This window comes from Enterobacter asburiae, assembly GCF_001521715.1.
Lineage (GTDB): Bacteria > Pseudomonadota > Gammaproteobacteria > Enterobacterales > Enterobacteriaceae > Enterobacter > Enterobacter asburiae.
Genome location: NZ_CP011863.1, coordinates 1931196 through 2046538 on the forward strand (window position 1 = coordinate 1931196; position 115343 = coordinate 2046538).

114 protein-coding genes, 3 tRNA genes and 11 pseudogenes (2 of these 128 cut by a window edge) are annotated in these 115343 nt (G+C 50.2%); 54 read left to right on the top strand and 74 right to left on the bottom strand.

The genetic code is table 11. The features are described 5' to 3' along the window. Both ACJ69_RS09500 and ACJ69_RS09505 read left to right on the top strand, forming a co-directional pair. Positions 1-124, top strand: partial view of a non-heme ferritin-like protein gene (locus ACJ69_RS09500; protein ID WP_023312270.1) — the 3' portion only. It extends 380 nt beyond the left edge of the window; 124 of the gene's 504 nt are visible here — the last part of the coding sequence; its start codon lies beyond the left edge, outside the window; its stop codon occupies positions 122-124. A gap of 591 nt (positions 125-715) precedes the next feature. Further along, positions 716-2059 (top strand): anaerobic C4-dicarboxylate transporter, encoded by a 1344-nt coding sequence (locus ACJ69_RS09505; RefSeq protein WP_059346956.1) that lies wholly within the window; start codon positions 716-718, stop codon positions 2057-2059. Positions 2060-2101: 42 nt separating this feature from the next. Here ACJ69_RS09505 and ACJ69_RS09510 read toward each other — a convergent pair whose 3' ends face one another. Next, a complete protein-coding gene (locus ACJ69_RS09510; protein WP_008500405.1) occupies positions 2102-2353 on the bottom strand; it encodes a DUF2766 family protein in 252 nt (83 codons plus the stop codon). Between the two features lie 109 nt (positions 2354-2462). Further along, positions 2463-2546, bottom strand: a complete 84-nt coding sequence (gene azuC, locus ACJ69_RS25225; protein WP_014884364.1) for a stress response protein AzuC — start codon at positions 2544-2546, stop codon at positions 2463-2465. Between the two features lie 234 nt (positions 2547-2780). Between azuC and yecR the strand changes: the two genes are divergently transcribed. Both yecR and ftnA read left to right on the top strand, forming a co-directional pair. Next, positions 2781-3119 (top strand): YecR family lipoprotein, encoded by a 339-nt coding sequence (yecR, locus tag ACJ69_RS09515; RefSeq protein ID WP_029741937.1) that lies wholly within the window; start codon positions 2781-2783, stop codon positions 3117-3119. A gap of 204 nt (positions 3120-3323) precedes the next feature. Next, on the top strand, positions 3324-3821 hold the full coding sequence (gene ftnA, locus ACJ69_RS09520; RefSeq protein WP_014884366.1) for a non-heme ferritin: 498 nt from the start codon (positions 3324-3326) through the stop codon (positions 3819-3821). A gap of 36 nt (positions 3822-3857) precedes the next feature. On the opposite strand, the gene ACJ69_RS09525 is transcribed toward ftnA, so the two are convergent. Further along, on the bottom strand, positions 3858-4199 hold the full coding sequence (locus ACJ69_RS09525; RefSeq protein WP_054829924.1) for a hypothetical protein: 342 nt from the start codon (positions 4197-4199) through the stop codon (positions 3858-3860). A gap of 228 nt (positions 4200-4427) precedes the next feature. Here ACJ69_RS09525 and tyrP point away from each other — a divergent pair. Further along, positions 4428-5638, top strand: a pseudogene (gene tyrP / locus ACJ69_RS09530) (tyrosine transporter TyrP). 33 nt (positions 5639-5671) lie between these two features. On the opposite strand, the gene ACJ69_RS09535 reads toward tyrP, so the two are convergent. After that, positions 5672-6340, bottom strand: coding sequence for a YecA/YgfB family protein (locus ACJ69_RS09535; RefSeq protein ID WP_029741940.1), 669 nt, complete (start codon positions 6338-6340; stop codon positions 5672-5674). 425 nt (positions 6341-6765) lie between these two features. Between ACJ69_RS09535 and ACJ69_RS09540 the strand changes: the two genes are divergently transcribed. The 6 genes and pseudogenes from ACJ69_RS09540 to ACJ69_RS09565 all read left to right on the top strand — a co-directional run bounded on the left by ACJ69_RS09540 (position 6766) and on the right by ACJ69_RS09565 (position 13751). Further along, positions 6766-7887 (top strand): branched-chain amino acid ABC transporter substrate-binding protein, encoded by a 1122-nt coding sequence (locus ACJ69_RS09540; protein WP_023312277.1) that lies wholly within the window; start codon positions 6766-6768, stop codon positions 7885-7887. A gap of 99 nt (positions 7888-7986) precedes the next feature. Continuing rightward, positions 7987-8901 carry an ABC transporter permease subunit gene (locus ACJ69_RS09545; RefSeq protein WP_023312278.1) on the top strand — a complete coding sequence of 305 codons (915 nt, stop codon included), beginning with the start codon at positions 7987-7989 and terminating at the stop codon, positions 8899-8901. 11 nt (positions 8902-8912) lie between these two features. Further along, positions 8913-10188 (top strand): annotated as a pseudogene (livM, locus tag ACJ69_RS09550) (high-affinity branched-chain amino acid ABC transporter permease LivM). Next, a complete protein-coding gene (locus tag ACJ69_RS09555) occupies positions 10185-11060 on the top strand; it encodes an ATP-binding cassette domain-containing protein (RefSeq protein WP_045356847.1) in 876 nt (291 codons plus the stop codon). The pseudogene livM and the gene ACJ69_RS09555 overlap by 4 nt, the downstream one beginning before the upstream one ends. Continuing rightward, complete coding sequence (locus tag ACJ69_RS09560) at positions 11057-11773, top strand: ABC transporter ATP-binding protein (protein ID WP_054829922.1); 717 nt, start codon at positions 11057-11059, stop codon at positions 11771-11773. Before ACJ69_RS09555 ends, ACJ69_RS09560 begins: the two co-directional genes overlap by 4 nt. Before the next feature lie 493 nt (positions 11774-12266). Then, complete coding sequence (locus ACJ69_RS09565; RefSeq protein WP_032236390.1) at positions 12267-13751, top strand: SIR2 family protein; 1485 nt, start codon at positions 12267-12269, stop codon at positions 13749-13751. Positions 13752-13855: 104 nt separating this feature from the next. Here the strand turns inward: ACJ69_RS09565 and ACJ69_RS09570 are convergent, their stop codons facing one another. From ACJ69_RS09570 to ACJ69_RS09610, 9 genes are all read right to left on the bottom strand, one after another. Continuing rightward, the gene (locus ACJ69_RS09570) at positions 13856-15037 is read right to left on the bottom strand and encodes a restriction endonuclease (protein WP_058691002.1); all 1182 of its coding nucleotides are present in this window, start codon (positions 15035-15037) and stop codon (positions 13856-13858) included. Positions 15038-15141: 104 nt separating this feature from the next. Further along, complete coding sequence (locus tag ACJ69_RS09575; RefSeq protein ID WP_048961753.1) at positions 15142-16269, bottom strand: PD-(D/E)XK nuclease family protein; 1128 nt, start codon at positions 16267-16269, stop codon at positions 15142-15144. Between the two features lie 103 nt (positions 16270-16372). Next, on the bottom strand, positions 16373-16864 hold the full coding sequence (locus tag ACJ69_RS09580) for a hypothetical protein (protein WP_063846369.1): 492 nt from the start codon (positions 16862-16864) through the stop codon (positions 16373-16375). 41 nt (positions 16865-16905) lie between these two features. Further along, the gene (locus ACJ69_RS09585; RefSeq protein WP_048961756.1) at positions 16906-17661 is read right to left on the bottom strand and encodes a M48 family metallopeptidase; all 756 of its coding nucleotides are present in this window, start codon (positions 17659-17661) and stop codon (positions 16906-16908) included. Next, a complete protein-coding gene (locus tag ACJ69_RS09590) occupies positions 17658-20942 on the bottom strand; it encodes a type I restriction endonuclease subunit R (RefSeq protein WP_058691003.1) in 3285 nt (1094 codons plus the stop codon). Before ACJ69_RS09590 ends, ACJ69_RS09585 begins: the two co-directional genes overlap by 4 nt. Before the next feature lie 69 nt (positions 20943-21011). After that, on the bottom strand, positions 21012-22874 hold the full coding sequence (locus ACJ69_RS09595) for a cold-shock protein (RefSeq protein ID WP_232936303.1): 1863 nt from the start codon (positions 22872-22874) through the stop codon (positions 21012-21014). Then, a complete protein-coding gene (locus tag ACJ69_RS09600) occupies positions 22819-23502 on the bottom strand; it encodes a YecA/YgfB family protein (RefSeq protein ID WP_032636147.1) in 684 nt (227 codons plus the stop codon). Before ACJ69_RS09600 ends, ACJ69_RS09595 begins: the two co-directional genes overlap by 56 nt. Further along, complete coding sequence (locus ACJ69_RS09605; RefSeq protein WP_032636145.1) at positions 23499-24653, bottom strand: restriction endonuclease subunit S; 1155 nt, start codon at positions 24651-24653, stop codon at positions 23499-23501. Before ACJ69_RS09605 ends, ACJ69_RS09600 begins: the two co-directional genes overlap by 4 nt. Further along, positions 24643-26166 carry a type I restriction-modification system subunit M gene (locus tag ACJ69_RS09610; RefSeq protein WP_058691005.1) on the bottom strand — a complete coding sequence of 508 codons (1524 nt, stop codon included), beginning with the start codon at positions 26164-26166 and terminating at the stop codon, positions 24643-24645. The genes ACJ69_RS09605 and ACJ69_RS09610 overlap by 11 nt, the downstream gene beginning before the upstream one ends. Before the next feature lie 372 nt (positions 26167-26538). Here ACJ69_RS09610 and ACJ69_RS09615 point away from each other — a divergent pair, with 372 nt between their 5' ends. The 6 genes from ACJ69_RS09615 to ACJ69_RS09635 all read left to right on the top strand — a co-directional run bounded on the left by ACJ69_RS09615 (position 26539) and on the right by ACJ69_RS09635 (position 34243). Further along, the gene (locus ACJ69_RS09615) at positions 26539-27573 is read left to right on the top strand and encodes a hypothetical protein (protein WP_233424645.1); all 1035 of its coding nucleotides are present in this window, start codon (positions 26539-26541) and stop codon (positions 27571-27573) included. Positions 27574-28209: 636 nt separating this feature from the next. Continuing rightward, the gene (locus ACJ69_RS09620; protein WP_032170412.1) at positions 28210-29340 is read left to right on the top strand and encodes a hypothetical protein; all 1131 of its coding nucleotides are present in this window, start codon (positions 28210-28212) and stop codon (positions 29338-29340) included. A gap of 142 nt (positions 29341-29482) precedes the next feature. Beyond that, entirely contained in the window at positions 29483-30613 is a 1131-nt protein-coding gene (locus ACJ69_RS09625; protein ID WP_048961851.1) for a tyrosine-type recombinase/integrase, read from the top strand. Positions 30614-30763: 150 nt separating this feature from the next. Continuing rightward, complete coding sequence (locus ACJ69_RS24070; protein WP_000281555.1) at positions 30764-30964, top strand: helix-turn-helix transcriptional regulator; 201 nt, start codon at positions 30764-30766, stop codon at positions 30962-30964. Further along, positions 30954-31592 carry a hypothetical protein gene (locus ACJ69_RS09630; protein ID WP_000256735.1) on the top strand — a complete coding sequence of 213 codons (639 nt, stop codon included), beginning with the start codon at positions 30954-30956 and terminating at the stop codon, positions 31590-31592. Before ACJ69_RS24070 ends, ACJ69_RS09630 begins: the two co-directional genes overlap by 11 nt. 50 nt (positions 31593-31642) lie before the next feature. Continuing rightward, complete coding sequence (locus tag ACJ69_RS09635; protein ID WP_059346957.1) at positions 31643-34243, top strand: DNA polymerase type-B family protein; 2601 nt, start codon at positions 31643-31645, stop codon at positions 34241-34243. A 48-nt stretch (positions 34244-34291) separates the two neighbouring features. Here ACJ69_RS09635 and ACJ69_RS25230 read toward each other — a convergent pair whose 3' ends face one another. Continuing rightward, entirely contained in the window at positions 34292-34618 is a 327-nt protein-coding gene (locus ACJ69_RS25230) for a hypothetical protein (RefSeq protein ID WP_000280683.1), read from the bottom strand. A 379-nt stretch (positions 34619-34997) separates the two neighbouring features. Here ACJ69_RS25230 and ACJ69_RS09645 point away from each other — a divergent pair, with 379 nt between their 5' ends. Beyond that, positions 34998-35900, top strand: a complete 903-nt coding sequence (locus ACJ69_RS09645) for a helix-turn-helix transcriptional regulator (RefSeq protein ID WP_058691008.1) — start codon at positions 34998-35000, stop codon at positions 35898-35900. 61 nt (positions 35901-35961) lie between these two features. Then, positions 35962-36780: a DUF726 domain-containing protein gene (locus ACJ69_RS09650; RefSeq protein WP_058691009.1), complete on the top strand. Its 819-nt coding sequence runs from the start codon at positions 35962-35964 to the stop codon at positions 36778-36780. Between the two features lie 610 nt (positions 36781-37390). Here the strand turns inward: ACJ69_RS09650 and ACJ69_RS09655 are convergent. From ACJ69_RS09655 to ACJ69_RS09670, 4 genes are all read right to left on the bottom strand, one after another. Continuing rightward, positions 37391-37825: a DUF2787 family protein gene (locus ACJ69_RS09655; protein WP_054829918.1), complete on the bottom strand. Its 435-nt coding sequence runs from the start codon at positions 37823-37825 to the stop codon at positions 37391-37393. Between the two features lie 72 nt (positions 37826-37897). Then, entirely contained in the window at positions 37898-38431 is a 534-nt protein-coding gene (locus tag ACJ69_RS09660; RefSeq protein WP_000045627.1) for a hypothetical protein, read from the bottom strand. 25 nt (positions 38432-38456) lie between these two features. Further along, positions 38457-38828, bottom strand: a complete 372-nt coding sequence (locus ACJ69_RS09665; protein ID WP_223861943.1) for a hypothetical protein — start codon at positions 38826-38828, stop codon at positions 38457-38459. Between the two features lie 376 nt (positions 38829-39204). Further along, the gene (locus ACJ69_RS09670; protein ID WP_032665669.1) at positions 39205-40407 is read right to left on the bottom strand and encodes a site-specific integrase; all 1203 of its coding nucleotides are present in this window, start codon (positions 40405-40407) and stop codon (positions 39205-39207) included. 80 nt (positions 40408-40487) lie between these two features. Between ACJ69_RS09670 and ACJ69_RS09675 the strand changes: the two genes are divergently transcribed. Continuing rightward, positions 40488-41228, top strand: a complete 741-nt coding sequence (locus ACJ69_RS09675) for a hypothetical protein (RefSeq protein WP_054829916.1) — start codon at positions 40488-40490, stop codon at positions 41226-41228. Between the two features lie 546 nt (positions 41229-41774). Here the strand turns inward: ACJ69_RS09675 and ACJ69_RS09680 are convergent. The 3 genes from ACJ69_RS09680 to ACJ69_RS09690 are packed head-to-tail and all read right to left on the bottom strand — an operon-like array spanning position 41775 to position 42990. After that, positions 41775-42137, bottom strand: a complete 363-nt coding sequence (locus ACJ69_RS09680) for a hypothetical protein (protein WP_059346958.1) — start codon at positions 42135-42137, stop codon at positions 41775-41777. Beyond that, positions 42134-42670 (bottom strand): lysozyme, encoded by a 537-nt coding sequence (locus ACJ69_RS09685; RefSeq protein ID WP_059346959.1) that lies wholly within the window; start codon positions 42668-42670, stop codon positions 42134-42136. The genes ACJ69_RS09680 and ACJ69_RS09685 overlap by 4 nt, the downstream gene beginning before the upstream one ends. Beyond that, positions 42667-42990: a hypothetical protein gene (locus ACJ69_RS09690; RefSeq protein WP_054830347.1), complete on the bottom strand. Its 324-nt coding sequence runs from the start codon at positions 42988-42990 to the stop codon at positions 42667-42669. Before ACJ69_RS09690 ends, ACJ69_RS09685 begins: the two co-directional genes overlap by 4 nt. Before the next feature lie 147 nt (positions 42991-43137). On the opposite strand from ACJ69_RS09690, the gene ACJ69_RS09695 reads away from it, so the two are divergent. Genes ACJ69_RS09695 through ACJ69_RS09705 form a run of 3 tightly spaced genes read left to right on the top strand, consistent with a single transcriptional unit; the run spans position 43138 to position 46051 of the window. Further along, positions 43138-43500, top strand: a complete 363-nt coding sequence (locus ACJ69_RS09695) for a GtrA family protein (protein WP_054830380.1) — start codon at positions 43138-43140, stop codon at positions 43498-43500. After that, on the top strand, positions 43497-44420 hold the full coding sequence (locus tag ACJ69_RS09700; protein WP_059346960.1) for a glycosyltransferase family 2 protein: 924 nt from the start codon (positions 43497-43499) through the stop codon (positions 44418-44420). Before ACJ69_RS09695 ends, ACJ69_RS09700 begins: the two co-directional genes overlap by 4 nt. Then, complete coding sequence (locus ACJ69_RS09705) at positions 44417-46051, top strand: DUF6056 family protein (protein WP_059346961.1); 1635 nt, start codon at positions 44417-44419, stop codon at positions 46049-46051. The genes ACJ69_RS09700 and ACJ69_RS09705 overlap by 4 nt, the downstream gene beginning before the upstream one ends. A gap of 29 nt (positions 46052-46080) precedes the next feature. Here the strand turns inward: ACJ69_RS09705 and ACJ69_RS25570 are convergent, their stop codons facing one another. The 31 genes and pseudogenes from ACJ69_RS25570 to ACJ69_RS09855 form a co-directional block, all read right to left on the bottom strand. Continuing rightward, entirely contained in the window at positions 46081-48249 is a 2169-nt protein-coding gene (locus tag ACJ69_RS25570; RefSeq protein WP_059346962.1) for a phage tail fiber domain-containing protein, read from the bottom strand. Between the two features lie 20 nt (positions 48250-48269). Further along, positions 48270-49880: pseudogene (gene terL, locus ACJ69_RS25910) on the bottom strand (phage terminase large subunit). Then, positions 49877-50218 carry a hypothetical protein gene (locus ACJ69_RS09720; RefSeq protein ID WP_047359753.1) on the bottom strand — a complete coding sequence of 114 codons (342 nt, stop codon included), beginning with the start codon at positions 50216-50218 and terminating at the stop codon, positions 49877-49879. The pseudogene terL and the gene ACJ69_RS09720 overlap by 4 nt, the downstream one beginning before the upstream one ends. A gap of 64 nt (positions 50219-50282) precedes the next feature. Continuing rightward, the gene (locus ACJ69_RS09725) at positions 50283-53174 is read right to left on the bottom strand and encodes a hypothetical protein (protein ID WP_059346963.1); all 2892 of its coding nucleotides are present in this window, start codon (positions 53172-53174) and stop codon (positions 50283-50285) included. After that, positions 53174-55882, bottom strand: a complete 2709-nt coding sequence (locus ACJ69_RS09730) for a transglycosylase SLT domain-containing protein (protein WP_059346964.1) — start codon at positions 55880-55882, stop codon at positions 53174-53176. The genes ACJ69_RS09725 and ACJ69_RS09730 overlap by 1 nt, the downstream gene beginning before the upstream one ends. Before the next feature lie 2 nt (positions 55883-55884). After that, a complete protein-coding gene (locus tag ACJ69_RS09735) occupies positions 55885-56352 on the bottom strand; it encodes a hypothetical protein (protein WP_023305517.1) in 468 nt (155 codons plus the stop codon). 2 nt (positions 56353-56354) lie between these two features. Next, positions 56355-56804, bottom strand: coding sequence for a GNAT family N-acetyltransferase (locus tag ACJ69_RS09740; RefSeq protein WP_059346965.1), 450 nt, complete (start codon positions 56802-56804; stop codon positions 56355-56357). Between the two features lies 1 nt (position 56805). Next, positions 56806-58797 (bottom strand): phage tail protein, encoded by a 1992-nt coding sequence (locus ACJ69_RS09745; protein WP_059346966.1) that lies wholly within the window; start codon positions 58795-58797, stop codon positions 56806-56808. A gap of 1 nt (position 58798) precedes the next feature. After that, a complete protein-coding gene (locus ACJ69_RS09750) occupies positions 58799-59362 on the bottom strand; it encodes a hypothetical protein (RefSeq protein WP_059346967.1) in 564 nt (187 codons plus the stop codon). Positions 59363-59420: 58 nt separating this feature from the next. Beyond that, positions 59421-60332, bottom strand: coding sequence for a phage capsid protein (locus ACJ69_RS09755; protein ID WP_059346968.1), 912 nt, complete (start codon positions 60330-60332; stop codon positions 59421-59423). A 216-nt stretch (positions 60333-60548) separates the two neighbouring features. After that, positions 60549-60788 (bottom strand): Acb2/Tad1 domain-containing protein, encoded by a 240-nt coding sequence (locus tag ACJ69_RS09760; RefSeq protein WP_054830271.1) that lies wholly within the window; start codon positions 60786-60788, stop codon positions 60549-60551. Positions 60789-60821: 33 nt separating this feature from the next. Beyond that, positions 60822-61658, bottom strand: a complete 837-nt coding sequence (locus tag ACJ69_RS09765; protein ID WP_054830270.1) for a hypothetical protein — start codon at positions 61656-61658, stop codon at positions 60822-60824. Continuing rightward, positions 61645-61878 carry a Bbp19 family protein gene (locus ACJ69_RS09770; RefSeq protein WP_054830269.1) on the bottom strand — a complete coding sequence of 78 codons (234 nt, stop codon included), beginning with the start codon at positions 61876-61878 and terminating at the stop codon, positions 61645-61647. The genes ACJ69_RS09765 and ACJ69_RS09770 overlap by 14 nt, the downstream gene beginning before the upstream one ends. Next, a complete protein-coding gene (locus ACJ69_RS09775) occupies positions 61875-63500 on the bottom strand; it encodes a portal protein (RefSeq protein WP_059346969.1) in 1626 nt (541 codons plus the stop codon). Before ACJ69_RS09775 ends, ACJ69_RS09770 begins: the two co-directional genes overlap by 4 nt. A 3-nt stretch (positions 63501-63503) precedes the next feature. Then, entirely contained in the window at positions 63504-63734 is a 231-nt protein-coding gene (locus ACJ69_RS09780; protein WP_023305508.1) for a hypothetical protein, read from the bottom strand. Between the two features lie 14 nt (positions 63735-63748). Next, positions 63749-64234 (bottom strand): hypothetical protein, encoded by a 486-nt coding sequence (locus ACJ69_RS09785; protein ID WP_059346970.1) that lies wholly within the window; start codon positions 64232-64234, stop codon positions 63749-63751. Positions 64235-64270: 36 nt separating this feature from the next. Further along, a complete protein-coding gene (locus tag ACJ69_RS09790; protein WP_054830278.1) occupies positions 64271-64561 on the bottom strand; it encodes a hypothetical protein in 291 nt (96 codons plus the stop codon). Positions 64562-64716: 155 nt separating this feature from the next. After that, the gene (locus ACJ69_RS24080; protein ID WP_071886559.1) at positions 64717-65019 is read right to left on the bottom strand and encodes a Ref family recombination enhancement nuclease; all 303 of its coding nucleotides are present in this window, start codon (positions 65017-65019) and stop codon (positions 64717-64719) included. A gap of 11 nt (positions 65020-65030) precedes the next feature. Further along, positions 65031-65627: a DUF1367 family protein gene (locus ACJ69_RS09795; protein WP_054830279.1), complete on the bottom strand. Its 597-nt coding sequence runs from the start codon at positions 65625-65627 to the stop codon at positions 65031-65033. Positions 65628-65695: 68 nt separating this feature from the next. Then, positions 65696-65887, bottom strand: a complete 192-nt coding sequence (locus ACJ69_RS09800) for a hypothetical protein (protein ID WP_059347825.1) — start codon at positions 65885-65887, stop codon at positions 65696-65698. Positions 65888-66063: 176 nt separating this feature from the next. Beyond that, the gene (locus tag ACJ69_RS09805) at positions 66064-66402 is read right to left on the bottom strand and encodes a hypothetical protein (protein ID WP_059346971.1); all 339 of its coding nucleotides are present in this window, start codon (positions 66400-66402) and stop codon (positions 66064-66066) included. Continuing rightward, complete coding sequence (locus tag ACJ69_RS09810) at positions 66395-66640, bottom strand: hypothetical protein (protein ID WP_054830280.1); 246 nt, start codon at positions 66638-66640, stop codon at positions 66395-66397. The genes ACJ69_RS09805 and ACJ69_RS09810 overlap by 8 nt, the downstream gene beginning before the upstream one ends. 3 nt (positions 66641-66643) lie before the next feature. After that, positions 66644-67118 (bottom strand): annotated as a pseudogene (locus ACJ69_RS24085) (class I SAM-dependent methyltransferase). Positions 67119-67120: 2 nt separating this feature from the next. After that, complete coding sequence (locus ACJ69_RS09820) at positions 67121-67525, bottom strand: hypothetical protein (RefSeq protein ID WP_059346972.1); 405 nt, start codon at positions 67523-67525, stop codon at positions 67121-67123. Further along, entirely contained in the window at positions 67518-67766 is a 249-nt protein-coding gene (locus ACJ69_RS09825) for a hypothetical protein (RefSeq protein ID WP_059346973.1), read from the bottom strand. The genes ACJ69_RS09820 and ACJ69_RS09825 overlap by 8 nt, the downstream gene beginning before the upstream one ends. Before the next feature lie 3 nt (positions 67767-67769). Then, on the bottom strand, positions 67770-68447 hold the full coding sequence (locus ACJ69_RS09830) for a hypothetical protein (protein ID WP_059346974.1): 678 nt from the start codon (positions 68445-68447) through the stop codon (positions 67770-67772). Between the two features lie 41 nt (positions 68448-68488). Next, positions 68489-69877 (bottom strand): replicative DNA helicase, encoded by a 1389-nt coding sequence (locus tag ACJ69_RS09835; RefSeq protein ID WP_071886560.1) that lies wholly within the window; start codon positions 69875-69877, stop codon positions 68489-68491. Further along, positions 69874-70863, bottom strand: a complete 990-nt coding sequence (locus tag ACJ69_RS09840) for a helix-turn-helix domain-containing protein (protein WP_059346975.1) — start codon at positions 70861-70863, stop codon at positions 69874-69876. The genes ACJ69_RS09835 and ACJ69_RS09840 overlap by 4 nt, the downstream gene beginning before the upstream one ends. 2 nt (positions 70864-70865) lie before the next feature. Then, positions 70866-71090: a hypothetical protein gene (locus ACJ69_RS09845; protein ID WP_049120718.1), complete on the bottom strand. Its 225-nt coding sequence runs from the start codon at positions 71088-71090 to the stop codon at positions 70866-70868. Positions 71091-71111: 21 nt separating this feature from the next. Continuing rightward, on the bottom strand, positions 71112-71558 hold the full coding sequence (locus tag ACJ69_RS09850) for a toxin YdaT family protein (RefSeq protein WP_017384468.1): 447 nt from the start codon (positions 71556-71558) through the stop codon (positions 71112-71114). Positions 71559-71623: 65 nt separating this feature from the next. Beyond that, positions 71624-71857, bottom strand: coding sequence for a helix-turn-helix domain-containing protein (locus ACJ69_RS09855; protein WP_059346976.1), 234 nt, complete (start codon positions 71855-71857; stop codon positions 71624-71626). 108 nt (positions 71858-71965) lie between these two features. Here ACJ69_RS09855 and ACJ69_RS09860 point away from each other — a divergent pair, with 108 nt between their 5' ends. The 8 genes from ACJ69_RS09860 to ACJ69_RS09895 all read left to right on the top strand — a co-directional run bounded on the left by ACJ69_RS09860 (position 71966) and on the right by ACJ69_RS09895 (position 77975). Then, positions 71966-72421, top strand: a complete 456-nt coding sequence (locus ACJ69_RS09860) for a helix-turn-helix domain-containing protein (RefSeq protein WP_049120720.1) — start codon at positions 71966-71968, stop codon at positions 72419-72421. Between the two features lie 615 nt (positions 72422-73036). Continuing rightward, complete coding sequence (locus tag ACJ69_RS09865) at positions 73037-73270, top strand: hypothetical protein (protein WP_232248328.1); 234 nt, start codon at positions 73037-73039, stop codon at positions 73268-73270. A 7-nt stretch (positions 73271-73277) separates the two neighbouring features. Then, positions 73278-73523 (top strand): hypothetical protein, encoded by a 246-nt coding sequence (locus tag ACJ69_RS09870; protein WP_049120723.1) that lies wholly within the window; start codon positions 73278-73280, stop codon positions 73521-73523. Positions 73524-73560: 37 nt separating this feature from the next. After that, entirely contained in the window at positions 73561-75774 is a 2214-nt protein-coding gene (locus ACJ69_RS09875) for a hypothetical protein (protein ID WP_059347826.1), read from the top strand. Beyond that, positions 75771-76331 carry a siphovirus Gp157 family protein gene (locus tag ACJ69_RS09880; RefSeq protein ID WP_059346977.1) on the top strand — a complete coding sequence of 187 codons (561 nt, stop codon included), beginning with the start codon at positions 75771-75773 and terminating at the stop codon, positions 76329-76331. The genes ACJ69_RS09875 and ACJ69_RS09880 overlap by 4 nt, the downstream gene beginning before the upstream one ends. A 2-nt stretch (positions 76332-76333) precedes the next feature. Further along, positions 76334-76516 (top strand): hypothetical protein, encoded by a 183-nt coding sequence (locus ACJ69_RS09885; protein WP_017384474.1) that lies wholly within the window; start codon positions 76334-76336, stop codon positions 76514-76516. A gap of 210 nt (positions 76517-76726) precedes the next feature. Beyond that, complete coding sequence (locus tag ACJ69_RS09890; RefSeq protein WP_032609568.1) at positions 76727-76975, top strand: DUF4224 domain-containing protein; 249 nt, start codon at positions 76727-76729, stop codon at positions 76973-76975. Then, positions 76959-77975 (top strand): tyrosine-type recombinase/integrase, encoded by a 1017-nt coding sequence (locus ACJ69_RS09895; RefSeq protein WP_049120727.1) that lies wholly within the window; start codon positions 76959-76961, stop codon positions 77973-77975. Before ACJ69_RS09890 ends, ACJ69_RS09895 begins: the two co-directional genes overlap by 17 nt. A 129-nt stretch (positions 77976-78104) precedes the next feature. Here ACJ69_RS09895 and ACJ69_RS09900 read toward each other — a convergent pair. The 6 genes from ACJ69_RS09900 to uvrY all read right to left on the bottom strand — a co-directional run bounded on the left by ACJ69_RS09900 (position 78105) and on the right by uvrY (position 81641). Further along, positions 78105-78191 (bottom strand) — tRNA-Leu (locus ACJ69_RS09900). An 11-nt stretch (positions 78192-78202) separates the two neighbouring features. After that, positions 78203-78276 (bottom strand) — tRNA-Cys (locus tag ACJ69_RS09905). Between the two features lie 46 nt (positions 78277-78322). After that, a tRNA-Gly gene (locus ACJ69_RS09910) sits at positions 78323-78398 on the bottom strand. 152 nt (positions 78399-78550) lie between these two features. Further along, positions 78551-79099: a CDP-diacylglycerol--glycerol-3-phosphate 3-phosphatidyltransferase gene (gene pgsA, locus ACJ69_RS09915; protein ID WP_023312285.1), complete on the bottom strand. Its 549-nt coding sequence runs from the start codon at positions 79097-79099 to the stop codon at positions 78551-78553. Between the two features lie 56 nt (positions 79100-79155). Next, positions 79156-80988: an excinuclease ABC subunit UvrC gene (gene uvrC / locus ACJ69_RS09920; protein WP_029741944.1), complete on the bottom strand. Its 1833-nt coding sequence runs from the start codon at positions 80986-80988 to the stop codon at positions 79156-79158. Beyond that, complete coding sequence (gene uvrY / locus ACJ69_RS09925) at positions 80985-81641, bottom strand: UvrY/SirA/GacA family response regulator transcription factor (RefSeq protein ID WP_013096026.1); 657 nt, start codon at positions 81639-81641, stop codon at positions 80985-80987. Before uvrY ends, uvrC begins: the two co-directional genes overlap by 4 nt. Positions 81642-81766: 125 nt before the next feature. Between uvrY and ACJ69_RS09930 the strand changes: the two genes are divergently transcribed. Then, positions 81767-82747 (top strand): IS5-like element IS5 family transposase, encoded by a 981-nt coding sequence (locus ACJ69_RS09930; RefSeq protein ID WP_000019402.1) that lies wholly within the window; start codon positions 81767-81769, stop codon positions 82745-82747. A gap of 147 nt (positions 82748-82894) precedes the next feature. Here ACJ69_RS09930 and ACJ69_RS25915 read toward each other — a convergent pair. From ACJ69_RS25915 to ACJ69_RS09970, 9 genes and pseudogenes are all read right to left on the bottom strand, one after another. Next, positions 82895-82984 (bottom strand): annotated as a pseudogene (locus tag ACJ69_RS25915) (transcriptional regulator SdiA); the annotation flags it as partial. A gap of 221 nt (positions 82985-83205) precedes the next feature. Beyond that, positions 83206-83958: an L-cystine ABC transporter ATP-binding protein TcyN gene (gene tcyN, locus ACJ69_RS09935; RefSeq protein ID WP_023336161.1), complete on the bottom strand. Its 753-nt coding sequence runs from the start codon at positions 83956-83958 to the stop codon at positions 83206-83208. Continuing rightward, the gene (gene tcyL, locus ACJ69_RS09940) at positions 83955-84623 is read right to left on the bottom strand and encodes a cystine ABC transporter permease (RefSeq protein WP_014884380.1); all 669 of its coding nucleotides are present in this window, start codon (positions 84621-84623) and stop codon (positions 83955-83957) included. The genes tcyN and tcyL overlap by 4 nt, the downstream gene beginning before the upstream one ends. 21 nt (positions 84624-84644) lie before the next feature. Next, positions 84645-85631, bottom strand: a complete 987-nt coding sequence (gene dcyD, locus ACJ69_RS09945) for a D-cysteine desulfhydrase (protein ID WP_059346978.1) — start codon at positions 85629-85631, stop codon at positions 84645-84647. Positions 85632-85737: 106 nt separating this feature from the next. Next, the gene (tcyJ, locus tag ACJ69_RS09950; protein WP_023336163.1) at positions 85738-86538 is read right to left on the bottom strand and encodes a cystine ABC transporter substrate-binding protein; all 801 of its coding nucleotides are present in this window, start codon (positions 86536-86538) and stop codon (positions 85738-85740) included. Between the two features lie 86 nt (positions 86539-86624). Beyond that, positions 86625-87176, bottom strand: a pseudogene (gene fliZ, locus ACJ69_RS09955) (flagella biosynthesis regulatory protein FliZ). 54 nt (positions 87177-87230) lie between these two features. Next, complete coding sequence (locus ACJ69_RS09960) at positions 87231-87950, bottom strand: RNA polymerase sigma factor FliA (protein WP_014170714.1); 720 nt, start codon at positions 87948-87950, stop codon at positions 87231-87233. A gap of 129 nt (positions 87951-88079) precedes the next feature. Beyond that, on the bottom strand, positions 88080-89285 hold the full coding sequence (fliB, locus tag ACJ69_RS09965; protein WP_059346979.1) for a flagellin lysine-N-methylase: 1206 nt from the start codon (positions 89283-89285) through the stop codon (positions 88080-88082). A gap of 62 nt (positions 89286-89347) precedes the next feature. Further along, on the bottom strand, positions 89348-90172 hold the full coding sequence (locus ACJ69_RS09970) for a flagellin N-terminal helical domain-containing protein (RefSeq protein WP_023312294.1): 825 nt from the start codon (positions 90170-90172) through the stop codon (positions 89348-89350). Between the two features lie 400 nt (positions 90173-90572). Here ACJ69_RS09970 and fliD point away from each other — a divergent pair, with 400 nt between their 5' ends. Genes fliD through amyA form a run of 4 tightly spaced genes read left to right on the top strand, consistent with a single transcriptional unit; the run spans position 90573 to position 94342 of the window. Continuing rightward, positions 90573-91997: a flagellar filament capping protein FliD gene (fliD, locus tag ACJ69_RS09975; RefSeq protein ID WP_059346980.1), complete on the top strand. Its 1425-nt coding sequence runs from the start codon at positions 90573-90575 to the stop codon at positions 91995-91997. Positions 91998-92018: 21 nt separating this feature from the next. After that, the gene (gene fliS, locus ACJ69_RS09980) at positions 92019-92423 is read left to right on the top strand and encodes a flagellar export chaperone FliS (RefSeq protein ID WP_023312296.1); all 405 of its coding nucleotides are present in this window, start codon (positions 92019-92021) and stop codon (positions 92421-92423) included. 5 nt (positions 92424-92428) lie between these two features. Then, positions 92429-92803, top strand: coding sequence for a flagella biosynthesis regulatory protein FliT (gene fliT, locus ACJ69_RS09985; protein ID WP_023312297.1), 375 nt, complete (start codon positions 92429-92431; stop codon positions 92801-92803). Positions 92804-92854: 51 nt separating this feature from the next. Beyond that, positions 92855-94342 (top strand): alpha-amylase, encoded by a 1488-nt coding sequence (gene amyA, locus ACJ69_RS09990; RefSeq protein ID WP_059347827.1) that lies wholly within the window; start codon positions 92855-92857, stop codon positions 94340-94342. 102 nt (positions 94343-94444) lie between these two features. On the opposite strand, the gene yedD is transcribed toward amyA, so the two are convergent. Both yedD and ACJ69_RS25720 read right to left on the bottom strand, forming a co-directional pair. Beyond that, the gene (gene yedD, locus ACJ69_RS09995) at positions 94445-94858 is read right to left on the bottom strand and encodes a lipoprotein YedD (protein ID WP_023312299.1); all 414 of its coding nucleotides are present in this window, start codon (positions 94856-94858) and stop codon (positions 94445-94447) included. 142 nt (positions 94859-95000) lie between these two features. Next, positions 95001-95349, bottom strand: a pseudogene (locus ACJ69_RS25720) (S24 family peptidase); the annotation flags it as partial. Positions 95350-95860: 511 nt separating this feature from the next. Between ACJ69_RS25720 and ACJ69_RS24895 the strand changes: the two are divergent. After that, positions 95861-95968 (top strand): annotated as a pseudogene (locus ACJ69_RS24895) (GtrA family protein); the annotation flags it as partial. A 40-nt stretch (positions 95969-96008) separates the two neighbouring features. Here the strand turns inward: ACJ69_RS24895 and ACJ69_RS10005 are convergent. Next, positions 96009-97216 (bottom strand): IS3 family transposase gene (locus ACJ69_RS10005; protein ID WP_116799391.1). Its coding sequence is split into 2 segments (ribosomal slippage): positions 96009-96895 and positions 96895-97216, totalling 1209 coding nucleotides; the frame shifts between segments, so codons are not numbered across the junction. 82 nt (positions 97217-97298) lie between these two features. Here ACJ69_RS10005 and ACJ69_RS25725 point away from each other — a divergent pair. Then, positions 97299-97571 (top strand): annotated as a pseudogene (locus tag ACJ69_RS25725) (GtrA family protein); the annotation flags it as partial. A gap of 145 nt (positions 97572-97716) precedes the next feature. On the opposite strand, the gene ACJ69_RS10020 reads toward ACJ69_RS25725, so the two are convergent. Continuing rightward, a complete protein-coding gene (locus ACJ69_RS10020) occupies positions 97717-98697 on the bottom strand; it encodes an IS5-like element IS5 family transposase (RefSeq protein ID WP_000019402.1) in 981 nt (326 codons plus the stop codon). A gap of 72 nt (positions 98698-98769) precedes the next feature. On the opposite strand from ACJ69_RS10020, the pseudogene ACJ69_RS10025 reads away from it, so the two are divergent. Further along, positions 98770-99621: pseudogene (locus ACJ69_RS10025) on the top strand (glycosyltransferase family 2 protein); the annotation flags it as partial. A gap of 141 nt (positions 99622-99762) precedes the next feature. Here ACJ69_RS10025 and ACJ69_RS10030 read toward each other — a convergent pair. Continuing rightward, a complete protein-coding gene (locus tag ACJ69_RS10030; protein ID WP_000019402.1) occupies positions 99763-100743 on the bottom strand; it encodes an IS5-like element IS5 family transposase in 981 nt (326 codons plus the stop codon). A gap of 145 nt (positions 100744-100888) precedes the next feature. Here ACJ69_RS10030 and ACJ69_RS25240 point away from each other — a divergent pair, with 145 nt between their 5' ends. Next, positions 100889-101764: a DUF6056 family protein gene (locus ACJ69_RS25240; RefSeq protein WP_153251372.1), complete on the top strand. Its 876-nt coding sequence runs from the start codon at positions 100889-100891 to the stop codon at positions 101762-101764. A 108-nt stretch (positions 101765-101872) separates the two neighbouring features. Here ACJ69_RS25240 and ACJ69_RS10040 read toward each other — a convergent pair whose 3' ends face one another. Further along, positions 101873-102853 (bottom strand): IS5-like element IS5 family transposase, encoded by a 981-nt coding sequence (locus ACJ69_RS10040; protein ID WP_000019402.1) that lies wholly within the window; start codon positions 102851-102853, stop codon positions 101873-101875. Between the two features lie 92 nt (positions 102854-102945). On the opposite strand from ACJ69_RS10040, the gene ACJ69_RS10045 reads away from it, so the two are divergent. The 3 genes and pseudogenes from ACJ69_RS10045 to ACJ69_RS25730 form a co-directional block, all read left to right on the top strand. Beyond that, positions 102946-103722, top strand: coding sequence for a DUF6056 family protein (locus ACJ69_RS10045; RefSeq protein WP_269670870.1), 777 nt, complete (start codon positions 102946-102948; stop codon positions 103720-103722). Between the two features lie 106 nt (positions 103723-103828). Further along, complete coding sequence (locus ACJ69_RS24120) at positions 103829-104827, top strand: acyltransferase family protein (protein ID WP_071886563.1); 999 nt, start codon at positions 103829-103831, stop codon at positions 104825-104827. 832 nt (positions 104828-105659) lie between these two features. Next, positions 105660-105962 (top strand): annotated as a pseudogene (locus ACJ69_RS25730) (integrase); the annotation flags it as partial. A gap of 26 nt (positions 105963-105988) precedes the next feature. Here the strand turns inward: ACJ69_RS25730 and fliE are convergent. Next, the gene (fliE, locus tag ACJ69_RS10060; protein ID WP_008500329.1) at positions 105989-106303 is read right to left on the bottom strand and encodes a flagellar hook-basal body complex protein FliE; all 315 of its coding nucleotides are present in this window, start codon (positions 106301-106303) and stop codon (positions 105989-105991) included. Positions 106304-106531: 228 nt separating this feature from the next. Between fliE and fliF the strand changes: the two genes are divergently transcribed. The 11 genes from fliF to fliP form a co-directional block, all read left to right on the top strand. Further along, positions 106532-108211 (top strand): flagellar basal-body MS-ring/collar protein FliF, encoded by a 1680-nt coding sequence (gene fliF / locus ACJ69_RS10065; protein WP_054829955.1) that lies wholly within the window; start codon positions 106532-106534, stop codon positions 108209-108211. After that, the gene (gene fliG / locus ACJ69_RS10070; protein WP_059346984.1) at positions 108204-109202 is read left to right on the top strand and encodes a flagellar motor switch protein FliG; all 999 of its coding nucleotides are present in this window, start codon (positions 108204-108206) and stop codon (positions 109200-109202) included. Before fliF ends, fliG begins: the two co-directional genes overlap by 8 nt. Beyond that, positions 109195-109902 (top strand): flagellar assembly protein FliH, encoded by a 708-nt coding sequence (fliH, locus tag ACJ69_RS10075; RefSeq protein WP_029741493.1) that lies wholly within the window; start codon positions 109195-109197, stop codon positions 109900-109902. Before fliG ends, fliH begins: the two co-directional genes overlap by 8 nt. Next, positions 109902-111272: a flagellar protein export ATPase FliI gene (gene fliI / locus ACJ69_RS10080; RefSeq protein ID WP_023312303.1), complete on the top strand. Its 1371-nt coding sequence runs from the start codon at positions 109902-109904 to the stop codon at positions 111270-111272. Before fliH ends, fliI begins: the two co-directional genes overlap by 1 nt. A gap of 21 nt (positions 111273-111293) precedes the next feature. Next, the gene (gene fliJ / locus ACJ69_RS10085; protein WP_023312304.1) at positions 111294-111737 is read left to right on the top strand and encodes a flagellar export protein FliJ; all 444 of its coding nucleotides are present in this window, start codon (positions 111294-111296) and stop codon (positions 111735-111737) included. Further along, positions 111734-112969 (top strand): flagellar hook length control protein FliK, encoded by a 1236-nt coding sequence (gene fliK / locus ACJ69_RS10090; RefSeq protein ID WP_059346985.1) that lies wholly within the window; start codon positions 111734-111736, stop codon positions 112967-112969. The genes fliJ and fliK overlap by 4 nt, the downstream gene beginning before the upstream one ends. Positions 112970-113075: 106 nt before the next feature. Beyond that, positions 113076-113546 (top strand): flagellar basal body-associated protein FliL, encoded by a 471-nt coding sequence (gene fliL / locus ACJ69_RS10095; protein WP_023312306.1) that lies wholly within the window; start codon positions 113076-113078, stop codon positions 113544-113546. Between the two features lie 4 nt (positions 113547-113550). Further along, complete coding sequence (gene fliM / locus ACJ69_RS10100; RefSeq protein ID WP_023336184.1) at positions 113551-114555, top strand: flagellar motor switch protein FliM; 1005 nt, start codon at positions 113551-113553, stop codon at positions 114553-114555. Continuing rightward, complete coding sequence (gene fliN / locus ACJ69_RS10105; RefSeq protein ID WP_023312308.1) at positions 114552-114965, top strand: flagellar motor switch protein FliN; 414 nt, start codon at positions 114552-114554, stop codon at positions 114963-114965. Before fliM ends, fliN begins: the two co-directional genes overlap by 4 nt. A 2-nt stretch (positions 114966-114967) precedes the next feature. Further along, on the top strand, positions 114968-115342 hold the full coding sequence (gene fliO, locus ACJ69_RS10110; RefSeq protein WP_032658659.1) for a flagellar biosynthetic protein FliO: 375 nt from the start codon (positions 114968-114970) through the stop codon (positions 115340-115342). After that, positions 115342-115343: a 2-nt sliver of a flagellar type III secretion system pore protein FliP gene (gene fliP, locus ACJ69_RS10115; protein ID WP_054829954.1), read on the top strand. The gene runs 736 nt beyond the window's last position; only 2 of the gene's 738 nt are visible here; the start codon is cut by the window's right edge — 2 of its three bases fall inside, at positions 115342-115343; its stop codon lies off the right edge, out of view. Before fliO ends, fliP begins: the two co-directional genes overlap by 1 nt.

The following is a 115343-nucleotide window of genomic DNA, read 5'->3' on the forward strand; positions in this document are numbered from 1 at the left end:
GCAGCAGGATGGCATGCTGCTAAAGACGCTGGCGGATGAGATCCATAATGCGCAGCAGGCGGGTTTATGTCCTGAGCAAACCGACCGTCATCTGCTCGACATTGTGGCGGTGCAGCACCACTGAGTTTTTAATTTGCTCCAACAGGGCTGAGGGTTTCCCGGGAATTTATTAACCTGAAGCGATGAATTTTGTATCAGGCAAGCGAATAACTTACAGCGATGTCCTGGTCCGGCTGTAAATCGCCGAAGCGTTTCCGTAAGGCCGGGGCGAGGCGCATGGATGCGCCGAGAGGGCGTGGCCTGCAGGGATGCAGGCTCATGCCCGGCCCGATAGCCTGAAGGAATAAGCTGAGGGAACCGCGAAGCGGCGATTTACCGCCGGGAGCCCGGGTCGCAAGGGCGGCGGCGATTGAGCCGCCCTGGCACGTTCACCGGTCATGTCGTTACAGAGTAGCAAGGAACATGAAGTGAACGGAATGACCACCACAGCCGTATGTTCCCCCTCACCCCAGCCCTCTCCCTCAAGGGAGGGGGAGTCGTCCGTGCAAGCATTGTTTTGTGGGGATCCCTCCTCCCACCTGAGGCAGGATTCCTTTTCCCCCTCTCCAACCTTCTGCTTTTCCTGAAATTTAACAAATCAGATCTGGCTCCCAATGATTAACCACACAACGTGTGATGATTTATTTAGTTACATAATCATTGACGAGGGAGCATCATGATCACCATTGAGTTTGTTGTCATTCTCCTCTGCCTGCTGACGGGTACGCGTTTCGGCGGTATGGGGCTTGGGTTAATTAGCGGTATTGGTCTTTTTATTTTATGTTTTGTCTTTGGACTGCAACCGGGTAAACCGCCGGTTGACGTTATGCTGACCATCCTTGCGGTGATAGGCTGTGCGGCTACGCTGCAGACTGCGGGCGGCCTCAACGTCATGATGCAGTTTGCTGAACGCCTGCTGCGCAAACACCCGCAGCACATCACCCTGCTCGCCCCTTTCACCACCTGGATGCTGACCTTTCTGTGCGGCACCGGGCATGTGGTCTACACCATGTTCCCCATCATTGCGGATATCGCCCTGAAAAAAGGGATCCGCCCGGAGCGCCCCATGGCCGTGGCCTCGGTCGCGTCGCAGATGGCAATCACGGCATCCCCCGTTTCCGTTGCCGTGGTGTCACTGGTGTCCATCCTGGCGGCCCAGCATGGGATCGATCACGCGTGGGGGATCCTGGAAATTCTCGCCGTGTCGGTTCCCGCTTCGCTTTTCGGCGTGGCCATTGCGGCCCTGTGGAGTTTACGCCGTGGGAAAGATCTGGCTGACGACATAGAGTTTCAGGAAAAGCTGAAAGATCCTAAGCAGCGCGAGTTTATCTATGGCGGAACGGAGACGTTAATGAATCAGCGTTTCCCTAAACAGGCCTACTGGTCCACGTGGATTTTCTTTGCCGGTATTGCCGTGGTCGTTTTGCTGGGGGCATTCCCTGAACTGCGCCCCGCCTTTGAGGTAAAAGGCAAAATGACGGCGCTGTCGATGAACCTTGTCATTCAGATGATGATGCTAATTGCGGGCGCCGTGATGCTGATGGCCTGTAAGGTCAATGCGTCGGCCATTTCCAACGGCGCGGTGTTCAAGGCCGGTATGGTCGCGATCTTCTCGGTGTTCGGCGTGGCATGGATGAGCGATACCTTTTTCCAGGCGCATCTCGATGAGTTAAAGCTGGCGCTGGAAGGCGTGGTGAAGAGCCACCCGTGGACGTATGCCATTGTGCTGTTTCTGGTGTCAAAACTGGTGAACAGCCAGGCGGCTGCGCTGACGGCCGTTGCGCCAATGGGCCTGATGCTCGGCATCGACCCGAAAATGCTGATCGCCTTTTTCCCGGCGTCATACGGCTATTTTGTCCTGCCGACCTATCCCAGTGATTTGGCCTGCATCGGCTTTGACCGTTCAGGCACCACCCGCATCGGCAAATTTATCATCAACCACAGCTTTATTCTGCCAGGGCTGATTGGGGTAAGCTGCGCGTGCGCGGCGAGCTACCTGCTGGTCCAGACGTTCTTTTAACCGCATCAAAGGGCGACATATGCTGTCGCCCCTTTCCATGCTTTAGTGGGACTCACCCTGCGGCGTGAATCGCAGTTCAATCAGCGCGATGGCTTTCTGGATCGCACGAAGCGTAACCGGGTCAGCGGCAGCAGGATGGCTGGCAAAATCGATGTTCTTCAGCTGCGTAGACATCTTCTCGCGCACTTCAACCGGCGCAATCACGTCCAGAACATCAAGGATTTGTTTGATAACCAGCTGACAGGCGACAACGTCAGAGACTAGTTCCTGATCGGCGCTCAGGTTTTGTGACATGGGGGCTTTCTCCTTATTTAAAGGCCGCCATAGTAGCAAAACACGCCCCCTGACATCTTCCCTTCATCGTCAGCAGGTACAAAAAAACCCGCCGAAGCAGGTTTTTTTATCAGAACATGGCGCCCGGCGGCACGTCTTTGAACGTGCGGCAGTAATTGGCCCACATGCTTTTCAGGATTTTGCGCAGTTTCACGATGATGCTCCATTAACTTGTTATACAACTTTATTGTCAACGTGCTTATAATATGACCACCATCACAAAAATCAATCTTTTTGTGATGGCTATCACATTTTTATCAGGGTTTGGCCTGATAGCGCTCCCCTCTGACCCGTTGCGAAGAGTGAGGGCAGATTGTCCGGCTATTCCAGGCATTGCAGCGGGCATCTGCGGGTACGATAAGGTATTTCCATCCACTCAGAGCGAACCATGAAAAGAGTCATTGTAGCCGGCACAATCCTGCTGCTCGCGGGGTGTAGTATCAACCGCCAGGCTGAAGTCAGCAGCCGCGACGCGCCGAACGGCATCGTCCGCCTCGACTACGGCCAGGCAGCGCTGCAAAATGCGTATTCCGATGAGTATGTAAATAACGGCACGGCGGCAAAAGCGTGTCAGAGCATGGGGTATGCCACTGCCTCAGCCTATGGTCAGCCCATTAAAACCTGCACCCTGACGAGCGGCTCTTTGTGCCTGAACGAGAGCGTGACTATCCAGTATAAATGTATGGGTTACGCCGTTAATCCTAAGTCAAATAATCCGTGGTATTAATCAACGCTGCCAGCGTTTGCTGGCAGTTTATTTCATTACGAACAAAAATAATTCTCATTAATAAGTTATAAAAATCGCCAATGCGTTTTATTCCCATTCGTATTTTAAATAAATAAAATAAAAATTTTACGTTTTGCAAATAATTAAATAACAAATTATAGTGTCGCTCATTGTGAACCAGAAATAATAATCCGGAGCGTCACCATGCTGAAAACTGAAATGATCGACAAGCTCAACGCGCAAATGAACCTTGAGCTTTTTTCATCCCTGCTCTACCAGCAGATGAGCGCCTGGTGCAGCTACCACAGCTTCGAAGGTGCGGCCGCGTTTCTGCGTCGTCACGCTCAGGAAGAGATGACACACATGCAGCGTCTGTTTGATTATCTTACGGATACGGGCAGCCTGCCGCGCATTGAAACCGTGGCTTCACCTTTCGCTGAGTATAATTCTCTCGATGAACTGTTCCGCGCCACCTACGAGCACGAGCAGCTGATCACGCAGAAAATTAACGAACTGGTCCATGCCGCGATGACCAGCCAGGATTATCCAACCTTTAATTTCCTGCAGTGGTACGTCGCTGAGCAACACGAAGAAGAGAAGCTGTTTAAATCCGTACTGGATAAATTATCTCTGGTGGGTAAATCCGGCGAAGGTCTTTACTTTATTGATAAAGAACTTTCCACTCTCGATACGCAGAATTAATTTCAGCGCGGTGCCGGTTTCCGGCACCGCGTTAATTTACATACACCCCGCACAGCTGGTGCAGCACCAGTCATGAGGATTCACCGCCTGGTAAAAATAGCGGTAGCTGGACGTCTCCAGCGGAATACCCACCTCGAAGAACATATCCGTTAACCAGTCGACATTCTCAACGATCCACTCATCTTCCTGTAAGCCTTGCGCAAAGGTTTCATCTTCAGGATCGATAACCGAATAGATTGCCCAGGTGCCCATATCCTTTTCGCGACGGGACTCGGGAAGTATCAGGGGTTGGTTCTGCCAGCTGATTATCCAGTGGCCATGGCACAACAGGTTACCTCCCCGGCTCCATGCCGCGGTGAAGGGATTCTCCCCAGCCATAAACTCTCACTTAATTTGATAATTTATATTTATTGTTTACGTTACGCCGGAATGTCGCCCAGCAACATTGCCCTTATGAAGTAGGCATCCGCCTAAAAAGGATCAGAGCGACAATAATCCGTAAATTATTCATTACACTACTTGTAACGGTGATTTGACGAATTAAGGCTTTTCCCTTACTCTGCGCCGCAGATTTTGTCGCGGTTAAGCATCGTTGTAGAGGAAAGCGTGAAAAACAGAACCCTGGGAAGTATTTTTATCGTCGCCGGAACGACGATTGGCGCAGGAATGCTGGCAATGCCCTGGCAGCCGCGGGCGTGGGATTTGGCATGACCCTGCTGCTGCTGGGTACGCTCTGGGCGCTGATGTGCTACACCGCCCTGCTGCTGCTTGAGGTTTACCAGCACGTGCCCGCCGACACCGGTCTGGGTTCGCTTGCGGCGCGCTATCTGGGACGCTACGGCCAGTGGATAACCGGCTTTAGCATGATGTTCCTGATGTACGCCCTGACCGCCGCCTATATCAGCGGCGTCGGGGAACTCATCGCCTCCAGCGTCAACGACTGGTTTGGCTCTGACATTACCCCGGCGACGGGGGCTATCTTCTTTGCGCTCATCGGCGGCGGCGTGGTCTGTGTGGGGACATCGCTGGTCGATCTGTTTAACCGCTTTCTGTTCAGCGCCAAAATTCTCTTCCTGATCGTCATGCTGGTGCTGCTGGCGCCGCACGTGCATAAGGTCAACCTGCTGACGCTGCCGCTGGAAAAAGGGCTGGCGCTCTCCGCGATCCCGGTCATTTTCACCTCGTTTGGCTTCCACGGCAGCGTGCCAAGTATCGTCAGTTATATGAACGGCGATATCCGCAAGCTGCGCCGCGTCTTTGTAATCGGCAGCGCGATCCCGCTGATCGCCTATATTTTCTGGCAGCTGGTGACGCTGGGCAGCATTGACTCCTCAACCTTTATTGGGCTGATGGCGCAACACGCTGGCCTGAACGGTTTTCTGCTGGCACTGCGCGAGGTTGTTACCTCCCCGCACGTGGAGCTGGCGGTACACCTGTTTGCCGACCTGGCGCTGGCAACCTCGTTCCTGGGCGTGGCGCTCGGCCTGTTTGATTACCTGGCCGATCTGTTCCAGCGTCGCAATACCGCGGCTGGACGGTTGCAGACGGGGGCCATCACATTCCTGCCGCCGCTGGCATTCGCGCTGTTTTACCCACGCGGGTTTGTGATGGCGCTGGGCTATGCGGGGGTGGCGCTCTCTATCCTGGCCCTGCTGCTCCCTTCCCTGCTGGCGTGGAAAAGCCGCCAGCAGCATCCTCAGCAAGGATATCGCGTGGCGGGAGGAAAGCCGCTGCTGTGCGTTGTGTTTGGCTGTGGGGTGGTGATTATTCTAGTGCAGGCGCTGATTGCAGCCGGGATGCTACCGGAAGTGGGTTAAATAAAAAAGGGGCTATCATCAGCCCCTTTTTTATCAGTGCAAACAGCAGCTCTTAAACTTCTTCCCGCTGCCGCAAGGACAGGGATCGTTACGCCCGACCTTCGTGCCGTTCACCGTCGGCTTCTTCACTTCAGGCTGCTGCGGGTTGTTAACCCAGTATTGATATAAACGCAGTGCCGCAGGCTGGATGCTTTCGATGCTGGCGATATACTCCTCTTCGGACAGTTCATCCAGCTTTTCGCTGTTCTCTTCCGTCCCGTGCAGCGCAATCACGTCAAGATCGGCCTTCAGGGCTTCCGGCAAGGCTGACCAGTCCGTCAGCGCCACGCCGCGCATATAGCCATAGCACCACTCTTCCACCACGGTATAGCTCTCACCGTCAACGTCGTTATAACCGAACATCGGTTCAAACTGATCCGGGTACTCGCTCAGGCGCTCTGCAATATCGTTCATATGCTTAAAGCAGAGATCGATAAAACGGTTCATCTCACGATCGTTTTTCCAGCGCGGAATGTACTTCTCGCCGCCCCACACCGCCACCAGCCAGGCGTCTGGCTCAACGACAACAGGACCGGAAAGCACTGCGGTAAGCATGCCGTCCAGTTCGGACACGTCAATCACGGACGCGTCATCATGACCGTAAGACATTAACGTCTCTTCAAGCCACGCCATTTCGCTTTCATTCAATGGGCCTTCAGTCATCGCTGATACTCCTGCAAAAAAGGAAACGATCCTAACACATATCTCACGCCTCTCCGGGCTGAAGTTTAGGTCTTTATTGCTGCAAAAACGTGCAAACCGTGACCTTTGCACAACTTATGGGCTTTATTGTTAACGATATGTGATCTCCGCTGTAATTTCTTCTCCTCCCGCAAGGCGGCATAACGCGGCGCTCTATACTCAAACATGTCGCATGCCCGTCAATGGGTTAACCATTCTGGCAACGTTTTTGCTTAACGTTCTTCGCGCGTCCCTGCGCAGGGAAATCTCGCCGTAATATGCAGGATGCCGTCTGTATCTTGTTCGTTTAGTGCATTTTATTCTTGCTCGTGTTTCGGATTGGCTGCGCCGTCGGGCGTTCGGGTTTACGCCGTGGTGCAAAAACCTCTTTGCTAAGGAACATAATAATGTCGCTGAAATTTATCAGAACTCCTCTTTCTCTTGTGTTGGCCGGTTGCCTGGTGACGGCGTTTTCCGCCCGGGCAGATATTGTGATTGGCGTGGCCGGACCGTTCACGGGTCCGAATGCCACCTATGGCGATCAGTACTGGCATGGCGCAACGCAGGCCGCTGAAGATATTAATGCCGCAGGCGGCATTAACGGCGAGAAGATCAAACTGGTTCAGGGGGATGATGCCTGCGAGCCTAAGCAGGCCGTGGCCGTCGCCAACCGTTTAGTTGACCAGGATAAAGTCAACGCCGTGGTCGGCCATTTCTGCTCCTCTTCCACAATGCCCGCCTCCGAGGTGTATAGCGACGCGGGCATTATTGCGATTACCCCCGGCTCAACTAACCCGCTGATCACCGAACGCGGCATGAGCGACATGTTCCGCATGTGCGGACGCGATGACCAGCAGGGTCAGGTTGCCAGCGACTTCATCATCGACAAGCTGAAAGCCAAGCGCGTGGTGATTATTCACGATAAAGACACCTATGGTCAGGGTCTGGCTGACGCCACCAAAGCGGCGCTGGCGAAACGCGGGGTTCAGGATGTGATGTATGAGGGGTTATCCCGCGGTGAAAAAGACTTTAACGCGCTGGTGACGAAGATCGGCGCGCAAAAACCGGACGTCGTGTTCTTCGGTGGCTGTCACCCGGAAGCCGGTCCGCTGGTTCGCCAGATGCGTGAACAGGGCGTGCAGGCGAAATTCTTCTCCGGCGACTGCATTGTCAACGAAGAGATGGTGACCGCCGCGGGTGGCCCGCAATACACCAACGGCATTTACATGACCTTCGGTAAAGATCCGCGCCTTATCCCGGACGGTAAAGCGGTTATCGAGAAATTCCGCGCCGGTAAATTCGAGCCGGAAGGTTACACCCTTTACTCCTATGCCTCCGTACAGGCCATTGCCGCGGCCTTCAAGGCCACCGGCGGCAAGGACTCCGCCAAAGCCAGCGAGTGGCTGAAAGCCAATTCCGTCGACACGGTGATGGGCAAAAAAGCCTGGGACAGCAAAGGCGATCTGAAAGTGTCTGACTACGTGGTTTACCAGTGGGACGACAAAGGAAAATATAAGGAAGTGCAGTAACGGGACGGAGTCACGCTCAACGTCGGCGGGCTTTCCCGTCGGCGCGTAATAAACATCAGGCTGCGCGGCTCGCGCAGCCTATAAAACGAGCGCGCTAAGATGAGTACATTCTTCCTGCAACAGTTAATTAATGGCTTAACGCTGGGCTCCGTCTACGGCCTGATTGCCATCGGCTACACCATGGTGTACGGCATTATCGGCATGATCAACTTCGCCCACGGCGAAGTGTATATGATTTCCGCCTATCTCTGCGCCATTGGCCTGGCGCTGCTCTCGTTCTTCGGTCTGCAGTCGTTCCCGCTGCTGATCCTCGGGACGCTGGTGTTCACCATTGTGGTAACCGGGGTGTACGGCTGGACCATCGAGCGTATCGCCTACAAGCCGCTGCGCAACTCCACGCGCCTGGCGCCGCTGATCTCCGCCATAGGCATGTCGCTTATCCTGCAAAACTACGCGCAGCTGAGCCAGGGTCCTCGCCAGCAAGGAGTGCCGACCATGCTGGACGGCGTGATTCGCCTGCATCTGGGCGACGGGTTCGTGCAGATAACCTACACCAAAGTGTTTATTCTGGTTGCCTCGTTTGCCGGCATGCTGGTGCTCACCTGGATAATCAACCATACCCGGCTGGGCCGGATGTGCCGCGCGGTACAGCAGGATCGTAAGATGGCCTCCATTCTGGGCATTAACACCGACCGGATTATTTCGCTGGTCTTTGTCATCGGCGCGGCGATGGCCGGCCTGGCGGGGGTGTTGATCACCATGAATTACGGCACCTTTGATTTCTACGTCGGGTTCGTGATCGGCATTAAAGCCTTTACTGCGGCGGTACTCGGCGGCATCGGCTCCCTCCCCGGCGCCATGCTCGGTGGCCTTATCCTCGGCGTGGCGGAAGCCCAGTTCTCGGGCATGGTGAACTCGGACTATAAAGACGTCTTCTCGTTCGGCCTGCTGGTCATGATCCTGATTTTCCGTCCCCAGGGGCTGCTTGGGCGCCCGATTGTGGCCAAAGTGTGAGGGAGAGAATGATGACATCACACGGTTTTTCACTTAAACGCTGCATGCTGGACGCGATTTTTTTCCGGGCTGATTGCGCTGATAATCTTCGGCCCCATTGCGGGCGTGGTGCTGGACGGATACAGCTTTAACTTTGCCGGGCAGCGGCTGGCCTGGATGGTTGGCATCGTCATGCTCGGGCGTTTTCTGTTGAGCGCCTTTTTAGGTACCGCCGCGGGCACCCGTTTCCAGGCGCGCTTCGAAGCCGATAGCGCGGGCGTATATGTCCGGCCACCGGAATACAAAAGCCGCATGCGCTGGATTATTCCTCTGGTGATTACCCTTGCGATTTGCTTTCCGTTTGTCGCCACGAAATATGTGCTAACCGTCGCCATTCTCGGGCTGATCTACGTGCTTCTCGGCCTGGGGCTGAATATCGTCGTGGGTCTGGCCGGCCTGCTGGATCTGGGATATGTCGCGTTCTACGCGATTGGGGCGTACGGTCTGGCGCTGGGATACCAGTATCTCGGCTTAGGCTTCTGGAGCATGCTGCCGCTGGCGGCAATCATGGCCGCCGCCGCAGGCGCCCTGCTCGGTTTCCCGGTACTGCGCATGCACGGTGACTATCTCGCCATCGTCACCCTCGGGTTCGGGGAGATTATTCGCCTGATACTCAACAACTGGCTGACCTTCACCGGCGGCCCAAACGGCGTGTCGGCCCCTCCCCCCACCTTTTTCGGTCTGGAATTTGGGCGACGCGCGAAAGAAGGCGGCGTGCCCTTCCACGAATTTTTCCACCTGACCTACAACCCGAACATGAAGTTTATTTTTATCTACGCGGTTCTGTTCCTGGTGGTGATGCTGGTGCTCTACATTAAGCACCGCCTGACGCGGATGCCGATTGGTCGGGCGTGGGAGGCGCTGCGTGAAGACGAAATTGCCTGCCGCTCGATGGGGTTAAATCATGTTCTGGTTAAGCTGTCGGCCTTTACGCTGGGCGCGTCGACCGCGGGCATTGCCGGGGTGTTCTTCGCCACCTATCAGGGGTTCGTGAATCCCACCTCCTTTACCTTCTTTGAATCGGCGCTGATCCTCGCCATTGTGGTGCTGGGCGGGATGGGCTCGACGCTTGGCGTAGTGCTGGCCGCCTTTGTGCTCACGGTAACGCCGGAGCTGCTGCGCAGTTTTGCCGAGTACCGCGTCCTGCTGTTTGGCATGCTCATGGTGGTGATGATGATCTGGCGTCCGCGCGGTTTGATCCGCATTAACCGCAGCGGGTTTGCCGTGCGTAAGGGCGTCGCGCCATGAACGGAACGATATTACGCGTTGAACATCTGATGATGCACTTCGGCGGGATTAAGGCGCTAAACGACGTCAACCTGGACGTGCAGCGCGGCTCAATTACCGCCCTGATTGGGCCAAACGGGGCGGGAAAAACTACCGTGTTTAACTGCCTGACGGGCTTCTACAGGGCCTCCGGCGGCAACATTTTATTTAATACCCGCCATAAAACGACCAACGTTATTCAGGTGCTCGGACAAAAATTCCAGCCGGGAGACTGGATTAACCCCGCGCAGTTCGGGCAGCGCCTTTTCTACAAAATGTTCGGCGGAACGCATCTGGTCAACCGCGCAGGGCTGGCGCGTACGTTTCAAAATATCCGTCTTTTCCGCGAGATGTCTGTCGTGGAAAACCTGCTGGTTGCGCAGCATATGCGCGTTAACCGCAATCTGCTCGCCGGGATTTTAAATACGCCGGCGTACCGGCGGGCGGAAAGCGACGCCCTGGACAGGGCCTTCTACTGGCTGGAAGTGGTGGATCTGGTGGAGTGCGCCAATCGCCTGGCGGGAGAGATGTCGTACGGCCAGCAGCGGCGTCTGGAAATTGCGCGGGCCATGTGCACCGGGCCGGAAATGATCTGTCTGGATGAACCCGCCGCCGGGCTTAACCCGGTTGAAACGCATAAGCTCAGCAGCATTATTCGCTTTCTGCGGGATCATCATGACATCACGGTATTACTGATTGAGCATGATATGGGGATGGTGATGGAGATTTCGGACGACATTATCGTGCTCGACCACGGCGATGTGATTGCCAGGGGAAAACCCGAGCAGATCCAGCATGATGAAAAGGTTATTGCCGCCTACCTGGGTACGGACGAAAGCGAGGTCACCCTATGAGCGAACCGCTGCTGGCATTTCGCGATGTGGATGTGTTTTACGGCGTCATTCAGGCGCTGAAGCAGGTCTCCCTCGAGGTCAATAAGGGTGAAACCGTGGCGCTGATTGGCGCAAACGGCGCGGGTAAATCGACATTGCTGATGTCCATCTTTGGCCAGCCCCGCATTCGCAGCGGGCAGATCCTTTTCGGTGGTGAAGATATCAGCCATAAATCTACCCACTACGTCGCGTCCGGCGGCATTGCGCAGGCGCCGGAAGGCAGACGAATCTTCCCGGATATGACCGTTGAAGAGAATCTGCTGATGGGGACCATCCCCATCGGCAGCCAGTTTGCCGCCGAGGATATGCAAACCATGTTCGACCTGTTCCCCCGCCTCAAGGAGCGGCGCAAGCAGCGCGCGATGACCATGTCCGGCGGGGAACAGCAGATGCTGGCGATTGCCCGGGCGCTGATGAGCCGTCCGAAGCTGCTGCTGCTGGATGAACCGAGCCTCGGTCTGGCGCCGATTGTGGTGAAACAGATCTTCCAGACGCTGCGCGAGCTGGCCCGCAACGGCATGACCATCTTTCTGGTGGAGCAGAATGCGCATCACGCGCTGAAGCTTTCCGACCGTGGGTATGTGATGGTTAACGGGCAGATCCGGCTGAGCGGCAGCGGCGAGGAGCTGCTGGGAAATCAGGAGGTCAGGAAGGCGTATCTGGGTGGGGTGTGACTGGCAAATTTCAGGCACAAAAAAACCACCTTTCGGTGGTTTCACGACACTGCTTATTGCTTTGATTATTCTTTGTTTCCCATGGTAGCCGGAGTGGGACTTGAACCCACACAGCGCGAACGCCGAGGGATTTTAAATTCTACGCAGGATCAATGAGTTAGATAGCAGTACATTGCGAAACTTCGCTGCAATTGTCCATCTACTTTACTGTAATTGGCAGTAAATAGATAGACTTGGATAACTTTGAGCACAGAGTCAGCACAGGTAAGCCCCCCCTGGCACGGAAGCCCAAGTGCCAATCTCAGTACATGAATAACGTCTAAAAATGTAGCTTGGCTGTACCTGTACCAGGTCAGCTATGGTGGTGGTTTGCCACTAATGTTCGTTCCCCTTTCCAGTCTGATAAGGGTGATACTATTTATGAAAGACCATTGGCATTTTCTTTCGAAATTTGATTTTATGATGAGTATGTGGGTTAATGTTGAGAATTGGTATGGAAATCCAAGATTTTGTAGGTCATTATAAAAATCATCCAGTGCTTTTCATCGGCACCGGTTTTAGTCTTAGGTATCTTCAAAACTCTTTTGGCTGGAATGAATTACTTGAGTTTATATCCAATGAACTCACGGGTAATGAGGAGTTTTACTATGACCTTAAAGCAGAATCAATGGAGAATGGTGAATATAGTTATGACCTTTTGGCAACAAGGCTTGAGATAGAATTCAACAAATGTCTTGCAACTGATCGGAATGGCAAATTCGAAGCCATTAACGATATTTTTTATAAAAACATGAAAGAAGGCAAGAAACTGAGCCGTTTTAAAATTTATATAACAGAAATACTTAACGGCTTATTGATAAGACCCGAAAAAAGCAATGAAATTGACGCTCTAATTAGAGCACGTAAAAACATTGGTTCCGTCATAACCACGAATTACGATCGTTTATGTGAAAAAGTTTTTGAGTTCAACCCGTTAATAGGGAATGATATTCTTCTTAGCAACCCCTATGGCTCAGTTTACAAAATACATGGTTGTGTAACCGACTCAGACAACATAATTATAACAAGAGACGACTATAATAACTTCAATAATAAATACGAATTAATCAGGGCCCAACTCCTTTCTATTTTCATACACAACCCTATTATATTTATTGGCTATAGCATAAGTGATTCAAACATTAAGTCCCTGTTAAAAACTATTTTTTCATATGTAAATGTCAACACTGAACTAGCAAAGAAGATTCGCGATAACTTCCTGCTAGTTGAATATGCACCTGGTGATCATACGACAGAAATAACCGAGCATGATATTGATATTGAGAGCATGGCAACTATCCGCATCAATAAAATCAAAACAGATAACTATACTGCTATATATGATGCACTTTCAAAACTAGTCCTTCCAGTTTCCGCGATGGACATCAGGAAAGTGCAAAAAGTTTGGAATACTATTAAAAGCGGCGGAGAAATAAAGGTAAATATAACAGAAAACATCGATGAACTAAAAAATGAAGATATGGTTTTAGCCGTTGGTTCAGAACGGACTGTTAAATATGAATTCCAAACCAAAACTGAAATGATTCAAAATTATTTCAAAATAGTTGATGAAGCAAACTCACAACTTATATCATTACTGAATAAGCAAGTCATATCAACTCGTGAAAGGTTCCCGGTTTTCGCATTCAGTTCAATTTGTGAGAATCTCATTAATGAAGAAAAATATAAAAATCGCCAAGTTGATAAAATTATCGCTGACTTAAAGGGTTATGTTAAAGAATGCGGAAATGAATACTCAACAATAACTGACATAACGGATAACTTACCTGACTGGAAAGTCATCGGTGGAATCATGTATTCTGTTATGGATGATAATATATCAATAGAAGAATTAAAGAATTATCTTGAAGAACACTCCGGACGGTGTGACACGGATTTCAGAAAATTATTATGTCTTTATGATTACTTAGCATTTTAAATGTTCGATTTTTTTACTAAACCGCCTTTAAGGCGGTTTAGTAAATTAAAGTTACCAACGCAAAACCTGCCAGTACTTACCATCAATGCTGCAATGTTTAAACATTATGAGTTCGACTGAAAATCTTCGATTATCTTCTGATTGTAATCATCCAGATACTTTTGCAGTTCATCCCTGTCGATCAGACGTACCAAGGCTGATTCAGCTAACTCTTTCGCAGAGCGTGTGAAGTAGGAATTAGTCACAACCATCGCCTCATCACAACCATAGAATGTTTTAGCAGAGATCACCTGCTGCACCGCCGAGTTACCTACAGAACCAGAATAATTTTTCGCCTGGATAACCATATCCTTACCAAATCGAGTGACGAAGAGATCTGCCCCCTGATCTTGCGTTCTCTTGGTTTCTTTGACGTCATAGCCCATAGTCTGGAATACTTCCACAAGGAAATCTTCAAACTGGAAACCGTCCATTGCATCAACTAAATACATGGTGACGAATTTGTTAGGGTTAAAATGTTCGAGCCGTGTAGCTAATCTATCAACCAGAATATCAAAATAAATATGTTCGCACGCAGCTAAGTATTTTTTAACTTCATCAAATGAAACTAAAGGAACACCAGGCGTAGCCTCCGCTTTTTCATTGAACTCTACTGATGAGAACTCTATTTTATTGCTCCATATATAGAATAGAAACAATGAAAGATCTGCCCTAAAAGTGGTACCCGCTTCCTCAATCCATGACTTCAAGGATTCAGTAAGTGTGGATTTAATATGCCGTTTAACTTCCTTAGCGAAACCATAATAAAGAGCGTTAAATGACGTGGTAAGGAGTAATTTATCTAATAGCTCAGGTAACTGCTCAAGCTCATTGAACCCTTTTCTGACCAACACCTCACGGAAAAGTTGTAATTCGGAGTATGTACCATTATCTGTTGAGTAATCTGCTTCCGATTTATTATTATGTGAGAATCTGGAAGTGTAAATGAAGTTAGTAAAATATGGATCTTTTAAACTGGAGTATTTTTCGAGAACATTTTCAAGCAATTGATTAAGCTGAGTTTGCTCTTTCTTTTTCCCAAATAGATCTTTTAGAACACCCTTTGAACGATACTGAAATTCGGGATAAAACGATGGATTCAATGGTGTCATACGTTGTATGTCTATTGCTTGTGCGGTCGATGATGCTGAACCCCATGCAGACGTTTTTACAGGCGAAACTCCACTACACCAGGGACAATTAACCTCAAAAGTCGTTCTACTGCAAGTATCACACTGATAAATCATTTGAATATTCTCCTTTTATTCCAATATCTGTCTATTCGGCGCTTCAATTACCAGCCTAATAATCCACAATTTAAAAAAGATCGTCATCACTCAGTCATATTACTTTATGTTCTTATTTTTGAGTCCATCCACTTAGTCATATCCTTAAGAAGAACCAGTGCATCTTTTTTGCTTCTCGTATTCCCCCAAAAACTCAGTTCAAGCACTTTCCCCTTCCCAGTAATTGATACTTCATAGTCCTCAGGGCTAGCTGTTGGAATGAAATCTCCAGCACTTAAAGCAACTCTTATTTCTTCTTTTAGTGCATTAACTTCAGGGTAATCATCTGAATGTATCCATCCATATACGTAGAACTCAGCTTCATCTCGTCCATCCTCTGAAGGGCGATAAACTAACGTAATTCCTGTTTTACCTTGCCCCCAGCATCCCGGCATCAGATGAATTGCTTTATAGTAACCCTTCCAGTTATTAATACCTGTTGCAATATGAATATCAGGCAATACCTCTGAGACAACCGATTTAGCTTCCTCGGTGATAGCATTTTGGTACATTTCCAGCAGTTGAACCGATTTTATCAAAGCTGAGAAATTTTCAGTGACAAACTCCACATTTTTATCAGATACCTTATCCATACTAACCTCACTCAATTTTTTAAGATGACTTAAAAACTCCTGATAAAAAACAGTCCACTTGCTGAACTCTTGATTCATCATCTCCAACCCCAGACGTCGAATGGCGGTTTCCAGCAGCAGTGAATAATTGATCAGTTGCCAACCGTCTACGCCTTTAGCACTGTTACCGTCAGGCTTTAATATACAGCGAAATAGATTTTGATTGTTGCCGCCGTAACTATCAATGAGACTTACATAGCTGGGAAAAGGATTATATGTATCAGCCAAAACTTTATGCTCAATACCTATGATGAATTCATCATGTCTGATAAGAATATCAAGATATTTCCCATCCTCTGTTCTGGCCTCTCTCATTAATTCCAGAGAGGTGAAATCAATTTCATCAACATCGAGGGAATCATCCAGGCAACATAACAATGCTTTTAGCAACCATGGCGGCACCATTTTCTGGGCTCCCATAAACAAAGCCATTAAATCCGTTGTTGGGTTTTCGAGATATCCGGAACCTCCCAATTCAAAAAAATTGAATTCAACATTATCCTCAACCGAGATGCCTTTCAGTTGTTCAATAAATTCGATAGCCAACGCTTCAGAATGCAATTCAACCTCCCTTTAACAATCATGTTTACTATGCCATTTGTTTGATATTTTAGTTATTGAAAACTGTCACTGTTAATCAATATCCATGCAGAAAACTCAAACATTATTCATTAATCCTCTTGCGGGCAATATCTATCTCTATCGCCATTTTAATTTCATCTTTCTGGGATTCTATAATCCTGATATCTTTTTCCATACTTTCAATTAAAGCATTAAGTGTTTTTCTTTTTTCAGGGTCACTTTCATATTTTAACTTTACCTCCGGCTCAATCATTTTCATTCTTATTGCATGAATTTGTTCGTTAAGAGGTTTTGTTTTTTCATTTATGATTCTGTTTTTCTCATTGAACCAGTGCATGCCTTCATTAAAACGTTCCAGCCCGACATTTGTATCATTGAGCACCCTGGCTACAACATTTGATACTTCTCCTGATTTACTCTTTCTTTTACCGAGAAGTTTCATTAATAATCCAGAAACAACAATCACCGGAATAGCCACATAAGTTAAATAGGCACCAACATAGCTGACAGTTAGTAATGTCAGGACATAAAGAATTAGAGTGGTATAAAAAACATACTTCGATAGCGAATACATAACTTCCCCGGTTAGTTTCTAAATGAAGATCAGCCCCAAAATCACATATCCGCCAACAACATCCCCGCCATTCCGTCGAGCCGTTTCTTGACCTTTTCCCAGCCCGGCATAACCTGCCCCATCAGACGGTAAAACTCCTCGCTGTGGTTGTGCTCAGCCACATGGCATAACTCATGCAGCAAAACATAATCGATACATTCTGAGGATGCCTTAACCAGCCATGGATTCAGGGTCAGACAGCCTTTTGCTGAACAGTTGCCCCATTGCGTTTGCATCGCCCGCAGACGTATCGGAGGACGCTCACTGACCCAAAGGGTCTGGGGTATCAATAAATCAAGCCTGCGTTGAAATACATCTCTGGCACGTTCCCGATACCATTCGGCCAGCAACGCTTTTACCTTTTCTGCCGATTTGTGTCTGACAGTCACTTCCAGACGCCCACGCAACATTTTCACTCGTTGCGGTACAGTAGCGTCTTCTGTCACTTTCAACTGATATTGCTTACCGAGATAATAATGGCTTTCTCCGCTGACATACTGACGCGGAACAATGTGTGTCTGTTGCTCCCTGAAATCACGCAGTTGCTGGTATATCCAGCGACTTCTTTTTTTCAGCGCAGACAACACCTCGTACTCCGGTGTTTCTGGCGGTACAGAGGCCACAACCCGACAGTCGGGATGTACCTTGATGAGTACTCTGCCCTTTACGACCTGACGCGGAATACACTGTACGGTGATGACCTCATCACCATAAACAATGCGTAACGCTTTCATTGATGGCGATTCTTTTTCACTCATGATTTCATCAATCCAACACGCAGGATCTGGATGATGGTTTCCACAATACGGTTCACCTGGATCATTCCAGCCCCTATCTCCCGGCAGGCCGTAAACAGCAGCGGTAAAATATTTGTCTTGACCGCTTTCTCTATATCCTGAGGGTTAAGGGAATTTTCTGCCACTGCTTTGACGATAATGCTGTCCACTTCAAAGGCCAGCTTGGTCCACTTCTCCTGCACCTGAACATCGTTTACCGCAAAAACCTCAGGCAGCTCTTTTTTAAATACGCCGTAATATGCCTGAGCATGTTTGTTTACCGCTAGTGCATCCGGGATATCACTGAGCTTACGGGCTTCAACCTGCTCTTCAAACTCACGGAATAAGAGGTACTGCTTCAGTGGATGGTCGAACAGTTTTTCAGCCTCTTCGATTGCCATACGCAGGAGTTTGGAAAAGGCCTCCTGAGCATACGGGTCATCACGCAGCTCCTGCTCAATCATCTTTGTCACACGGGTTTTAATGATGTCGGTTTCATTGCGGGTTTTATTGTTGTCCCACTCTTCGGGCTTTTCGCTCTTGCCCATTTTACCGACTTCATACACGCCATCCGGTTCACGAACCTCAACGCCGGTGACATGCTTATCCAGCAGTTTTTTCACCTGCTCAGCGTAGTCGTCATAATTGACCTGCTCTCCACTTACCTGCATCGCCCACTGGCGAAGGCTGGACATCTGTTTTACGGTTTCTTTATAGAGATTTCGGTCTTGTTCCGTAAAGCTCTTGTCGGTGAAGAAGGTAGCGGACTGCAGTGCCACTTTCAGGCATCCGGCAAAGGCCGTTAACGCCTCGAAGAAATCATCACGGGTTTTCTGATGGATATCGACCATCTCTCCGTCACGTTCTTCCATTTTAGGCACCAGTACCGCACGTAACTGCTCAGTATCATTTTTGTTTTTAACACCGGCAAATATGGCCCACAGCTGGTTATACAGATGCGGCAGGCGCTTGTATTCAGAGCTCATGGCGCTGTACAGCCCGTCAATATCTTTGATATCGTATCCGCCCTGAGTTCGGGAGGCGAGGTCCTGATATTTGCCGATAGTCGTGTCCAGCTCAGCCAGAATACCGCGATAATCAATCAGCAGACCGAACTTTTTTAGTGGATGCAGTCGGTTCACCCGCGCAATCGCCTGGATAAGGTTGTGGGACTTAAGCGGCTTGTCGATATACAGCACGGTATTCTTCGGCTCATCAAACCCGGTGAGCAGTTTATCAACGACTATCAGCAATTTGAGCTTCTCATCGGTATCGAAACCACTGATGACATTACGGGTATACACAGACTCATCCTGCGTGCCGACATTATCCTTCCACCATTTCGTCACTTCCGGCAGTTTGCTTTCATCCACTTCGGTATTCCCTTCCCGGGTATCCGGCGGGCTGATAACTACAGCTGACTCAAACAACCCGGCTTCATCAAGATACTTTTTATATTTGATGGCGGAAATCTTGCTGTCGCAGGCAAGCTGGCCTTTCAGTCCCTCATCAATATTCTTCGAGAAGTGCGTGGCGATATCGAGTGCGATCAGACGGATGCGATCATCTGCACTATAAACCTCACCCTTTCGGGCATATTTACGCTTAAGGTCGGCTCTTTGCGCTTCGCTTAATCCATCGGTAATACGGTCAAACCAGGCATCTATTGCCCGGTCGTTTACCTCAAGATCAGGAATACGTTCCTCATAGAGCAGAGGCGTCACGGCCTGATCTTCTACCGCCCGCTGCATGGTATAAGCGTGGACAATCGGCCCGAATTTATTGGTGGTCTTATCTTCTTTCAGCAATGGCGTACCGGTAAACGCAACAAAGGCGGCGTTCGGCAGAGCCAGTTTCATACGAACATGGTTCTCACCCCCCTGGCTACGGTGTCCTTCATCAATCAGAACGATGATGTCGGGGCTGGTATTGACGCATTCAGGCAATTTTGTCGCTGAGTTAAATTTCTGGATAAGGGTGAAGATAATGCGTTCTTTACCAGAGCCAATCTGCTGTGCCAGCTTCTGGCCAGAGGTCGCCATTGCTTTGGCCTTATCATCCTTCCCGGCAAGTTCGCCACCAGAAGCAAAAGTGCCGCTGAGCTGCCCTTCAAGATCGACACGGTCCGTCACCACCACAATGCGACACTGCTTCAGGCTGTCATGAAGGATCAGCGCCTTACTGAGGAACACCATGGTGTACGATTTACCGGACCCCGTGGTATGCCAGATCACACCACCTTCTCTGCCCCCGTCCGGTCTGCGGGTGCTTATGCGTTCCAACAGCCTTTTAATCCCGAACACCTGCTGATAGCGGGCGACAATTTTCCCGGTCTTTTTATCAAACAGGGTGAAAAAGCGGGTCATCTCCAGCAGACGTTCCGGTGAAAGCAGGCTGATGAGCAGCTTATCCTGCCCGCTGACGGCCAGTTCACCAGCAGCTATTAACTGTTGGTACCAGTCGAGATCGGCTGAAGGACGATGATCAAACAACGCATGAATTTGTTCAGTCGATAACTTATGGTTGCGCAGCGCATACATCTGCGCGTAAGTAATATCTTCTTCGCGCCATGCCGCCCAGAATTTCATTGGTGTATGACAGGTACCATAGCGCCCGTCATGCCCGTTAATCGACAGTAATATCTGGCTGTAGGCAAACAGCTGCGGGATTTCATCGTTGAACTGGTTGCGGATACTCTGGGATATCCCTTCGTCAATAGTTGGCCCTTTCTTGCCATGGCCTGCCGGGCTTTTCGCTTCAATAACAGCCAGCGGGATACCATTAACAAAGCAGACAATATCTGGCCTCCGGGTTTCAACACCACCTGACCGCAATACCGTAAATTCTTCAGTAAAATGGAACTGGTTATTTTCCGGATGTTCCCAGTCGATCAGCGCAATGGTGGGGTTGACCTTCTTGCCATCGACAAACTCCGTGACGGCGATACCGTAGAGCAGATGGTTATACATCCGTTCATTGGCTTTGAGCAGCCCTTCATTCAGCGCCGGAGAACAGACCTGTGATATCAGGTTATCCAGTGCTTTTTCCGATAACTGGCAGGTTTTGCCACCCGCCATAAAGGAACGCTTCGACAGCTCTTCACGCAGAACCGGACGCAGCACCACCTCATCCTGTTTATAGCCCCGGTAATCCATAATCTGTTTCGGAGATAAAAACGCCCAGCCGAGGCTGGTCAGTAACGTCAGTGCCGGAATTTTGGCGCTGTATTCTTCCTGGAATTTAGGTTGGTAGTGCTTATCCACCCGGTAATCCTTCTTGGCTAAGAGGTGAAACTGTATGTCCTTACGGACATGCTCAAAATGAACGAAGACTTATGATGAAAAGAACGGCGAGTCCCGATAAAGGCGATTGTACTTGACCTGTTCTGTTTCGCCCTTGTTTACATTACCAAATTTCTCCTGATGCGTCGTACAGCAGGAACCACAGGATGCACAAATAAATCGTCCTTCTGAACATTTTTCATGCAAATCCCTGGCGTCAATTATTTCGCTGCATTTGTAACCAATACAGTGATTAATGTAATGCCCGATACCAAACTGTTCGCACGAATGACTGGCACATTTAAAGACGGTCAGGCGATACGCGGCCTGGAAAGGTTTTTTCACAAATCCTTTCGACTTTGTATCCCAGACGCTGACTTCCACACGAGCATATTTCATATCTGGAACCATCAGCACCCCACAACTTCGGCAATGCAAGCGGGAATGTAATTCTCTGATACGATTGAAATACCCAGCCAGTTTAATTGGGAAATCCCGCTTAGAAGGTTCGCCTGCAATCAGATAGGTCATGCCATAGTGGGCAAGCCAGTCATAAATAGTGAAGTCGATGTAATCCCGACTGAGGTCGGGTAGTACCTGCGGATCATGGCAGATTTTCGAACGACAAAGGAATTTTTTCTCTATCGTTCCGTCAGGTTGTTTTGCATTCCAGTGAAACGCCTCACAGGATAATTCTAAACTTGGGAAACGAATTTGTAATGAACTACATTGTGGGAACAATTTGAAAACAGAAGGATGATTTACCGGAATTTTACCCGACAAGACTCCGTGCCATATCTCATGCAGAATAATACTCAGAACGGACTGTTCATCGTTGCGCCCAAGCAACGGTAACAATTTACTCAGAATGAAGTATTCAGGATCAGAAGCAATTTCAGTATTCGACTCGACATCATTAACAAAACTGAAATCTTTTCTGAACATCTTCTGTTTAATCAAATACGTATTGATAAAAGGACTAATCACGGTATGTTTATAAAATTGCTCTCTCGATGAGAATTTCTGCTGATAGGCATCACGGACAAATGGTTGTATATCCATTTTATTTTTCGTGAAACTACGTCGAACAAAATTCTCTATATCATCATGCCGATGCTCAAGAATCCGCTCGCTACTTATACAATCGTAAAAAGCCAGGTAGAGAATAGCACTTATAGATATATGGCTGAGTAATTCATTGATGATGTCCGATGTTGAAGCCCCCTGGCAATCCGTAGCCGCAGAACATCTTTTCACCCAAACAGCGAATTGATCAATGTTATTATCGATAAATGACGAAGGCATGACCGCAGGAGATATTTGTTGTGCGGTCAAATCATCAAAATTCTTATCAGAGGCGAAAAGTGCAAACTGGTTATCGTAGTTACGTGATTTTAAAAATAGCGGTAAGACTTTTGTAACAGCTATATCACTGGTAACTAACCGAATTATAGCCCTTTCGCCAAAGGACTGAGTGAGGAAATTAATAACGCAGTCACGATAACGCCAACGAGCGAAATCAACGCCCTCCTCAATAATAGCCCGGAGATATTCAATGAGGAGCTCAGCCGTCTCCTCATCTGTTTTATCAAGAATGTGAACGTTAAAAGCCGTAGGCTTACCATTTTTACCTATACCTTCCCTGAACAGCACCGGTATATTTTCAGCGGGTGTATAGTTCCGGCTTATCTCATTCTTATGAAAAAACAGCTCATTACCATTCTCTGATAAGAGGAAGCCAAAGTTATTCTCCCGATCCGTTTTGCTGTTGTAGCCTCCGAACCAGAGAACATTTCCCATGTACCACCGGGAACGATCCAGATTGTTCACTGCCATGAGCAAGCCCCCTTCCGCTTTGTCAGTGCAGGCAGCACTTTTTAAATTTTTTACCACTGCCACACTGACACGGGTCATTACGACCGGGCAGTTTTTCTGCCCCCTTCACGGGAACAGGCCGGGATGATGCTTCTGACATTCTCACCGACAACCAGTGCTGGTAAAGCGCCAGTGCCGCAGGCTGAATGAGAGTAATACTCTGTTCAAATTGAACAGGTGACATTTTCTCAACCACTGGGAAGTTCTTTTCAATACCATGAAGGGCTATCGCCTCCAGCGAGGGACGTAAGGCCTCTGGCAAGGCTGACCAGTCATCCAGAGACCGGCCTTTCATATACCCGAAACACCACTCTTCGACGATGGTATATGTCTTCCCCTTCACCTCACGTCCATTGAAAATCGGTTCAAACTGTTCAGGGGCCTCATACAGGCAGCCAGCGATATCGTTCATATGCTGAAAACACAGCCCCACAAAACGCGTCATCTCTTTTTCAGTGGTCCAGCGAGGGTGGTAATCACCTCGCCCCCAGATAGCACTGAGCCAGGTATTAGGGGAAATCGTATTCGGGCCAGAGACAATCGCCGTCAGAAAGCCATCCAGCTCAGAGAAACAGAGCACAGAGTCATCATTGCCGTATTTCATCAACACCTCTTCCAGCCAGTCGATTTCCCGGTCAGTCAGTGGACCACTTTTCGTCAGTTTCATGCAGCAACAGCCTCATCCATTTTCACCCGACGTTTGCCAGTCAGTAGCTGTTGCATCAGGGCTTTTTTCTCTTCTTTCAGGCAGGCGAGTTTTTTCTCCAGTGTGGAGATTTCAGCGTCGGCAGTGGACAGAGCTGATGCGATTTTTTGTTGTTCCTTGGCATCTGGAATAGGTATTACTAAGTTGGAATAAATTGAAATCCAATGCCGCTGATGCCCACCTATTTTAAATTTCAACATTTGCATTGCTTCAAAAATATACTTTGCAGATACTCCTTTTTTGGCTGTAAGAATTTTCATCGCACTGGATTTTGCTTTGAATTCAAAATCGACGAACTTACTATCAGTCGTGAAATCATCAAAAATTATGGCAGGCAAAGGTGCATGATAAATACCATGTTCTTCATTGGTATAGCCAAGAATGAAACTTTTACCTGCTGTAAGAACTGGGATTGAGTAACTATCATTATAATCAGTAGAATCAACTAGATAAGGGGTTGGCTGCATATAATCTAAAACTGCGCCAAGCTCAGCACGATGCCACTCACCACCATACCTGACCCCCCTCTCATCCAGCAAGCGTTTCTTCCCGGTAAGCAATTTCTGCATCAGGGCTTTTTTCTGCAACTGACTGTTGGTGAGAAGCTTTTCCGTTACTGAAATCGCGTTATCCCAGGTTGACAGGATTTGGGCTATTTTCTTTTGTTCAGCAACAGGCGGGGTAAGCACAAATTGATTATCAATGTCTTTTTTTTGAACATGTAATAATGTTGATTTGAAACCATGAGCCTGCGCTTCAATTTTTTGAGTTATATGCAATAAAGCTAAATACAGCCAGTGTCCATGAACATTTTCATTTGCAAATACCTTGTAGATATGCTGATTCAAAACACCTTTTGGCCCATTCCAAATGAAAGGACCGAAGGATACACCTTTTGTACCTGCCCAGGAAAATAGTAACTGCCCTGGTTCAACCAACCATTTATCCTGAGGAACACCTGAAAAATAGTTATAATTATCGCTTCCATTCAAATTTTGAATTCGAATGATAGGGAGACCTTGTGTATCCCACTCATGTGGCTTGAAACTATTACCATTTTGTAACTTACAAATATCTGACACTTGGAGAAGCGTCCACCCCTTAGGCACCATAACCCAACTCCTTCAGATAACCCGCCATCTCAACTTCCAGCTTCGCCAGTTCCACCTTCAGTTGCTCACGCTCTGCTCGCACCGCCACCAGGTCAATCTCATCCTCTTCTTCAAAGGTATCGACATAGCGCGGAATATTGAGGTTGTAATCGTTGTCCTGAATTTCCTTCAGGCTGGCAAGATAGGCGTATTTCTCGACGTTATCGCCATCACGGTAGGTCTTGACGATTTTCTTAATGTTTCCTTCGCTAAGCTGGTTCTGGTTTTTACCTGCCTTGAATTCACGGCTGGCATCGATAAACAGCACCTTGTCATCAACTTTCTGCTTTTTGAAAATCAGAATCGCAGCCGGAATCCCCGTACCGTAGAACAGTTTTTCCGGCAGACCAATTACCGCATCCAGCAAATTTTCGTCGATCAGTTTCTGGCGAATTTTACCTTCGCTGGAGCCACGGAAAAGCACACCGTGTGGCACAACTACGCCCATACGGCCAGTTCCCGGTTTCAGGGTTTCGATCATATGCGAGATAAAAGCGTAATCTCCTTTAGTCTTCGGCGGTACACCGCGACGAAAACGGCCAAACTTATCGTTCTCGGCCTCGTCATGGCCCCACTTATCGAGGCTGAACGGTGGGTTAGCGGTCACGATATCAAACAGCATCAGGTCGCCATTTTTATCGAGCAGCTTCGGGTTACGAATGGTATCGCCCCACTCGATTTTATGGTTGTCTTCCCCGTGCAGGAACATATTCATTTTCGCCAGCGACCACGTAGAACCGATCGCTTCCTGACCGAACAATGCATAGTTACGACTATCATGCCCGGAGACAATTTTACGCCCACACTTCATCAATAATGAACCGGAACCACAGGCTGGATCGCAGATGGTATCACCCGGTTGCGGATCGAGCAGTTCTGCAATCAGGTCCGAAACTTCCGGCGGGGTATAGAACTCCCCGGCTTTCTGCCCACCGCTGGCGGCAAAGTTTTTGATCAGGTATTCGTAAGCATTGCCGATAACGTCCAGCGTACCGACACGACTCGGCTTCAGGTTGAGATCTTCACCGGCGAAGTCTTCCAGTAGCTGACGCAGTATGGTGTTTTTCTGTTTTTCTTCGCCAAGACGATCGGTGTTAAACGAAATATCCTGGAACACGCTTTTCCCGGCATCTTTCAGTTTGGTTCCGTTGGCTTCTTCGATTGCATGCAGAGCCTGATCGATACGCTCACCGTTACCCGGCTCATGGCGGCGTTCGTACAGCGCATAAAAGCTGGCACTTTTTGGCAGTACAAAACGCTCGTTGGCCATCATCGCTTCAATCAGTTCCGGCGCATCGCCATACTGTTCTTTGTATTCGTCATAGTGATCCTGCCAGACATCTGAAATGTACTTGAGGAACAGCATGGTAAGGATAAAGTCTTTATAGGTATCAGCACTGATGGTGCCACGGAACGTATCACACGCGGCCCACAGGGCTTTGTTGATCGTGTCCTGACTGATTTTGTCGTTCATGAATCATCCTGGTCTAAAGAAAAAGCTAGCGATGCAGGGCTTTGCATCTTAAAAATTGCGGTAAATGATACCGTAAGATGCCTCCCCTGACACGCCAATATCGCAGCATTCAGGTTTGCATCATCCCCGTAATATCGACATGAGACAGACTGACACAACCTGGCTCGTCACTCGCTAAAAACCAATTATCTTAGTAAGATAGCATCCATATTAGCCATGGTGTAAAACTGCCGTTGGGGTAATGATGATCCATATATCACCCGTTCTGGTGTGTGAAGCTGACATCATCCATAATCGGCAACGTTGATGCCCTTTGATAGTAATGATGACCGTCAATGTGATTCCCCTGTTGACTGGAGGTCTCCGGATAGAATGAGTATTGCCAACTGCGCTATCGGCCCACTTTATGATGAGCAAATAAAAAAAACACTTATGTATGCTGACCATAAATTCAAGCGGCTAATGAATACACGAATGTCGTTACTCGAACATTTATCACCCCACTATGACTTATCTTCCATGTTCAGCTATGAGTTGGAGGGAAGAGTTTTCCGGATTAAATTGATCAAGCCTGAGATTAAATTATCTCGCCAGCAGTTGATCTTCTCCTCACTCTTTTTAGAGCAAGATTTTCTAAAAGAATATAAAAAACACATCTCAAATACTCTACAAAAAACAATCAAACAGTGCATTAAAAAATACAAACAAAAAATCAAAATCGAGCCTTCTGTTTTAGATTACATATCAACGTCACCCCGCAATACGTCGAGTTATGTATTACATGAGATAGTTTCTCAATGTGAACATTGCGATGAAATTCGCAATATTAAAAATGATATACTGCTTGATGAACTAACGTTGAATGGTCGGATCACTAACATTTCAAAATACATTAAAAACAGTCAAGATAAAATCGTCGAACATATAGAGTTCTGCACTCATAAACTTGTCAATATAAGTCGTAAGAATCGTCACATTTTCAACAGCACCACAATCTCTGGCAGAAAACCCAACATCACTGGTGTTTTACTTTGCCTTTCAGAATTGATAAGCAATCTGCATATTTACCCAACTGCAATTAATAATATAAGTAACGCCATAATTATAAGCATTGTATACTCTGTACTTCAACATCTTCAATCCGGAAGAGAAACAGAAAAAACCAAAACCTCTCCAGCACTGGATTTTATCCCCACCATCATCGCACCTCATGTTTTCTACCTGGCGAAACGCGAAAAATCCTCTCAATATAAATACATTGAAAAAGAATATCTTCTCGGCCAGTTACTTATATTTTTGATGTATAAAACAGTTTACTACTCGATTCATAACATCAGGGTAAGCCATAAGCACTTCTATAACGATATAAAACCAAAATTAATGGCATTAAAAAAGAAAGCTTATTAAGCACCAATTTCATGAAAAATCGAAGTGAGATTAGAGGTGAAGTCTTTGGTGATGTTGGTAGTATTGAGGCTGATTTGAGGGAAATCAGCACACTGATTCATCGGCGGAAGGCATTATTTATTTCCTTTTAACTTTAAAACGATAAAAACAAATGAGAGACTGAATAAATATCAGCCTCTCACATAGTTAATAAGTTTCAACTTTAATATCTGAGAAATCATTCTATCTGGGCCTTGTGGACATTAATCCTCCTGGCAACATACGACTCAAAGTTTCAGCCTTGCATAGATCATTATCAATGCCATAGACAGTGTTAATCATATGACATCGTTCCGGTATTGATACTGATTATCAGGCCTTGGTTTTATGTAATTTCAAAACCATCATATCTCAAACCTCACAGCGCTCATATTTTAACCATAAAAACTAACCGATTTACACCCGCCACACACCGTCATAACTTATTGTATTTAAATAGCTATAAGCCTCTAACCCACTAATTACACCATTAAATTCAAGCCATATCCTTACGCAGATTCAAGCTTGCCCCTGCTGCCATTCACGTTTTAGGATTACCTCGCTAACACGACATGCTACTTTTTAAATCAGTGTAATAATTCAAACGAGGATAAAATTATGTTCGAGAAAATGAAAAACAATGTAACCCGTATACCGGGGAATTTAACAAAACTTAATCAATACCAAAAAGACATTGATCACCTGTCTAAACTATTTTCTGAACAGCAATTACTGGAACTAATGACGACTACCGAATCCGATCAAATATTGCAAATGAAGCCTGCTGTAGATATTCTTCATGTACTGTCTCCATCAGCATCTACTGCTAAGCATATCAATTTTTTTCAGCACGTCCCAGTGCTCGAACAATGGTTAAAAAAGGAGTGCACTGCCTTTAATTTACTGGCAGTACATTTCTATTCACAGCAATCCCGTAAAAATGTCATTCCGAAAGAAATCTGTATGCTACTGGATGCATTTATTAAAACTGAACTTTCATCTGCGGTTAATGGTAATAATAATGCCGAACTCCTTTCTTGTTTTCAAAACACGCTGGATAAAATGTGCAATACACTAACATTTATAGACCACACAGTTACGGAACAATCAGGTCAAGTAGCAATGCTTGATTTCAGCGCAAAAATGCATGAATATACTGTTGAAATCAGGACCTTTTTGAAGTCTGAATACTGGCTAAACAAACTACCTAAGGATATTAACATTCCAGCCATTGACCTATCCTGGCTTGTGTTTTGTTACTTTTGCTCTGAATATCTTTTTGTATTTATTCAAACAACGCTCAATACAATGAAGGCAGGAAAAATCATTCGTGATAACTACCTTTATCATCCTAAAATGATTGCATTGATCATTTTATCTATGCTGCCTTATGAAGTCATTCATAACGATGGATCACTGAATAAGTTTAAAACGCCTTTAACCAGCCCTGATGAGTTCATAATCAAATCTATTTGCATTAAAGGTAAGCAAAACACTACAGGGCATAAAAAAGATATCGAACAATTGCTTCGTAAGACATATATCTATATTGCATTACTCTTAAACCCTGAGTGGGCACCATCTTCCAAGGAGTTGATTTCCTTTTTATCAGGAAAGTCCACAGTGATAAGTGGTTCAATGAATTTCCAGTCAACGTCCAGTGGTCTGGGTGTTCAAACTAACAATATCACTCTTCTTAAGAATGAGGTTTACTTCGAAAAAATAGCGAACAAGATCATGAAACTGTAGTTTCTTAATATAATGGCGACATGGAATTGTGTTGCCATTATATCCGAATCAGCATTTTTCACCTGATGAACTGTGAAAGCTGTAACTGGCAGACTATAACCTCACATCGTATTTTTCCAGTGTCATTTACAGGAGAAATACGATGCCTATTCTGGATCTGCGTTTCAGCAATAAATCAATTCACCAACTTCCACATCCCCTCACGGGTTGTCAGGAATACCGTGATATTCACTGCCAAAACCTGCGTGCTCTGGTGTATCCCAATCGGATCACGCTGGCCTTTCGTGCCACTATAAACAATCAGCGTATATATGAAACCCTGGGTCAGTTCCCTCAGCTCTGCGTTGAGGATGCCCGTCAGCATGTGATGAAACTGCTTGCTGATAAAAATCGTCTTGCGGTTCAGTCCCGTCGATTCACTGTGGAACAGGCCATCAATGACCTGTGGCTACCGGATTTGCAGTTGTATAAAAAGAGTCCTCAGTCAGAGTTGTCAAAACTCAACCTCTACGTTCGCCCGTTCTGGGGCAAGCGGCAACTTCGCGACATCACGGCAGGAGAACTAGAACAATATGCTGCTGGCTTACGGGAAAAATTACGTCCGTCAACAGTAAACCGTATCCTCGCAATATTGTCCAAAATATGCTCTCTGGCAGTACGTGCTGGATGGATCACGCATTCCCCGATGACACATGTCCGCTATCTGAAAGAAAATAACATTCGCTATCGCACACTATCAGCGACAGAAATCCCGCGCTTTATTGACGCGGCAACAGCGCTGCAAACACCGGCAGCTGATTCTATATTGCTTGCTCTTTATACGGGGATGCGTATTGGTGAGGTATGTACCCTGAAATGGGAGTACTGGCACCCGGATATGCATCAACTCATACTGCCTGATACAAAGTCCGGACACCCTTTCACCTGCCCACTTGCACCTCCAGCCATTGCAGTTGTCCAGTGCCAGCAGGACCTGATGCTCAGCAAAACTTACATTTTTCCGCGACTAACCGACAATGCCCGCCCTCTGGCATATCCGCGTGCAACCTTTGCCCGTATTTGCCGGGATGCCGACATTGATAACCTGCGGATGCATGACCTGCGCCGTACCTTTGCCACCCGGGTACTACAGGCGACCGGGGATATTGCAATCGCTTCCCATCTGCTCAATCATCACTCACTTACGGCAACCCGTCGCTACGCTTTTCACAATGCAGCGACATCGCACGCAGTGGTTTCTCAGGTCATTGAAAGTTATGACACGAAAAAATGAACCAATGATCTGTGATTCGTGATTGATGCAACACTCGTTTAAGGACGGTATTGTCATTGCATGCTTCTGCAGGGCCCTGCATTAAGTCATCACAGAATGTGGATTGATATTAAATCCGCGTGGCTTCTTATTCTCTGAAACCGGAGGTTTATGTATTTAACCATTAAGCAGTTCGCAGAAAGATTTAATCTTTCTGCATCCACGGTTGCGTCAGATATATCTCGCAATCCCGGAAAACTCCCGCCCTTCATCAGAATTGGGCGGGCTATACGATTCTCTCTTGACGATATTGTTGAGTGGGAAAATGCACATCGTCAAAACAAACTTAAAGGTGATATAAATGGTTACTAAGAACACGGAAAATAACGCTAATAATGCACTGAACATTCTTCCCGAATCGGCAAGCACAGCTGTAGACAACGATGAAAAATATCTGTCCTTTGCATTAGTTCTCGCTATCACGATTATGGACAACTTAGTAAAGCTCATCGGCACAGATGGCTTCGTTCTTTATACCTACACCCTGCAGGACACGGCTACTGCTCGTGCTGTTTTTAATGAATTAGCCAGGCGTCTCAAAAATTTCAATCGTCAGGAGGAGGTCTACACCACCGATTACCTCACCTTTCGAATGAAATACATTTACGGTGTTACCCTGTTCGAACATGATAGTAAATCTATCCTTAACCTTTTTGATAAGAAGGGTTATTCGGTATTGAGTGAATCAGGAGAACCCGGTTCTCTTGATGATATGTATCTTGACATTCAAGCACGATTACATGGCGGCTACGCCTCAAAAAAGTTTCTTCACTTACATGAACATTGTCTGTTATCTGCACACGTTACCCCGTCTGTGGAAAAGACGCAACGTGGCATCCTGATTAAAGCAGGCAGGAAACTCGTTTCCTTTATCTATGTAGATAATGAATCTCGCAAAAATGATATTTTCAAAGCTGTAGTAGACGTCATTAAATCCTGATTCATTATGCCGGGGGGGGACAAACTCCCGGCGTTTTTTCGGAGTTAACTATGAGCAATAATTTGCAGGACATCCTCGCTGCCGCATCGGGGTATCAGTCCGTGACTTCAGAGCCAGCGCTCAATCGTAAAAGACCTAAAACGCTTGATGATTATCCTGTGATACCACCTGCATCAAAAAAAGTGTCTGTGATTTCAAGTGACCTGACACTCTATATCGGTTTTGATACCGAATATGTTTTCAATCCTGAAACACAACAGAATGATATTCTGTCATATCAGAGTTATGTTGTCTTACCCGATAATACAGGTATATCGAACATTATCTATCCACCTGACTCACAGAAAAAATCCCGGCTGTCTTTTAAGGAATTTCTCTGTCAAACGATTACACCGCTTCTTGAAACGGGTGTGATTACAAAATGGCCCGGTATTATTAATATATATGCGCATTTCATTCGTGCGGAAATCGCCTCCTTTGCCAATTTCTGGTCAGACTACAAAATTCTTCTGAAAGGAATACGCGGTACTGTCAGCAGCTTCAAAAATCGTTACGGTATCGATTTTGATGAACAGCAGGAACGTCGCGTAAAGACTGAACAGATAATGTTTGACAAACGAACTTCCCCTCCGCGTTGCAGTAACGTAGCTTTCATCGATACACTGCTTATCACTCCCGGGGGTATGGGTCTGGCTGAATGTGGTGAATTACTGGGTCTTCCCAAACTCACCATTCCTGCACCTTATTCCATAACCAATATGCGTGAATATCTTCTGGGCGACAGAGCAGGGTTTGAAGCCTATGCTCTGCGGGATGCCGAGATTGCGGTTCGTTATGCTTTACAGGTTCGCAATTTTTGCGCCCGGGAGCTGATGATTGATCGTGTCCCCGCCACCATCGGGGCGATGGCAGTTTCACGGTTCACCAAAACACTTAAAGAAAACAATATGTCTCCTGAAGTCTGCCTTGGGACACACATTAAAACCCGTGAACTCTGGCTCACGGAAAAACAGGCATTCCGGACGATTAAAAACCCCGCCAGTGTTCCTTCAAGAGAGTTGTTTGAAACGTTCCCGATCAATTGTTACCACGGCGGACGCAATGAGTGTTTTATGATGGGGGTTACACCGTCTGATCACTGGTATGACTACGATCTGGCTGGAGCGTATACCACCGGGCTATTAGATATCCTCACACCCGATTACGGGAACATCCGCCTCAGTAAAAATCCGGACGATTACTGTGGGCATGTAATGGGATTTGCGCTTGTCACATTTCGGTTCCCGGAATCAGTTCCCTATCCCAGCCTGCCGGTTCGGACCGATCAATATGGGTTATTCTTTCCATTAAGTGGCGAATCATGGGCAACGGCACCTGAAATCGAACTTGCTCTGTCGCTCGGGGCAGAGATGACGATCCATAATGGGATCATCGTCCCCTGGATCTGTGACACCTCCCCACATAACAGCGAATCAACATCGGTGTTTCTTCCCTTTGTTCAACAGGTCCGTGAGAACCGTAATCGCCATATTAAAGGTTCTCTGGAGGAGAAATTCTGGAAAGAAATTGGCAACTCGCTTTATGGCAAACTTGCTCAGGGCCTTCGCGCCAAAACCGCCTTTGATACTGCTCGTGGATTAAACAGATCCCTCCCACCATCATCGGTTACTCAGCCATTCTTTGCTGCGCATGTGACGGGATTTATCCGCGCCGTTGTCGGGGAACTCATGAATGCTTTGCCCTCTGATTCATCGGTTGTCAGCGTCACAACCGATGGCTTTTTGACAAATTGCCCACTTAACAAGATAAACATGAGCGGTCCACTGTCTTCCCGCTTCCAGTCGCTGTGCGATATTGTTGATCCGGGTTCATCAATGTTGACATGTAAGCATGAGGTCAGCCAGCTTATCGCCATGAAAACCCGGGGGCAGTTAACCTATAGAGCTATTCAGGGAAAACCTGTTGTTCATGCCAGGGCTGGCGTCAAACCTCCTGCCGATATTCCACGCAGTGACTATAACGACTATATGGTAGATCTTTACCTTAATCGTTTACCCGGTCAGACGTTATCCCGAAGTACGTTGATATCAACGCGTGAGATGTGGCTGTCGGAAAGCGATCTGGTATCCCGGGAACAGGATATCCGTCTTAATCTGGAATTCGATTTCAAACGCCAGCCCGTACAGCCCGCCATGAATGAAGGGCATTTACTGATGTCTTCCCGCCCATGGGATAATATGGAAGAGGCTCTGCAGCAACGCTCCCTTTTCGACGACTGGCGGCAAATGCATACACTGAAGACGCTGGCTGACTGGGATGACTGGTGTGATTTTCTCTATTGCCGGACGGTGTTTTCTGATATGAAACTAAAAGTCGGAAGCAAACGTAGTGATGATATTTTAGTCAGACTATTTCTCCGGGCGCTGACTCAGTGCCAATGGGGGCTGATGCTGAAAGATAAAAAAAGTTATTCCTGTAAAGAGGTTGCTGAATGGCTGACGTCAGAAGGCTATTCAGTAACGGTGACTGATGTAAAAAATGCGGTAAGAGCAAAAATACCCCAAATGAAATTTAGTTCTGTAACACCGCGAATGAAGTCACTGATGGATATCATAGCCCGTAAATATCCGACATTCTGTCTTCCAGTCTGATAACCGTTAAATCTCCCCCAACTCCTTTAACAGAAGTTGGGGGCTTAATCACAGGCAATCGGCATCAAAACAGTGAAATAACTGCCGCGCGTCAGGATGGCCATTTACATGATAGATCCGCATGGCATGACAGGTGATACTCTGGAGATTAGCAGCCAGCCTTTTCCCCATATTCACCAGTATGCCGTGTGGTATTTTACTGCTTGTACTGTTTACTGTCAGAGTAAAACAATTTGTTTCAACGCTGACCTCAATAAAATCATTTCCAAATAATGTACCGACAACCTGCCTGATTGTTTCTTCATAATCTGTCAGATCAATGACATCACGCCATCTCGCATTTACGAGTTGATACTTTCTGATATGTAAATACATAGAACCACCTTTATGTTATTTCAACTAATATGATGTTCTCCGATATTATGAAAATATTAATCATCATTGTAATTGCTGATAACCTCTCTAACCTTCGGATCTTACGTTCCCCCCTGCCTCTCCGACTCGATGGCAAAAGTGCATGGTCAAATATGCAGCAAAAACATGTCATGTACAGGTCAGGATAATAATTATCACCCTGAACGTAAAAATATACATGGACAGTATGAGTCCACATGTTATTCGATGATTCGAGCAATGTTTTAATATATTGATAATTAATGAGTTAATTTTTTTCTCCGTCACAGTAAAAGTGGACTCATCCTGTCCGTTACTTTGCTGAAAATATCCTCTTCGCTGGCATTAACCGGATAAACGAATGGGTAAGCACGATAAACTTGGATATCGACTCGGATTGATATTAACTCGCCTGAACAATGGTGAGTCACTAGCCGTCCGGGAGTTATCTGAGGAATTTAACGTTTGCGAAAAAACTATCCGTCGTGATCTTACTCAGCGCCTGTCCTATCTTAATCTGATTCGACAAAATGGTCGCTATCGCCTGTCTGACGGTGTTCTCGGTCAACGCAGCAATGCTGATTTACGTCATTTCACGCGCATCCTGGGTATTGAAGGGCTGTTCCCTCGCTGGGATGACAGACTACTGAGTATTTTGTTAGGTAACACGAAAAACAACCCGTTTCTGATAAAACAACGTCCATACGAAAACTGCGGATCATTCATGTCAATTCTGAATGTATTATCCGATGCCATCCTGTCACAGAAGAAAGTAAATTTTAATTACAAAGATAAAGAGTTTCGGGCTGTTGAGCCATACAGACTGGTTAATGACGACGGATTGTGGTATCTCGCTGCCGCCCATGACAGTACATTAAAAAGCTTTGTTATCTCATCTGTCAAAGACGTTTGCATGAGTAATATCGCTTTCAGGATAATCCCCGAAATTAATGAAAAAATAGAAAAGACAGATGGTATCTGGTATAGCGAAGACCTTATCGAAGTTCTCATTTCAGTTTCCGCACATGTTGCTCCGTGGTTTACCCACCGTCATCTATTGCCAGGACAGGAAATAATTCATACTTCCCGGTCTGGCGATTTACTGGTGATATCACGTGTAACACACACAGATCAGATAATGCCTTTAATGAAATACTGGATACCGGATGTCGAAGTAATACAACCGGCCTCAATCCGTCAACAACTTGCTGAAGATATACAATCCGCACTGAAACGTTACACCCAGCCAAGTAACGCCCCGTAATGACACGGATAATATAATTTTCATTGAGTGCTATTTTTGTAAGCTAAAAAATGGAGTTACCATGAAAAAATGCCCGGTTCTTCTTGTTGTATCAGGGTTTCTGACCGAAAATGATATATCATGGTTTAACCGAATTAAAGCAGGGTGTGGCCTTGATGTCAGATACTATAAATGGGAATCGGCAAATCTACTATCCATATTAAGTTCTGACATAGCGAACAAGTGGGGGTTATATACTCTCTTCCCCCTGAGAACATCTCCTTTATTGCCATCAATCTCCATCCCATTTAAAGCGCGTCAGGCCTGGTATAATGCAACGAAAGCAGCAGTTAATAACAGAGAAAAATTAGCACACGTAATAAACGAGATATACGTTAAAGAAAAGCGTAATGTGATCATAATGGGTCATTCTTTAGGGACTCGATTAATAAACAATACATTACCCTATATTAAAAATGATAATATTCTCTTAACAATCTCTATGGCCGGAGCCACCCCAATAACAAGTTATACAGAGAACATAATGAAAATGGCTTACGGTTCAAAAATGGGGCATTTAAATATCTACAGTGAACATGATAAAGTACTTAACACGATATACCCTCTCGTTGAGTCAGTAACACCAATTGGGGTTCGGGAGGTGAGATTCAGACCTGCTCGGATAATCAACTGGAAGTGGAATGTTGGTCACACTGAATATATTACTTCAAACAGGATTGATTCATTAACACACTGGTTAAATGTTACCTGTGCCGATTTAGCTGATCCAGCCGTAGAGCTCACTGACGACGACATAAAATTGTTTAATAATATTATTGATCTTGCGAATTTAACATGTCATAAAAACACTGTCGCCCCCAAATTAATATCATTTGAGTAGTTAAAAAAAGGTTGCATTATAACGGGAGTGTATATTTACTCCCGTTAAGTTTCATATTTTATAGAATTGATATGGATTCGATTAAAAATTTCGTCTAACTCGTTCCCTTATCAAATTTGCCAGCCTTACCCTTCCAGGTGAAATAGTTTCCGTTACAGTTTCAACTCTCAACAAATCACGCTGTCCGGTTCGGCGACTGACCGCGAAACGCTGACATATATCATTAACCGATACCGTATTACCGGTATACAGTTGAAGTAATATCCAGCACAGCCTTTCTGCGATCCTTTCACCGCGAGTTTTATACATCTGTAAAACCTTCAGTTATCGTCAACGATGACATAGTCCACCTCAAAACCCACATAACTGACTGTATTCATGAATATTTATTACCGGTGTAATACTGTCGTTGGGGTAATGGATTAACCGTTATCACCCTGCTACTGGAGAATGCACCATAGGGGGCAAAAATCACGAGGGATCTGAGATCCCCCGTGTCTGCACTTGTTTATGCGAACAGCCAGGAAAAAGAGACATCATCTCCATGCTGTGATGCACGCCACATGCAGTAGATTACAAAGCCGCCCGCTTTCTTCCTGTTCATAACGGGTCAACAACTTTCCACAGTTACCGTTACCCGGTAAATCCCCATAGAGAGATACTCCATAAAATTACGCTCCCACAGGGACCAGAGTTCATTCCTCTCTGCTGCCAGTGAAATATCCCCAATCAGATAATGGAAGACATAATTCCCCGACCAGCAAAAATCAATTTCTTTTTCCAGCTCAGGGTAGACACGCCCCATATAACTGAAATCTGTGACATAATCAAAATACCATTCATTATTCTTACGGATAAACCGTATTTCAACGGGATGAAAGCCCCCGGATTCTGCACTGTAGTCCGGATCACGGAAATTAATAACCACTGCCTCAGTTATTTTTTGTAAAACCTGATTTGCCAGAAGAGTAGTAATATGCTGCTGAAATTCTTTAGTAACAGGCAGAGTTAATCCTGCCTGTTTTAAAACATATTGGGTTTGCATAATAAATTTTCCTTTAGAAAGTAAATAGTGGTGTGTGGTGATTTCTGGTTGTATAACAGTGCAGGAAATAAATTAATCCTCTGTAATCTTTTCCTGGCTACTGATCGTATTAAGTTTATTCAACCGCTCCCTCCAGTCCGGGTATAATACATGAGTAAATAACTTCTCTGGATGTGCCTCCAGCAGACATATATCCGGGGAGCGTAAAACAGCAGCCAGAAAACCTGCATTGTTGGCGCTTGCCCCTTTGAATAGCGGCCTGAATACTCCGGATGAGAAGCCGGTAGCAGGTTGTGTTTCCAGAACAGTTGCAATCTTTGAAAGTGAGATCCAGTCCTTAGAGAACAACCCTCCACAGCCATTTGCCACCAGACGAAGATAAAGTTCATTGTCCACCTCTGATATCGCCAGTTGCCATGTCAGCATACCACTTGCCTTAGGACTGATTTTTTCTGCCTGGCCTGTTTCAATGAGCAACTGATAGTCTTTTACATCAGATAATGTTTGTTCATCTGCACTGAGATTTTCATGAATAACCTCTGCCTCATTTTTAATCTCCTTCGAAACTGACTCAACATTATTTTTAACTAATTTTGATTTACTCATTTTGCGTTCCTGGTTTTGCTTGTGTTTAATAGCGTGATTCGGCCATAGAAATTAATAAATCAATACCCTTCAGAGGGCAATCGGGGTGAAATAACAGATAAATACCGTTCCCGTTATCTTCCGTAACAGAAAGCATCAGGTAATAGTCATCTGTCAGACGGACTACAAATTCTGGATTTGAAATTAACTGATGAATCACATTTAATACCTGCGCTTTAATATCTTCAGGTACATCATCGGGCTCGACATATATTAATGTCACCCCGACTTCATCCCAGAAACTCATTGCAGAGTATTCATCTTCAAATGGGAGTACCAGCTCTGTTTTCAACAGACTCATTACTGACTCCGGAAGAGATAGTGATGGCAGACTTTGCCAGTTAGCGATAAACTTCATTGAATAATCCTCATAAACAAAAAACCCGATACGTTTTAAGTATCGGGATTACATAGACAGGGTAAAGAATCTGGAATTGCCTTCAGTGGTCATCTATATTCTTTCATAATATCCACAATCCTTGCAGATAAGCACTGGCGCATTATTCCTTTCACGCTGTTCAAGGAATCCAAATAGACGCTGTATCGCCCTGATGATTTCTTTAAGCAATTCTGGTAATTGCTCCGGGCTAATATAACCGGATGTCGATGTCAGAAACCGGTCATCGCGAGTCACCTTTGCTATATTTCCGGCAGTTTCTGTGACTGTATTCCGACTACCGCACTTAGGGCACTTTAACGGCATAATCATTCTCCACGTTTAAGAGATGCAAAAATCACTGTTCTTTACTGGTAGCTACGGGGGGTAAAAGAAGGTCGGTAACACCCTGCCCGGTCTGACGCATTCGCTCTGGTGTCAGTTTTGCGTAGCGCTCCGTACTCTGAATACTGGCATGTGCAAGCTGGGCTTTAACGTCATACAGACTGTACTGTCCGCTGGAGACAAGTAATGATGCGACGGAATGGCGCGTAGTGTGGAAACAGACTTCACTTTTATCTATCCCGCACTCTGCCAGTATTTTTTCATAGGCCCACCGGGGTTCTGATATTGGTTTTCCATTATCTTTTACGGCAAACAGATAGGGGTTGCTGCCAGCCCGTGGGATCGAATCAATAATAGATAATGCAACATCACTGAGATACACAGTTCTGCTTCGACCATTCTTAGTATAAGGAATGAATAACGACCTGTTATCCCGATCAATATGTTTGTGCATGACATTCAGCATTTCTGATTTGCGAGTACCGGTTAACAGCAGCATGGCTATCAGTCCCCCGGCTGCCTTATTGGGGTATCGTGCCGCAGCGTCGAGGATCCTTCTGATCTCATCGGCGTCAAAAAAGCGCGTCCGCTGATTATTCTCCTTCAGCAAAGGGATCTTATCGGCTTCATTCTTCTCCAGGACATCCTGTCGTAGCGCATAACGCCCCATAGTTTTCAGAATAGCCAGTGCCCTGTTACAGGTAGACGGTGCATACTGCTGGCCGTGAATACGACCCTCAAGCATGTCGAAAAGCACCTGCTGGATTTCCCGGGCCCGAAGGTCACAGTAACGTATCTTCCCCAGACAAGGTTCAATGTATTGCGTGAAACGCTGAACATCCTTATCCCAGGACTTTTTATGGCGTTTGATGAACGGAACATAGGTCTGGTGAAAAAACTCACTAAGCGTTGGCATAGCACGATAATTATCGCGTTCTGCCTTAGGGTCATTTCCCAGTGCAATCGCCTCCTTGTGACGGCGGGCTATCTGACGGGCTGTCCCCACATCAATTTCAGGGAATCTGCCAATACTGATACTTTTTTTGGTACCGTGGAATGTGTATCGCAGGAGGAAACGTTTGTTACCCGTTCGACCTGAGAGGCATTTGAGGCCAATGACCTCGGTATCAGATACCTCAAGCTCTGTAGATCGGGTATCTGTGTTTGCCGGAAGGGCTTTGATGGATGAATTGGTGAATCGGAAGGATTTTTGCATATTTATCCTCATATATCTGATTGATATCATGAAAATAATATATATCTGAAGGTGTTTTTATTACGGGGCAGGATTGAAGAATGGAAAGGCTATTAGACGCGTACAAACGGATATTACAGGAAGTTGACGCCCAGTCATTTAACCTGAATGAAGATAAATACTCAGGCGTCTTTTTACCCGTGCCGTTTGAAGAATACTGGCATTCACCGGTAAAAATCATGCTGGTTGGACGTGAAACCGCTGGCTGGAATACGCTGAATGGTAAGAATACGATATCACGGGTGTTGGGACTTATGCCTGACGTCACCATCGGGCAGGTGGTTGAAGAAGCTGTAGATCGTTACAGGAAACATCTTCCGGTACAAAATTATGGCACCACCAACCTCAAATCACGTAGCCGCTTCACGCAATATCATTTCCGACTGGCCCGGGAGCTAAATTTTCCTCCTCAGGCTATCGTGTATGCCAATCTACTGGCGTGGGATTACGACGGACTGACCCCTCTCAATCGCCCTCAAAATGAAGTGCAGGAAGTCATATTAGCCTCGCTGAAGCTGCTGGCGGTACAAATTAAACACCTTGAGCCTGATTTCATCATCTTTGCATCCGGAGCACGGAGAACAGACTACATCATAAAACAGGTGCTTACTGAGCTAGGCGGCTATGAGACTTCTTCAGTCATTTCGGGGAAGCTATGGGAGTTCAAAACAGGTAATACAATCTGTTTCAGAATTGCCCATCCAAGGGCTATGCGCGGACACCAGAAGTACAGAGAAGAGGTGATTGCACGAATTAAGCAACTTCGTACTCGGGGTGGCTAGAACATTACAGTTTGCTCAGCAGGCCCCCCTTCCCGGAAGAGTACCGGAAAACAGGCAAAGCGACCTGGTTCTCTATGCTGGAGGCGACACGTTCGATTCGGCATTGCCAGGCTGGAGATTGCAGCTCATTGCACCCCGTGAGCACAGGATATGCACAGGACATGAATTTCAGGCACAAAAAAACCACCCGTAGGTGGTTTCACGACACTGCTTATTGCTTTGATTATTCTGCTTTTTCCCATGGTAGCCGGAGTGGGACTTGAACCCACACAGCGCGAACGCCGAGGGATTTTAAATTGGTTGTTAAAATCATTAAAATCAATGCGTTAGGAAATTTATCCGAACATAACCAAAAATGACACCACCTTAAATACATGCACTTACAACCTCTTTGGTGCCAATCTTCGGAATGATTAGTGAATAATAATGCTTCATTCCGTAGCCCTGTACCACGCTTGCCAACGATACTTATCCAGCCGTAACTGGCGCAGGCATTCCGCTGTTTCGATGTCTGCTTGCAGATCTTCGTCGCTGTCTGTTCCAGCTTTACTCGCTCCCTTGCACGGCTCCTGCATCAAATCCGCTGATGGAGTTGGCCGCGTCGAGGGCTCGCTGACGCAGCTGCACAGCGTGATCGTCAAAATCGCACTTAACATGATTCGGGTCGTTAACATATTTCACCACGTCTCGGTAAATGGTCCGGTAAATCACTTTACCCTCTGCACTGGCCGCCGCCGCTTTCTGCTCGCCGATGGCGACGGCTTTCTCAGCTTTCTTCTGCTTCGCTTTTTCCTGGCTGTTAACGTGCTCGCTGTGCGCATACCACCCTTTGAGGTAGCCTACATAAAAGGTACCGACAAAAAACGCCAGCAGAACGGCCAGCGCTAACAGCTTTGCTTTTATCGTCACTGGTCTATCCCCCAGCACGCTAACGCGCTTTCCTGATCCCGACGCTCAACCTGACCATAGCAGCCATTCTTCTGACCTTTGGTCAGTCTACAGTCACGGCCCCCGTCTTTGATCCACCAGCGGATCGCCTCACATGCCCCTTTTCGGTCACCGGCATTCATTCGCTTATAGAACGTTGACGGGAAGCATTTGCCGGGTCCGATGTTGTACGGACAGAAGGATGCAATCCCGGCTTTCTGCGGCTCTGTCAGCGGTACCTTGATGTTGCGGTCTACCCATGCCAGCGCCTTATTACGTTCAATGGCGTTTACCTGGTCGCATTTCGCCTGCGTCAGTTTCATACCCGGTATCACCGGCTTGCCATCAACCATTGTGGCGCCACGGCAGATCGTCCAGATGCCACTGCCATCTTTGTACGCGGTGAGACTGTTTCCCTCTTTCTCATTCAGGAACTGATCGAGAATGACCGATGCTGGTGCACCAGCGAGTACCAGCCCCAGAACGGCGGCACTTAGTTTCGCCCGGCTATTCATGATTGAATCTCCGTTTCAGTCATCACCCGCTGGACTTTAGCGACAACTTCGTCGGCCTGTTCGAGGTTGTGTGAATCAGACTTGCTCAGGAACTCGATAACCGCTCTTGTACGCTGGCGGTCTAATGCCAGACGTTCTGCGGATGCGTGGCGATCAGCTTTAATCTTTGCCCGGCGGTCAAGCCAGCCAAGAAACGATAGCAGGAAACCGAGAACTGCAAGCACGAGATATGTTAAATCAAGCGTGGTAATGCCGAGATAAGCTGCAAGGGTGGTTAACCCATTGCCGATCCAGGACAGCCAGTTGTTTTGCGGATTCATCCCCAAACCTTACCCCGGAGGGAAATTTATGTAGTCCCGCAAGAGTATGGTTAGGCTACGGTCGGAATCCTGACCATATAGAGAATGTCGATCCAGAGTTATTGTGGTGCTACACTTCAGACCTTTTAGAATTCACTGATTTTTATAATGTTAAAGTTATTCGCCCGATACACATCGATAGGTGTCATCAACACACTCATTCACTGGGTGGTGTTTGCCATTTGTATCTATGCATTTAATACAAGTCAGGCGCTCGGTAACCTTGCCGGGTTTGTTGTGGCTGTATCGTTCAGCTTCTTCGCAAATGCCAGATTCACGTTCAAATCATCAACCACGACTATGCGATACATGCTTTATGTAGGGTTCATGGGCGCCCTGAGCGCAATAGTGGGCTGGACTGCTGATAAGTCTGGCCTGGCACCACCCATCACGTTAATCGTGTTCTCCGCTATCAGCCTAGTATGCGGATTTATATATTCAAAGTTCATTGTATTTAGGGATGCGAAATGAAAATTTCTCTGGTCGTTCCGGTATTTAATGAAGAGGAAGCTATTCCCATCTTCTATAAAACCGTTCGGGAGTTTGATGCACTCAAGCAGCATGAAGTAGAGATAGTCTTTGTCAATGACGGAAGCAAGGATGCCACTGAATCAATCATAAGTGCTATCTCAGTTGCAGATCCGCTCGTAATATCTCTGTCATTCACCAGGAACTTTGGCAAGGAGCCAGCCCTCTTCGCCGGCCTCGATCACGCCTCTGGTGACGCAGTTATCCCGATTGATGTAGATCTGCAAGACCCCATTGAAGTCATTCCGCATCTAATAGAGAAGTGGCAGTCCGGGGCAGATATGGTACTGGCAAAGCGTTCTGACCGCTCTACTGATGGCAGGCTCAAGCGAAAAACCGCTGAGTGGTTCTACAAGCTGCACAACAAAATTAGTAACCCGCAGATAGAAGAAAACGTTGGTGATTTCCGTCTTATGTCTCGGGAGGTGGTAGAAAACATTAAGCTCATGCCTGAGCGAAACCTTTTTATGAAAGGGGTATTAAGTTGGGTCGGTGGAACTACTGACGTAGTCGAATACGCCCGCGCAGAACGCGTTGCCGGAAGCACAAAGTTCAATGGGTGGAAGCTGTGGAACCTAGCTCTTGAGGGAATTACCAGTTTTTCTACTTTCCCCCTGCGCATTTGGACTTATATAGGCCTATTTGTCGCCAGTGTTGCTTTCATTTACGGGGCATGGATGATTATCGACACCGTTGCGTTTGGCAATGCAGTTCGTGGTTACCCCTCCCTGATAGTTTCAATACTTTTCCTTGGTGGAGTCCAGTTGATAGGGATAGGAGTACTAGGGGAGTACATTGGAAGGATTTATAATGAGGTCAAAATGCGACCTAGATACCTGATTAAGAGAAAGGACACAAAATGAAGATGAAGGTCTCATCAATATTAACAATTACAGCTATTTTCATTCTGGTGCTAATTCCGAGTCTGCACGTCCCGCACCTTTCTGACGACTATTTCTATATGGCCATTGCTAATTTGCATGACCAGCTTGGGCACTATAAAGAGTGGAGCGGACGAATAGTCACAAACATATTCAGCGCTTACATGATGAAATACGCCAGCCATACGGTGTATATGAGCCTTAACGCTATGGCTTTCACTGCAATAGCTGTGCTGATTTCTTCTATTCCATGTGCAGTATTGCGCGGAAAATTCAAACTATACCCTATTGGGATGGTTGTAATTTTCACTCTCATGTGGATAGCAAACCCTGCTCTTGGCGAAACATCATTCTGGTTCGTTGGCTCTGCTAACTACCTATGGCCGTCCATGTATGTCTCATTATTCATGGTGATCGTTGCTCTTCAGAAAGAGAAAATGGCAGCATGGAAATTACCACTCGCATTAGCAATGGGATTTCTCGCAGGTTGCTCAAATGAAAACACATCTGTAGTTCTTATTCTCCTTACAACTGGCTATCTGGTATACACAAGAAAATTAAATGTATCTTACCCATATCTGATAGGGTTGTTGGCTGGAGCAGCGGTTCTTCTTCTTAGCCCTGGCTCCGCCAAGCGCTCACTGGTCTTTACTGATTGGCATTCTCTGTCGTTTTTAGACAAGCTGGACCTTCAGTTGTTTACGAGAATGCCTGACTCTCTTACAGGCTTTTGGCAGGTATACCTAGTAATTATTTTTATGGTCCTATGCCACGCAATAATTGGAATCAAGGACCGCAAACCGTTTGTTGCAGCTACGGTGTTTTTTATCGCTGCTCTTATGTGCAATGCCGCCTTCCTTGCGTCTCCATACATGCCAGCAAGAGCGTATGTTGGCGCGCTTTTCATGCTCCTGATAGCCACATCGTTTATAATCTCTGGGTTTGCTGAAAACAATTCCAATATTGCAAGGTTAGTCGCTCCTGGTGTGGTTTTATTGTTCTGTATCGTATACTTTATTCCATCTTACACCTTCTTTACTCATTCTGTTTTAAGCACATGGAAGCAAGAAAAGATAAGAATGGAGATGTTGGCAGAGCAAATTTCTAATGGTAGCAAAGACCCTGTAATCCCTAATTATTACTTCCCAAGGCTTCTAAAAACCACTGATGGCTATCCAGTTTTTCAGAACCCGTACATGCTTTACCATTTTGGTGTTAACACCATTACAGAAAAACAAATTGGATTCGATTATTCAGCGTTAAGTAAGTGTAATTATGTTAAGGTAGGACAGCGTATCTTTGATGGCGTTACACTTGAAAGTGTTTGTCTTTTCCATGATAAAATTTCAGGTGATACGAAAATATTATATCGCACAGTAGGCGATATAAATAAACTGTTTAACAATGGATATGCGTTGTACTCTCATGTTTTCATGGAAGACGGTTCGACATTAAATAAAGATACCGTTGAGCAAGCACTATTTATTGATGGTTACTGGTATACTTACAGCGACGCTAAAAACTTAGAACTAGACAAGATTAAGAAAATAAAAATAGGAATATATAATTCAAAAACTGTAGAGATATATTCTGGCGTCATCGTTGAGCCATAAAATAAAAGCCCCTCAAAGGGGCTTTTTTATTATCGTGACGCAGTAATCACCATCATTTCCAGAGCGCCGCCATTAGTTTGCGCTGTCCCAGAATCAATTTTTGCCTGTGCAAACACCTTATCTCCAGCCGCTAAATCACCAAGAAAAGTAGATACGTTTGCAGTAGTGGCTTTTGGCATTGTAAGAGATCTAACTATTGGCGAACTTCCTGACGGCGTAACAAAAATATCTAGTGAAACTGTAGCCCCAGAGTTAATTCTAATTACAGAATCAACTTTTACGTTTTTTAAACCGCCAGTGGGCACAGTAAAAACGCCGGATGATATATTAGTTCGCCATCTATATGTATCATCATTAAACGTTGGCTCTGTCCATATAACAGTATTTAACGATGTATTTAATGTCTGCCCATTAGCATTTTTAAGAATTGCAACAGGTCTTTCTGTAAAATGCAGTATTCCACCAGAGACAGCCTGCAAACCTTTTACGAAGTTGGTGCCGAATCCTCTTTCATCGTAGTAAACATGTGTCAACGGGCCAGCAACAATGTTTGGCTGAATTCTTTGTACCGGAGCATACAGACTCATATTATCAGTGTGGATACTACCAGCGTAGTCAGCTAAAGATGAATCATGAACTGATATCAGACCACCATTATCTTGAGAGTGGTATCCATGGTCCCCATAAACTGATACCGATGATCTGTTACTTATAGGTGATGGTACACCATCTAAATTTGCTATTAATACGCGCTGTGCTGCGCATTCAGTATGCACCTCTGAGCTTGAATAGTTCCCATAAGTATTACCGAAATCAGGGTCTGCTATTGGTGACAATAACACGCCTGCGCCAAAAATATTGTTATTGTGCTGCAATTCACCACCAATATGTTTGACTTGTGCTCCTACAATAGTAATTGTGTATTGGGTTACAGGCTCGAGATCTCCTGCTGCACCAGATACCGCATCGAAGCCAATAATATTAATGTAACATTGAGTACCAATAGCCTTAACAGCACATGGAGTACCAACCGTATGCCCTCCCATTAACGACATCTCTGAAACCAAAGCTCCAGGATAGGCCAAATCTCCGAACTGAATACCAACCAGAGCATAACTACCAATCAATCCATAGAGGTATGAGAAACTAATTCCTGAACCATCGCTCCATAGCTTGCATGCCGATTTAATTCCTAAAAGGTTTACCCCAGAAGCCTCAACCCGGCCATAAATTCGTAAACCAGCACCATTTTTGAAACCAAGAACGTGAGTTCCTGATGTATACATTGGATAGATAAAGCAATTACCAATTAACGTAAGGCCCTGCAACCCAACAAATGTAACTGGTTGGCTAATTTTGAAGATCCCATTAATTGTTGCCGTCACGTAAGCATTACTGGTACAGGCATCAGCCCATGCCTGAAGGGCCGCATAAGAATCGGTCGCCCCGGTAGGATCAGCACCAAAGTCGGCAACAGCATCTAACTTTCTGATGAAGCGTGCAGAAACAGGAGAACTAATAGCTTCTACCACCCCCGGCTGCTTAAACCACGAAAGATTTGCACCAGTTGGCTTTGCCAGTTCTATTAAAACATCCGCAGCTGAACCAGATTCAGGAAGAACAGCAATTGGGTCGCCATCCGCGTTGAATGCCAGAAGTTTATCTGCGCGTTGACTTACAGGGGGGACAGCTTTTACTGAGCTTTCCGGAACGCGTAAAACTTTTGCTAAGGAAACCGACTCAACATAATTTTTCGTAGCAGCGTCCTGAGGGTTCACCGGATCCGCAAGCTTTTCAATCCGGTACCCTTCGGCATTAAATGGACCACCGAAAAGCGGCCGGCGAAGTGCCAGCCCAAGATAAATAAATGACCGTTGAATAGCCATCCATAGACGATCAAAGTCTTTATTAACCGTATCAGCCAATAAGTCGCCGTTGTCCTGGTAATCTGTGAGCCGGTATGTTGGTACCACGCGCTCCAGCATCACGACAGAGCCGTTGGCTGGTGGAGTGATAAAAATGACATCTCCGCCACCGACGTTGCCCGCACCCGAGACGCTATAACCGCTGGTGACCGGTGTCCCGTTAATGGTCACCTGTATATCACTGGCGTTGATAATATAAAATTCGAAGGGAAAAACGGTCGTCAGACCGTTAGCGTTGTAAATTATGTACGGAGTCTGGTTCGGTACCGACATGATGGGGAACCTCTGGCAGGTTAGTAATCGACGTCGACCAGATGATCTCCGTCACTTAACCGCCAATCTTCGCGCGCATGTCCGGTCGGAATCCCGACCACTTTCCCGATGCGTACAGGGGTCTGACTTATTGCTCCCGCGCCAGAGTCTATAAAGTCGTCCGGCTGGTTGGTCAACGCCGGGTTAAAGTCACGCATCTGGTCGTACACAGGGCCGTCGAGCACGTCAGTATGTGCCCACAGGAATCGCGACGACAGCGGCGCTTCAAACGCGTCAAGGATACGTTTCTGCTTGTTAGTGATGCTGAATTCTTCCCGAACACCACAGCTGGTACCCTTGAGCGCCTGACGCAGCAATTTACCCGCGAAGCTGCCGGGTCCGTTTACCTCAACGCACACAACCGGGATCTGATATTTGAGCACCAACTCTTTTATCTGCGCCACCTGGCCGCCAGTGATTTTGTCGTTGTCGTCGAATTCGGCCAGCTCCCCCGTAAGCTCCTGGCAGACATGCCAGTACAGGTGGCCGCGTGCGTCGGTAAGTATCAGAGAGAACGCCGAGGCGTCGGCCTTAACTTTACCGGTTGCCACATCCCACCAGGCGACCGCACCAACGATTTGCACGTTACCCAGCCACAGCGAAGCCGTACGGTTCGCATAGCGAATTTGAGGATGAATGTTGTATTCCCGGATGCGGTCAGGGTCGAGGCGAACGTCTCCAACGGGTTTACTGTGCAGCTGATACTGGCTATCCCACTCGTTAATCGTGCGGGTTTCTTTGCGGCGGTTTTCCATTTCTTCACGGGTGAACCGTTCAGGCTAGGCGCAGTCTGCATAAAAATCGATAACCGTGTCCGGTGCGGCCGCAAACTCAACGCCGTCGGCGGTCAGCTTATAATCCACATTTTCGACCAACAGCCGCGCCGCCTTGTGGATGCCAGCAAAAACATAATCCGGGCGAAAAGGCACGGCGTAGCGCAGCTGCGAGGCCTCTTTCGCTTCAATGCGCTTTTCTTTATCAAATAACCGGATGGTAAGACAGTCGGCCCCCATAGACTCCACCTCATCATAAAGGCTGTCATGTGTGTGCGGTGTACCGATATAAAGCTTGCGGCCGCCGGGGATCAGGATGTGGGTTTGCTCTCCCAGTCGATAGCGCAGCTTTTCGCGCGCCTCCGGAGTCTGGATATTACGTGGTACCTCCACGTCGTCGTTCTGGCATTCGTTGGCGCGCGCCGAAGTTACGTTAGACAGGATGCCTTTTGCGTACATGCTGCCGTTACGTAAATCCAGCGCGCCATTAACCCACCATTGCTCAACGGTTCCCTGCCCGTCAGGGAGCATGCCTTTGGTCAGCGGATGATTACGCAGGACGTTCTGAGTGTCACGGCTGGTTTTATACGCGGTTCCGTCTGATTCCGACTGGTGAAGAATGCGGTACTGACGATCGCAGTAGTATCGCCAGGCATTATAGACCGCAAGGATCGTTGATTTACCGAAACCACGGAAACAACGAAGCACCGCGAGGTTTCCGCGATGCTCCAGCCAGTGGCAGGCCTGATAGTGGCAGTCCGGAACGTCCCAGTTCATTCGCTCCGCCCACATTAAAAAGAAGGCGAGGAACGAAATCATTTTTTCCCTTTCTGCAGGCGCTCAATAATGGCGGCCGCCTCTCGCTCAGCTTTTGAAACCTGCTGGCCCAGCGCAAAGGCTTCATCATCCTGACCTGGATTATCGGATGGCGTACCGCCGCGCGTTTGCATGCCAATCAGGGAGTGCACCTTAATCAGCAGCGTCAGCGATGCGGCTGCATTCTTCTTATCCCAGTAGCGATCGCCGCGTTCATCCTTGGTCAGTTCGCTCGGTTTCTTCCCCGCCCCCGGCCAGTTTTCCGGATCGGCTTCTTCGAGCACCACGTCGGTGAGTTTATCACTCAGTGCGGTAAGGCGTGTTTTGTAATCCTGATGCATAAAAAAGCCCCGTAGTGAATACAGGGCTATGATGGAGCAGTCCAGAGGTCGGAATCCCGACCGATTACCGCATGCCGGGGTCAACCTGATTTATCAGCGGCGCTATCCAGAAAAGATTATTACCCGGCAGCAGCGTACGCACGTTATGCAGTACCCGATCGCCAGCATCACCGTTGAGCACGCCAGCGGTCACATCGGTAACGGTATCGAGCAGGCCGAACGTTGGACCAAGCGCAGAGCCAATAAAACCACGGCTGGCATAACGTGACTGCGTTCCGGTACCGAGCAGTGCACCCAGCCCCACCATACCGCCGGAGGCTTTTTCTGCCATGTTGTTATATTCCATCAGCGGGCCGAGAATACCGGATCGGTCGATACCCTCAATGGCCAGTTTCTGAGGCGACCAGTCAACCTCTTTACCATTTGCAGATTGTTTAAGTGCGTACGTCAGTGCGCCGAGGCCAATCTGGAAAGCGGTACCGTAATAAAACTGGCCGGTTCCCTCCTGCAGGCCGCCCAGCGTTGCGCGGTTGTAGGACGCGGTAGCGAACGATTTAAACTGGAAGATAGTTTTACCCAGCGGCGTGCTGGCCCACAGTGGTGTATCACCGATCCCCGGTGTGATAACGGTATTGTTAACGTCTTTGAGCACCGCCGACTGGAAGACACCAGCCACATGCTGATCGTCCCATTTTTCAAAATTGCCGATATGCCAGCCATTGATTACCTCGCCGTGCTTTTCGAATTCGCTGCGGATACGCGCGGCCATATTGTCGTTAATGCCGAGCTTGGCAAGGCGGCGGCCAGCGAACGCGCCGGACAAAATGCCGTCGGAGGTGATCATCCCGTTTACCGATTTGTTCATATCGTCGAAGTGGCCCATCAGCGTGAGCTTGCCGAACGCATCGGTGACGCGCTCCATTCCCGCTTCTACCGCTGTAGTGCGGGCGGAACTGTCTACCAGGTCACCCATCGTACGCGCACGGGTATGCAGGATGGTTTCCAGCCCGACGGCCATTTTTAACTGTTCGGCCCGGCTGGCCTTGAATGCCGGCGACCGGGTTATCAGCGCAGAGTAGCCGCGCATGGTATTGCCAAACCCGTTAACCATCACACCGCGGGCGAGATCAGGAATAGCGGAAACGGTCATACCGCCCAGCTTGGTAACAAAGTTAGCGCTGCGAAGGAACGCGCCAGCACGTACGAAAAATGATGATGGATCGTCCGGCATGCCGTAGGTACCCGCCAGACGGTCGCGCAGCGCAGTGATATCACGAATATCGTTATCGCGGGCTTTCGCCAGCTTCGCCTGGTCTTTGGGGTTCTGACGCATCAGCGCATCGTATTCATCCTGAATATCCTTGAGCTGCTTTTCCAGCGATTTGTTACCGAATGCGCGCGTCAGCTCAACCTCTGCTGACGCCTCGCGGATATGACGCTGCAGTACATAATTGGCGTCGCTCTCCAGATAATCTTTCATCAGACGATCGGGAACGCTGAGCGTACGCGACCGGGTGCTGCCTGCCGCTTTCACCATAAAGACGTTCGCAAAATCCTGAGGAATTTTTGCGCCGACGATTTTATTGATCGTGGCATCAGCAGTAATTTCCGCCTCTTCGCGGGACATGGTTTTTTCGCCGCGCGACCACCAGTCGACCAGCATCTCGCGGAATTTATCACGCTCGTTGACGATCTTGCCGACTTTGTACACGCGGGGAAAATAGCTTTCCTGGCCGATGGCTTTCAGTTCCTCGTCCGGCGGCAGCAGGCCAAGCTTTTGCTGAGCCACTTTCACCCGGTTAACCACGGTGCGCATTGCCTGCGCCGCTTCCTGCACCACCGGGTTAGCATGCACATCGCCACTGCGCATGGCGTTACCGACTTCCTCACGGAACTGGGAAAAACTCAGGTCACCGCCAGCGGCTTTATACTGGCTGTAGGCCTGCTTGTTCGTCACCACGACGGCGGCCTCTTCACGACGCCACCCGCGAACGCGGGTTTCTGCCGCGACGGGTGTCTCAATACCCCGGGCGTTACCCTGCAGTGTGTAGTTATTTTCTGCCAGCTCCAGCGCCGTACGGCGGGAGGTTTTGGACGGTGACTCCATAAGACGGGTGAACGGCGTCAGATAACTGCCCGCCTTGCGTGCCAGTTTACCAACCGGACCGCCAGCTGCAGGAGTGAGATCCTCGAGCGTTGCCTCACTGATTCTCGCCGCGCCGACGCTGCCCCCTTCGGGGAGCGAGGCAGCAGCTGTGTCCGTCGCTGACGTGATGCTCATATTATCGAGCGCGTCAGCCACTTCGCGCGTGGCCGCAGTGCGAACAGATGGCGATAAAGCAGCCCCGGCAGCAGCGAATACGCCGCTCATCAACGCACCCGCTGCGACGTGGGAGGCGCTTTCCCCCCACGTGCGTGTTATCTGCTGATTATTCAGCACAACCTCGCTCGCTGCTGTTGCAGCTGCACCGATTGCAGCCTGCGACGCGATACGGGCAACCGCGCCGCCCTGCGCACCGGGGATAAACATGGAAGCTACGGTGACAGGGTCTACCACTCCGGCTGCAATGCTGGCGAGGACACCTTCGCCGCCAGCCTCGGAAAGTACCCTGCGGTCCTCGTTTTCGTCGTCAATCTGTTGTTTCAGCCAGGCGGTCTCCTCCGGCGATCGGGAATCAGCAAACGCCGAGCCCCACTGTTCGTACCCGTGCAGCTCGGTTTTATCCGCATAAGGGTTATAACCCTCTACCGGCTCAAACTGTTTGGCCGGGCGGAACATTTCGCCAAGCAGGTTATTCTGGCGAAATGCTGCCCCCCAGACAGAGGGCTCATCCTGTTGAGGCTCAGGGTTGGTACCTTCGGGTAAAGGCACATCAAATCCTGTAGGTGCTGCCAGAACATTACCCGCCGGAGTGAATCCGTTATTCAGTTCTTCAGGAGTGGCGTATACCGGCATTATTCAGTGCTCCACGAAAAGTAATTTTTAACCCTGTCCATACGCTCGTTATGCAGACGTTTATATTGTTCATCGAGCGCGCGGTGTTTATCTTTGAACCCGCGAATATCCTGACCGCGTTGCAACTCATTGCGATCATGTTCTTCGCGCTCTTCCTGCATTTTTTTGTATGGCGCCCACTCTTCCAGTAACGGTTTCCAGCGCATCGGCCTGCCGTACGAATCGTAGAACGGTTGTACCGCCTCGATACCATCCTTATCTTTTGTTCGCACCATGATGGCATAATCGCCATTGCGGGCCGTCAGCACATCAGGGGTAATTTCCAGATCGCCGCCAATACGCGACTCCGGCGTTTTGCTGGTGACAGTTACCGCGTTACCAGAAGTGATCCCAAGCTGCGCTGGGCTGGTGGTGATCTCGCCCTTGCGCTCGCCGTACATCAGGTTTTCTTTTTCTTCTTTCCATTGTGCAGCTTGCCAGCCTGACGGACCGTAGTTATAGAGCGCCTCCGGCGCGTATTTCATAAGTTTTGCGTCGCCGTTAACCTCGCTGATACTCCATGTGCGGGCGATCTGCTGGTTGGTCATTTTTTTGGCCGCATCCGCATTACCGCCGGTAGTGCGGTAATTGATGTCGTACAGCGACTGGTAATCGTTGCGGAAACGTGCGGCCTCCGGCGTCTGATCGTCGGCAGATGGATTTCCCCAGCTAAAGAAGCCCGACATGCTGCTCACCGCAGAATCCATCGCTTTGCCACGGTCTTTTTTGTACTCCTTGGTGCTCTGGGTTGATGCCAGTTGCGCTTTGAGTGCATCGGTCTGGTTGTAGGTCAGATTCTGCGCCTGTTCGATAGCGGTTTCGGACGCCATGCCAGAATCGGTAAGCTGTTTAACGGTGAGATAAAATCCCTGCATATCCTTTGGCATGTCGCCAACAGACGCGGGATCCGTGTCATAGAGGCGATTAAATAACTCAGCCCCCTGACGGACCGCCTCAGGACTGCGCGCGCGGGATATCGCCGATAACTGGGTGGTTACCTGCGAAGGAATGATCCCGGTCTGGGCCACCTGCTGCACAATCCCGTCATGGGTGGTGGCGTCGTTAATCCGGAAGTTTTGCGCCGTTTGCGTGGCGTCGGCGGCTTTTTGCATGGATTTATTGGTAGGGTCGAGTTTCTCGCCCATAGACAGCGCTTCGTTAAAACGACGGGTATCACGCTGCGCCTGTATCGCTTCATTGCTTTTCTGCACCAGCGCGCCGAGCTTGCCATACGCATCGAGCTTGAGCGCATAATCTGGGTCATTTGCCTGAGGTTTGAGCTTTGCGATTTCTGCCTGCTGCTGTTCCGGGGACACGTACTGTATCGCCTGGAAGGTTTTGGCGTTGTTGATCGCGATATCGAGCTGCTTAACGGCTTTTGCTCCCTGCTCACCGTACGCAAACATAATTGACGCTTTATCAGGCATAGCATCCGGCACTTCACCGTTATACAGCTGCGCCATCGTATTATTTAGGATAGGGTCGATTTGCTCGCGCAGGGCTGTACGCTGCTCACGGATTTTCGACTCAGCAATGTTATCGATTTTGTTAACCGACACAGGATCGAGACCGGTTTTATTTTTACGGTACCGAGCCAGCCACCCGCGAGTTTCAGAGGGCAGCTTGCTGATAAACTCAGACTCAGAAATTTCGCCCTTGCGTGGGTCTCCGGTTTTCGCGATCAGCTTGTCAACGTTACCCATACCCCAGTTATAGGCAGCACCCGCCAGCATTTCAGAGCCATATTTACCGTACAGCTGATTTGCGTAATCGCTCGCCAGCAGGGCATTTTGTTCTTCATCTGCCGGGTTATATTCAACTCCGCGCTTCGCCGCCAGCTCTTTGCCCGTATCTGGCATCAGCTGGTATTTTCCCTGCGCGCCGGCGGACGAAGTGATAATGCTGCCGTCAGCATTAAAATGCTTACCGCCGGATTCAACAATCCCGATGGCGCGCATATCCAGCGCACCGGTATCTTTCACGGGAAAATCGCCATTTAACCAGCCCTGTGGGTTTGTAACCGCGTAGTTCTGGGCTCGCTGGTCCATTGCTCGCAAATTGGCTTCAGAAACAGCCTGGTCTATTTGCTCCTGTGACCACCCCTGCGCCTGGCCATACAATGAAATTGAGTGCTGCCGGGCGCTGCGAATCAGTGCGGCAGCCTGCGGATCGTCAAACGCCCCCGCTTCCTGTTCAACAGACGATTTAACCGTCGCGTCGAGCTGCTGGCGCTGCGCCTGTTCAGTCTGGCTACGCTCAAAGCTGTTATAAGTGCTGGCTCGGCGGATCTGACCCGCTTTCCACTGCGCGTCAAAATACTGCAGCTGGCTCTGCGGTACGCGTTTACGGGCCTCTTCGTAGTCGGAAGAGTCCTGTTTATCCATGTCCAGACCAACGCCGGAAGACTTGAACCCCTGCCGGGTTACCAGCGCGCCGGTCTCCGGGTTTTCCCAGCGGTCACTGGATTTCGCATCAAGATCGGTAAGGATAGCCTGGGTTGCCGCCACATCCGCTTTATCCTGCGTGCGCTGTACCTCATCAGCAGTCTGACCTAAAGCCGCCCCCAGACCTGCGACTGCGTTACCTATTTGCCCGACATTACTGACACTGACGCGGGTAGGATTCGCCTGCGGCGTAACGTTACCAAAATTACCCGTTGGAATTCTCACGGTTATTTACTCCCTGCTTTTTTCCAGCCGTTATATGCGGTACCGCCCGCGCTAAGCACAGAGCTACCCGCGCTGATGTAGCCAGATGTTGAAGCGTTACGGCCAGAGATACGGTCAGCGGACGCCTGAGAATTCAGTCTGGCGCTCTGGTTCGTACCGTTCAGAATGGTCTGGTAAGCATCCTGCTCAGCATCGCCAACGATATCGGACTGAATACGCAGCGCCGTGCCTTCCCCCGTGTCCACACCAGACCCGGCAAGAGAAGCTCGCGCTGCAGCTGCCTGTGCCCGTCCAGCTTTACGGATGCGATCGGCTTCCACCCGTGCAGCTGCTTGTGCAGCCTCGGCATCAGCTTCCGCCTGCGCAGCCTGATAGTTGGACATTTTCTTTTGCTGCTGCCCGCTATAAACCGCGCCACCGGCGGCAAGCACGGATGCGCCAATAGCCGCAATTTCCACGCCAGTACACATTTTTAAACCTCCATTGAATACAGCAGGCCGGAACGTTTCAGACCAAGACGGGAATACATTTCGCCGGTGCGTTCTTCATGTACGCCCGTGGTTATGCCCATGTTTATGAGCGCGGCACCGTGTTCTTTCGCCCAGGTGATAAAAGCTTTAGCGAGACGCGGGCCCGCAGTGCCGCCGCGATGCTCCGGAGCGACAAAGAGCCCATACTCAAAGGCCATCAGCTGTCGGCTGAACCACTGCTCAGCAATGCCACCAGCCATCCAGCCGATGACTACCCCCTCTTTTTCTGCCACCAGTACACACCCTGCGGGCGACGCGATAACGCTTCGGGCAAGCTCTGCACACTTTTCTTCATCGAATGGTGAGTTTTGCGAGTACCGGGATTCGATATACATCCGCGCGCCCAGCTCGATCAGCGCCGGGATATCCCCGGCTGTTGCGTTACGTACCATGTCAGCCCCCGTTACTGGTGAATGTGAAAATAATTGCAAGAAGATGGAATGGAAGCGGCTGGCGCTGCTGGATAAGCAGAGTGTCTTCCCCGCGTTCCCAGCCGAGTTTTCCCCAGTAGTGATCGCCGGTGAAAAGTGGCGCTGGCTGGTTGAGGATTTTCGGCCCGAACCGGCGGAACGGAATAACCTGGCCGTTGCACTCTGCACCTGTAGTATCGAGAAACCGCATCGTCACTTCGCTGGTACGCTTTTTCGCGTTCTGGGTGGTACCTTCGGTAGTGGAAACCTCCGGCGATAGCGTTTCGATTGTGCTTTCGAAGTGCAGGCCGATCTCCACGCTTTTAGCCTTACGTGACAGGGTGATTTGACCAGAGGAAACGGTGTACTGCGGCATAACTGCACCATCGGCCACCACATCAACCGTCTGCCCCTCAAGATGCGAAAGCCCCGACCATGTCGTAGCACCATCGCCGCCGCTGGCCCCTGTAATGGCTGAATCCGTATAGAGTTTGCTGTCGAACACCTCGACATAACGTACGGTCTGGCCGTTTATCTCGCGACGGACGATCGCATAAACCACATCGTCAGCTTCCGATGGGATGGTCGCCAGCGACTCAAACGCGCCATCTGTGACCTGACGTGACCATGCAATTACATCCTGACCACGGTCAATAGCCATCGTGACCGCAGCGCCATCAGCCCGGACCATCCAGATAAACGCATCCGGCTGTTGCTGGTATGCCATATCCAGCACGCCGCCAGCGGTGATGTGCTCGGCCAGCACCGTCATATCGTTGGCGGAATAGGAAACAAAGCTGTCCGGGTCGTACGCTACCGCGTAGAGTTTGCGGCCAGCGCGCTGCACAAACATGATTTCGGTACCAACGCGCACCGGGCGGATCCCGTTGCAGCCGTACGGGCTCGGATTTTTCACCGAGATATTGGTCGGCGTAATAGCTGCATCGTTGCCGGAGGTGATCGTAAACTCGCCGCCGTATGTCAGCGCAATCAGGGTATTCATCTGCGCCAGATGCACAATCGGGTTGAGCTGGTCTGAAGACAGCGTGAAGCTGATCGCGTCATCATCCTCGGTGCCAATCTCAAAGGACAGATAAACGCCCGTTTCGCTCCACCAGATTGTTTGCGGATATTTTGGCGAACCCGCCAGGACAAGGCGCTGCTGGTATAGCGTCACCGCGCCGGGGTAACCAAATTCATCGGTCCAGACTGTGTCCTCACGCGTCCATGATCCTGGCGATGCCGCCTGCGTTGCCGTCAGGTCGCTGCGAATGGTACCGACGGCAATCTGAGCACTGGTGATGCTTTTAATCAGCACCAGACCGCCGTTAAGGCGAACGTAGGAACCCACATCCTGAGCAACCCAGCCCGCGCCAGTGAATGGTGGATTTGGGGTGTCTCCCGGTTCCGCATCGCTCAGGGTCAGCGTAATTTCAGAGCCCACGAACTCTTTGACGGATGGCTTACACCATTTCTGCGGTGTATCGCGCACCTCGTCGAATGGCTCAACGATGAACGGTGCCGGTTCAAGCACCCAGTCTGTTTGACCACGGCGCTGGAGGCGGTGAGGCTTCACAGACTGATGAACCAGAAACATGGTGTCAGCGCCCTGGACATAATTCACGGCAGCCAACATATCGGCGGTGTATGGGCTGGCGATTTCATAAGGCGTATTGTCGCCGTTAACCAGCTGCTTACCGTTCTGATAAATACGCATGTAGCCGTCGCCGAACTCCAGCATGTAAGCCTGAGACCGGTTGAACACGTAGGGAATAAGACGTGATTTTTTATTGCCGAATTTCGTGGCCGCCGCAAAGCGGGTACCAGGTCTGCGGACAACACCACCCTGCACGACCACTACCGCGTTTTCGATAATCTTCGCGCCGTTGGCGTAGCGGGCAATATCAACGCGCCCCATCAAACGTGGGGAAACTTCGCCAGCTGTAAAATTGGTTTTTATAAGGTTCGCGCGCATGTCAGAACCTCGACTCATAAGTTGGATAGCCGCCCAGCTCTTCCGGCGGTTCTTCCTGGCCATCGACGGCTTTTGCCTGTTTCAGCAGGAATGAGGCCTCCTGCGCCAGACTATCGCGCAGGCTGGTGGACCCGGTCACTGCATACGCCAGCTTGGACTGCATCGTCATTTCAGCAACATCCACCAGCGCGGCATCCCATGTGGACTCGTCCTCATTACGGAAGATATAACGCAGGCGAATCACATCGACGTTAGCCAGCAGTCGGCTTCCCTCAATCCGGTAATCAATATCGTCACGTAGTTCGCCAACAGAGAGAACGCGAATCAGGTCGCCAGGCAAAGAAAACTGATAACCATACCCGAAGACAGGCGCGGCACTGACAGGTGAGAGCACAACGCGTTTTATCGCGCAGTTCCACGGGTGAGCGCGGAGTAATTTATTGCGGACAGTAGGGTAAAGGTTGGCGCAAAGACGGGCATGATCCGTGTCTTCGTCGAAATCATTTATCGGGTGAGCACCCAGCGCCAGAAGTGCGTTTGAGCAGATCGATACACTCGAAGTCATGGCAGAACCTCAGATGAAAAAAGGCCGGGGGTAGTCCCCGGCAAACACACCAGCGGCATTAAGCAACAAAATCGATGGCGACGACTTTTTTCTCGTTGGCACGGCCAGCACCATAAGACGCATCAACAGAGATCTGAATGGTGTTGTTTTTATCGCGACGTGGGCCGATATCAACGCTGTACTCAGCGCCGGTACCGAAATGCACAGCGGATTTACACCATGCGACGGCGGTTTTGGTGGTCACGGCCGGATCGCCTGCGGTCGCAGAATCCAGTTTTTCGTAAGCCAGCCACTTAAAACCAAGCCAGTTTCCGGACACAGCACCTTCCTGCAACATTTTCACCGCCATGAAGTCGGCAGAAGTCAGCGTGGTATCGCTGAGGATCTGCGTCAGCATGTCGGCGTTGTAGGTGATATACAGTTCTTCACCGTTCTGCTCATCGCACTCGTTGCGGCGGAACATCGCTTTCGCGGCGATCAGCTTGGCTTTGGTCATGCCCGTGCCACCAGCAACGATTTTTTGCGACGCAGGCAGCGCCACCGGTGCGTACGCACCGCCGCTGGACGTTTTACGCATCACAGGGTCGAGCAGAGCACGATAAACAACATCGTCTTTTTTGCGGTTGGAGGCCGCCAGGGTGAGCTGCAGATATGGACCCTGCGGGTCGGCCAGCAGTTTACGCAGGTCACGTTTTTCAACTGGCACGAATACAGCGTAGTCCGCCATCAACGCATTACGGGTGCCAGCGTCTGGCAGGTCCCATACGGTGTCACCAAAACGCGTGGTGATCTGCGTCATTTCGATGGTGCCCATATCGTTAATGGTGAACGCTTCGCCGGTGATCATCCCACGGTCGTTTACCGCAGCCTGCAGGCGGGAATCCTTCTGCTGCGCGGCGATTTCGAAAGAATCATGAAACTGCGTGATAAACGCAGCGGTGATCATGTTCTTATTGGTATCAAATGACATAACAATCACTCCAGAAAATATCGCCTGCTGGGTTGTCGGTTGCCCGGCCCGATTAACACAATGCGCGTGGCGCGTACGCACTGCGGGAAAATTCAGTTATCCGGCGTCCCCGCCGGGCTGGTTGTGGGGAGATTGTTAGCGAGGTGCGCGGTCGGAATCCCGACCAAATGAAAAAGCCAGCGGGTTAGGCTGGCTTTTTGTTAGAGTGCTGAGGAGTTAGCAATCCGCATCAGGGCGAGCAACGGCACGACAGGCCGCCATGCATGCAGTCTGCATATCGGTTTTCGCGATGGCTAACCAACGACGATCGTATTCACTGTTGGTAGACAGCATTTCAATCTCAGCCAGGAAATTACGGCTAATAGCTTTCAGATCGTTCATTGCGCCGATTTCCGTCTCGGTCAGGCTGCGATATCCCTTAACGGTACTACCATCTTGTGGTTTTGCTTCGCTCACTGGTCTTTCCTCGTTTTAAGTTGTCGTGACATGTCACGCTACGGTTTGATCGCCGTAACGACGCTGGTAATACGCTTTGACCTTCGCAGATACGCGTTCGTGGTCGGCGTGTTTTGGATCCATGTAGGCCGGAGATTTCATCAGGTCGCGAATGGTCTGCTGCTCTTCGAGGTTCACATCGCCGCCCGCTGGCGCATCCTCCTGCATTTCAGCACCGACTTTAGCAAGCATGCGGATAACCATCGGGTTATTGCCGATTTCGTCAATGCGGCCTTTATCGGCGTCGTCCGCCAGAGAGTTGAACGCGCGGAAAGCCAGACCGATGTTCTGCTTAAACTCTGCGTCAGTCTTCCACACTTCGCGCAGCTGCGTGGTGGCCGCTTCCGAATCCAGCGCAGCGGCGCCACCCACCAGCTCAGGAGCGCGCTGTGCGTATTCGCCCAGGATAAAGCTCATCTGATCGTTGGTGATGCCTTTGGCGTGCGCAGTTTTCATAAAGCCCTGCATGCGCGGGTCGGCTTTGAATTCTTCCCAGTTGAATCCCTCGACCTCTACCTTAGGTGCATACTCATCTGCCGTTTTCGGCGGCGCGTCGCCGCTACCCATGCGTTTTTCAAGGTGAGTGTAATTTTCCGCCAATTTGCGGGCAGAGCTTTCAATACTGAGCTTTCCGTCTTCGCCCATAACGCGGAATTTCTCAGGTAGCCAGTCATTAGCACCCGGTTCGCCCGCGCCTGTGCTGAGGAGAGAATTACCAGAAGGTTCGCCAGCACCAGGATTATTGCCGCCATCTTCACCACCTCCGTTACCGCCGCCTGGCAGTTCTGCGCCCTGCTCAGCGTTCATGAATAAGTGTTTAAGCTTCCACATCGTCTTCTACTCCATCGGCTCTGTTGATCTGACTGAGAATGAAATCGAGCACAGAACGCTGTCCGGCCCGGTAACATGTTTCGCGGTCACCTTCGGTACCGCCTTTCACGTACGCTTCGCGACCGAAGCGCCTGGTAAGTTCTTCCAGCACAGGCGCACCGCCTGGCATTTCTTCAAAAATCCGCTTGTAATCTGCGGGTGTAGCCTCTTTGGTTCTCATTGATTACCTGCCAGTCGTTGTCCTATTGCCGCGCCTGCTGTCTGCCCTGCGGCTCCTGCAGCCTCAGTTCCCGCCTGCATCATGAGCTGCTGCTGAGCGGCCTGCTGCTGTGCTTTCTGGCGCTGATCGCGGAGATCCGCCACGGCATCGGATGAGCGAATTACTTTTGCCGGAACGCCGAGAGCCTCAGCCACAACGCGAGTGGCTTCGTCTGTATCGATGAGGTCAACAACGTCCTGGCTGATGCCCGCGAGGTTTGCCACGTTCGCGCCGAGGCGTTCGATTGCCGTTACGTCTTCCAGCTTCTGGGCGCGTGCCAGAGGCGAGATGTAACGCACATTGAAATTGGCGTTTTGCAGGCTCTCAGGCGGCGGGGAGAAGACGCCAGCGCGGAATGCAATGCCAAAACAGCGCACCACCAGCAACTGGAGATATTCAGCCTGGAACCGGCCATACACCGGACCAAGCAGCTGGCGAATCAGCGCGACGCGCACATGCACTTCGGTGGCGGTCATGGCTGGACCGTCCTGCGGCTGCAGCTGGTCGGCCATCATGATTTTGCGGATTGACGCCTGCAGGCGGTCTTCTGCGGTAAACGCTACCTGGAAATCTGCGCCTGTCAGCAGCGGTTTCATGCTGTCGGTGCTGTTCGCCACGATGATACGGCGCGGGCCAACCTTGACCGTGCGCGGGTTGAGCACGCCGTCATCCTCGGCAATCCACATGCCGGAGATAGCCAGATCCTGCGCGGCTTTCTCCATGCGTTTGGTTTCGTTCAGCTCTTTGCAGTCCGGCAGTGCGTCGTACACCGGGCCGATGCCGTAGGAACCGCCGGGGATTTTCATCCAGCGCGGCACGCAGCACGGGAATTCGTGATAACCAGATTCGCGCACAATCTGCTTGTTGCTCACGTCGACGTTGTACGACGCAAAGCGCATGTTCTTCGCCAGGCGGGCATCGACCATGTAGGTTTCGCGCGGGAAAATGCAGTGCAGGAAATCGAATTTATCGTCGGGCTTTTTCTTCGCCGCGTCGCGGATCTTCTCGCTGACCTTGTCCGCGCCGAATTCCTTGATGGCCTGCTCTGCGGTCAGCTGGTAACGGCGGTATATCGTGTCCACGATGCCGTCTTTGCGGGTGGACGTGACATAGCACTGCGCCAGCGGCCATTGCTGGAAGGTGTAGCCGCCCTCTTCGCGATCCTCGTCGATGTACAGAACAAACCAGCCAGCGCACACCACGTCGAGATTTGCCTCGTAGCCCTCCGCGTCGAAGTTGGCGGCGTGGATATTTTCCCAAACCAGCGTGGCACACTCAGACAGCCAGGCTTTGGCGTCGTCCGGCAGCGATTCGCTGTCGAGGTTCAGCCATTGCGCGTTCGCCGGGGTCATGCCGGACATGAGCGCAGAGGCCAGCATGCGTGCGCTGTCGGTGGCGGTGCCGTCCAGTAGCTTCGCCACCTTGTGTTTTGCGCTCTGAGCGTCGAGCACTTCGTCAGAGAATCCCGCGCCGCGCAGCGGATAGGTGTAGTCATAGCACTCGCGCCAGACGCTTTCATGCTGCTGGCGGTTGGCTTTCAGCGTGTCGGAACGCTTAATCAGCTTAACGGCGAGTTCATCCATCAGTTACGCCCCCAGAGTGTTTTTCTGCTGCGCTGCCTGCGCACCAGAGGACAGCAGAGAGCTGCCCGAATCAGCTGCACCCTCTGCACCACTGGCGAGAAGGGACGAGCCTTTCTTGCGCTTCTTGCGCGCTGCTGCATCGGCGTTTGCCGCTTTTGCTGCTGCATCGGCAGCTGCATCCGCTTCGGCCTGCGGGTCGGTCTGCGTGACCTTTGGCGCTCCACCTCCACACATAACGATTCCCCCTCTTAGCCCGGAACGTGCCAGCCGTGCTCAGTCAGAACGGGCTTACCCGTAACCGGCTGCGGCTTGCCCTCGTCGTTCGTCACGTAGCCCAGCGGCGCGGCGGGCTCCGCCGTGGTGGCTTTTTTGACGAGCTGGAGGAATTCGAGATTGTCGGTCAGCTGCTGGTCAGCCAGGTCGGTGTAACCCAGCGTTTCAAAGCGGGCGATGATGGCCGCTCCCTTCTCGTTGATGGTACCCAGCAGAGTATTGCGCTCAGCAAGTGCGGCATCGTCCAACAGACTGGCAACGCGCTGCTGGATAACTTCCTGTTCTGCGCGCTGGCCGTCTGCGTTAAGCGTCAGGATCTCAGTCGCTGTAATTGGGGTATCAGCTACAGTCTGGTTGACAGGGGCAGAATTAAGCAATTGCCCTTCCGCCACGATATTGGTTGTATCGGTACCAGCAGTTTCCTGCCCCGGCACCTCAACGTTTTTTCTTGGTCGACCCATTTTAGTTATCTCCGGATGAATGCTGAGCGGTCATTGTTATTTGCATGTCTGGTCAGTTTCCCGACCAAAACGCGATTTCCGAAAGGTGAACCACTGGCGATGCAAGACCGTGGGTAATTTTTTTCTGTCAGAGCTGGTTGCCATGCACCAGAGCGCAATAAGTGCCTCACCATGACCGTGGCGAGGTTCTGATCCTGACTTCCAGCCCAGAACGGCAGATTTCGAAACGCCAAGTTCGTTGGCAATTTCCTGTGTCGTGAGGTTTTTTCTGGTCAGGTCGGTAATGACCCGGAACCAGTCGGTTTTGAAGGTGGCAACCAGCGGCATTTATCAGCCCCCAAAACGCGCGCGCGCGCGAACATAGAGAAGGGAAAAATCGCCCGCCGCTGTGGTGAGAAAAGAAGGTAAACAGAATATTGTTCTTTCCTGACGCTGGGCGCCATGCCACTTTTTGGTTTTTCCTGCTACCGCCAAGAGTGGAATTAAATTCTGCATAATCGCAATTCCCCCACTTCAATGGTCACCTGATCCAGTAACTCAGTCTCGGTGCCGTAATTTTTTTCCCATGTTTTCTGACCTGCGTGGATAGCAACGCCGTGCCCGCCGGTTCTGTGGTGAGGTGCGCACAGAGGTAATGTTTTTTTATGGTTTGCACGTTGGGCTATTCCCTGCCCTGTGCGTATGTGATGGATTTCTGCAGGTGATGCGCCATAGCCAAGATTTCGGCATACAACGCAACCCAGAGAGGCAACGTCTGCCAGCCAGCGTTTATCGTCGTTAGTCATGGCGATATTTCTTACGCGGCGTAGCTGAATAATTGTGAGGCTGCGTTTTCTGCGGCCTGCTGTGTTGGGAACGTGCGGTAGAGGATGAAATTCCAGAGCACATCGAGAACGGATTTGTAGAGCTGGGAAAATTCGATATCGTCCATTTTTGCGAACGATATGGATTTTGGTTCTTTGCGGGTGGTGCCGTCAGGCATTTCGTATTCGGTGTAAAAACCTGCCTGGATAGTTACCCAGGAACGGAACGCCTCAAACGATTTTACTGCGCTGATATTTCCGGCGCGTTTTTCTGCTTCGTCGCGGAGATACTGATCGGCCAGTTCCTGGAGTGTTTCTTCATGCCCGGCATAATGGGCCACCAGTTGCACATACCCACGAACCAGTTTTTTATCGGCCGGGGAAATGGTTCCGCCGGTCGGCTGCCAGTAATCAAACCCCAGATTAAGCAACGCGAAGAATTTGCGATGAAATGCCGGATTGCGCGCTTGTTTAAAGTCGGCGTAAAGCACAGCGCCCATGCGACATTTTTTTTCGATAAATTCGCGCGCTTCTGGCGTTGCCGGGATTAATACTCCGCCTGCTGATTTTACAAAAGAATACTGCGCCATTGGTTTCCCCTTTAGCGCAGCAATTGCTCAGAAATACAGGTTATCGGGTGTTCAGTCCGATGCCCTAATTATACCTTAGTTTTGTCTTTTTCGACAATGGTAAAACCAGACAATTCCGCCAGTTCAAACAACGACTTAAGTGATGCAAGGTGCTCATCATCATGAGCAGTTCGTAGGGCAGATATTTTGCCGTTTCTGAGGGTCACGAGTACGCGGCCGTTATCGGGAAGATGATCCCCAATCTCCGTTTTTTCAATCACGCCTCCCCCTCTCAAACAACTGTATAAAATTACAGTATATATACTCCCAAGTGGCAGGAAGTGCAAATCCTTAAGAGCACAAAACGTTAAAATAATTAAAAATACAAGTACGTATTGTTTTGTTTTTAAACAAAAAAACCGCCGTTTCCGGTGGTAGTATGCTTTGCTCTGCTGACTCATACTGTCAGTATGAATTTTTTCCAGCCACCTGTTATCCAGCACTGCGAATCACCTGACATGATGCAGCTTTTAACCGGAAGCGCGTCGCCGCACTTGGTGCATTTGGTGGTGCTTACACGCTTAATGCGGTTGCGCATCCGTGCATCATCCTGGCGGATCAGCAGCGCGATATACTCGGTCATGTCATACGGCGCACGACCAGGGCGCCGGCCGGCGCAGTTGCGCTCGAGCATTTCAACCTCCTGCGCATCGAGCTGCAGCTCCAGCTTGCGGTTACCGGTTTTGGCCTGGCGTGCGCGCTGCGCTTTTTTACGTTCAGCTGCGGTCTTAGCCATTAGCGCCCTCCAGTTCGGCAATGCGAGAAATCAACTTTTTCCGTTCTTCCTCCCATCGCTGTTGGCGTAACTCCATAGCTCTGGTGGCGGTATAGACACGATTCTCCATGTCGCTGTCTGCCGCCATGCAGATGACTCGCCACTCATTTGGAGTGAACTCCCTACGGTTGCCTCCCTGTTCAAGAACGATGACGCGATTATTCTCGTCACGATACACTATTGCTTGGTTTTCACTCATAGCTTAGTCCTTAACAAAGATGATCCAGTGGGTTTTGTCGTTCTTCCCGGTACGCTGGCCGATAGCGGGTTTCTCGTCTGTTAACTCCAAAATCTGGCTCACCGGGATCTGCGTTTCATTCCATTTGAAAATGAGTACGCCGTGTGGCCGCAATACGCGAAAAGCCTCTTTGAACCCCGCGCGAATGTCCGCCCGCCATGTTTTTTTTGTTGAGGCGTCCGTATTTTTTACCCATCCATGCCGTTTGGCCGACACGCTCAAGGTGTGGGGGATCAAACACAACAACCGGAAACGACGCATCAGCAAACGGCAGCGAGCGGAAGTCTGCAATCAAATCAGGACGGATAACGAGGCGGCGGCCGTCGCATAATTCGTGCTCTTCGCTGCGAATATCGGCGAAGAGCGTGCGCGTATCGCGTTTATTGAACCAGAACATGCGGGAACCGCAGCACATATCCAGAACGGTTTGCTCAGCCATACTCACTCTCCTTTAGCGGTATCAGCGGCGTGGCAATAATGCGCCCCGTCAGGCTTGTGGGTTAAATCGAGCTCACGCTTGCATCGTGGGCAGACTGCGAACGGCTTGCAGCCTGCTGCAACAATCGCCTCAATAATCTGGTATTCATTGATAACTAACGGGCAGTCGATATCACCGTCCGGATAGAATGATTCAGGCAGTTTAATCTTTACTTTTTTCGCTTTCAGCTCGGCGGTCCGCTTCTCTGCGGCTTCCAGTGCTATTGATAATTGGTGAGAGCGTGCGATTTGAACATCCAACTGAGTGGCGAGATTAGAAACCATCTTCGCGATCTCGATCAGCGGCGTATCACTGCTGATTGCTTTTGCCAGTTCGTGCCCGGATTTGACTAATTCTTTGTTATTCAACGTTTAACCCTTCTCTCTGCGCGCGCCAGTAATTTAAGCGCTCTCTAAAAAACTCTCTTTGACTCTCCGGCGTTGCCTCAATTTGCTGAACGACCGCGTAACGCGTGGTTTTCTTCTCATAGAGCTGGCGAACGAGCGCGGCAGCGCGCATGTCGTAATGCTCTTTGAGCTGAAATTCCTGCGGCCATTTGGAGCGATTGAGGGGTAAGCCGGGCGGTAGGTAATCCGATTGCCCGGCCATGCCTTAATCCTTCACGCTTTTCTCTGAATGGGTGTAAAAACGAGGATCAACACTTTTCAGGGTGAAATGAGTCACCGGCATATCATCGTGACGCTCAATGCCAACGTATTTGGACTGAACCATGCGCCAGATACGCTTTTGCAGTTGGCCGGGGGTAATATTGATGTCCGGGTGATATTTTTTGATCGCAGCGAGGATGCCCTGATACGAAAGGGTTTTGCCCTTCATCAGCGCCACCAGCTTTTGTGCTGATAACTCTCCGGAGGCCTTTTGGGATTCCGCTTTTGCTTTGCGTGCAATCGGAGTGATCGACTCCAGAAGGAGGCGGCAGCGGCCCGGTGCGCCGACGCGCTGCCCGGTGAGCTTGTCGTAGTTTTCATTGCTCCCGGCACTCCAAACGGTGGCAGTCTCGCGGATTTTTACCGTTTTTTCGCCTTTAGCAGTGATAACCGTCGCAGTGTGGGTTTTGAGCCAACGCCCTGAGGTGTTAACGGCTTGCACAGGTGCTTTTTTTGTTTTCGCTACGCGATAAACAGGGTTTACCTGGATCGGGCGGGGTGCCGGAACGTAACAGGCACGATTTCTGGCACGCGCGCCAGCATTCATACGCCAGATGATTACTGGCCCCCAGTCACAACCATCATCTGCGCTGGTGGTTTTTGCATACAGTAAATCGGTCATTGGTCTTTCCTCGTTGGTTAATTAGCGCTGGTCAGGCGCGGTTAAAACGGTTCGGTGTTGTATTTGTCGGAATACCGACGCGGTTGTTTTTTGGGTTTGGCTGCCTCCAGTTGAATACGGGTTTTCTCTTTCCCGACATGTTGATCGATTGGTAAGAAATGGCCGTTCTTGAATTCCTGGTAGATCACGGTGCCAGCTGCGGCAAAGCGGCACTTACCGAGAATGACCTCAGCAACACCTGCAGCAGGGCTTTCAGGGTTATAAACCTCGTCGCGATACAGAAACAGGATGCTGTCGGCGTCCTGCTCAATAGAGCCGGAATCACGCAGGTCTGACATCACCGGGCGGCGCTGTGCTGCCGGGCGCGCATCAACGGCACGGGAGAGCTGGCTCAGCGCGAAAGTGGGCGTGTGCAGGCGCATAGCCATCGTTTTGAGGTTTCGCGAAATATGCGCAACGGCGAGATCGTTACGCTCTGCTTTTGGTTTTTTTATCAGACCAAGGTAGTCGACCATAATCATCGCTAAATGCGGGTGGCGGCGTTTGTGAGTTTCCGCAATGGCGCGGATTTGTTCGACGGTCAAATCGGTAGCGTCAACAATCCAGATATCACGATCATTGAGTGTGGCCATCGCTGATGTCAGGCGCGCCCAGTCCTCGTCATACATGTCCTGAGGGTTACGCAGCCGTGATACAGAAAGGTTTCCGGCGCCAGCCAGTGAGCGTTCAACGATCTGCGTGGCCGCCATTTCCATACTAAAAATCAGCGCGCCGCCGCCTTTGGCCGTTACCCCTTCCACCACGGTGAGCGCGAACTCTGTTTTACCCATTCCCGGGCGGCCAGCAACGACGATAAGATCCTGTGGGTTAATTCCTCCAGTGGCGCTATCGAGATCCGAAATACCCGTCAACAAATTGCGGGTCGATTCATCACCATCCATGCGTTTTTGCAAGGTATCCATGTAAACAGGCAAAAGCTCGTTGATATGTACCGGCTGAATGTCGCCAGTGTCAGCAGTCATATCCAGCAGCTGCGCGACGGCGTTCTCGACCACCTGATCGCGTTGCTCCTGGTTTGCTGCCTGTCGGATGCCGTCGGCCCCCTCCTGCAGCAGTTTCGCCAGCGCCCTGCTGCGCCATGCTTTGACCATCTTCCCTGCATACCCTTTCAGGTTTGGTACCGTGGCAGGAATACGGGAAATGTCTGACAAATCGGCCAGACTTGAGCCACCCAGAGCCTCGCTGATGAAAAGCATATCGATCATGCCGTTCGCCAGGGCTTGTTTTTTTATTTCGCTGAAAGCGCGGCGATGGAATCCGATGCTGAATGATTCCTCCGGCGTGCTGGCGATCACATCGAACGCATCCGGAGTGGCACCGCCATTCAGCAGGCCAGCCAGCACACAGGCTTCGAGATCCTGAGGGCTCACAGTGCACCTTCCCTTGTCTTACGCAGTGTTTCCGGTTTCATCAGGTAATCAAAACTGGCGCGCCAGCCGTCGCGATGTTCGCCGCCAAAGTAAAAATCTGGCGCGGTATTGCGGAATTTTTCCAGGTAACCCAGAAACGCACCTGTGGTTTTATTCATCATGTGAGCCGCAAGGCGCGTAATTTTCTGGCGGCGATCAGCGTCAAGTGTCGCGGCAGGTAGTACGTCAGCGAAAATCTCGTTGTAGGCATCAACAACCGCTACCGGATCAATACTCGCCTCTGTGGTGGCCCAAGCCTCAGCGTCAGCGAGATAACCGTCGAACCGGTTCACCCGGCAGATATTTGCTGGCTTAGGCGCGCCAGAGCCACGGCGATGCCATGTAGCCAGAACCCAGCGGATAACCAACTGCAGTTCGGCCAGGGTGTACCCCTCACGCGTCAGAGTCGGCGTCAGCATGAGCACGAACGGTTTAACGTCACGGCAACGGGTACCGGTGCAGTCGTTATAAAACTCGAGCGCTTTTTTCGCGTCAGCGAGAATAATTTCCTCGCCCTCCCCCATTTGGGGGTTAGGGGGATCTTTAGGTTCATTGACTGGTTCAAAAGAGTGACTGGTTCTGGTGCCGCCACACGGCATAGGGGGTGTGCTTTCTGGCGGCACACCTGTGCTTTTTGACGGCATAGGGGCTATGCTTTTTGGCGGCATAGGGTTGTCGAGTTTCATGTAATACAGATTCGACGCATTACCCTTACCATTTTTGACGCCAGGGCGGTTTTCTTTCACCAGCAGCCCCATAGCGATCAGCGCATCGATGTGATCACGTACAGCGCTCTTGCTGCACTCGCAATGGTCGGCAATATGTTTGTACGACGGCCAGCATTCACCGCTGTCATTGGCGTTATCAGCCAGTTTGATCAGCACTAATTTGCGGATAGGGTTTCCGGTTTTAATTGCCATCGCGCGGGCCATCAGGGTCATACTCATAATCAGATCCCCAATGTTTCAGCAATTTGACGGCATGCCGCCTGATATTCCTCAGGTGACAAATTCATTTCGCGGAGTTCTTCTTTCAGTTTTTCATACTGCGCCCAGATAGATAACGCAGCTGCGCGGCGACCTTCGAAAATATCTTCGATGTCTTCCATGACGGCCGGTGCGCCATTCAAACGGAAGCCGTTCCGCCAGGTAATGCGGTCAATTGAATTCAGCATGTTGGTCTTTCCTCGGTACAGTTAAACGCTGGTCAGGCGCTGTGTTTCCTGGATGGCTTGCAATGCCTGGGCTATCCTCTGCGGTCTATCCCTGGCATCCAGCAGTAGCGCGATGATCGCCGCAGCAAACTCGCGTATCGCTACGCATATCAAATGCTGAGTAGTCATTCCCAGCTGCGCGTATCGTTCTGCGGGCAATGCCGCTTCCATCGCCTTAGCCAGCGCTCTTGTTTTGGCTCTAGCCGCTTTGGTGTCGCCACGTAACCAGCGAAAAATTTGCTGGCGATTGTTGTTTATGGCCCGCCAGTCGGCGTTACCCATTGGATCTTCCATCTGGTGAAGCTTTACCGTGCTGGTGTTACCACCCATTCGGAACCACATGCGTGTGATTTCGATGGCAACATGTTCCTGCCCGCGCTCTACGGCCCAGTTGAAGATCTCCCGTTTCAGTTCTTCGAGGTTTTCCACTTCCTTCGCGTCTCCTGTCGCTGAAAACCTGATTAGGCTTAATCAGATTTCTTGGTTGCTGGTTGTTAAGCTGCTGCCCTGTCTGGAATCCCGTCTTTTGGGTTCGGATATAAATCAGGACGCAGATCATGCGGTGTTACTTGGAATCCAGTTGCAGCAGCCCATTTAAGTGCCGTGGCAGCCCCAAGTAGACACTCTCCGGAGGCGACACGGCTGACATATCCCTGGGTCCGCCCTACGAGTGCGGCAAATGCTTTCTGGCGTACACCAGAAGTTTTAAGAAATGTTTTGAGATCCATCGATCCTCCTGGGTTGTATGAGACATGCAAATATTAGTATCACGAATATAGACATGTCAACAGTAACACGCTTGGGAGTAGATTAATTTTACGAATAATATGGATGCCATGAGAAAGAAAACGCTTGATGTCGCTGAAACTGATGCCGCGCAAAGACTGCGCGACATATGGGATAAGAAAAAAGTAACTTTACGCCTTACGCAGGAAAAGGCGGCGGATGCTCTTGGCTTCAGCACACAAGCGACTGTAAGCCAGTATTTACGTGGAAGCATCCCCCTCAATACCGATGCAACATTGAAATTCGCCGCGCTTCTTGGCGTAAAGCCAGAGGAAATCCGCCCAGACCTAGCTGAAATGATGAACTACGTTCGTGCTACCGGTTCGCATGTCCAAGACTACTCAGCAGCTGGCTGGAGGCTTTTGACTCCTGATGACGCAGAACTTTTAGAGCTTTACGAAAGACTTCCACAAAGCGAGAAAGAAAGGCATTTGTCTGATTTAAAAGAAAAAGTTAAAGATTTTGACAGGCTATTCGAGGAACTGCTGGCCACCAGAAAGCAATAATCCCCTTCCACAAACAATCCCGCAAATGCGGGATTTTTTTTATCGTTTATTTTCAAACACATAAAAATAATATTCGCATTGCGATTATTTTTGGCTTGACCTGAATTATACGCATAACTAATATTCACATCACCAACGACGCACTAACCACGCGGCAGTTGTTCAGAAAAACGTTCTGACAGTCTGGAAAGACAGGCACCAAATTCGCGGGTCGCCGCCAGTACGATGACATGCGGGAAAGACCGCAACGAATCCAAAATTGCTGTGTGTAGTCTTTGCCTCGTCTCCATGAGGGGCACTTTTTTTCACGGCAATGAACATGAGGAAAGACCAACGGGCATGACCAGCCCTGACAGCCCGGAAAGACGGGCACCAGACGTAAAAAAACCCACCGAGGTGGGCTTCTTTACCCGGGACAGTGACCAAACCGCCCGGAGGTGGTACAGGGGACCAACCCTGTACCGAGGAAAGACCAACGACATGAGCCGCTGATCGGCTCGAATTATACATCAGTAAGGAGCCGCTATGGAAGCGCTACCCCTGCAGGTAACACTGTACATCCACATATCTACTAACCCCCACGTCCCTGCACTTTACCTGGTTCATACCTGTGACATGTCACAGAACTATCCAGATCTTTACGTACTGCTGGAAACGCGCACTGTTTTCCTTGAGATAAACCAGCCGGAACCGATCGACATTATCGGTAAACAGGTTGAACGCCTCCAGAAAGAAAAGGCGTCGATTGTCGATCAGGCTCACCAGCGTGTCGCTTTCCTTGAAGACAAAATCCAGCAGCTGCTGTGCATTGACCATTCCACCATCCAGGAAAGTGATATTCCGTTCTGAGGTGTCCATGCAAACTGAAAGGTTCATTGAGAAAGTGATGAGCGCTGGGTTATCAGTGCTTGAGCATGAAAATAATGGTGATTTCGGAAGTGGCGTTATGCATTTAACCATTGTCGGCGGAGTGAGACGCGTTGAGTTCTACCCTACCACCGGCACTGTCTACGCCAATGCAGTTAAAGGGAAATACCCCGTTTTTAAGCAGAAAAAAGCCGGGATCAAAGTAGCTATCCGACTTGCAAAATCAGGCGCCTGACCTGCGCCAGTAACCGAAGAGGAAAGACCAAGTGACAATCTCAATTTACAACTGCCTGTTTAAGCCAAAAAAATCGGCCATCAAAGATGGTGCCGTTGCGCTGGCGATCAGCGTGGAAGCACCAAACAAAAAAATCGCAGAAAGCATCGTGACGGGTAAGCTCTGGGAGCACTATCCGGCGAACGGCGATAACTTCTTTAAACCTGAAATATGGGAAAACACAGCTGATCAGCCTCACCCGGAGATCGGGAAGTTTGACGAGCACTTTGCTAAATCCCACACGTTCGATGGCGAAAAGTGGGTGGTAAATGCCGCCGAAACAGATGGCAGCGCGAATCCTCTACCGGGCAGTAATGAAATATTAGACTTCATGTCTATTTCACCGAGGGAACGCTTCGCAACGGTGGTGTTATTTGGCCTCGCGAAGCTAGACGGAGATCTTTATTCTCAGGTTCGCGATTATCTTGATAACCTCGAGAACACCAGCCAATACGATGAAGAGGTTAATGACCGCTTAAATCGTTACATCCTTAATGCGATGGAGGCGCATCCGCCTGTTCACCATATGCACCAGGAGGGGCTGAATAATCTCCTGCAGGCAATTTATGCGAAGTTTGAGAACCAGTTACCCGGCGGCGCCGCGCTTTACTCATTTATTAAAAAATGGGCTGACAATCCGGGCAAGCGTGAAGAAATGCTGCCTCAGAACAGCACCAGCACCAGCACCAGCACCAGCACCAGCACGGAAGATAATGCCCAAACTCAGGTTGCACCACAGCGCGGTTACAAACACACATATGCCACGCTGGATCAGGAGATCGCTCTCGCACTGTTGCCAATAGAACCAGCGACCACTGTATCTGTCAGCGCTTTGCGCCAGGCAGAGAGCCTCATTGAAGAAGACCGGGAAGACTTTAAACGCTGGTCCATGGCGCTGCGCACTACTGAGCAGATCCTCAAATATTCCCGCAACACTATTTTTGGCGTGATTCAGGATGTGCCGGCGAAAGATACCCATCACTTCCCTGACTCATTGCGCCGTTACATCGACAGCTGGCTTGCCGAAAATGGTGTGCTTGAACAGGATCCCAATGATACGGAGGCAACCAGTAAATCACTGGCAGCCGGGCGTGGTGAATATGTCGAAGGTATAAGCGACCCAGCCGATCCCAAGTGGGTAAAAACAGAGAATCAGACCACACCGCCGATCGCCTCAAATGAGGTGGAAAAAACGGAAGTGGTTACTGATTCACAGGCTGAGGCCGCACGTGAAACGCTTAATAAAATGGGCTACAGCGTTTACGCCAGTGAATCCGAGCAGGAGCAGAGCAGCAGCGAGCAAGTTAATAGTGCAGAGCAACCAGCAGAGCCGTTGGTGCAAGAAGAACCGCGTCCTAACGTTAATGACGTTGAAAAGAGTATCACCGAACGCACCGGTACCGAGATGGAAAATCTCGACCTGTGGAAGCGCGTTTTTAAAACCGATGAACGTTTCACAAAACAGTTTACTCAGAACGGTGGCGGCACATCGATCAACGGCACCTACATGACGATGCTGGCCACTCGTGAATTTGGCCCTAAAGGTATTGGCTGGGGCGTTGATATTCTCGAAGAGCGTTTCGATACCGGCGCACCAATTACACGCACAGTAAAAGGCCAGGATGGTAATAGTACGTGGGAGCTGATTCCGGACGGTATCGGCGGCTACCTCACAGAGAAACATCACGTGATTAAGATCCGTCTCTGGTATGTGCGTGGCGGCGTGCGCGGTGAAGAGATTTCATTCGGATGCACCCCTTATCTCTACGGAAGTAAATACGGCCCGATCTGCGACGGTGAAGCAACAAAGAAATCACTTACTGATGCGACGAAAAAGGCGCTCTCTTCCCTCGGTTTCAGCGCAGATATATTTATGGGCCTCTATGACAACCCTGAGTATCGGCAGAAAAACAAAGAAGAATTTGCCCTTAAAAATGCCAGCGATAATGCAGAAGATGCTGCGCGCCTGCGTCACGAGCTGGACGACAAACTTACGCGGGTGGCAAACACGCTGGCAACCGGTGTATCTGCCAATGAAGTTACGAAAGTTTTCGCATCTATCGCCCGTGAAGTGGAGGTGCACCGTAAAGATGCTGAGGCTAAAGGCGACAGCCAGCATGCTAATTACCTTAGTAAACGCCTGCGTCGCCTGACCACCATCAAAGACGAACGCCTGAAAGAACTGAACAAAGCCCAGGAGAAAACAGCATGAGCAAGGTAACCGCAATCGCATTAGCAAATGATTACTCCAGCCTGTTAAATCTGCTGGAAACCTCTGACGAGTTAACGCCAGAAATGATCGCCGACACCCTGGAAGGGATTGAAGGTGAACTGGCTGATCGTCTTGATGCTGTTATGGTGGTGGCGCGCAATAACCTGGGCCACGCGAAAACCTGCGAAGAAGAAATGAAACGTCTGGCTGAGCGTAAAAAGTCATTCGAAAATAAAGACAAGCACCTGCGTAAATATATCCTGTCATGCCTGTTAGGCGCTGGCCTGGATAAACTGAAAACGCCAAGAAACACTTTTACTGCTCGTCAGGGTGCAGTAAACGTTGTGATCGATAACGTCGATGCTTTACCTGATGACATGGTGTCAGTGCAGACAGTGATAGCCCCAGATAAAAAGGCAATCAAAGAAGCGATAGAAGCCGCCTCCGCAGCAGCAACACAAATCAAAGCCGATGGCGGTGAAGTTCCGGAAGAATTGCTTAACCCGGTACCAGGTGCACATCTGGAAGTTGGCGAACGTTCATTACAGGTGCGCTAATCATGCTGAAACTGACTCTCAAAAGAGGTGATGCGGTACACGTGGTGTTTCCTGATGGAACAAACGGGATCATCGAAGCGCGTAGCCGCAGTGAGTTGGGGTTGCATCTTCCGGAGAACGTCAAGGTTACACGAGAGAAAGGCGCGTTTCTGAAAGATAACCTGATTAAGCGTAATCAGAATTAATCCCTCTCCGCCGATAGCATTGTGGCCTCAAACACCTAATGGAGGCCGCAATGCTGCACTGGCAACCCGGAGCAATTCTGCTCTCAGACTTTGATACCAAGATCGGAAAATTATCAGCGAGCGTACGAAAGAAGACCCTGACCAGGTCGGATATAGAGCGTGCCTGTAGAGACGCTGACGATGCGATATACCGCATGTTGAGGAAAGACCATGAGACACGATCACGACATTATCACCCGAGAAGAGATGATAGAACTGACGGGGACTCCGCTTAAATCAAAACAGTGCGACGCTCTGCGTCGAGCCGGGATATTCTTTATGGAAAGAGCGGACGGCCACCCTAAAACAACATGGGGGCATTTTATGAACCCCATTAAATACCGCAACCAGGAAATCACTCCGGTGCGCGAGGATGAAGAACCAGACTTCGGAGCCGTATTTGATGGCCGGAAAGCGTAAAAACCCCGCTGACAGCTGGATGCCACCGCGTGTATATCGCGGCAAAGCTGCTTATGAATTTCGGACTAAAGATAACAAAGCCGTTCGCCTGTGCGCTCTTAACGAAACGCAAGCATCGGTATGGCTGGCGTATGAAAAAGCCGTGGGCGAAGAAGTCAGGAAAAATACATTCCAAACCCTCGCAGATATGTTTATGGCCTCCCCCGACTTTATGGATTTGTCACCGGAAACCAGAAAGGATTACACGAAATATTCGGGTAAGGTATTACCCGTTTTTGGCAAAACAGACCCCAATAAAATAAAGCCCGAGCACATTCGGCGTTATATGGATCAGCGTGGTATTTCCAGCCGAACGCAGGCAAACAGGGAAAAGAGTTTCCTTTCACGGGTATTTCGTTGGGGCTACGAACGCGGATATGTAGAAAGAAACCCATGTCAGGGGGTTAAGCAATTCAAGGAAGTATCACGTGAGCGCTATGTGACAGATGAAGAATACAAAGCTGTATATGAGGTTGGAGCTGATGTGGTCAGAGCTGCAATGGAAATCGCTTATTTATGCGTTGCTAGGCAAAGCGATGTCCTGTCTTTAAGTGAAGAGCAGATTAGCGATATGGGGATATTTATCCGCCAGGGTAAAACTGGCGTGAAGCAGATCAAAGCATGGACACCCCGTTTACGCGCAGCGGTTTCGCTGGCGCGCGCACTGCCTCTAAAGCCAGGCATAAGGAGTCTGTTTCTTATCCATCAGCCCAGTGGAAGCAAATACACCCGTGATGGTTTTAACTCGCGCTGGCGTGAGGCAAAGCTGGCAGCCCAGGCTAAATACCCTCACCTGTCGATTGATTTCACTTTCCACGATCTTAAAGCAAAAGGCATCTCTGATCTCGAGGGTAGCCTCGAAGAGAAACAGGCAATCTCCGGCCATAAAAACTCGAGACAAACAGCAATTTATGACAGGAAGGTAAAAGTGGTGCCGGTAGTTGGAGGGCAAAAAAACTGATTGGATATGCGTTCGACGGAAATTCATCTTCGGACGCATCTTCGGAAAAACAATTTTCGGGCATAAAAAAACCACCTTTCGGTGGTTTCACGACACTGCTTATTGCTTTGATTATTCTGCTTTTTCCCATGGTAGCCGGAGTGGGACTTGAACCCACACAGCGCGAACGCCGAGGGATTTTAAATCCCTTGTGTCTACCGATTCCACCATCCGGCCAGGGAAGAAAGTGGAGGCGCGTTCCGGAGTCGAACCGGACTAGACGGATTTGCAATCCGCTACATAACCGCTTTGCTAACGCGCCGTAAAACTTTTCAAACTGACACCCGCTACTGCGCATGTCTTTAATCTGGAGCGGGAAACGAGACTCGAACTCGCGACCCCGACCTTGGCAAGGTCGTGCTCTACCAACTGAGCTATTCCCGCATGTCATCAAGTAAACGTCTAACCACTTGATTTCATTATCGTCCGGCTTGCTGTGCCGCCGTTCGATGCGTTGCATTCTACTGATATGACGTTATGAGTCAACGTTATTTTTTGCATCCCTGGATCGTTTGCTGAAAATTACGGCGAAACGATCACTGATCAAGCAAATCCCCGCGCGCAGCGTTCAAATATTGCAGCATGGACCACAGCGTCAGCACTGCCGCTACCCACAGCAGACCAATTCCCGCCCATTCAACCCAGGCGTTCGGACGCCAGAGCATCCAGACCAGCGCCGCCATCTGCGCCGTCGTTTTGACTTTACCAATCCACGAGACCGCCACGCTGCTGCGTTTACCCAGTTCCGCCATCCACTCGCGCAGCGCAGAGATAATGATCTCACGGCCGATCATGGTTGCTGCGGGCAGCGTTACCCACCAGGTGTGATAGTGCTCGGCCACCAGCACCATGGCGATAGCGACCATCACTTTGTCTGCCACCGGATCGAGGAAGGCACCGAAACGGGTGCTTTGATTCCAGCGACGGGCCAGATAGCCATCAAACCAGTCGGTGACCGCCGCGATCAGAAAGAGCAATGCGCAGGCGAAAGGTGCCCAGACGACCGGCAGGTAAAACGCCAGTACAAAGAACGGGATGAGTACAACACGAAAGAGAGTGAGCAACGTAGGGATATTAAATTGCATAATGACGGTAACTGTTTGTTGTCAGTAAAATTTAGCTCTATGTTGCTACAGAGCCCTCAATGTTTCAACGAGTAGTAGATCTTTTCTGCCAGCCCTTGCGAAATACCCGGCACTTTTGCAATTTCCTCCATGCTGGCGTTGAGTAATCCTTGCAATCCGCCCATATATTTCAGCAGCATCTGCCGACGTTTTGGCCCCACGCCTTCGATCGTTTCCAGGCTACTGGTGTTTTTCACCTTCGCCCGTTTTTTGCGGTGACCGCTGATGGCATGATCGTGTGATTCATCGCGAATATGCTGGATGACGTGCAGCGCCGGGGAGTCCGGCGGCAGGCTGAAGCCCTCGCCTTCCGGCTCGAAGAACAATGTCTCCAGACCGGCCTTACGGTCGGCCCCTTTTGCGACGCCCAGCAGCAGCGGATGGTTTTTATCCCAGCTGACATCAAGCGATTCAAATACCGCTTTTGCCTGGCCAAGCTGCCCTTTCCCGCCGTCAATCAGGATCACATCCGGGATTTTGCTCTCTTCTATGGCTTTACCATAGCGACGACGCAGCACCTGATTCATGGCCGCATAGTCATCGCCCGGCGTGATCCCGGTGATGTTATAGCGGCGATATTCGGCGCGCAGTGGGCCATTCGCATCAAATACCACGCACGACGCCACCGTCTGTTCCCCCATCGTGTGACTGATGTCGAAACACTCCATACGTTTCACTTCCGGAAGCTTCAGCAGCGTCGCCAGGGCCGCTAAGCGCTGGTGCACCGTCGACTGCTGCGACAGCTTAGTGGTGAGTGCCGTCGCCGCGTTGGTTCGCGCCAGCTTCAGATAACGCGCGCGATCGCCGCGCGGTTTGGTTTGTACATTCACCCGACGGCCCGCCAGTTCAGAGAGCGAATCGGCCAGCAGGGTTTTATCGTCAAGATTAAAATCGAGCAGGATCTCAGAAGGCAGGGTGCGCATCTGGCTTCCCTGCAGATAGAACTGGCCGACAAAGGTTTCAACCACTTCACCCAGTTCAGTACCGCCGGGTACTTTCGGGAAATAGCTGCGGCTGCCGAGCACTTTGCCCTGGCGAATAAACAGCACGTGCACGCAGGCCATCCCGGCGTCAAAGGCTACGCCGATGACGTCGAGATCGTCACCGGTATTCGAGACAAACTGTTTCTCAGTGACTCTGCGCACCGCCTGGATTTGGTCGCGGATCCGCGCGGCCTCTTCGAACTCGAGTGCGGCGCTGGCTTTTTCCATACGCGCGATCAGCTGCGTTAAGACCTGATCGTCTTTTCCGGCTAAGAACAGGCGCACATAATCCACCTGCTGGGCATACTCTTCTTCACTTACCAGCCCTTCCACGCAGGGCCCCAGGCAGCGTCCAATCTGGTACTGCAGGCACGGGCGCGAGCGGTTACGGTAAACGCTGTTTTCACACTGGCGGATCGGGAAGATTTTTTGCAGCAGCGCCAGCGTTTCTCGCACGGCATAGCCGTTAGGGAACGGCCCGAAATATTCGCCCTTGGCGTGTTTTGCACCGCGGTGCATGGCGAGGCGCGGATGAGTGTCGCCGCTCAGAAAAATAAACGGGTAGGATTTATCATCACGCAGCAGGACGTTATAGCGCGGCTGGTAGAGCTTTATATAGTTGTGCTCAAGCAGCAGCGCTTCTGTCTCGGTGTGCGTGACGGTGACATCAATATTTTGAATGAGTGAGACCAGCGCTTCTGTCTTACGGGAGGCCAGGTTGCTGCGAAAATAGCTGGAGAGACGTTTTTTAAGATCTTTTGCCTTCCCCACGTAGATAACCGTACCGCCAGCGTCATACATGCGATAGACGCCAGGCTGGCTGGTTACGGTTTTCAGAAATGCTTTTGAATCGAACACATCACTCACTGACTTAACAACGTCTCCGCATTACACAAACCGTGCCGGATGGCCAGGTGCGTCAGTTCAACGTCGCCATGAATGTTCAGTTTACTGAACATCCGGTAACGATAGCTGTTCACCGTTTTCGGGCTGAGATTCAGCTGTTCCGAGATCTCATTCACCTTCTGACCTTTGGTGATCATCAGCATAATCTGCAATTCACGCTCGGACAAACTGGCAAACGGTGATTCGGTTTTCTCGGGCTCGATCTGACTCAGCGCCATCTGTTGAGCAATGTCGGACGCTATGTAGCGCTGTCCGGCAAACACGGAACGGATTGCATTGACGACTTCCTGCGGCGCAGCACCTTTACTCAGGTAGCCCGCTGCGCCCGCCTGCATCACTTTCGCGGGCAGTGGGTTTTCGGTATGCACGGTCAGCATGATGACTTTTGTATCAACAAAGGTACGTGCGATTTTGCGTGTTGCTTCAAGACCACCGATACCGGGCATATTCATATCCATCAGTACCACATCGGCCGAGTTTGTGCGGCACCATTTTACCGCATCTTCGCCGCAGCACGCCTCACCGGCAACTTTAATACCTTTAATATCTTCAAGAATGCGTCGTATCCCTGCGCGCACCAGTTCGTGGTCATCAACAAGAAGGACGTTGATCAAAGGAAATGTCTCCAGAATAGGGATAACGCTACTGAGTGATAATTTGGTTTATATTAAGGAAGGTGCGAACAAGTCCCTGATATGAGATCATGTTTGTCATCTGGAGCCATGGAACAGGGTTCATCATGAGTCATCAACTTACCTTCGCCGACAGTGAATTCAGCAGTAAGCGCCGTCAGACCAGAAAAGAGATTTTCTTGTCCCGCATGGAGCAGATTCTGCCATGGCAAAACATGGTGGAAGTCATCGAGCCGTTTTACCCCAAGGCTGGTAATGGCCGGCGACCTTATCCGCTGGAAACCATGCTACGCATTCACTGCATGCAGCATTGGTACAACCTGAGCGATGGCGCGATGGAAGATGCTCTGTACGAAATCGCCTCCATGCGTCTGTTTGCCCGGTTATCCCTGGATAGCGCCTTGCCGGACCGCACCACCATCATGAATTTCCGCCACCTGCTGGAGCAGCATCAACTGGCCCGCCAATTGTTCAAGACCATCAATCGCTGGCTGGCCGAAGCAGGCGTCATGATGACTCAAGGCACCTTGGTCGATGCCACCATCATTGAGGCACCCAGCTCGACCAAGAACAAAGAGCAGCAACGCGATCCGGAGATGCATCAGACCAAGAAAGGCAATCAGTGGCACTTTGGCATGAAGGCCCACATTGGTGTCGATGCCAAGAGTGGCCTGACCCACAGCCTAGTCACCACCGCGGCCAACGAGCATGACCTCAATCAGCTGGGTAATCTGCTGCATGGAGAGGAGCAATTTGTCTCAGCCGATGCCGGCTACCAAGGGGCGCCACAGCGCGAGGAGCTGGCCGAGGTGGATGTGGACTGGCTGATCGCCGAGCGCCCCGGCAAGGTAAGAACCTTGAAACAGCATCCACGCAAGAACAAAACGGCCATCAACATCGAATACATGAAAGCCAGCATCCGGGCCAAGGTGGAGCACCCATTTCGCATCATCAAGCGACAGTTCGGCTTCGTGAAAGCCAGATACAAGGGGTTGCTGAAAAACGATAACCAACTGGCGATGTTATTCACGCTGGCCAACCTGTTTCGGGCGGACCAAATGATACGTCAGTGGGAGAGATCTCACTAAAAACTGGGGATAACACCTTAAATGGCGAAGAAACGGTCTAAATAGGCTGATTCAAGGCATTTACGGGAGAAAAAATCGGCTCAAACATGAAGAAATGAAATGACTGAGTCAGCCGAGAAGAATTTCCCCGCTTATTCGCACCTTCCCTAGTTCCCGATATACCTCATCGGTACTCGTCAATTCCTGAAACCGGAGTGAGCAATCCCGTCGCCAGGTGAAAAAGTCTGAATCCTTCATACTTACTAAATGAAGCCTCTGAAAAGATAATCATTATTATGGTGAATATAACCTAACACATAAATCTTTTTTCTAACTACAAAATATCGGCATTAGCACAATTAACTTTACTATTGATAAGGTTTATCCGGGCCGGATGGAATAAAAAAGCAAACGACTGCCCCCGAAGGGAGAATAATTTGCTCCAGCCTAAATTTCTGGAGCAAATTAGTGCAAAAATTCTACTGCATAAGGAATTTTTCAAGGAACTGACGGGTTCTCGGCTGTTGAGGGTTAGCGAACAGGCTTTTCGCCGGCCCCTGCTCCACAATCCGCCCCTGATCCATGAAGATGGCTCTGTCAGCAACATCGCGTGCAAAGCTCATTTCATGCGTCACGATCACCATCGTCCGTTTTTCCTGCGCCAGCTGGCGAATGGTGTTCAGCACCTCACCCACCAGTTCCGGATCGAGCGCAGAGGTCGGTTCATCAAAAAGGATCACGTCCGGGCGCATAGCCAGCGCGCGCGCTATCGCCACGCGCTGCTGTTGCCCTCCCGACAGACGGCGCGGATAGCTGGTCTCTTTCCCCGCCAGCCCGACTTTAGCGAGCAGTTCGCGCGCGCGCGCCGTCGCGTCCTCTTTCGATTCACCTTTTACAATGACCGGTCCTTCAATAATGTTCTCCAGCACCGTACGGTGCGGGAAGAGATTAAAGTTCTGGAAAACGAAGCCGACATGCTGGCGCAGGCGGCGAATTAACCCTTTCTGCTGGCTAATGGATTTCCCGGTATCAATCGTTATCTCCCCTACCCGAATGGTGCCGCCTTCCGGCTGTTCAAGCAGGTTAATACTGCGCAGCAGCGTCGTTTTTCCCGAACCGCTTGGTCCGATAATCGCCACCACTTCACCCTGCTCTACTTCAAGATCGATCCCGTGGAGCACCGTTTGACCGTGGAATTTTTTCACCAGGTTTTTGACGTCGATAGCACTCATTTTGGATCACGCTCCTGGCGGTTAAGCTGGTTTTCGAAGTAGTTTTGCAGAGCAGACAGCACCGTCGCCATCACCCAGTAAATCAGCGAGGCGGCCAGATACATGGTAAAGACTTCAAGCGTGCGCGAAGTAATGAGCTGCGCCTGACGGAACAGTTCCGGTACCTGAATCGTTGCCGCCAAGGACGTATCTTTCACCAGGCTAATGAAGCTGTTGCTCAGCGGTGGAAGCGCCACGCGTGCCGCCTGCGGCAGAATGGCCCGACGCAGCGTCTGCCATGGCGTCATCCCGATACTGGCAGCCGCCTCCCACTGCCCTTTGTCAATGGAGGAGATCGCCGCTCGCAGGGTTTCTGACGTGTACGCCGCGGTATTGAGCGACAGACCAATCATCGCTGCGGGGATCGGATCCAGCTCGATACCAAACTGCGGCAAGCCGTAGTAGATCATAAAGAGCTGGGCGATAAGCGGCGTGCCGCGAAATACAGAGATATAAAAGCGCGCCAGCCAGCGTACCGGCAGGATGGGTGACATGCGCATTAATGCCAGCACAAATCCCAGCACCAGCCCGAAGAACATCCCGCCGATACTGAGCTGTAACGTAAATACCGCCCCTTTCAGCAGATACGGCAGAGAATCAATAACCAGTTGAATACTTTCTTGCATTATTATTTTTCGACCTGATTTTTAGACATGAGGATGGTAGGCAAACAGCGCAGGCGCCCCGCCGGTATGGACAAATAAGATCGGCCCTTCATCCTTAAAGCGTTTCTGCGCAATGCCATCAATCAGTCCGGCCATCGCTTTGCCGGTATAGACCGGATCGAGCAGTATCCCCTCGAGGCGAGCCAGCAGCTTCACCGCTTCCATGCCCTCTTCGTTAGGCGTGCCGTAACCAGGCGCAAAATAGTCGTCCCAGAGCAGAATGTCGGCCTTTGCCTTCAGCTCCAGCTGCTCGGCTACCGCCTGCTGTAAAGTGACCACTTTCGGCTTCTGCTCGGCGACGCTGCGGGACACCGTCACGCCAATCAGCTCGACGTCCGGCAGCAGTTGTTCCAGCCCCACCGCCAGCCCGGCATGCGTGCCGGCACTGCCGGACGCAACAACCACGGAGGAGAGGCTTACCGCGCCTTCGCACTGCTGCGCGATTTCCAGCGCACTCTCCACATACCCCAGCGCGCCCATCGCGTTCGAACCGCCGACGGGGACAACGTAGGGGCGGAACCCCTGCGCTTCCAGACGCGTCGCCAGCTCGTCGAGCTGGGCGGTCGGGTCGGTCAACGCCTCGACCATTTCGACCTGCACGTTAAACAGGTCCAGCAGCAGGCGGTTGCCGTTGGTGAGATAGTTTTCTGCCCGCGTGCCAATCGGGTTTTCCAGCAATGCCACGCAGTGGAGCCCGAGCTTTGCCGCCACTGCCGCCGTCTGACGAACGTGGTTTGACTGGATAGCCCCGGCGGTAATGAGCGTATCCGCGCCTTCGCGCAGTGCATCAGCCGCCAGAAACTCCAGCTTGCGCAGCTTATTGCCCCCCATCGCCATCGGCGTCACGTCGTCACGCTTGATAAAAATATCGCGCCCTAAATAATCAGAAAATCGCGGCAGATACTCCAGCGGCGTCGGCGCGCCGATGAACTCCAGGCGGGGAAAGCGCGTTAAATTCTGTAGTGACATGGGTTCTCCGGTAACTCTGACAAAATGTGATATTTTGCATTATGCACGCAGACGCGAAAGAAATAAAAAAGGCGCTTTTAAAAGCGCCTTTTTTTACGGCAGAAACTTATTTCGTGACGTCTGCACCGAACCACTTCTCGGAGAGCGCTTTCAGGCTACCGTCTTTTTGCATGTCAGCAATCGCGGAATCAATCGCTTTGACCAGGTCTTCGTTACCTTTACGAACGGCAACGCCTGATTCCTGACGAGAGAACGCATCACCCGCTACCGCCAGGGTATTGTTGGTTTTCTTCACCAGATCCAGCGCGGCCAGGCGGTCAACCAGAATGGCGTCGATACGGCCCACGCGCAGATCCTGGTATTTCGTCGGGTCATCATCATAGGTGCGGATATCCACGCCCTGCACGTTCTGGCGCAGCCACTCTTCGTAGTTGGTACCCAGACCGACGCCGACTTTCTTCCCTTTCAGGTCCGCGGCAGTTTTAATTCCGCCTTCGTTGCCTTTCTTCACCAGCGCCTGAATACCGGACACGGTGTACGGCGTAGAGAAGTCATATTTCTTCTTACGCTCGTCAGAAATGGTTACCTGATTAATCACCACATCAATACGTTTGGAATCCAGCGACGCCAGCATACCGTCCCATTTGGTCGGTTTCAGTGACGCTTTAACACCGAGGTGCTTCGCCAGCTCTTCAGCAAACTCCACCTCAAAACCGGTCAGCTTACCGTCATCGCCCTGGAAGCTGAACGGAGGATAGGTTCCTTCCAGCCCGACCAGCAGCGTACCGCGCTCTTTTACTTTATTCAGCAGGTTTTCTGCGGCGAACGTTTTCACGCTCATACCCGCAACCAGCGCAACGGCCATAACACCCATCAGCGCCTGACGACCCAGAAGTGCAAATTTCATAAATACCCCGATATAGTGGAATTTTTACGTAGTGTAGAGAAATCGCCTGCAACGTCAAAGGCGACTGCGCTACATCTTATTCTTTTTTAATATATATCAGAAGTTGTTCCGGCGTGGGCTTTCTGCTTTATGGCACCCGGCATTTGTACCTTGTATTGAGCATACTTGCGCAGCGCAATTCGGTAGTTGTTGGTGCTGGTTGCAGGCAGCCACGGCTCGAGATTTTCATCCAGATAACCGGTTTTCAGCAGATCGCGAGAAATATTGTTTACGGTCAGATGTTGCCCAAGGCGGCGCAGGCGAACGACATATTCGCGAACGGTGCCGTGGCTCATTTCCGTTTGTTCAAACAGGAACTGCTTGAAGCCGATAATATCGAAGAAGTCGCTTTGCTCTTTGCAGTGGAGATCCCCACAGAAACGGCAAAGCGCCACTCACTCTTTTTGCTCTTCGAGCCATGCTGCTTCGTCCATCAACGTGTCGAGACGCGAAATCGCAATCTTATTGACGATTTCGCCCCGGCGAACCAGCGTGATACGATCGAGTAACTTGTTACAGTGGGCGCAATGCGTCTGGCTGTGTTTAAAGTCTTTCAGGTAGCGGCTTAAAGGCCGTCTTTTAGATTGCTGCACCGTCATGATAACTCCTGGTTGTCAATACGTTGTGCGGCATTTTCAAGGTGAATCAATCACCTATAACTTACCCAGCTTGGTTCGTAAGCGTTTAATGGCCTGGCTGTGCAGCTGGCTCACCCGCGACTCTCCCACCTCCAGAACAGCGCCAATCTCTTTGAGGTTAAGCTCTTCCTGGTAATAAAGGGTCAATACCAGCTGTTCGCGTTCAGGCAGAGCTTCAATAGCCTCCATGACGCGCTGGCGTAAATTCCCTTCCATTAAATGGTGTAACGGGTTTTCCTGTTGGTGCTCGTCCGTCACCAGCTCGATGCTATCGCCATGCTCTTCGCGCCACTCGTCATAAGAGAAGAGTTGGCTATTATTGGTATCGAGCAACATCTGACGATACTCTTCAACAGCAATGCCAAGACGTTCCGCCACTTCGGTTTCCGTTGCGTTACGTCCCAGTTCCTGTTCCAGCTGCCCCATCGCATGCGCCACTTCGCGCGCGTTGCGGCGAACACTGCGCGGCACCCAGTCGCGGCTGCGCAGCTCGTCCAGCATCGCACCACGAATACGCTGAACTGCGTAAGTCGTAAATGCCGTTCCTTGCAGAGCGTCGTATCGGTCAACTGCATTTAATAACCCGATACCGCCCGCCTGTAGCAGATCGTCGAGTTCCACGCTCGCCGGCAAGCGCACCTGGAGGCGCAATGCTTCGTGACGCACCAGCGGGACATAACGCTGCCACAGCGAGTGTTTATCCATTACACCTTCAGCGGTATAGAGTGAATTCACGATAAACAGCCCTGCGTTAGTTGAGTTATCGGCATGATTATCCGATTCTGCAGGGCGTTCAATTGGATGAAAAAGGGGGATAAAGTGAGGTTATTCTGAGGTTGCCCACAACAGGGGCAACTTTTCTGGCTAAATTAACAGTTGTAACAATGAAAGATCGTCGCCCAGTTTGACGCTATCTATATGTTGATGAAAGAGCTTTCCCGCTTCCTGATTATGCTGGCTAAGGGAGTGGAAGCTGTAAATAACATCAATAATATTATCTTGTTCAATTTTCCCCGCCACGATCGCCTGACCGGCAAGTAACGTTTTAAGGAAATAGAACTCCGCGACGATTAAATAAAGGTTATTCAACATGCTGCGGCCATTGTTCTGCGGGAAGCCCTGCTCCCACAGTTTGTATTTAAAAAAGTTCTTAAATAAATGGTCATTGGTCGCCAGGTAACTGCCCGCCACATCGCGCCAGACGGACTCGATGTTCTCCATGACCTTCTCTGCCGGCACGGTGTCACCCGCAGACTCAAATTCTTGATAAAGTTGGGTAAAATAACGGTTTAATACCGCACCGCCGCGGGCTGTCGCTTTCTTCGTGAAGTAGCTCTGGATGAGCGAAATTAACGCGAATTTCAGGCTGTAGTTCTGATTAAATCCGCCTAATTCCGTTTTGATTTTACCGCTCACCAGCTCGTTAACCAGCGAGAAATAGACCGTTTCGAGCGTGCCGATATTCTCTTCGAGATTATCGAGCTTTTCAGCCACCATGAGGAATTTCACCACGGCGTAAACCTGTTCTTCAACGCTGACGCCCTCAACGCTGAAAATATTCTGGCAGAAGAGATTGATGACCTTTGCCTTCAAATCAATCATCGGCGCATTATTGACGTCCTGCTGGACGCTAATGGATTCCATCATCGACATAGACTCTCGATCGTTCAACAGAAGTCGGGTCACTTCCGGACACGAGAGGTTCAGCGATTTTTCGATTTCATTTTTATAGACCCGGTTTGTCCGCGGGAACGACGAACAGGTTGGGCTTAAGGCCTGGGCACCCATGGCGCTATGAATAGAACAGAGTTTTTCCGTATCCATAAACGGGCAGTTTTTACTTTCCGTATGGAAAATCACTTCGCCCCAGTTGCCATACTGCTTTTTGGTGACTTTTATCGCCGTTTTCGCCGTCTGACGAATGGCGGCATTTTTACTGTTCAGGTAGCGATTAACGGAGGATTTATCAAATGCGATGGTCCAGCCCTGACAACAATGTTCACGGCATTCCCCACCGACACATGAAAAATCTGCGACCAGCTTTGGTTGAGTGACACTGATTTGTTTCACAGGCGGATTCTCAAATAGCAGAGATAAAAAAACCCCGCCGAAGCGGGGTTTCACGCGTAATATTAACGCAGCAGAGACAGAACGGTCTGTGGAACCTGGTTTGCCTGAGACAGAACAGAAGTACCAGCCTGCTGCAGGATCTGCGCGCGGGACATGTTGGAAACTTCAGTTGCGTAGTCAGCGTCCTGGATACGGGACTGAGCAGCAGACAGGTTGTTAGAGGTGTTGTTCAGGTTGTTGATTGCAGAAGTGAAACGGTTCTGCACAGCACCCAGACCAGAACGTGCTTTATCAACGGTAGCGATAGCTTTGTCGATGGTGTTCAGGTCGGTAGCGGTCATTGCTTTCAGGTCGATAGCGTTCACGCCCAGAGTAGTAGAGTCAGCTTTAGCGCCGCTCAGATCCAGGTTGATGGTGTCGCCGTCGTTAACGCCAACCTGAATTTTAACCACACCAGCAGTACCTGCAGTGCCGTCCAGCAGTTTGATGCCGTTGAAGTCAGTTTTGCCCGCAACGCGGTCGATTTCAGCCAGACGAGCGGTAACTTCATCCTGCAGAGAAGCCAGGTCAGATGCGCTGTTGGTGCCGTTGCTTGCCTGAACAGCCAGTTCACGAACACGCTGCAAGTTGTTGTTGATTTCGTTCAGAGAACCTTCAGCAGTCTGCGCCATGGAGATACCGTCGTTGGCGTTACGCGCTGCCTGAGTCATCCCTTTGATCTGAGCGGTCATGCGGTTTGCAATCGCCTGGCCAGCAGCATCGTCTTTCGCGCTGTTAATACGCAGACCGGAAGACAGACGCTCGATAGCAGTGCCCAGAGAAGACTGAGATTTGTTCAGGTTGTTCTGAGTGGTCAGGGACAACAGGTTAGTATTGATAACTGCCATAATTTTGTTTCCTTCAAAAATTGGGTTTTAGGTCCGGTGCCTAACACTCACAGCGTCTCTCACCGTCAACAAGGTTATCGACGGGTCCCCAAAAGACTTTAGAATCAATTTTGAAAAAATTATAACCCACTGATTATTGATGATTTTATTTTTAAAAAATCAATTAAGGTCTGCCAGAGGCTTATTATTTACGCTTTTTTAACGCTCAAAGAGATGACAAAAAAGGCACACACTTTTTCATGTTTTCAATGCGCTGATAATGACACTAAAGTGCAATCCTTTCATTTACCCCGCCAGGACGCGTCTATTCTTTGGATTATTTTTTTCTCATCATCGTAAACTTTTACTTTAAGAGGCCGATAAGAGTCCTGAACTACTTTCGTATTTAAGGAAAATATGCATGGCTACTATCAGTAACCTCGGGATAGGTTCTGCAGGACTCGGGGATTTATATAATCAGTTGGAAGCGGCAGAGAAAACGAAGCTGACGACGATTACTTCCCAGCAATCAACGTATAACGCACAGTTAAGCGCTTACGGCAAACTGCAGAGCGCCATGACATCGCTGCAGACTGCCACCGCTGCACTGGGTAAAGCAACCACCTGGAACTCAACGTCCGTTAGCAGCACCAACACGGCCTTTACCGCCACGACAACGGCTGACGCGTCCGTGGGTTCCTTTGTTGTCAACGTTAACCAGGTTGCAAAGGCACAAGCACTCACTACCGGCTCTTATGCAAACAACACGGATCTGCTGGGCGATACGACAGGTACAACGCGTAAAATCACCATCACCCAGCCGGGTACCAAAACGCCTTTAGAGGTCACCCTGGCGGATGGCGATACGTCTCTGGCCGGGATCGCGAGCGCCATTAATAAAGCGAACGGCAACGTCACCGCCAGCGTCATTAAAGCGAAAGACGGTGATTACCGCCTGATGCTGTCATCTAAAACCACCGGTACGGATGGTGCGATGACCATCAACGTTACCGGCGACGCCAAGCTGCAAAGCGCCATTGGTTATGATTCAACCACCAAAACGGGCGCGCTGACGGTGAACACCGACGCGCAGAACGCGATTGTGGTGGTGAACAACATCTCCATCGAGCGCCAGTCGAATACCATTACCGATGCGCTGCCTGGGGTGACCTTCTCGGTGAAGGCCGAGAGCAAAGCCGATGAAACTCTTGAGGTTTCACGCGCAACGGATGCTAACCAGAAGGCGATCACCGACTGGGTCACGGCGTATAACTCGCTGCAGTCCACCATTAACAGCCTGACGAAGTATGTTCCGGTTGATGCAGGCGCCGGCAGCCAGTCTACCAGCAACGGTGCGCTGGTCGGTGATGCGAACGTGCGCGGGGTTCAGTCCCAGCTGCGCGGCCTGCTGACCGAAGTGCAGACCGGCTCCATTCAGATCATGGCCCAGCTGGGGATCACCCAGGGCCCGGTGAAAGGCGCGGACGGTACCGTCGGTAACCTGAAAGTCGACACCGATAAGCTGAAAAAAGCGCTGACCGACAACCCGAACGCCGTACAGCAGTATTTTGTCGGTGACGGAAAGAAAACCGGTATGGCGACCCAGATGAACAACACGCTGACCACCATGCTCAGCACCAGTACCGGCAGCGCCGGGGTGATCCAGAACGCGAAAGACGGGATCAACAAAACGCTGAAAACGCTGGGTGAACGTTACGATGCCATGGATGCTCAAATTGAAGCCACCATGGCGCGTTACAAAACCCAGTTCACCAGTCTGGACGTATTAGTCACCAAAATGACCAGTACAGCCAACTACCTGACCCAACAGTTCTCACAAAAGTAGTCGTAGCCTTCAGGAGTGGATATGTATAAGACCTCTGGTGTTCAATCCTATCAGCAGATAGGAGTAGAAAGCGCAGTTATGAATGCCAGTCCACACCAGCTGATTGTCATGTTGTTCGACGGGGCGCATAGCGCCCTTGTTCGCGCGCGTTTGTTCATGGAAGCCGGACAAATTCGTGAGAAAGGCGAAGCCTTATCCAAAGCCATCAACATCATCGACAACGGTTTGAAAGCAGGACTGAACATGGAGGTTGAGAGCGAATTGTCCGGTAATCTTGCCTCCTTGTACGAATATATGGTTCGACGTTTGTTGCTGGCGAATGTCAGTAACGACGTAGACGCAATTGTTGAAGTCGAGGGTTTATTAAACAACATTGCGGATGCGTGGAAGCAAATCGGCCCCAATGCGTCCTCTATTTCAGGATAATTTTGATGAATAATCCCAGCGCAGCGCTTAGCCACTGGCAGGCGCTACATGCTCAGAGCATTGCTATGCTAAATCTCGCACATTCTGGTCAATGGGATGCGCTTATCGAGCAGGAAATGCATTACGTTCAACTGGTGGAAAAGATTTCTCAAACGCCCATCATGTCATGCCCTCCGGCTCAGGTTGAGCAAGCGCGTGCGCTGCTGGAAATGATCCTTGAAAATGAGAATGCGCTAAAGGCACTGCTGAAAGTCCGCATGGACGAACTGCGCAATCTGATTGATCAAACCGGTAAACAGCAATCCATCACGTCTACCTATGGAAAGCTGTCAGGGAATATTCTTTATCCAGAAAGTTTTACCCGCGACACACAACTATGATTTCTTCATCCATACTCCAGAAGTCTGCCAATGGCTTCTGGAGCAAGGATGATGAAAAACCCCACCCTGTTACAATGTTTTCACTGGTACTACCCTGCTGGCGGTGAATTGTGGCGAGAGGTCACGGCGTTAGCTCCCAATCTTAACGAAATCGGCATCAACATGATCTGGCTGCCGCCCGCCTGTAAAGGGGCATCCGGCGGGTATTCCGTCGGCTATGACACCTATGACCTGTTCGATCTTGGTGAGTTTGACCAGAAAGGCAGTATCGCCACGAAATACGGCGACAAGGCGCAGTTGCTGGAGGCCATTGATGCCCTCAAAAGCAACGACATTGCCGTGCTGCTGGACGTGGTGGTCAACCACAAAATGGGCGCCGATGAAAAAGAGCCCGTGCGCGTTCAGCGCGTGAACGAACAGGACCGCACGCAAATCGATGACGAGGTCATTGAATGTGAAGCCTGGACTCGCTACACCTTCCCTGCCCGGGCCGGGCAGTACTCACAGTTTATCTGGGACTACAAATGCTTCAGCGGCGTTGACCATATTGAAAACCCCGATGAAGACGGCATCTTTAAAATCGTCAACGACTACACCGGCGAAGGCTGGAACGATCAGGTTGATGATGAGATGGGTAACTTCGATTATCTGATGGGCGAAAATATCGATTTTCGCAATCACGCCGTGACCGAAGAGATCAAATACTGGGCCCGCTGGGTCATGGAACAGACGGGCTGCGACGGTTTTCGTCTGGACGCCGTGAAACATATTCCCGCCTGGTTTTACAAAGAGTGGATTGAGCACGTCCAGGAAGTCGCCGACCAGCCGCTGTTTATCGTGGCGGAATACTGGTCCCATGAGGTGGATAAACTTCAGGCCTATATTGACCAGGTCGAAGGCAAAACCATGCTGTTTGATGCCCCTCTGCAGATGAAATTCCACGAGGCGTCACGTCAGGGCCGGGATTACGACATGAGCCAAATCTTCACCGGCACCCTGGTAGAAGCCGATCCCTTTCATGCGGTCACCCTCGTCGCGAACCATGACACCCAGCCTTTGCAGGCGCTTGAAGCACCGGTCGAAGCCTGGTTTAAACCGCTGGCCTACGCGCTGATCCTGCTGCGGGAAAATGGCGTGCCGAGCGTCTTTTATCCGGATCTCTTCGGCGCCAGCTATGACGACGCGGGAGGAGACGGTGAAACGTACCATATTGATATGCCGGTGATTGAGCAGCTTCACGAGCTGATCCTCGCGCGCCAGCGTTTTGCCCACGGCGTGCAAACGCTGTTTTTCGACCATCCAAACTGCATCGCCTTCAGCCGCAGCGGCACCGATGACGATCCCGGCTGCGTGGTGGTGATGTCGAACGGGGATGATGGTGAAAAAGTGATTTGTCTTGGGGAAAACTACGGCAACAAAACGTGGCGGGATTTTCTCGGCAATCGCGAAGAAACCATCACCACTGCGGCGGATGGCGAAGGGACGTTTACCTGTAATGGAGGGAGCGTCAGCGTTTGGGTGATAGAGGATGCACTATAGAACGGGAAACGTGCGGCCTGATGCCCTCACCCCGTCCCTCTCCCACAGGGAGAGGGCGCAAACACCAAAAACGGCAACGAGGTTGCCGTTTTGCGTTTACCCTTAGGGTAGCTTACTCTCCAGCGGATTCTTGCTCAGATAATCGGCACACTCAACCGTTGGGCGGTCGACCTTCTGCAGCTCCAGCCCGTCATACTCAAGCGTCGAGCCATCACGCTCCAGCGGATAGATATCCAGCTTACGCGTCACGTTGTAATAACTGTCTGAACGCAGCATGATTTTACCCGGCACGGCAATCACGCGCTGCCACTGACGGCAGTCCAGCGTATCGCCCTCTTCCGTCACCACCAGCGTGGCAATCGCCTTCGGGCTGACCATGTTGCTCTGCGGCCCTTTCGACTGCCAGTATCCCGCCAGATGCGCCGGGACAGGGTGCTTGATCACGTCGTTATAGTTATCGACCTGAACGCACCCGGTCAGTGCCAGCAGCGCGCCAGCAATTGCTATTTTTTTCATCATCTTTCCTGCATTCGAAGAAAAAAATATTGTGGCATTAAAGCGCAGCGGCTGCCAGCGAAGATCGACAGGTCTTTAACCTGCATACAAATGATAAGAGCGAACATTTTTCATAATCGACAAAGGCCTGGTCGACATTCATGATCGTCGAGTACGAGCTGTCCATTGGAATGAGCTGGACGGTTGGACGCAGCTGCAGGCGTTCAACTCTGAACTCCCCTTCCATCGCGGTGATGACAATATCACTATGCTCAGCAGTTCGGGAGCTGTCCACCAGCAGCTGGTCACCGTTGGAGCCCAGCCTCAATCATCGTGTCGCCAGCAGCTTTAACAATAAACGACAAGCCTGATGGGACAAAAGCAACTCATTAAGATCAATGCGCTGCTCTACTTAGTCGGCTGCAGGACTGAGAAAACCACACTGCACTAAGCCGTAAAAAAAACGGGATAGCAATAATTCCGCGTAATTCTGCCGGTCTGAAGAACTCCATGACGCATACCCAAACACTGGTTTTATGCGCAGCGCTTTTAACTAGAGTACTGATAAAGTTTGCCGTTCGTATCTGAATGGCTACATCTTAACCATTTCGTTTCTAAGCCTGTAACACTATTTGGTGTTTGGTGTGTGAAAATTTCAGAATAAAAAGCGTCAATTGCTCACGTTGAATACTCAATGCAGAGATTTTGGTCAGAAGAAACCGAGGGGATAGTGTATGTAACAACATCAATAAGACCAACGTCACCTTATTCATTGCCATCTATTGTCTCACCTTCATCAGTAATGAACGCTTCACCGGCCCAATATGCGCGCAGCTCACGGCCACTAAACCAGATGAGCAGTGAGCTCTACTACCGCAACGAAGACTGTGTATGTCTGCTGTGCGTGGCATGATCATTCATAAAATCAATTGTATAAATACGCTGCGTAGTTAAACATGAGGGTCGATCAAGTGAATGCCAGATGCTACACTTCGGACTTTTCCGAATTTGCTGATTTCTCAAATGTTCAAGTTATTCGCTAAGTACACATCAATAGGTGTAATAAACACGCTTATTCACTGGGTCGTCTTTGCTGTATGCATATACGCATTCCACACAGGACAGGCGCTTGGCTGATCTTGACCCTCCATCTCCGGACAGCTTTTGTATCTTAAGTTAACGATGTCCGCTGCCGCCGGTATTCCCTCGGGGAGTGATATCCCAGCGCGCTGTGCGGGTGGTTTTCATTGTAATGCGTGAACGCTACTGCAAGGTTTCGCAGTGCTGTTCTCACATCCGGTTTTGGCATGAACGCGATATAGTCTTCTTTCATCGTTTTCACGAACCGTTCGGCCATGCCATTACTCTGCGGGCTGCTCACCGCTGTTGTGCAGGGCTCCAGATTCAGCTCTCTCGCGAACCTCCGCGTTTCATACGCGGTATACGCTGAACCGTTATCCGTCAGCCACTGCACTGGTGTTTCCGGTAGCCTGTCGCCGAAGCGCTTTTCCACCGACCTCAGCATCACATCCTGCACGGTCGAACTGTCATAGCCTCCCGTGCTTGCTGCCCAGTCTATGGCCTCACGGTCGCAGCAGTCCAGCGCGAACGTTACCCGCAGTTTTTCGCCGTTGTCGCAGCCGAACTCGAAGCCATCTGAACACCAGCGCATATCGCTTTCTGCCACCGCTATCTTGCCCTTATGTTCACGCTTCGGTCGCTCTGGTTTGTCATGCAACAACAACAGGTTATGCTCGCTCATTATCCTGTAAAGCCGTTTGGCGTTCACAGGTGGCTGTCCCTCTGTGCGACGTTGCTTGCGCAGGATGCCCCACACGCGTCGATAACCATAACTCGGCATATCGCTGATGATGTCGAGGATAGCCGACAGTATTTCTTCGTCTGCTTCGTCATTACGCCGGTTACAGCGCCTGTCCTGCCAGTCGGCAGAACGGTTAATCCGCAGTGACAGCTGCGCACGCGACACGCCCATGGTGCGGCTGACCAGGGCTATTCCCCGTCCTTTGGCAACAAGGGCGCGTGCGCTATCCATTTTCGCGACTGGCCGTACTCCACGGCTTCTTTCAGGATCTCAACTTCCATCGTCTTCTTGCCCAGAAGGCGCTGAAGTTCCCGGACCTGCTTCAGAGCAGCAGTAAGCTCAGAAGCAGGAACGACTTCCTCTCCGGCCGCAACGGCGGTGAGGCTGCCTTCCTGATATTGCTTCTTCCACTTAAACAGCAGGCTGGGCTGGATACCATGCAGGCGGGCGACATGGGAGACATTCATGCCCGGCTCCATCGTCTGCTGGATAATGGCGATCTTCTCCTGAGGAGTTTTACGTTTACGGGCTTCTTGCCCTAACAGGATCCCGGTCATCTCAAAATTGGCGTTAGTGTTAGACATATATTCAAGCCTATCTCTTATCTGGAGATACAGCTACTGTCCGGTGTTTCAGGGGGCTACATCAGGACAGGCGCTTGGCAACTTTGCCGGATTCGTTGTCGCTGTGTCGTTCAGCTTCTTCGCCAATGCCAAATTCACTTTTAAATCTTCCACAACAACCATTCGCTACATGCTTTACGTGGGTTTTATGGGCTCATTGAGTGCCGCTTTTGGCTGGTGTGCAGACAAATCAGGCATGGCTCCTATCATCACATTAATCGTGTTCTCCGCCATCAGTCTGATGTGCGGGTTTGTATATTCAAAGTTCGTTGTATTCAGGGATGCTAAGGAAGGTGCGAATAAGCGGGGAAATTCTTCTCGGCTGACTCAGTCATTTCATTTCTTCATGTTTGAGCCGATTTTTTCTCCCGTAAATGCCTTGAATCAGCCTATTTAGACCGTTTCTTCGCCATTTAAGGTGTTATCCCCAGTTTTTAGTGAGATCTCTCCCACTGACGTATCATTTGGTCCGCCCGAAACAGGTTGGCCAGCGTGAATAACATCGCCAGTTGGTTATCGTTTTTCAGCAACCCCTTGTATCTGGCTTTCACGAAGCCGAACTGTCGCTTGATGATGCGAAATGGGTGCTCCACCTTGGCCCGGATGCTGGCTTTCATGTATTCGATGTTGATGGCCGTTTTGTTCTTGCGTGGATGCTGTTTCAAGGTTCTTACCTTGCCGGGGCGCTCGGCGATCAGCCAGTCCACATCCACCTCGGCCAGCTCCTCGCGCTGTGGCGCCCCTTGGTAGCCGGCATCGGCTGAGACAAATTGCTCCTCTCCATGCAGCAGATTACCCAGCTGATTGAGGTCATGCTCGTTGGCCGCGGTGGTGACTAGGCTGTGGGTCAGGCCACTCTTGGCATCGACACCAATGTGGGCCTTCATGCCAAAGTGCCACTGATTGCCTTTCTTGGTCTGATGCATCTCCGGATCGCGTTGCTGCTCTTTGTTCTTGGTCGAGCTGGGTGCCTCAATGATGGTGGCATCGACCAAGGTGCCTTGAGTCATCATGACGCCTGCTTCGGCCAGCCAGCGATTGATGGTCTTGAACAATTGGCGGGCCAGTTGATGCTGCTCCAGCAGGTGGCGGAAATTCATGATGGTGGTGCGGTCCGGCAAGGCGCTATCCAGGGATAACCGGGCAAACAGACGCATGGAGGCGATTTCGTACAGAGCATCTTCCATCGCGCCATCGCTCAGGTTGTACCAATGCTGCATGCAGTGAATGCGTAGCATGGTTTCCAGCGGATAAGGTCGCCGGCCATTACCAGCCTTGGGGTAAAACGGCTCGATGACTTCCACCATGTTTTGCCATGGCAGAATCTGCTCCATGCGGGACAAGAAAATCTCTTTTCTGGTCTGACGGCGCTTACTGCTGAATTCACTGTCGGCGAAGGTAAGTTGATGACTCATGATGAACCCTGTTCCATGGCTCCAGATGACAAACATGATCTCATATCAGGGACTTGTTCGCACCTTCCCTAAATGAAAATTTCACTGGTCGTTCCAGTTTTTAATGAAGAGGATGCAATTCCGATTTTCTACAAAGCCGTGCGGGAGTTTGAAGAGCTCAAGCAACATGAAGTCGAGATAGTGTTCATTAATGACGGCAGCAAAGATAGTACAGAATCAATTATTAACGCACTTGCCCTTGCCGATCCGCTTGTAGTTCCACTGTCGTTCACTCGCAACTTTGGTAAAGAGCCTGCGCTGTTCGCAGGTCTGGACCACGCTTCCGGAGAAGCGATTATTCCAATTGATGTTGATCTTCAGGACCCAATCGAAGTCATTCCACATCTGATAGAGAAGTGGCAGGCCGGAGCAGATATGGTGCTTGCCAAACGCTCTGATCGCTCTACAGATGGCCGTCTGAAGCGTAAGACCGCTGAGTGGTTTTATAAGCTACATAACAAAATCAGCAACCCGCAAATCGAAGAGAATGTTGGAGACTTCCGCCTGATGTCCCGCGAGGTCGTGGAAAATATTCAGCTCATGCCAGAGCGCAACTTGTTCATGAAGGGCGTGCTGAGTTGGGTCGGCGGGCGTACTGATGTCGTGGAGTATGCACGTGCTGAGCGCGTTGCCGGCAGCACTAAATTTAACGGCTGGAAACTGTGGAACCTTGCACTTGAGGGAATAACAAGTTTCTCTACTTTCCCTTTAAGGGTTTGGATGTATATAGGCTTCATAATTGCATCTATTTCTTTCTTATACGGCGCATGGATGACTTTGCAAACATTAATTATAGGCAATCCGATAAAAGGGTATACATCCCTGTTGGTATCCATCCTATTTATCGGCGGCGTTCAATTAATCGGCATAGGTGTTTTAGGGAAGGTGCGAATAAGCGGGGAAATTCTTCTCGGCTGACTCAGTCATTTCATTTCTTCATGTTTGAGCCGATTTTTTCTCCCGTAAATGCCTTGAATCAGCCTATTTAGACCGTTTCTTCGCCATTTAAGGTGTTATCCCCAGTTTTTAGTGAGATCTCTCCCACTGACGTATCATTTGGTCCGCCCGAAACAGGTTGGCCAGCGTGAATAACATCGCCAGTTGGTTATCGTTTTTCAGCAACCCCTTGTATCTGGCTTTCACGAAGCCGAACTGTCGCTTGATGATGCGAAATGGGTGCTCCACCTTGGCCCGGATGCTGGCTTTCATGTATTCGATGTTGATGGCCGTTTTGTTCTTGCGTGGATGCTGTTTCAAGGTTCTTACCTTGCCGGGGCGCTCGGCGATCAGCCAGTCCACATCCACCTCGGCCAGCTCCTCGCGCTGTGGCGCCCCTTGGTAGCCGGCATCGGCTGAGACAAATTGCTCCTCTCCATGCAGCAGATTACCCAGCTGATTGAGGTCATGCTCGTTGGCCGCGGTGGTGACTAGGCTGTGGGTCAGGCCACTCTTGGCATCGACACCAATGTGGGCCTTCATGCCAAAGTGCCACTGATTGCCTTTCTTGGTCTGATGCATCTCCGGATCGCGTTGCTGCTCTTTGTTCTTGGTCGAGCTGGGTGCCTCAATGATGGTGGCATCGACCAAGGTGCCTTGAGTCATCATGACGCCTGCTTCGGCCAGCCAGCGATTGATGGTCTTGAACAATTGGCGGGCCAGTTGATGCTGCTCCAGCAGGTGGCGGAAATTCATGATGGTGGTGCGGTCCGGCAAGGCGCTATCCAGGGATAACCGGGCAAACAGACGCATGGAGGCGATTTCGTACAGAGCATCTTCCATCGCGCCATCGCTCAGGTTGTACCAATGCTGCATGCAGTGAATGCGTAGCATGGTTTCCAGCGGATAAGGTCGCCGGCCATTACCAGCCTTGGGGTAAAACGGCTCGATGACTTCCACCATGTTTTGCCATGGCAGAATCTGCTCCATGCGGGACAAGAAAATCTCTTTTCTGGTCTGACGGCGCTTACTGCTGAATTCACTGTCGGCGAAGGTAAGTTGATGACTCATGATGAACCCTGTTCCATGGCTCCAGATGACAAACATGATCTCATATCAGGGACTTGTTCGCACCTTCCTTAGGTGAATATATAGGGCGAATCTATATTGAAACAAAAAAAAGACCGCGTTATTGTTTAAAACGGAATAAAGAAAAATGATTTCCAAAAATAATCTGTTAATTCTAAGTGTTATTTTTTTACTTATGTTGGTGCCATACCTACACACGCCAGTATTGTCAGACGATTATTATTATTATTTCCATGCAAGCTTGCATGAGCAAATTGGTCATTATTTAGTCTGGAGCGGAAGGCTGATTACTAACATATTTAGCTCGTATATGCTCAAATATGTCAATCATGACATCTATCAATCTTTGACAGCTGCTGCGCTAGTTGCCAGCGTTTATCTTATCGCAGCGATACCATCTGCATTATTTGTTGGTAAGCCTAAACCAAGCGCCATTTCGATAATAATTATTTTTTTATCTTTTTGGATATCAAATCCAGCCCTTGGCGAAACTTTTTTCTGGTTTGTTGGTGCGTCGAATTACTTATGGCCTATATTTTACATATCTTTATTTTTTGTTATTCTGGCTCGACAAAGAAAATCACACACATTACTTAGTTATTCTGGGGCTATTTTAGTTGGTTTTTTGGCAGGTTGCTCAAACGAAAACACGTGTATTGTTGCAACGATACTGACAATTTTATACTCTATTTGTTTTAGCCGCTTTAAACTGTCAGCACCATATTTGATTGGGATTATCTTAGGCTCTGCGGTACTTTTATTCAGCCCAGGCTCTGCCATCAGGTCGTCTTATTTTAAAGAGTGGCATTCATTAACATTAATAGAAAAACTTGATCAACATTTATTTGAAAGACTGCCTGCAGCGCTGGATAGCTTATGGCCAATATTTCTAATCATTATTTTCATTGCACTTTCATTTGGAGTGCTCAAAATAGAATCAAGGGCTTCATTAATTTGTGCACTAGGGAAGGTGCGAATAAGCGGGGAAATTCTTCTCGGCTGACTCAGTCATTTCATTTCTTCATGTTTGAGCCGATTTTTTCTCCCGTAAATGCCTTGAATCAGCCTATTTAGACCGTTTCTTCGCCATTTAAGGTGTTATCCCCAGTTTTTAGTGAGATCTCTCCCACTGACGTATCATTTGGTCCGCCCGAAACAGGTTGGCCAGCGTGAATAACATCGCCAGTTGGTTATCGTTTTTCAGCAACCCCTTGTATCTGGCTTTCACGAAGCCGAACTGTCGCTTGATGATGCGAAATGGGTGCTCCACCTTGGCCCGGATGCTGGCTTTCATGTATTCGATGTTGATGGCCGTTTTGTTCTTGCGTGGATGCTGTTTCAAGGTTCTTACCTTGCCGGGGCGCTCGGCGATCAGCCAGTCCACATCCACCTCGGCCAGCTCCTCGCGCTGTGGCGCCCCTTGGTAGCCGGCATCGGCTGAGACAAATTGCTCCTCTCCATGCAGCAGATTACCCAGCTGATTGAGGTCATGCTCGTTGGCCGCGGTGGTGACTAGGCTGTGGGTCAGGCCACTCTTGGCATCGACACCAATGTGGGCCTTCATGCCAAAGTGCCACTGATTGCCTTTCTTGGTCTGATGCATCTCCGGATCGCGTTGCTGCTCTTTGTTCTTGGTCGAGCTGGGTGCCTCAATGATGGTGGCATCGACCAAGGTGCCTTGAGTCATCATGACGCCTGCTTCGGCCAGCCAGCGATTGATGGTCTTGAACAATTGGCGGGCCAGTTGATGCTGCTCCAGCAGGTGGCGGAAATTCATGATGGTGGTGCGGTCCGGCAAGGCGCTATCCAGGGATAACCGGGCAAACAGACGCATGGAGGCGATTTCGTACAGAGCATCTTCCATCGCGCCATCGCTCAGGTTGTACCAATGCTGCATGCAGTGAATGCGTAGCATGGTTTCCAGCGGATAAGGTCGCCGGCCATTACCAGCCTTGGGGTAAAACGGCTCGATGACTTCCACCATGTTTTGCCATGGCAGAATCTGCTCCATGCGGGACAAGAAAATCTCTTTTCTGGTCTGACGGCGCTTACTGCTGAATTCACTGTCGGCGAAGGTAAGTTGATGACTCATGATGAACCCTGTTCCATGGCTCCAGATGACAAACATGATCTCATATCAGGGACTTGTTCGCACCTTCCCTAGCATTTTTCATTGGTGGGATATTGTGTGACCTTGCATTTGTTGCTTCACCATACATGCCTGAAAGAGCTGGTATTGGTGCCTTGTTTATGTTTTTAATAACACTTTCATTTTTAATTCACTCTGCTAATTTTTCAAATGAAAAAATATTTAAAAACTCGATATATGGCATTATCATTGTGTTCGCTATGACTTACTTTTTACCATCTTACGGCTTAATTTCCTATTCTAATTTAAGAGCGTCAAAGCAAGATGCAATACGCATGGCCATGATAACACAGCAAATCGACGAAGGAAAAAAAGAGATCGTAATACCTGACTTTTATCTAAACCGACTTTTAAAAAAATCAGATGGTTTCCCTACTTTCAAGAACTCATATATGTTTAATTATTTTAAAGTAGATAAAATCACTGAAGAGCCAATTAATTTTGATTACTCAATTATTGACTCACTTCCCAAGAGAGACGTTAATGCAAAATTAAATGAAAACATAACATTGAAATCGATTTATTTTTACACTGACAAATTATCTGGTAAAAATAAGCTTATATATCGTATCTCAGGTGACATAAATGCTTATTTGATGCATAACACCGCCATTTTTTCTCATGTTACTTTAAAAAACAATGATAATAAAAACATGGATACTATTGTTAAGGCGATTAAAGTAGGGAGTGATTGGTATACTTATAGTGAAGCAGGAAAGTTAGATTTATCCGAAATAAGTAAAATCAATATCGGAATGTACACTACTGAGCCAGTAAAAATACTATCTAGCAATTATTTAGAATTTAAATAATCACCTTTTGGTTTTACTGGTATCTTCGGGAATGGCGTTATCCAGAACGCCATTCTTTTGAAGAATTACATAAAAAAAGCATCCCTATTATATGAAGGATATCAATATGGTCAAAAGCATACATTACTTAAGGGGAATTGCGGCTTTATTCGTAGTTCTATTCCATTTAAGAGGCTATGTAAACAACACCTACGTACAGTCAAATCTTGGAGATTTGCTGTTTGTTAATGGAGCTTTTGGTGTAGATTTATTCTTTGTAATTAGTGGGTTTATAATCTGCTTTGCGACTCAAAAAAAGGAATACTTTTATCCACTTAAGTTTTTTATTAGAAGATTTTTTAGAATCTATCCACTTTTGATATTATCAGTGTCAATTTACTTTATATTTTTGACAATCAAAAAGGGATCAACCGGCTTAGATTCATGGTTTATATGGTCAATCATACCTCTCCAAATCGATTATCATGCTGGGGCTCCTTTCTTTGGATACAATGTACTTGCAATAGCATGGACATTAACTTACGAGATTTCTTTTTATATTATCTTTCTTGCATCCATGATTATATCCCACAAGTATAGGGCTATATTATGCTCATCCATAATCTTAACAATGGTTTTATCTACACAATTAATGAGTGTCACTCCAACACTCAATGGCATAAATACAAACTATATCAAAAATGACTTTATCACTCTTATTTCATCACCTATATACATTGACTTTGTATATGGCATAATATCGTATGTTATATATATTCACATTTTACCTGCTCTATCGATATACAAGGGAACAGTTTTAAATGTTTTGCTAATTTCAACCATAACTGTTACTACAGTATTAATATTTACAACAAAAAACATTGACCACGGGCCTCTAGGCTGGGGGGTTATGGCCTTTATCATTGTAGTAGCTACGACTTTAATGGATGCAAGTTTCACGACAGCAAAAAACAAACCTCTAATTATGCTCGGGAATATTTCATTTTCTCTTTACATGTGGCATTACATTTTCATAGAAATAACTAATACATATTTCCCAAGCATTTCAATGAATGGATTTTATACCTTAGTCATTATGACGACCTGCTCAATTGCAATAGCATAGATTTCATTCAATCTTATTGAGATTCCATCAATTAATCTTTCGAAGAAAATCATTTCATGGATAGACAGAAACAACCCAGAGCGTGTTGTTTCATAGCTAAATAGTGCATAATGTGCGTCATTGTAAAAGATGATAGCGTTTAACCAGATAAAATGATTCGCTCTAATGGATGTAATTATAACCGCGATATATAGATCGCTATCATTTCCGTATAATCTCAATTCATTTGTACGTTCCTGAGTGAATTTTCTTCCTTTTTTCATCAGATCAATACCATATTTTTAGCCCAGTTCATGCGTGCCAGTAAAATTATTTTCAGCTCGATTCACATTCAGCCACTTGTAATGGGAAATATCTCAACCATTATGTTTAAAGCTGTATCGAACTCTTGAGACGTGACGATTACGCATCGGGCAGGTATGCAATTGCTGCTTTAATGTTGGCACAAAAGACCAGCCGAAACTTTACAAAACGATGTGAAAGGAATGATCATGAGCAAAATGATTTTAATCGTACTCAGTAATTGGGTGACGGAAGACTTACTTGTAAAAAATGACCGGATTTCGCCCTAGAACGATAGCGCGGGCTCGTAAAAAAAGCTGACTCGTTGAGAGGGGGATTTCCACCTGTCTCCAAACAGTTCGCAAAAGGAAAACAGCGAGTGTATGTATAACCACATAGCTTTCGACCAATGCGTTGAAAAGCTCAAAAAGAAACAGCCGAGTACGCGAATGCCTCGACGTGCCAAATACAAAAAATAAATGTCGCCAGCGAGCTTGTTTCGCTGGCCTGGGAGAATATAGTCCTTAAATCGGGAACAATGATTACCCATGCTTGGCAACATTACGCAGTCGGGTCTTTCAACCCGTCTCAGAAGGCAGTAATGAGACGCGACGGGATTCGTTATAGCAGAGCATACCAGTCCCGACACACGTATGCATGTTAGTCGTTGGCTGACGGTGCTAACCCAAACTTCATCGCGAAGCAAATGGGCCACACCGACGCGCAAATGGTTTACCGGGTGTACGGATCCTGGATGGCTGAACATAACCAGGACCAGGTCCTCATCCTCAACCAGAAATTGAGTGAGTTTGCCCCATCCATGCCCCACGCAGTGGGATCGGATGGTTATTAATTATAAATATCATTAGGTTAGTTAACCTAAACCTGCATCCCCATGACTTCCTGATACGCCGACACCAGCTTGTTACGCACCTGGATCCCCATCTGCAGGGAAACCGAGGCTTTTTGCAAATCGGTCATCACATCATTCAGCGCCACGCCCGGCTCACCGAGGGTGAACTTTTCTGCCTGAGTGCGCGCGGCGGTCTGGGTATCACTGATACGGTCAAGAGCGGCATGCAGTTGCCCTGCGAAGCTGATGCTCGGCTGCTGATCTGCCACATTCTGATTACGGGCCGTCATCGCCGTTGCCTGCAACTGACTGATTACCCCTTCAATGCCCTGTATAGCCATGACTCTCCCCTGGATGGTTTTTTACGCGGTCAAGACTAACAGCTTGTCAATAAGATAATGGCGGTAAATAGCGTGAAAAAACCAGGTTATTTGACGCATAGAAAATCACGAATCATCAAATAATGGCAGGGCCATCAATATGGAACTTTTGTCGTGTTTGCCGACCCGGGAGTCAGTTTTGTTTCTCTACACGAATAACGTAAACCACCAGGATTTAAGAGGTGCGCAATGAGTGCAACAGCATCGACAGCGCCGCAGAATAAATCACTCGAGTGGATGAACCGCCTTCGCGCGAATCCTAAAATCCCGTTGATCGTGGCAGGCGCTGCCGCAATTGCGATCCTTGTAGCGATGGTCCTGTGGGCGAAAAGCCCTGATTACCGGACGCTCTACAGCAACCTTTCCGATCAGGATGGCGGCGCCATCGTCACCCAGCTGACCCAGATGAACATCCCTTATCGCTTTGCCGATAATGGCGGTGCGCTTGAGGTACCGGCAGATAAGGTGCACGAACTGCGTCTGCGTCTGGCCCAGCAGGGGCTGCCGAAGGGCGGTGCCGTCGGCTTTGAGCTGCTGGATCAGGAAAAATTCGGTATCAGCCAGTTCAGCGAGCAGGTGAACTACCAGCGTGCGCTGGAAGGTGAACTGGCCCGCACCATTGAAACGTTAGGCCCAGTGAAGAGTGCCCGCGTGCACCTGGCGATGCCTAAACCTTCTTTATTTGTCCGTGAACAGAAATCACCTTCGGCTTCCGTTACCGTGAACCTCCAAGCTGGCCGCGCGCTGGACGAAGGGCAAATCAGCGCGGTGACGCATCTCGTCTCCAGCGCCGTCGCCGGTCTGCCGCCGGGTAACGTGACGCTGGTCGACCAAAGCGGTCACCTGCTGACGCAATCCAATACCGCCGGTCGCGATCTGAATGACGCGCAGCTGAAATATGCCGCCGATGTCGAAAACCGTCTCCAGCGCCGTATTGAAGCCATCCTCGGCCCGGTGGTGGGTAACAGCAACGTGCACGCGCAGGTTACCGCGCAGATCGACTTCGCGAATAAAGAACAAACCGAAGAGCAATACAGCCCGAACGGCGACGCGGCTCAGGCGGTGATGCGTTCACGCCAGATCAATTCGAACGAGCAGGTCGGCGGTGCCTACCCGGGCGGCGTGCCGGGCGCACTGTCTAACCAGCCTGCACCGGCTAACGCGGCACCGATCTCTACGCCGCCGGCCAATCAGCAGAACGGTCAGCAAAATAATCAGCAGACTACCTCAACGACCAGTAACGCCGGTCCGCGTACCAGCAGTCGTAACGAAACCACGAACTACGAAGTGGATCGGACGATTCGCCACACTAAACTGAACGTGGGCGATATTCAGCGTCTTTCCGTTGCGGTGGTGGTGAACTACAAAACGCTGGCGGATGGCAAACCGCTGCCGTTGACCGCCGAGCAGATGAAGCAGATTGAAAACCTGACCCGTGAAGCGATGGGTTACTCCGAGAAGCGCGGCGATACCCTCAACGTGGTGAACTCACCGTTCAACTCGGTTGAAGAGACCGGCGGTGAACTGCCGTTCTGGCAACAGCAGGCGTTTATCGACCAGCTGATGTCCGCAGGACGCTGGCTGCTGGTGCTGATTGTCGCGTGGCTGCTGTGGCGTAAGGGCGTTCGTCCTCAGCTTCAGCGTCGTGCTGAAGCCGAGAAAGCGGCTCGCGAACAGATGAACACGCGTCAGGAAACGGAAGAAGCGGTTGAAGTTCGCCTCAGCAAAGATGAACAGATGCAGCAGCGTCGTGCTAACCAGCGCATGGGCGCTGAGGTCATGAGCCAGCGCATTCGCGAAATGTCAGATAACGATCCGCGCGTCGTGGCGCTGGTCATCCGCCAGTGGATGGGTAACGAACATGAGTAATACGCTTACGGGCACCGATAAAAGCGTCATCCTGCTGATGACCATTGGCGAAGATCGCGCGGCAGAGGTGTTTAAACACCTCTCCCAGCGAGAAGTGCAAATTCTCAGTGCGGCCATGGCCAACGTGCGTCAGATCTCCAACAAGCAGCTGACCGAAGTGCTGGCAGAGTTTGAACAGGAAGCCGAACAGTTTGCCGCGCTGAACGTCAACGCCAACGACTACCTGCGCTCCGTGCTGGTCAAGGCGCTGGGCGAAGAGCGTGCATCCAGCCTGCTGGAAGACATTCTGGAAACCCGCGATACCGCCAGCGGTATCGAAACGCTCAACTTTATGGAGCCGCAGAGTGCCGCCGACCTTATTCGCGACGAGCACCCGCAGATTATCGCCACCATCCTTGTCCACCTCAAGCGTGGCCAGGCGGCCGATATTCTGGCGCTGTTCGAAGAGCGCCTGCGTCACGATGTGATGCTGCGTATCGCGACCTTCGGCGGCGTCCAGCCGGCCGCGCTGGCGGAGCTGACCGAAGTGCTGAACAACCTGCTCGACGGTCAGAACCTCAAGCGCAGCAAAATGGGCGGCGTGAGAACGGCGGCGGAAATCATCAACCTGATGAAAACGCAGCAGGAGGAGGCCGTCATTACGGCGGTTCGCGAATTCGACGGCGAGCTGGCACAGAAAATCATCGACGAGATGTTCCTGTTCGAAAACCTCGTCGAAGTGGACGACCGCAGCATCCAGCGCCTGCTCCAGGAAGTGGATTCCGAGTCGCTGCTTATCGCCCTCAAAGGCGCCGAGCAGCCGCTGCGCGAGAAGTTCCTGCGCAACATGTCTCAACGTGCGGCCGATATCCTGCGCGACGACCTTGCCAACCGCGGCCCGGTTCGTCTTTCCCAGGTGGAAAACGAACAGAAAGCCATTCTGCTTATTGTTCGTCGTCTGGCGGAAACCGGCGAGATGGTGATTGGCAGCGGAGACGACACCTATGTCTAATGAGCTGCCCTGGAAGCGCTGGACGCCGGACGATCTGGCGCCTCCCCTCTCCGAGTTCACGCCGGCCGTCATCGCAGCCGAGGAGCTTGACCCGGACGTCGAGCAGCCCGAGCTGACCGAAGAGGAGCAGCAGGCACAGATGCTGGCGCAGCTGCAAATGCAGGCGCACGAGCAGGGCTATAACGCCGGTCTGAACGAAGGCCGCCAGAAAGGCCACGAGCAGGGGTATCAGGAAGGTCTGGCGAAAGGGTTAGAGCACGGTATTGATCAGGCGCGCCAGCAGCAGGCGCCGATCCATGCCCGCATGCAGCAGTTGGTCAGCGAGTTTCAGCACACCCTGGACGCGCTGGACAGCGTGATTGCCTCGCGACTGATGCAGATGGCGCTGGAAGCCGCCCGTCAGGTTATCGGCCAGACGCCCGTGGTGGATAACACTGCGCTGATCAAACAAATTCAGGGTCTGCTTCAGCAGGAGCCGCTGTTCAGCGGGAAACCTCAGCTGCGCGTCCATCCGGACGACCTGCAGCGCGTTGAAGAAAGCCTGGGCGCGACGCTTAACCTCCACGGCTGGCGTCTACGCGGCGATCCGTCGCTACATCACGGCGGCTGCAAAGTCTCTGCCGATGAAGGCGATCTGGATGCCAGCGTCGCCACCCGCTGGCAGGAACTGTGCCGCCTGGCGGCACCGGGAGTCGTCTGATGACCGCGCGCCTCACCCGCTGGCTCACCACGCTCGACAACTTTGAGACGAAGATGGCGCTACTGCCATCTGTTCGTCGTTATGGGCGACTGACGCGCGCCACCGGCCTGGTTCTCGAAGCCACCGGCCTGCAGCTTCCGCTGGGCGCGACCTGCGTCATCGAGCGTCAGGATGGTCTGGAAACGCGTGAAGTTGAAAGCGAAGTGGTCGGATTTAACGGCCAGCGCCTGTTCCTGATGCCGCTTGAAGAGGTGGAAGGCATTCTGCCCGGCGCGCGCGTGTACGCCAAAAATATTTCTGGCGATGGGCTGCAAAGCGGGAAACAGCTGCCGCTTGGCCCTGCTCTGCTGGGCCGCGTGCTGGACGGCAGCGGGAAACCGCTCGACGGGCTGCCCTCCCCGGACACCACCGAAACCGGCGCGCTGATCACCCAGCCGTTCAACCCCCTGCAGCGTACCCCTATTGAGCATGTGCTGGATACCGGCGTGCGCCCGATTAACGCCCTGCTGACCGTGGGACGTGGACAGCGTATGGGCCTGTTCGCCGGCTCAGGCGTAGGCAAATCCGTCCTGCTCGGCATGATGGCGCGTTATACCCAGGCCGACGTAATCGTCGTGGGGCTGATCGGCGAACGTGGTCGTGAAGTAAAAGACTTTATTGAAAACATTCTGGGTGCGGAAGGCCGCGCCCGCTCGGTGGTGATCGCCGCACCGGCAGACGTGTCGCCGCTGCTGCGCATGCAGGGTGCCGCGTATGCCACCCGTATCGCCGAAGATTTTCGTGACCGCGGCAAGCACGTGCTGCTGATCATGGATTCCCTGACCCGTTACGCGATGGCGCAGCGTGAAATCGCGCTGGCCATCGGTGAGCCACCGGCGACCAAAGGCTACCCGCCTTCGGTCTTCGCCAAACTCCCTGCGCTGGTGGAACGCGCGGGGAACGGCATCAGCGGCGGAGGATCCATCACCGCGTTCTATACGGTACTGACGGAAGGCGATGACCAGCAGGACCCGATTGCCGACTCCGCGCGCGCGATCCTTGACGGTCATATTGTGCTGTCGCGTCGTCTGGCCGAAGCCGGGCACTACCCGGCCATCGATATTGAAGCCTCTATCAGCCGCGCAATGACGGCGCTGATAACCGAGAAGCACTACGCCCGCGTGCGTAACTTCAAACAACTGCTTTCCAGCTTCCAGCGCAACCGCGATCTGGTCAGCGTGGGGGCGTATGCCAAAGGCAGCGACCCGATGCTCGACAAGGCGATTAGCCTGTGGCCACAGCTGGAGGCATTTTTGCAACAAGGCATTTTTGAACGCGCCGACTGGGAAGATTCAATTCAGGCACTGGAGCTGATTTTCCCGCAGGTGTAACACAGGTGGAGGGCGAAGGTCATGGCGCAAAACAGCGCGTTATCAACGCTGAAAGATCTGGCTGAAAAAGAAGTTGATGATGCCGCATTGCAGCTAGGCGCAATGCGACGCGGGTGCCAGCAGGCTGAAGAACAGTTGAAGATGTTGATCGACTATCAGCATGAATATCGCACCAACCTCAATACCGATATGACACAGGGCATTGGAAGCCAGCGCTGGATTAACTATCAGCAGTTTATCCAGACGCTGGAGAAGGCGATAGATCAGCATCGCCAGCAGCTTAACCAGTGGACCCAGAAAGTCGATACCGCGCTGAATTTCTGGCGCGAGAAGAAGCAGCGGCTGCAGGCCTGGCAGACTTTACAGGACCGACAGATCGCGGCAACGACCCTGGCGGAAAACCGTCTGGATCAGAAGAAAATGGATGAGTTTGCCCAGCGCGCATCAATGAGGAAACCGGAATGATCACACTGCAACAACTGCTGATGAGCGACAGCGACCTGTCAGGCGGCACGCAAACGGGGAAAGGCACCGACGGTGCACAGGACTTTCTCTCTCTGCTGGCGGGCGCCCTGTCGGACGCAACGGGCAAGGGCAAAGATGCGCCGCTGACCCTGGCTGACCTGAAAGCCGCCGGCAGTAAACTGTCGAAAGTGGCTCAGGACGCCAAAGGGGATACCACCTTGCAGGCAAAAATTGCCGACCTGCTCTCGCGCCAGCCCGCGCTGAACGGCGATGAAACGTCGCCCGTCACGTCGCTTGATACGCTGGTTTCCGGGCTGGTGCCGCTGTCTAAGGGCGACGCGCTGAAGACGCTCAATGTGGCAAACGGCAAAGATGACGGTAAGAGCGAGCTGAGCGAAGAAGAGCTGGCCGGATTAAGCGCGCTAATGGCGATGCTGCCGCACCAGCAGCAAACTACCGCCTCTCGCGTGGCAGGCAGCGAGAGCGTATCCGCCACCTCAACGCTGAATTCCGCGACGCTTTCGCAAAACGGCGCGGGCCAACCGTCCCTGAACGCGCCTCCGGGTAGCCATGATAAAGCGCAGAACTCTACGCCTTATCAGAGCCAGGTGAAAAATAACGAGCCGGCCCTGCAGGGCAACGCGCCTGCTACACCGGCCGTGGCCGCGGCGACAGAGAAGCAGGAGCTCGCCAGTTCGTCCTCTTCATCATCACCAACGGCTACTCTGGCACCGATTATGTCCAGCCATGCGACCAGTCAGACGGCCGCCACCGTCGCCCCCGCGCCGGTGTTAAGCCAGCCTCTGGGGACTCACGAATGGCAGCAGTCCCTGAGCCAGCACATCACTCTGTTCACTAAGCAGGGCCAGCAGACGGCAGAGCTGCGCCTGCATCCGGAAGATCTGGGTCAGGTGCAAATTTCGCTTAAGCTGGATGACAATCAGGCTCAGCTGCAGATGGTCTCTGCGCACAGCCATGTTCGTGCAGCACTGGAAGCCGCGCTGCCGGTACTGCGGACCTCGCTGGCGGAAAACGGCATTCAGCTTGCGCAGAGCAGCGTCAGCAGCGAGAGCTTCGCCGGGCAGCAGCAGTCCTCATCCCAGCAGCAGCACCAGGCTTCGCGTTCCGGCAACACCGGCGGTTTTAATGAAGAGAGCGATGAGTTACTGCCTGTTCCTGCCGCCCTGCAGTCCGCAGCGCGCGGTAACGGTGCCGTAGACATCTTCGCCTAAACGCCAGAGGTAGCGTGATTATCCCCGTCTTTTCCACGCTTTGACGACAGCAGGACACGGGATAATCACCTTATTAAGCTGTACCGAAACAGGAAGCTCGTATCAGATGACTGACTCCGCTATCACCAAAAAAAGTAAGCGTTCCATCTGGATCCCGCTGCTGGTGTTGATCACGCTCGCCGCCTGCGCTACCGCGGGCTATAGTTACTGGCGTATGCAGCAGGAACCGACCACCGCTGCAGCCAAAGCTGAAGCACCGCCTCCGCCGGCTCCAGTGTTCTTCCCGCTGGATACCTTCACCGTCAATCTGGGTGATGCGGATCGCGTGCTTTACGTTGGCATTACGCTGCGCCTGAAAGATGAAGCCACCCGTTCACGTCTGAACGATTACCTTCCTGAAGTGCGTAGCCGCCTTCTGCTGCTGTTCTCTCGTCAGGACGCTTCGGCGCTGGCTACCGATGTGGGTAAGCAAAAGCTGGTCGACGCCATTAAACAAACGCTGGCGACCCCGCTGGTAAACGGCCAACCTAAGCAGGAAGTCACTGACGTTCTGTATACAGCATTCATTCTGCGGTAACGACATGGGCGACAGTATTCTTTCTCAGGCAGAAATCGATGCGCTGCTCAACGGCGACAGCGATAACAATGATGATCCTAAACCGGGTATTGGCGGCGATAGCGATATACGTCCCTATGACCCGAATACCCAGCGTCGCGTGGTACGTGAACGTCTGCAGGCGCTGGAGATCATTAACGAACGTTTTGCACGTCAGTTCCGTATGGGGCTGTTTAACCTGCTGCGTCGTAGCCCGGATATTACGGTCGGTGCGATCCGCATTCAGCCGTATCATGAGTTTGCCCGCAACCTGCCGGTGCCGACCAACCTTAACCTGATTCATCTGAAGCCGCTGCGCGGCACCGGCCTGGTGGTGTTTTCGCCAAGCCTGGTGTTCATCGCGGTGGATAACCTGTTCGGTGGCGACGGGCGTTTCCCGACCAAAGTAGAAGGTCGTGAATTCACCCACACCGAACAGCGCGTCATTAACCGCATGCTGAAGCTGGCGCTGGAGTCTTATAGCGACGCGTGGAAAGCGATTAACCCGCTGGAAGTGGAGTACGTCCGTTCTGAGATGCAGGTGAAATTTACCAATATCACCACCTCCCCGAACGATATCGTCGTTAACACCCCGTTCCACGTGGAGATCGGTAACCTGACCGGCGAGTTCAACATCTGTCTGCCGTTCAGCATGATCGAACCGCTGCGCGAGCTGCTGGTGAACCCGCCGCTGGAGAACTCCCGCAACGAAGACCAGAACTGGCGTGAAAACCTGGTCCGCCAGGTCCAGCATTCGCAGCTTGAGCTGGTGGCGAGCTTCGCCGATATCCCGCTGCGGTTATCTCAGATCCTGAAATTACAACCCGGTGATGTTTTGCCGATAGAAAAACCCGACCGCATTATTGCCCATGTGGATGGTGTCCCCGTGCTGACAAGCCAGTACGGCACGATTAACGGTCAGTATGCGTTACGCGTTGAGCACTTGATCAACCCGATTTTGAATTCGCTGAATGAGGAACAGCCCAAATGAGTGACATGAACAATCCGTCCGATGAAAACAGCGGAGCACTGGACGATCTGTGGGCTGACGCGTTAAACGAGCAAAAAGCACCCCCGGCCAAAAGTGCAGCGGATGCCGTATTCCAGCAGCTCGGCGGCGGTGACGTCAGCGGCACGCTGCAGGACATCGACCTGATTATGGATATCCCGGTTAAGCTGACCGTTGAGCTGGGACGCACCCGGATGACCATTAAAGAGCTGCTGCGCCTGACGCAGGGTTCCGTGGTGGCCCTTGACGGTCTGGCCGGCGAGCCGCTGGATATTCTGATCAACGGCTATCTGATTGCCCAGGGTGAAGTGGTGGTGGTTGCCGATAAATACGGCGTACGCATCACCGACATCATTACCCCGTCTGAACGTATGCGTCGTCTGAGCCGTTAAGCATGAAAACCCAGGCAACAATATCACAGCCTTCTGCCGTTCCCGGCTCGCCTCTGCTCCAGGTGAGCGGGGCATTGTTCGGTATTATTGCCTTTATTCTTATCGCCGCCTGGCTGGCGAAGCGCTTTGGCCTGGCGGGTAAAACCGCCGGTGCCCGCGGCCTGAAGGTCAGCGCCAGCACCACGCTGGGGCCACGCGAGCGCGTGGTCATCGTCGAGGTGGACGACGCGCGCCTGGTCCTGGGCGTCACGGCCTCAAACATCAGCGTATTACACAAGCTGCCGCCCGCCCCTGTTGTGGTGGACGAGCGCGCAGAGGCCCCTGCGGATTTTCAGTCCGTCATGAAGAGTTTGCTTAAGCGTTCCGGGAGATCCTGAT

What these genes read in the sequence shown, in the direction of transcription:
- ACJ69_RS09840 (WP_059346975.1), bottom strand. Translation starts at nt 70,863, where the DNA reads ATGAGTATGACCCTGATGGCCCGCGCGATGGCAATTAAAACCGGAAAC.
- ACJ69_RS09885 (WP_017384474.1), top strand. Translation starts at nt 76,334, where the DNA reads ATGCTGAAACTGACTCTCAAAAGAGGTGATGCGGTACACGTGGTGTTT.
- ACJ69_RS09750 (WP_059346967.1), bottom strand. Translation starts at nt 59,362, where the DNA reads ATGACTTCGAGTGTATCGATCTGCTCAAACGCACTTCTGGCGCTGGGT.
- fliK (WP_059346985.1), top strand. Translation starts at nt 111,734, where the DNA reads ATGATCACACTGCAACAACTGCTGATGAGCGACAGCGACCTGTCAGGC.
- ACJ69_RS09770 (WP_054830269.1), bottom strand. Translation starts at nt 61,878, where the DNA reads ATGAGAACCAAAGAGGCTACACCCGCAGATTACAAGCGGATTTTTGAA.
- fliS (WP_023312296.1), top strand. Translation starts at nt 92,019, where the DNA reads ATGTATAAGACCTCTGGTGTTCAATCCTATCAGCAGATAGGAGTAGAA.
- ACJ69_RS09720 (WP_047359753.1), bottom strand. Translation starts at nt 50,218, where the DNA reads ATGCATCAGGATTACAAAACACGCCTTACCGCACTGAGTGATAAACTC.
- dcyD (WP_059346978.1), bottom strand. Translation starts at nt 85,631, where the DNA reads ATGTCACTACAGAATTTAACGCGCTTTCCCCGCCTGGAGTTCATCGGC.
- ACJ69_RS09735 (WP_023305517.1), bottom strand. Translation starts at nt 56,352, where the DNA reads ATGTGTACTGGCGTGGAAATTGCGGCTATTGGCGCATCCGTGCTTGCC.
- ACJ69_RS25240 (WP_153251372.1), top strand. Translation starts at nt 100,889, where the DNA reads ATGATTTCCAAAAATAATCTGTTAATTCTAAGTGTTATTTTTTTACTT.
- ACJ69_RS09620 (WP_032170412.1), top strand. Translation starts at nt 28,210, where the DNA reads ATGTTCGAGAAAATGAAAAACAATGTAACCCGTATACCGGGGAATTTA.
- ACJ69_RS09635 (WP_059346957.1), top strand. Translation starts at nt 31,643, where the DNA reads ATGAGCAATAATTTGCAGGACATCCTCGCTGCCGCATCGGGGTATCAG.
- yedD (WP_023312299.1), bottom strand. Translation starts at nt 94,858, where the DNA reads ATGAAAAAAATAGCAATTGCTGGCGCGCTGCTGGCACTGACCGGGTGC.
- ACJ69_RS09670 (WP_032665669.1), bottom strand. Translation starts at nt 40,407, where the DNA reads ATGCAAAAATCCTTCCGATTCACCAATTCATCCATCAAAGCCCTTCCG.
- ACJ69_RS09510 (WP_008500405.1), bottom strand. Translation starts at nt 2,353, where the DNA reads ATGTCACAAAACCTGAGCGCCGATCAGGAACTAGTCTCTGACGTTGTC.
- fliN (WP_023312308.1), top strand. Translation starts at nt 114,552, where the DNA reads ATGAGTGACATGAACAATCCGTCCGATGAAAACAGCGGAGCACTGGAC.
- fliD (WP_059346980.1), top strand. Translation starts at nt 90,573, where the DNA reads ATGGCTACTATCAGTAACCTCGGGATAGGTTCTGCAGGACTCGGGGAT.
- fliO (WP_032658659.1), top strand. Translation starts at nt 114,968, where the DNA reads ATGAAAACCCAGGCAACAATATCACAGCCTTCTGCCGTTCCCGGCTCG.
- ACJ69_RS09695 (WP_054830380.1), top strand. Translation starts at nt 43,138, where the DNA reads ATGTTAAAGTTATTCGCCCGATACACATCGATAGGTGTCATCAACACA.
- ACJ69_RS09565 (WP_032236390.1), top strand. Translation starts at nt 12,267, where the DNA reads ATGGAAATCCAAGATTTTGTAGGTCATTATAAAAATCATCCAGTGCTT.
- ACJ69_RS09890 (WP_032609568.1), top strand. Translation starts at nt 76,727, where the DNA reads ATGAGACACGATCACGACATTATCACCCGAGAAGAGATGATAGAACTG.
- ACJ69_RS09865 (WP_232248328.1), top strand. Translation starts at nt 73,037, where the DNA reads ATGTCACAGAACTATCCAGATCTTTACGTACTGCTGGAAACGCGCACT.
- ACJ69_RS09725 (WP_059346963.1), bottom strand. Translation starts at nt 53,174, where the DNA reads ATGCCGGTATACGCCACTCCTGAAGAACTGAATAACGGATTCACTCCG.
- ACJ69_RS09650 (WP_058691009.1), top strand. Translation starts at nt 35,962, where the DNA reads ATGAAAAAATGCCCGGTTCTTCTTGTTGTATCAGGGTTTCTGACCGAA.
- ACJ69_RS24120 (WP_071886563.1), top strand. Translation starts at nt 103,829, where the DNA reads ATGGTCAAAAGCATACATTACTTAAGGGGAATTGCGGCTTTATTCGTA.
- yecR (WP_029741937.1), top strand. Translation starts at nt 2,781, where the DNA reads ATGAAAAGAGTCATTGTAGCCGGCACAATCCTGCTGCTCGCGGGGTGT.
- ACJ69_RS24080 (WP_071886559.1), bottom strand. Translation starts at nt 65,019, where the DNA reads ATGACTAACGACGATAAACGCTGGCTGGCAGACGTTGCCTCTCTGGGT.
- ACJ69_RS09755 (WP_059346968.1), bottom strand. Translation starts at nt 60,332, where the DNA reads ATGTCATTTGATACCAATAAGAACATGATCACCGCTGCGTTTATCACG.
- ACJ69_RS09545 (WP_023312278.1), top strand. Translation starts at nt 7,987, where the DNA reads ATGAGTACATTCTTCCTGCAACAGTTAATTAATGGCTTAACGCTGGGC.
- ACJ69_RS10040 (WP_000019402.1), bottom strand. Translation starts at nt 102,853, where the DNA reads ATGAGTCATCAACTTACCTTCGCCGACAGTGAATTCAGCAGTAAGCGC.
- ACJ69_RS09625 (WP_048961851.1), top strand. Translation starts at nt 29,483, where the DNA reads ATGCCTATTCTGGATCTGCGTTTCAGCAATAAATCAATTCACCAACTT.
- ACJ69_RS09970 (WP_023312294.1), bottom strand. Translation starts at nt 90,172, where the DNA reads ATGGCAGTTATCAATACTAACCTGTTGTCCCTGACCACTCAGAACAAC.
- ACJ69_RS09675 (WP_054829916.1), top strand. Translation starts at nt 40,488, where the DNA reads ATGGAAAGGCTATTAGACGCGTACAAACGGATATTACAGGAAGTTGAC.
- ACJ69_RS09705 (WP_059346961.1), top strand. Translation starts at nt 44,417, where the DNA reads ATGAAGATGAAGGTCTCATCAATATTAACAATTACAGCTATTTTCATT.
- ACJ69_RS09765 (WP_054830270.1), bottom strand. Translation starts at nt 61,658, where the DNA reads ATGTGGAAGCTTAAACACTTATTCATGAACGCTGAGCAGGGCGCAGAA.
- fliI (WP_023312303.1), top strand. Translation starts at nt 109,902, where the DNA reads ATGACCGCGCGCCTCACCCGCTGGCTCACCACGCTCGACAACTTTGAG.
- ACJ69_RS09505 (WP_059346956.1), top strand. Translation starts at nt 716, where the DNA reads ATGATCACCATTGAGTTTGTTGTCATTCTCCTCTGCCTGCTGACGGGT.
- fliM (WP_023336184.1), top strand. Translation starts at nt 113,551, where the DNA reads ATGGGCGACAGTATTCTTTCTCAGGCAGAAATCGATGCGCTGCTCAAC.
- ACJ69_RS09570 (WP_058691002.1), bottom strand. Translation starts at nt 15,037, where the DNA reads ATGATTTATCAGTGTGATACTTGCAGTAGAACGACTTTTGAGGTTAAT.
- ACJ69_RS09785 (WP_059346970.1), bottom strand. Translation starts at nt 64,234, where the DNA reads ATGGGTCGACCAAGAAAAAACGTTGAGGTGCCGGGGCAGGAAACTGCT.
- ACJ69_RS09685 (WP_059346959.1), bottom strand. Translation starts at nt 42,670, where the DNA reads ATGAATAGCCGGGCGAAACTAAGTGCCGCCGTTCTGGGGCTGGTACTC.
- ACJ69_RS09585 (WP_048961756.1), bottom strand. Translation starts at nt 17,661, where the DNA reads ATGAGTGAAAAAGAATCGCCATCAATGAAAGCGTTACGCATTGTTTAT.
- ACJ69_RS09930 (WP_000019402.1), top strand. Translation starts at nt 81,767, where the DNA reads ATGAGTCATCAACTTACCTTCGCCGACAGTGAATTCAGCAGTAAGCGC.
- ACJ69_RS09540 (WP_023312277.1), top strand. Translation starts at nt 6,766, where the DNA reads ATGTCGCTGAAATTTATCAGAACTCCTCTTTCTCTTGTGTTGGCCGGT.
- pgsA (WP_023312285.1), bottom strand. Translation starts at nt 79,099, where the DNA reads ATGCAATTTAATATCCCTACGTTGCTCACTCTCTTTCGTGTTGTACTC.
- ACJ69_RS09605 (WP_032636145.1), bottom strand. Translation starts at nt 24,653, where the DNA reads ATGGTGCCTAAGGGGTGGACGCTTCTCCAAGTGTCAGATATTTGTAAG.
- ACJ69_RS09775 (WP_059346969.1), bottom strand. Translation starts at nt 63,500, where the DNA reads ATGGATGAACTCGCCGTTAAGCTGATTAAGCGTTCCGACACGCTGAAA.
- ACJ69_RS09845 (WP_049120718.1), bottom strand. Translation starts at nt 71,090, where the DNA reads ATGCTGAATTCAATTGACCGCATTACCTGGCGGAACGGCTTCCGTTTG.
- ACJ69_RS09600 (WP_032636147.1), bottom strand. Translation starts at nt 23,502, where the DNA reads ATGAAACTGACGAAAAGTGGTCCACTGACTGACCGGGAAATCGACTGG.
- ACJ69_RS09825 (WP_059346973.1), bottom strand. Translation starts at nt 67,766, where the DNA reads ATGGCCGGGCAATCGGATTACCTACCGCCCGGCTTACCCCTCAATCGC.
- ACJ69_RS09690 (WP_054830347.1), bottom strand. Translation starts at nt 42,990, where the DNA reads ATGAATCCGCAAAACAACTGGCTGTCCTGGATCGGCAATGGGTTAACC.
- ACJ69_RS09870 (WP_049120723.1), top strand. Translation starts at nt 73,278, where the DNA reads ATGCAAACTGAAAGGTTCATTGAGAAAGTGATGAGCGCTGGGTTATCA.
- ftnA (WP_014884366.1), top strand. Translation starts at nt 3,324, where the DNA reads ATGCTGAAAACTGAAATGATCGACAAGCTCAACGCGCAAATGAACCTT.
- fliJ (WP_023312304.1), top strand. Translation starts at nt 111,294, where the DNA reads ATGGCGCAAAACAGCGCGTTATCAACGCTGAAAGATCTGGCTGAAAAA.
- ACJ69_RS09740 (WP_059346965.1), bottom strand. Translation starts at nt 56,804, where the DNA reads ATGGTACGTAACGCAACAGCCGGGGATATCCCGGCGCTGATCGAGCTG.
- ACJ69_RS09795 (WP_054830279.1), bottom strand. Translation starts at nt 65,627, where the DNA reads ATGGCGCAGTATTCTTTTGTAAAATCAGCAGGCGGAGTATTAATCCCG.
- ACJ69_RS09790 (WP_054830278.1), bottom strand. Translation starts at nt 64,561, where the DNA reads ATGCCGCTGGTTGCCACCTTCAAAACCGACTGGTTCCGGGTCATTACC.
- ACJ69_RS10030 (WP_000019402.1), bottom strand. Translation starts at nt 100,743, where the DNA reads ATGAGTCATCAACTTACCTTCGCCGACAGTGAATTCAGCAGTAAGCGC.
- ACJ69_RS09780 (WP_023305508.1), bottom strand. Translation starts at nt 63,734, where the DNA reads ATGTGTGGAGGTGGAGCGCCAAAGGTCACGCAGACCGACCCGCAGGCC.
- ACJ69_RS09525 (WP_054829924.1), bottom strand. Translation starts at nt 4,199, where the DNA reads ATGGCTGGGGAGAATCCCTTCACCGCGGCATGGAGCCGGGGAGGTAAC.
- ACJ69_RS09745 (WP_059346966.1), bottom strand. Translation starts at nt 58,797, where the DNA reads ATGCGCGCGAACCTTATAAAAACCAATTTTACAGCTGGCGAAGTTTCC.
- ACJ69_RS10020 (WP_000019402.1), bottom strand. Translation starts at nt 98,697, where the DNA reads ATGAGTCATCAACTTACCTTCGCCGACAGTGAATTCAGCAGTAAGCGC.
- fliH (WP_029741493.1), top strand. Translation starts at nt 109,195, where the DNA reads ATGTCTAATGAGCTGCCCTGGAAGCGCTGGACGCCGGACGATCTGGCG.
- ACJ69_RS09860 (WP_049120720.1), top strand. Translation starts at nt 71,966, where the DNA reads ATGAGAAAGAAAACGCTTGATGTCGCTGAAACTGATGCCGCGCAAAGA.
- ACJ69_RS09700 (WP_059346960.1), top strand. Translation starts at nt 43,497, where the DNA reads ATGAAAATTTCTCTGGTCGTTCCGGTATTTAATGAAGAGGAAGCTATT.
- ACJ69_RS09810 (WP_054830280.1), bottom strand. Translation starts at nt 66,640, where the DNA reads ATGAGTGAAAACCAAGCAATAGTGTATCGTGACGAGAATAATCGCGTC.
- ACJ69_RS09805 (WP_059346971.1), bottom strand. Translation starts at nt 66,402, where the DNA reads ATGGCTAAGACCGCAGCTGAACGTAAAAAAGCGCAGCGCGCACGCCAG.
- ACJ69_RS09580 (WP_063846369.1), bottom strand. Translation starts at nt 16,864, where the DNA reads ATGTATTCGCTATCGAAGTATGTTTTTTATACCACTCTAATTCTTTAT.
- fliF (WP_054829955.1), top strand. Translation starts at nt 106,532, where the DNA reads ATGAGTGCAACAGCATCGACAGCGCCGCAGAATAAATCACTCGAGTGG.
- ACJ69_RS24070 (WP_000281555.1), top strand. Translation starts at nt 30,764, where the DNA reads ATGTATTTAACCATTAAGCAGTTCGCAGAAAGATTTAATCTTTCTGCA.
- ACJ69_RS09665 (WP_223861943.1), bottom strand. Translation starts at nt 38,828, where the DNA reads ATGAAGTTTATCGCTAACTGGCAAAGTCTGCCATCACTATCTCTTCCG.
- ACJ69_RS09630 (WP_000256735.1), top strand. Translation starts at nt 30,954, where the DNA reads ATGGTTACTAAGAACACGGAAAATAACGCTAATAATGCACTGAACATT.
- fliL (WP_023312306.1), top strand. Translation starts at nt 113,076, where the DNA reads ATGACTGACTCCGCTATCACCAAAAAAAGTAAGCGTTCCATCTGGATC.
- ACJ69_RS09535 (WP_029741940.1), bottom strand. Translation starts at nt 6,340, where the DNA reads ATGACTGAAGGCCCATTGAATGAAAGCGAAATGGCGTGGCTTGAAGAG.
- ACJ69_RS09830 (WP_059346974.1), bottom strand. Translation starts at nt 68,447, where the DNA reads ATGACCGATTTACTGTATGCAAAAACCACCAGCGCAGATGATGGTTGT.
- ACJ69_RS25230 (WP_000280683.1), bottom strand. Translation starts at nt 34,618, where the DNA reads ATGTATTTACATATCAGAAAGTATCAACTCGTAAATGCGAGATGGCGT.
- amyA (WP_059347827.1), top strand. Translation starts at nt 92,855, where the DNA reads ATGAAAAACCCCACCCTGTTACAATGTTTTCACTGGTACTACCCTGCT.
- ACJ69_RS09895 (WP_049120727.1), top strand. Translation starts at nt 76,959, where the DNA reads ATGGCCGGAAAGCGTAAAAACCCCGCTGACAGCTGGATGCCACCGCGT.
- ACJ69_RS09560 (WP_054829922.1), top strand. Translation starts at nt 11,057, where the DNA reads ATGAGCGAACCGCTGCTGGCATTTCGCGATGTGGATGTGTTTTACGGC.
- tcyN (WP_023336161.1), bottom strand. Translation starts at nt 83,958, where the DNA reads ATGAGTGCTATCGACGTCAAAAACCTGGTGAAAAAATTCCACGGTCAA.
- ACJ69_RS09855 (WP_059346976.1), bottom strand. Translation starts at nt 71,857, where the DNA reads ATGGATCTCAAAACATTTCTTAAAACTTCTGGTGTACGCCAGAAAGCA.
- ACJ69_RS09595 (WP_232936303.1), bottom strand. Translation starts at nt 22,874, where the DNA reads ATGACCCGTGTCAGTGTGGCAGTGGTAAAAAATTTAAAAAGTGCTGCC.
- ACJ69_RS09610 (WP_058691005.1), bottom strand. Translation starts at nt 26,166, where the DNA reads ATGAACGACAAAATCAGTCAGGACACGATCAACAAAGCCCTGTGGGCC.
- ACJ69_RS09615 (WP_233424645.1), top strand. Translation starts at nt 26,539, where the DNA reads ATGAGTATTGCCAACTGCGCTATCGGCCCACTTTATGATGAGCAAATA.
- ACJ69_RS09645 (WP_058691008.1), top strand. Translation starts at nt 34,998, where the DNA reads ATGGGTAAGCACGATAAACTTGGATATCGACTCGGATTGATATTAACT.
- fliG (WP_059346984.1), top strand. Translation starts at nt 108,204, where the DNA reads ATGAGTAATACGCTTACGGGCACCGATAAAAGCGTCATCCTGCTGATG.
- tcyL (WP_014884380.1), bottom strand. Translation starts at nt 84,623, where the DNA reads ATGCAAGAAAGTATTCAACTGGTTATTGATTCTCTGCCGTATCTGCTG.
- ACJ69_RS09655 (WP_054829918.1), bottom strand. Translation starts at nt 37,825, where the DNA reads ATGCAAACCCAATATGTTTTAAAACAGGCAGGATTAACTCTGCCTGTT.
- tcyJ (WP_023336163.1), bottom strand. Translation starts at nt 86,538, where the DNA reads ATGAAATTTGCACTTCTGGGTCGTCAGGCGCTGATGGGTGTTATGGCC.
- ACJ69_RS25570 (WP_059346962.1), bottom strand. Translation starts at nt 48,249, where the DNA reads ATGTCGGTACCGAACCAGACTCCGTACATAATTTACAACGCTAACGGT.
- fliT (WP_023312297.1), top strand. Translation starts at nt 92,429, where the DNA reads ATGAATAATCCCAGCGCAGCGCTTAGCCACTGGCAGGCGCTACATGCT.
- ACJ69_RS09660 (WP_000045627.1), bottom strand. Translation starts at nt 38,431, where the DNA reads ATGAGTAAATCAAAATTAGTTAAAAATAATGTTGAGTCAGTTTCGAAG.
- ACJ69_RS09555 (WP_045356847.1), top strand. Translation starts at nt 10,185, where the DNA reads ATGAACGGAACGATATTACGCGTTGAACATCTGATGATGCACTTCGGC.
- fliE (WP_008500329.1), bottom strand. Translation starts at nt 106,303, where the DNA reads ATGGCTATACAGGGCATTGAAGGGGTAATCAGTCAGTTGCAGGCAACG.
- ACJ69_RS09880 (WP_059346977.1), top strand. Translation starts at nt 75,771, where the DNA reads ATGAGCAAGGTAACCGCAATCGCATTAGCAAATGATTACTCCAGCCTG.